This window comes from Komagataeibacter sp. NFXK3, from assembly GCF_054182245.1.
The window spans coordinates 55213-170555 of the sequence record NZ_JAPIVJ010000006.1 but is presented as its reverse complement, the minus strand read 5'-3'; the positions used below and the strand labels follow the sequence as shown (position 1 = coordinate 170555).

The window sequence follows — 115343 nt, the reverse complement described above, 5'->3', positions numbered from 1 at the left end:
TGTGCCCTCAACGCGCTGGCCGCCGTGCTCGAGGGCATCGGCTTCAGCGTGACCCTGCTGCCCTTTGGCGAGGGGGCCGCCCGCACGCCCAACCTGTTCGCCCGCCTTGGCACGGGGCACCCGCATCTGTGCTTTGCGGGCCATACGGATGTGGTGCCGGTGGGTGATGCCACCTGGGCACATGACCCGTTTGGCGGCGAAATACACGACGGCATCCTGTTCGGCCGTGGCGCATGCGACATGAAGGGGGGCATAGCCGCCTTCGTCGCCGCCGTGCGCCTGTACCTGCAAAAGACGCCAAGGCTCCAGGGCACGATCAGCCTGCTGATTACGGGCGATGAGGAAGGCCCTGCCACCAACGGCACCGTGCGTGTGCTGGAATGGATGCAGGCCAACGGGCAGATCCCCGATTTCTGCGTGGTGGGCGAGCCCACCAATCCGGGCGGGATGGGCGAGGTCATCAAGATCGGGCGGCGTGGCAGCCTGAACGCCTGCATTACCGTGCATGGCGCGCAGGGGCATGTGGCCTACCCGCACCGGGCGGATAACCCCATTCACCGGCTGCTCCCCCTGCTTGGCGAACTGACGGCGGCCCCGCTTGACGCGGGCAGCGAGTGGTTCGAGCCCTCAAGCCTGCAGGTCACCAGCCTTGACGTGGGCAATACGGCAACCAATGTCATACCGGCACGCGCGCAGGCGCGACTCAACATCCGCTTCAACGACCTGCATACCGGTGCGGACCTTGCAGGCTGGATCCGCACGGTGGTGGCCCGGCACGCGCCCAAGGCGGATGTGGCGATTGCCATCAGCGGGGAATCCTTCCTGACCACGCCCGATGCCCCGGTCGAGGCCCTGCGCCGGGCCGTGCGCGCGGTAACGGGCCATGTGCCGAAGCTGGATACCGGGGGCGGCACGTCTGATGCCCGTTTCATCAGCCGCTACTGCCCGGTGGCCGAATTCGGCCTTGTCGGGGCCAGCATGCACAAGGTGGATGAGCATGTGGCACTGGCCGACCTGAAGCAGCTGACGGCGATCTATTCTGGTTTTCTTGAAAAGGTAATGGGCTAATGTCCGATCGCGGCCCCTCTCAGACCCCGAACGCATCAGGGTTTGGCGGTATTCTCAAAGGCATGATGCTGCTGGGACGGGGTCGCGCGGAGGGAATCGTCTATTTTGGCAATACGCGCGATTCCGTGCTCGCGGCCCTCGCCCCCCGGCTGGCGATGTGGCTGGTGCTCGGCGGCCTGACGCTGGGTGCTGCCCCGCAGGCCATCAGTGGTGTCAAGGTGCTGTTCGCGCTGTGCCTGATCCTGCTGCCTGCGGTCGTGACCAACGCACTGGCCCGCCACTGGAAGCGTGAAGGGCTGTGGATGCGCTATATCACCGCGACATGGTGGACGGACTGGGTCACCCTGTTTGTCGGCCTCGTGGTGGCGCTGCTCATGGCGCTGGCCTCGCCCAAGCTGCTGCAATCAGCGATGGGGGCGGGCATTCTCAACGGCGTTGAGTTTGGCTACAGCCTGTGGCTGACCTGGTACGTCGCCCGCGTGGGGCTGCTGCTGCGGCGCGGGCAGGCGGTATTGCTGGTGGTGGCCATTCTGGGCAGCCTCGGGCTGCTGGTTGCCGCGACGGGGCTGCTTTCTCCCCACCAGCGGGCATGGCATGATTTTTTCTACCCGCTCATGGTCCAGCAGGCGCAGCCGCATCAAGGTACTGTCTGAAAAGTCAGGCCCGGTAATATCCTGGAAAATATAAAAGCTTTGGGTGCCGCCTTTTTTCAAAAAGGCGGCGTTCTTTGAAGCTTTCTTATGATTGCCGGCTGTTTCCTGAGCTAACTTTTCAGACAGTCTCCTGAAACCGGGCTTTACCGGCTGAAGGGATTGTCCTCATAGCTCACCGCCGTCAGGCACAGCCCGTCTGGCGGGGCGGTGGGGCCTGCGGCGCGGCGGTCGCGGGCGGCAAGGGCCTCGGCCACCCGTTCCGGCTCCCAGCGGCCTTCCCCCACCATCTTCAGGGTGCCGACCATGTTGCGCACCTGATGGTGCAGGAAGGAACGGGCCGCGGTTTCAACCACCACGTATTCACCCTCGCGGCGTACATCGAGCCGCTCGAGCGAGCGCACGGGGCTGCGCGCCTGGCAGGCCGAGGCACGGAAGGACGTGAAATCATGCCGCCCGAGCAGGCAACTGCCCGCACGCTGCATGATGTCCACATCCAGCGGGGCCTTGATGTGCCAGACCCGCCCTTCATCAAGCGCAGGGCGTGATGAACGGTTGAGGATACGGTAGCGATAGGCGCGCGCGCAGGCGGAAAAGCGGGCATTCCAGTGCGGCAGCACCGGGCGCGCCATGAGCACCACGACGGGGTGGGGCTTCATGTAGAAATTCAGCCCGTCGCGCACCGTGGCACTCGACAGCGTGACATCGGCGGGAAAATCAAGATGCGCGACCTGTCCCGCAGCATGCACGCCCGCATCGGTGCGGCCTGCCGTGATGCTGCGCACCGTGCGGCCGCCGGTCAGGTTGCGCGCGGCGCCTTCCAGCAGTCCCTGCACGGATACGAGATCCTCCGCCGACTGGCGCTGCCAGCCCACAAGGCCCCGTCCGTCATATTCGAGCAGCACGGCCCAGCGGCAGACGGAAGGCGGGGCAATGTCATCAGGGCGGATGGTGGGAATGGCGGGGAGCGGGGGCGTGGTCTCGGTCATTGGTGGGTCACGCCCCGCCCAGCCGTGTGCCAGCGGCCACGGCCTGCCCGCGCAGGAAGTCGGCGGCCTCCATCATGCCCCGGCCGGGGCGTTGCAGGCGCGTAATGCGCAGGGTCGTGCCCCCGCCGCATGCCACGCGCAGTGTGTCATCCACCACCGTGCCGGGTGTTGCCTGCGCGTTGCCCTGCGCCACGCCTGCGGCCCCGATCTTGATCACCTGCCCGTCCAGCGTGGTGAACGTGCCCGGCCAGGGGGTCAGCGCGCGCACCTGCCGGTCGATTTCAGCGGCAGGACGGGTCCAGTCAATGCGGCCGTCCTCGCGGCTCAGGCGCTGCACATAGGTCACGCCGGTTTCAGGCTGGGGGGTGCCGGGGTGGGGTGGCTGCGCCAGCACGTCCACGATCAGGCGGCCGCCCATGGCGGCAAGGTCATCATGGAGCGTGGTGGCCGTGGTGTGGTCGGTCAGCGCCACATGGTCGCGCAGCAGCATGGCCCCGGTGTCCAGCCCGGCATCCATCTGCATGATGGTCACGCCGCTTTCGCTGTCGCCGGCCAGGATGGCGGCCTGTATGGGTGCTGCCCCGCGCCAGCGCGGCAGCAGGCTGGCATGGATGTTCAGGCAGCCGCGCGCGGGCGCATCGAGCATCTCGACAGGCAGGATCAGCCCGTAGGCCGCGACCACGGCGGCATCGAGCTTCAGGTCACGGAAATGGGCATGTTCTTCCGCATTGCGCCGCAGCGAGAGCGGGGTACGCACGGGAATGCCCAGTCCATCAGCGGCAAGATGCACCGGCGAGGGGCGCAGCTTTTTGCCACGGCCCGCAGGCCGGGGGGGCTGGCTATAGACGGTAACGATGTCATGCCCGGCCTGATGCAGGGCGCGCAGGGCGGGCACTGCAAAATCGGGCGTGCCCATGAAGGCCAGTCGCATGTGGTGTGGGTCCGTTCTGTCTGGGCCGGAACCCTTGGCGTGACAGGTCGGGTTCCGGCGGCGGCGGTGATCCGCGCTACGCACTCAGTGCTTGAGGCGCTGTTCCTTGGCCAGGCGGCGCATGATCATGTTGCGCTTGAGGGTGGAGAGATGATCGACGAACAGGATGCCCTCAAGGTGGTCGATCTCGTGCTGCAGGCAGGTGGCCAGCAGGCCGTTGGCCTCGAGTTCGTGCTTCTTGCCCTCCATGTCCTGGTAGCGCACGCGCACGGCCTCGGGGCGGATGACCTCGGCATACTGGTTGGGCAGCGACAGGCAGCCTTCCTCGCGCACGGCCATGTCCTCGGTCTCGGCAATCACCTCGGGGTTGATCAGCACGAGCGGGTTGCGGGCCTCGCCCTTGTCGGACACGTCCACAATGGCAAAGCGCATGCCAAGCCCCACCTGGGGTGCCGCCAGCCCGATGCCGGGGGCTGCGTACATGGCGGCGAACATACGGGGGATGGTGGTGCGCAGGTCGCCCATGTCCTCGGGGCGGACAAGGCGGGTTTTCTGGCGCAGGACCGCCTGGGGCGCGACCAGGATCGGCATGGGGGTCGCCTGAGCGATGACATCATGATCAATCATAGATCGCCATTTAGCGTTTCCGCCCGCGTGATGCCAGTGGTGATGCACTCAAAATGCACCGGCGCGGTACGGTCTGCTCCCTTGTGCATTTCTATTATTCTCCCATATCGTAGGGGAACGGAGGGCGGATGCCGTTTCGGGTCCGCTTTTTCCGTTTCCTGTCTCGCTCACAGCAGAGGAGGCCGATTTGTCGGGAAGAGTTTTCGGGTCGCCCATGTTCCTTGGGTTCGACCATCTGGAGCAGATGCTTGAACGGGCATCAAAGAATGCATCGGACGGGTATCCGCCCTACAACATAGAGCAGGTGAGCCCCACCACGCTGCGCATTACGCTCGCGGTGGCGGGGTTCGTGATGGAAGACCTGCACATAACGCAGGAAGACAACCAGCTTGTCATACGTGGCCGCCAGAGCGACGACGGGCAGGGGCGTATTTTCCTGCATCGTGGCATTGCGGCGCGGCAGTTCCAGAAGGCGTTCGTGCTGGCCGAGGGAATCGAGGTTGGCGGCGCGTGGATGGATAACGGGCTGCTGCATATCGAACTCGCCCGCCCGCAGCCGGAAGTACGTGTGCGCAAGATCGAGATCGCCCGCGCCCCGCGGGTCAGCCCGCCCGCCTCGCATGATCGTGTTGCGCCGGTGGTTGATGTGCCCGCCGGGCGCAAGCAACGTGTTGTCAGGGTGATTGACGAGGACTGACCCGCGCAATCAGGGGTTCCCCGTTGCGATGCGGAGACGAAGGGTGATGGAGACCCTTCATGATGCAGGAGATGACGCCATGAGAGTTACGACACGCAATGGCCGGGTGCTGCTGCAAGGCGAACCGGCACAGCAGCCCACAACCAGCCCCCACATGATCAGCACGGGCGAACTGCGCGGGCTGGGCATGGAAGCGGTGGCCTATATCCGCGCAGTGCAGGTTGAGGGCGAGGATGCCTTCGCCATCCATGCCGCTGATGGCACACCCCTTGCGGTCGCCGAGGACCGCGATGATGCGGTCAATGCCATCATCCAGCACGACATGATGCTGGTACCGCTGCACTAGCACCTGGTGCATGCTCCCTAAACAGATGGCCCTGCTCCCCTCTTTGGGGGCAGGGCCATTTTGCGTTGGGGGGGCAGGCCCGCAGGGGGCCTGCCAAGGAGGATCAGTTGGGGCGCAGCGAGGGGTCGAGCCAGCCGATATTGCCGTCAGGGCGGCGATAGAGCACGTTTATCGTCTCGGTCTTGCTGTTGCGGAAGAGCTGGATCTGGCTGTCGGCCAGGTCAAGCCGCATTACCGCCTCGCTCACGCTCAGGGTCGGGATCTCGGTCGGGTGCTCGGCAATGATGGTGGCGTAGGGGCCGGTTGCGGGCAGCGCGCTGTCCTCGTCCTCGCTCGTTACGTCATCTTCCGAGGTGGAAAGGGCGGGCATGCCGGGCCGCAGGATATAGCCGCGCCCGACTTCGGGCACCTGCTGGCGGGCTTTCTGGTGGCCATGCTTGGTGGCCTTGCGGTGGTAGCGGCGCAGGCGGCTTGCAATATGCTCGGCGGCATCATCAAAGGCCGAATGGGCATCGGCGGCCTCGCCTTCGCCGCGCAGGGTCAGCCCGCGCGTGGCATGGAGGTTGATGTCGCATGTAAAGAACGAACGCGCGCGGCTGAAGGTGACGCGGGCTTCCATGGCCTGTCCGAAATATTTTTCCGATATGCGGTCCAGATGGGCGCTTACCCTGTGTTTCAGGGCATCGGACAGGGCGATCTGCTTTCCGGCGACACTGATATGCATAAGGGGCAACTCCTTACATGGTCGTAACGCGGTGGCTTACGGGCAGAAGGAATACGTGCTTTGAGCGAATGGCTATGAATTTAAGGGGACGATCCTTCCCGTAAGGCCTGCGTGCGTGTGGCTGCTGCGTCGTGCCCGTGGGGCACATGACAGCGAACGGATGTATTTGGGCATGGTTGCCCCCTCGCTGTCCATGCTTTCCTTGCATGCGGGAGCAGTGCTTTTTTTTGCGCCTGCCCCTTGCGTAAAGCGTAACGGATACAGGGGTGGCCTGACGGACGGATGAGAGCCGTTCTGGGTGAGGCTTTTTTCAAAAAGCTTCGGTCAAAACGCCGCCTTTTGAAAACAGGCGGCGCCCGGAAACTTTCATCAATGTGTTTAAAGGGTGAATTTCTCGCCCAGATAGACGCGGCGCACGTCCTCGTTGGCCACGATTTCCTCCGGCCGCCCCTCGGTCAGCACCTGCCCGCTATGCATGATGTAGGCGCGGTCGATCACTTCCAGCGTCTCGCGCACGTTGTGGTCGGTAATCAGCACGCCAATGCCACGGTCCTTGAGATGGGCCACGAGGTCGCGGATCTCGCCCACCGCGATGGGGTCGATGCCGGCCAGCGGCTCATCAAGCAGGATGTAGTGCGGCTGGCTGGCCAGCGCGCGGGCGATTTCAAGCCGCCGCCGCTCCCCGCCCGAAAGCGCGAGCGAGGAGGAATGCCGCAGCCTTGTGATGCCGAACTCGCCCAGCAGCCCGTCAAGCATGGTCTGGCGGCGGTCGGGGTCGGGTTCCACGATCTCGAGGGCGGCCATGATGTTCTGCTCGACATTGAGCCCGCGGAAGATGCTCGACTCCTGCGGCAGGTAGCCAATGCCCATGCGCGCGCGGCGGTACATCGGCAGTTGCGTGATGTCCGCGCCATCGAGCGTGATGGTGCCCATGTCGGGCCGCACCAGCCCCACGATCATGTAGAAGCTGGTGGTCTTGCCCGCGCCGTTGGGGCCGAGCAGGGCCACGGCCTCGCCACGCTGCACCTGCAGCGACACGTCACGCACCACCTGCCGCTTCTTGTAGCTCTTGCCAATGCCGCTGGCGATCAGCCCGGCCGAGGGCGCGGGAATGGGCAGTTCCGTGGGGTCGGGGCTGTCGGTCGGGGGGGTCATGTTCATTTGCCTTGTGCCTTGCCACCTTTGCCTGCCTGGTTGGGAATGACCAGGCCACTCACGCGCGAGCCGGGGTTGTCGGTCAGGGTCGAGATATCGGTATGCAGGTTCACGATGGCCGACGTGCCGCTGACCTGATTTTCCCCACGGGTGATATGCACGTTGCCCACCAGTCGGGCAATGCCCGTATCCGGCACGTACACGCCGCGATCCCCGGTTATGGTCTCGGTGCGGGTGCGGATGATGATGTGGCCGAACGCATCGACATGGTCCATCGTGCCCGCGCCGGGCGAGGGCTTGTCATCCGCCGCCGCGTCCTCCGGCGTGGTGGCGTCGTCGGGCAGCGGGTTCTTGCCGTTGGGGTGGGTCTGGCGCCATTCCTTGCGCTTGTTGCTGCGCTCGGGCTTGGGCTTGTCGTAGCCCACCAGCACGTCGGCACGGATCTGGCGGCCATCATTTGTGGTCATGGTGGCGTTGCCGCGCGCGACCGACATGTGCTCGTGCGAATGATATTCCAGTACGTCGCGCGCGGTCAGGATATCCTGCGGCGCGGTCATCTTCAGGTGTTCGCCGGTCATGACCAGGATGGCCTGATCGACGTCATACACGGCATGGTCGCCCCAGGCCTGGTCATTGAGGTTGAAGGCATGCACGTGGCCAATCGCCTCAAGGCGGTAGACCTCGCTCGACCCGCCGGATGAACCGCCATCGCCCGCCGTGCCGCCGCCGGTGCCATCGCCCTGCCCATTGCCCTGGGCCGTGCCCGCGGGGCCGTTGGCCGGGCCATTGCCGGGTGCGCCGATGGGGTCGGGCCGGTCAGGAATGGGCAGGTCCTGCGGCAGCACGTCGGATGGGGTGGCGAGGTTCGTATCCACGTCCGGGTCGCTGGCGGCGGCCGTGGCGTCGGGCGTACTGGCAGGCGCTGGCGTGCTGGTGGCGCCAGCGGGGGCGGGCGTGTCATCCACGATATGGGGCCTGCGCGTCTCGGGCGGAGGGGCGACGCCAAGATGGGCGGCCAGCGGCGCGTCGGGGCCGGGCGGCTTGCCTGCGGCCTGCGCGCCCGGTGTCGCGGCCGTATTCGTGCCGGGCGTGGCCTGTCCCGGCGCGGGGGTGGTGGCGGCCTTCTTGCGGTAGAAGGCGATGAGCTTGTCGGCGCGCACGGTCACGTCGCCACGGATGGCCTGGGCGCGGTCATAGGCGGTGACGGTCTGCGCGTTCTGGTCCCAGTCGAAGCCGCCTGCTGCGGTGACATTGATCTGCTGACCATGCGACATGTCGAGCCCCTGCGCCATGGCGGGGGTGGCTGCCACCAGTCCGAGCAGGACGCCGCCAAGCGGCAGGTGAGGGAAGAGGCGCGCCATCAGTTCGATCTTTCCGCTGCATTGAGGATCATGCGGCCCGGACCGCGAAACAGCATGATGCCACCGCGTGTATCCACCATGCCGCCGCGCGCGTCGAGCACGCCCACCGGGCCTTCGGCATGGACCCAGCTGTCGGTTACGATGATGTTGTGGCGCATGTCGACATCGGCGGTGGGGCTGAGCATGAGGGTTCCGTCATTGCGATAGAGGGTGACGTCACGCGTCAGGTCCAGCAGCTGGGTGTGCTGCATATACACGCCGTCGCGCGCGGTCACATACAGCCAGTTGCCGTTATCGGTCAGGGTGTCGGCTGCGGGGTTGCTCAGGTCGATGCGCTCGGGGTCGACCTGGCGGGCCTCGTCGGCGGTGATCATGTAGGGGCGGCCATGTTCGTCCAGCCCGCGATAGGTGGGGTTGAGCATGCTGCCGCTTTTAACGCGCACGCGGCTCATCTGCGCCATGGTGCCGGTATGCATGATCACGGCGCGCTCGACGGCGGGCCATGCGGCGATCGAGCCCAGCAGCACGAGGGCAAGCAGCGGCAGCATCCACTTGGCCGAGCGCATGATGGCCTGCCGGCGGGCCTGGTCGGCCGCATTGGGCAGCAGGCGCGTGCGCGCGCCCTGGTCGAATATGCTGCGCTGGCGCTCGATATCGGCGGCGCTGCGGGCATAATCCTCGCGCTGGATGGTGTTGGGATCGGTGTTGTCGTCCCTGTCCTCGGGGCGGTCGGTCATGCAATGCCCGCGCGCAGCAGGTCGTGAAGGTGAAGGATGCCCACCGCGTGCCCCCCTTCATCAAGGGCGAAAATGCTCGAGATCGGGCGCGGGCGGTCGTTCATGACCCGCAGCGCCTCGGCGGCCAGCAGGTCGGGGCCGATGGTCTGGGGCGTGGGGTTCATGATGTCAGCGGCAAGGGTGTGGTCGAGGTCGCGGCCCAGGGCCAGGCGCAGGTCGTGGTCGGTAATCAGGCCGAGCAGGCGGCCATGTGCATCCACCACGCCCATGCAGCCAAAAGCCTTGCGGGTCATCTCCACGATCACGCGGCGCAGTTCCATGTCAGGCGGGCCAAGGGGCATGCTCTCGCCTGCATGCATCAGTTCGCACACCCGGCGCAGCCTCGTGCCCAGCCGCCCGCCGGGGTGGAAGATGCCAAAGTCACTGGCGCTGAAGCCCCGGCGCTGGAGCAGCACGATGGCCAGCGCATCGCCCAGCGCAAGCTGCATGGTGGAGCTGGTGGTTGGCGCGAGGCCAATGGGGCAGGCCTCGGGCGCATGGGGCAGCAGCAGCACGATATCGGCCGCCTGCGCCAGCGTTGAGCCCGCGCGCGCGGTCATGGCGATGAGCAGCAGCCCGAAGCGGCGGGCATGCGAGATGATGTCGGCCATTTCCGCCGTCTCGCCGGAATTGGATATGGCCAGCACCGCATCGCCCTTCTGCAGCATGCCCAGGTCGCCGTGCGAGGCCTCGGCCGGATGCACGAAAATGGCGGGCGTGCCGGTCGAGGCAAGGGTGGCCTGGATCTTGCGCCCGATATGGCCCGACTTGCCCATACCGGTCACCACCACGCGCCGGTTGCCCGACCAGATGCCTTCGACCGCCGCGATGAAGGCCGCCCCCAGCCCGCCATCGCCCTCTTCCATTGCAGCGATCATGGCCTGCAGCCCGGCGGATTCGGCGCGCAGCACGGCACGGGCCTCACCCAGCATGCGCGCGTGCTGGGCCGTGTCATCGCCCGTGGTGGCGGAGGGAGGGGAAGGGGGGCTGCTATTCATGCACGATCTGTATCGGTCTGAATGGGTTCCCGGTCAAACCGGGCATGGGCCATCAGGCGGCCCGATGCGCGAAAATGTCAGGATCCTCGTAACCCAGTATATCAAGCCGCGCGCGCGTGGGCAGAAAATCGTAGCAGGCCTGCGCCAGTTCACGCCGCCCCTCGCGGTGCAGCAGGGCTTCGAGCTTTGCCCACAGGGCATGCAGGTACAGCACGTCGGATGCGGCATAGGCAAGTTGCTCGGGCCTGAGCACGTCCGCCCCCCAGTCCGATGACTGCTGCTGCTTGCTCAGTTCCACGCCCAGCAGTTCGCGGCACAGATGGGCCAGGCCGTGGCGGTCGGTATAGGTGCGCACCAGTTTTGAGGCGATCTTGGTGCAGATGGCGGGGGCGACCGTAATGCCCAGCGTGTATTGCAGGATGGCCACGTCAAAACGGGCGAAATGCATGAGCTTGGGTAGGGTGGGGTCGGCCAGCACGCGCACGAGGTTGGGGCAGTCGGCCGCCTTTGCGCCTTTGGGCATCTGCACCAGGTGGGCGTGGCCATCGCCGCCGGAAAGCTGCACGAGGCACAGCCGGTCACGGTGCGGGTTCAGGCCCATCGTTTCCGTATCCACCGCAACACTGCCACTGAAGGTGACATGCGCGGGCAGGTCGCCACGGTAGAAGTGAATGGCGTCGGGTGATGGGCTTGTGGCCATATGTGAAATGCTCCGTCACGCAATTGAATTCACGGTGGCAGGTCTGCAACGCAACCGCAAGCGGGGCAGTCCGTTGTGTCGTAACGCCTGTCTGTGCCCTGGGCGGCCAGCACCGTGAGTGATGTGTTCGGGGCGGTTTACACCAATTCCGGCTGCGGAACAGGCAAAAAGATAACGGGACAGGCCCGTGACGGGCTGTCCTGATCGCCCCCGGAGGGGAATGCTATTCAGTTTTGAGAGATGGTGCCCAGAAGAAGACTCGAACTTCCACGACCTTGCGGCCACAGGTACCTGAAACCTGCGCGTCTACCAATTCCGCCATCTGGGCTCAGAGGCTCCCCAGCGGAGGCCGCCGGGGTGGTGTGAGCGCTGTTTAGTCCGGCCTGCGGAGGCGGTCAACAGGGGAAATGCATTTTTTTGAAACCAGGCGCATTTTTTTCGTTCCGTGGTCCGGCGCAGGCTGCCTGGCATGGCGGCGCAAACGAAATGGCTGGGAAGCCGTTTGCAAAAGATGCGAGAACAGGAGCCGGAAAACGATATGGATCACGGGCAGGAGCAGGCCATGGCGCGCAAGGTGGCAACGGTATTTGGCGGGAGCGGATTCGTGGGCCGTTCCGTGGTGGGGCGGCTGGCGCGGGCCGGCTACGTGGTGCGCGTGGCAGGCCGCACGGCGGCGCATGCCACGACCCTGCGCATGCTGGGTGACGTGGGGCAGGTGGTGCCCGTTGTCGCCTCCATCACCGATGAGGCCGCCTGCGTTGCCGCCATCGAGGGCAGCACGCTGGTCATCAACCTCGTGGGCATCCTTTCCCCCCACGGGGCGGCAACCTTCGAGGCGATCCATGTGGCGGGTGCGGCGAGGGTGGCGCGTATCAGTGCCGCCGCGGGCGTTGCGCGGCTGATCCATGTCTCGGCCATTGGCGCGGATGTGGGCAGCCCCTCGGCCTATGCCCGCAGCAAGGGCGAGGGCGAGGCCGCCGTCAGCCGCCACATGCCGCAGGCGATCATTGTCCGGCCCTCGCTCATTTTTGGCGCGGAGGGGGCCATTCCCGCCATGTTCGCCCGCATGGCGCGTTTCATGCCGGTGGTGCCGGTGTTTGGCCCGGCCACCCGCTTCCAGCCCGTGTGGGTGGGGGATGTGGCCGAGGGCATGCTGCGCATCGCCACCAGCGAGGGCATGGAGGGGGCGATCTTCGAGTTTGGTGGCCCCGTGGTCATGACCATGCGCCAGCTCGTGGCCTGGGCTGCGCGGTGGGGTGGGCATCCGCGCCCGCTCATCGAGGTGCCGCGCTGGCTCGCCACCCTTCAGGCCGGCGTGCTCGAGCACCTGCCGGGCAAGCTGCTCACGCGCGATCAGGTCAGGCTGCTTTATGTCGATAACGTCGTGGCCCCCGGCGCCCGCACACTCGAGATGCTGGGCATAACACCCTCGCCCATGGATCTGGTGCTGGACTGATTTCCGCACGGAGGGGAGAATTTCGCGTATTTCTGGTCTTTTCCTGCATTAAGGTCAGTACTGCTGTCTTTTCTTTGGGCAAGGCGTTGCGTAGGTCATGTGCGAACTACCGGGCGCGCATGCCGTGCCCGACGCCTTCCTTCCATATGCAGACCAGGGGCAGACCGATGGCCGAGCGCATGCTGAAATTCGTCTCCGTGGCGCAGGAGCAGCCCGACAAACGGCCTGCCGAGGCGCGCCGCCAGGACTTCAACGAAATTTACGATGAGTTCGTGCCCGCCAAGGCCGAGGCGCAGGCCTCGCGCTGCTCGCAGTGCGGCGTGCCGTTCTGCTCGGTGCACTGCCCGCTGGGCAACAACATCCCCGACTGGCTGATGATGACGGCGGCAGGGCGGATGGAGGAGGCGTATGAACTGTCCTCCGCCACCAACACCTTCCCCGAAATCTGTGGCCGCATCTGCCCGCAGGACCGCCTGTGCGAAGGCAACTGCGTGATCGAGGAAGGGTTCGAGAGCGTCACCATCGGCGCGGTCGAGCGCTACATTACCGATACCGCCTTCGATAATGGCTGGGTCAAGCCGGTCAGGCCGGTGGCCGAGCGCGACGAGAGCGTTGCCATCATCGGTGCCGGTCCCGGTGGCCTTGCCGCGGCCGTGCAACTGCGCGAGCAGGGCTACCAGGTGCATGTCTATGACCGCTACGACCGTATCGGCGGCCTGCTGATGTATGGCATCCCCGGCTTCAAGCTGGAGAAGGACATCGTGCTGCGCCGGCACAGGCTGCTGGTGGAATCGGGCATCCAGTTCCATCTGGGCAAGGGCATTGGCGATACCGACGGCGAGGACAGCATCGCGTTCTCCACCCTGCGCGCGCGCCATGATGGCGTGCTGATCGCAACCGGTGTGTACAAGTCGCGTGACATTGGCGGCCCCGGCGCGGGTCTGGGCGGCATCGTGCGCGCGCTGGATTACCTGACCGCCTCCAACCGCGTCTCGCTGGGCGACAGCGTGGCCGAATATGACAGTGGCGCGCTGAATGCGGCGGGCAAGTCGGTCGTGGTCATTGGCGGTGGCGATACGGCCATGGACTGCGTGCGCACTGCCATCCGGCAGGGGGCGAAGTCGGTCAAATGCCTCTATCGCCGCGACCGCGCCAACATGCCCGGCTCCGTGCGCGAGGTGAAGAACGCCGAGGAAGAAGGCGTGGAGTTCGTCTGGCTCGCAGCCCCGCAGGCGTTCGAGGGCGAGGGCAATGTGAGCGGCGTGCGCGCCAGCCGCATGAAGCTGGGCCTGCCCGATGCCTCGGGCCGCCAGTCGGTCGAGCCGGTGGAGGACAGCGCGTTCACGCTCGAGGCTGACCTCGTGGTCAAGGCGCTCGGCTTTGACCCCGAGCCGCTGCCCACGCTGTGGGGCCAGCCGGAGCTTGAGGTCTCGCGCTGGGGCACGCTCATGGTCGATCGCAAGAGCTTCATGACCAGCCTGCCCGGCGTGTTTGCCGCAGGCGATATCGTACGCGGGGCCAGCCTTGTGGTGTGGGCCATCCGCGATGGGCGTGATGCGGCAGCGCAGATGCACGCATGGCTAGAGGAAATGACGGCGGCACAGGCCGAGGTGGCGGAGTAAGCATGATGGATCAGTTCGAAAACCAGTCCACCGATTTCGTGCAGGAATGGCGCGGCAATGCGCAGGCCATCTCCGGCCTGTACACCCCCGCCGATGAGCATGATGCCTGCGGCGTGGGCATGGTGGCCGCTCTTGACGGCAAGCCGCGCCGCGACGTGGTGGAAGCGGGCATCGCAGCGCTCAAGGCCGTGTGGCACCGGGGTGCGGTCGACGCCGATGGCAAGACCGGCGATGGCGCGGGCATCCATGTCGAGATCCCGCAGGATTTCTTTGCCGACGCCATTCATGCAGGCGGCGCCGAAAGCGGCGTGGACAGCCAGATCGCGGTGGGCATGATCTTCCTGCCCAAGACCGATATCGCAGCGCAGGAGCGGTGCCGCCAGATCATCGAGAGCGAGATCCTGGCATTCGGCTACAGCATCTATGGCTGGCGCCAGGTGCCCATCAATACCGACTGCATTGGCGAGAAGGCCAACGCCACCCGCCCCGAGATCGAGCAGATCCTGATCCGCAACCTGCCCGGCAGCGGGGAGGAAGAGTTCGAGCGCGACCTGTATGTGATCCGCCGCAAGATCGAGAAGAGCGCGATCGCCAACCAGGTCGACCTGTATGTGTGCTCGCTGTCGTGCCGCTCGCTCATCTACAAGGGCATGTTCCTTGCCGAGCACCTGACCGAGTTCTACCCCGACCTGCTCGATCCCCGCTTTGTCAGTCGTTTCGCCATCTATCACCAGCGCTACTCGACCAACACCTTCCCTACATGGAAGCTGGCCCAGCCCTTCCGTCGGCTGGCCCATAATGGCGAGATCAACACCATCTCGGGCAACGTCAACTGGATGAAAAGCCACGAGACGCGGCTGGCCGACCCCATCCTTGACCCCTACATGGATGACCTCAAGCCCGTGGTGCAGGCGCAGGGATCGGACACGGCCTGCTTTGACAACGTGTTCGAGCTGCTGACCTTCGCCGGCCGTGACGCGCCGATGGCGCGCTGCCTGATGATTCCGGCAAGTGTTGGCGGCAACTCCGCCATGCCGCAGCGCCACAAGGACATGTATTCCTACTGCAACGCGGTAATGGAACCGTGGGACGGCCCCGCCGCCCTGTGCGCCACCGATGGCCGCTGGATGGTGGCGGGTCTTGACCGCAGCGGCCTGCGCCCGCTGCGCTACACCCTGACCGAAGGCGGCCTGCTGATCGTGGGCTCCGAGACCGGCATGGTGAAGGTGCCCGAGGCCGAGATCGTGAGCCGTGGCCGCCTCGGGCCGGGGCAGTCGCTGGCGCTGGATCTGAAAACCGCGAAGCTCTACAGCAATGAAGAGCTGCTTGATGAGCTGTCGCAGCGGCAGGACTTCTCGGCCTGGGTCAAGCGCACGCAGGAAATCTCGAGCATTGTCCGCCCCGATGGCAGCGAGCCGGTGCTGTACGGGGCCGAGATGCTGCGCCGCCGCCAGCTTGCCGTGGGCCTGACGCTCGAGGACCTCGAGACAATCCTGCAGCCCATGGTGGAAAACGCCGCCGAGGCCATCGGCTCGATGGGCGATGACACGCCGCTTGCCGTGCTCTCCTCCCGCTACCGGGGGCTGGCGCATTACTTCCGCCAGGCCTTCAGCCAGGTCACCAACCCGCCCATCGACAGCCTGCGTGAAACGCGGGTGATGAGCCTCGTGACCCGCCTTGGCAACCTTGGCAACATTTTGGAGGAAAACGAGAGCCAGTGCGACCTGCTCCAGCTTCCCTCCCCGGTGCTGACCACGGGTGAGTTCCAGGCGCTGGTCGAGTTCTGTGGCAGGAATGCCTGCATCATCGACTGCACCTTCCCCGCCAGCGAGGGCGAGGCCGGGCTGCGCGCCGCCATTGCGCGTATCCGCGCCGAGGCCGAGGACCGCGTGCGCCAGGGCTGCACCCATGTGTTCCTGACCGATGAGCACCAATCCAGCGAGCGGGCATATATCCCGATGATCCTCGCCACGGCGGCGGTGCATACGCATCTGGTGCGCCAGTCGCTGCGCACGTTCACTTCGCTCAACGTGCGCTCGGCCGGGGCGCTCGACGTGCATGCCATTGCGGTGACCATCGGCGTGTGTGCGACGACCGTGAACCCGTACCTGGCGCAGGAAAGCATTGCCGACCGCCACCGTCGCGGCCTGTTCGGCCAGCTTTCGCTCAGCGAGTCGGTGGAGCGCTACCGCAAGGCGGTCAACAAGGGCCTGCTCAAGATCATGTCCAAGATGGGGATTTCCATCGTGGCGTCGTATCGGGGCGGCTACAATTTCGAGGCCATCGGGCTGTCACGCGCGCTGACGGCGGAGTTCTTCCCCGGCATGCCCTCGCGCATCTCGGGCATCGGCCTGACCGGCATCGCGCGCAATGTGCTCAGCTTCCACCACAAGGCGTGGAACAAACAGGTGGAAACGCTTTCCGTCGGCGGGCGCTACAAGCTGCGCCGCAGCGGGGAAGTACATGCCTTTGATGGCAACCTCATCCACATGCTGCAGACGGCGGTGGGCACCGGCAGCTTCTCCATCTACCAGCGTTACGCCGATGCGGTGCGCCGCCTGCCGCCGGTGGCATTGCGCGACCTGCTCGACTTCCGTGGCGGGCGTACGCCCATCCCCGTGGAATCGGTCGAGAGCATCACCGAACTGCGCAAGCGCCTGATCGCGCCCGGCATCTCGCTCGGCGCACTCAGCCCCGAGGCGCACGAGACGCTGTCGATCGCCATGAACCGTATCGGCGCCAAGTCGGATTCGGGCGAGGGCGGTGAAGACCCGGCCCGTGCCAAGCCGCGCCCCAATGGCGATAATGCCTCATCCGCCATCAAGCAGATCGCCTCGGGCCGCTTTGGCGTGACCGCGCAGTACCTCAATGACTGCCGCGAGATCGAGATCAAGATGGCGCAGGGCGCGAAGCCCGGCGAGGGCGGGCAGCTGCCCGGCTTCAAGGTGACCGGCCTGATCGCGAAGCTGCGGCATGCGACGGAGGGCGTGACGCTGATCTCGCCGCCGCCGCACCACGATATCTACTCGATCGAGGATCTGGCCCAGCTCATCTATGACCTCAAGCAGATCAACCCCGAGGCCACCGTGACCGTGAAGCTGGTCGCGCGTTCGGGCATCGGCACGATTGCGGCGGGCGTGGCCAAAGCCAAGGCGGATGCCATCCTGATCTCGGGCCATTCCGGTGGCACGGGGGCGAGCCCGCAGTCTTCGGTCAAGTACGCGGGCATGCCGTGGGAGCTGGGGCTGGCGGAGGCGCATCAGGTGCTGATGCTCAACCGCCTGCGCCACCGCGTGAAGCTGCGCACCGATGGCGGCCTGAAAACCGGGCGCGACGTGGTGATCGCTGCCATGCTGGGTGCGGAAGAGTTCGGCATCGGCACGGCCAGCCTCGTGGCCATGGGCTGCATCATGGTGCGGCAGTGCCACTCCAACACCTGCCCGGTGGGCGTGTGCGTGCAGGATGAGGAACTGCGCAGGAAGTTCGAGGGCACGCCGGAGAAGGTGATCAACCTGTTCTCCTTCATTGCCGAGGACGTGCGCAACATCCTCGCATCGCTGGGCTTCTCCACGCTTAACGAGATCATTGGCCGCACCGACCTGCTGCACCAGGTGCTGCGCGGGGCGGACTATCTCGATGACCTCGACCTCAACTCGCTGCTGGCGCAGGCCGATCCCGGCCCCTATGGCCGCTACTGCACGCGTGAGGGGCGCAACGAGGTGCCCGAGACGCTGGATGCGCAGATGATTGCCGATGCGCGCCCGCTGTTTGACCATGGCGAGAAGATGCAGCTGCAGTACAACGTGCAGAACACGCATCGCGCCATCGGCACGCGCATCTCCTCGCTCATCGTGCGCCAGTTCGGCATGGCCAAGCTCGCACCGGGCCACCTTACGGCGCGGCTGCGTGGCTCGGCGGGGCAGTCGCTGGGTGCATTCGCGGTGCAGGGCCTCAAGCTCGAGGTGCTGGGCGATGCGAACGACTATGTGGGCAAGGGGCTCTCGGGGGCGACCATCGTGGTGCGGCCTTCGCCTTCCTCCAGCCTCGTGTCGAACGAGAACGCGATCGTGGGCAACACGGTGCTGTATGGCGCAACGGCGGGCGCGCTGTATGCGGCAGGGCAGGCGGGCGAGCGCTTTGCGGTGCGCAACTCGGGCGCTATTGGCGTGGTCGAGGGCTGCGGGTCGAACGGGTGTGAATACATGACCGGCGGCACCGTGGTGATCCTGGGTGAGACTGGCGACAATTTCGGCGCGGGTTTCACCGGTGGCATGGCCTTTGTGTATGACGCCAGCGGCACGTTTGCCGAGCGTGTGAACCCCGATACCGTGATGTGGTGCCGCGTTCACGACCCCAAATGGGAGGCCATGCTGCGCGAGCAGGTCGAGACCCATGCCCGCGAGACCGGTAGCCGCTATGCCGAACTGCTGCTGCATGACTGGGACAAGACGCTGCCGCGCTTCTGGCATGTCGTGCCCAAGGAATATGCGAAAGTGATCGGCTTCGAGGCCCCCGCGCTGGCGGTCGGCGCGTAAACGGCAGAAGTTTCGCAAAAAATGGCGGGGCCGGGCAGCAATGTCCAGCCCCGCCTGCGTTGGGGGCATAATATCGGGCAGTGGGGTCGCCTAGCAGGGCATGACGCACTAGATTCACATCATGGAATCGCGGGGCCTGCGCTGGTGCGCAGGCTTCGCCCGATCTGATGGTTGGTGCCCGATCTATGTTCAAAGCGAATTTTTCCGCCTTCCCCTCTGCCCCGCGCAGCGCTGATGCGTCCGCCCCCGCGACCACGCCCGGCCTGGCCGGCCTGCCGCGGTGGGACCTGTCGGACCTGTATGCCGGGCCGGATGCTCCGGCACTTGCCACCGACCTCGATCAGGCCGAGGCCGATGCGCAGGCCTTCAGCAATGCGTGGCAGGGCAGGCTGGCCAGCCTGCCGGGGGCGGAACTGGCGCAGGCCATTGCCGAATACCAGCGCATTGACGAGGTACTGGGCCGCGCAGGCTCCTATGCCCAGCTTCTGTTCGCGGCCAATACGTCGGATTCCGGCGTGGCGCGGTTCGCGCAGTCGATCAATGAACGGCTGACCACCATCTCCACGCATCTCCTGTTCTTCACGCTCGAGATCAACCGCATCGATGATGCGACGCTGTCCGCCCAGATGAGCGATGCGGCACTGGCGCACTGGGCGCCCTTCCTGCGCGACCTGCGCGTGTTCCGCCCCTATCAGCTTTCTGATGAGGTCGAGGCGGTCCTGCACGAGAAATCGGTCACGGGCGCCGCCGCATGGAACCGCCTGTTTGACGAGACGATGGCCGGCCTGCGCGTGCGCCTTGGCGGCGAGCAGGTCACGCTGGGCAATGCGCTTGACACCATGTCCAGCCCCGACCGCAGGCAGCGTGCCGCGGCGGCGAGCGCCATTGGCGATGAGCTGAGCCGGAATGTGAAGCTGTTCTCGCTCATTACCAACACGCTGGCCAAGGACAAGGCCATCATGGACGGGCTGCGCCACTACCCGCGCCCCACCTCGGCGCGCAACTGTGCCAACATGGTGGAAGACGAGGTGGTGGACGCGCTGGTGCAGGCCGTGACCGAGGCCTATCCCCGCCTGTCGCACCGCTATTACGCGCTCAAGGCCAAATGGCTCGGCCTTGAAAAGCTGGAATACTGGGACCGCAACGCCCCCCTGACCACGCAGGATGAACCGCTGATCCCGTGGGCGGAGGCCACAAGGCAGGTGCTCGGCGCCTATGAAGGCTTCGACCCGCGCATGGGCGAAGTGGCAAAACAGTTCTTCGACCACGCATGGATTGATGCGCCACCCGTGCCCGGCAAGGCCTCAGGCGCGTTTGCCCACCCCACGGTGCCCTCCGTCCACCCCTACCTTTTGCTCAACTACCGTGGCCGCACGCGCGATGTGATGACGCTGGCGCATGAACTCGGCCACGGCGTGCATCAGGTGCTGGCGGGCAGGCAGGGCTACCTCATGTCCAGCACGCCGCTCACCCTGGCCGAGACCGCCAGCGTGTTTGGCGAGATGCTGACCTTCCGCGCCCTGCTCGATGCCCAGACCGACCCGGCCCGGCGCAGGCTGATGCTGGCCGCCAAGGTGGAGGACATGCTCAACACCGTGGTGCGCCAGATCGCGTTCTACCGCTTCGAGACACTGGTGCATGAGGAGCGCCGCAAGGGTGAACTCCTGCCCGCGCGCATTGGCGAGATCTGGCGCCAGACCCAGGCCGAGAGCCTTGGCCCGGCCTTCAACTTCACGCCAGATTATGATGTGTACTGGACATATGTTCCGCATTTCATCCATTCACCATTCTATGTGTACGCCTATGCCTTTGGCGATTGCCTGGTAAACGCGCTATATGGGGTGTTCCGGTCCGGGCATCCTGGTTTCCAGGACAAGTATCTCGACATGCTCAAGGCTGGTGGCACCCTGCGGCACCGCGAACTTCTGGCCCCCTTCGGGCTGGATGCGGCCGATCCGGGGTTCTGGCAGAAGGGGCTGGATGTGATCGCCGGATTTATAGATGAACTGGAGCGTGTCTGACGTGGCGGATGAACGGAACCTCGATAATACCGGCCTGTTTGGTGAATTCCGCCGCATGGTGCGCACCTCGGGCACGGTGGGCGGTATCGCCGCGCGCATTGCCGGGCACAAGATGGGCTTCCGCTCCAATCAGGGCGTGCATGCCGAGGACCTGAAAAGCGTGCTCGGCGGGCTGAAGGGCCCGCTGATGAAGGGCGCGCAGCTTCTCTCCACCATTCCCGGCGCCCTGCCCGAGGAATATGCCAAGGAGCTGGCCCAGCTCCAGGCCAATGCGCCGCCCATGGGCTGGACCTTCGTGCGCCGCCGCATGGCCGCCGAACTCGGCCCGAACTGGGAGCGCAACTTCCGCTCGTTCGACCGCACGGCCTCGGCGGCAGCCAGCCTTGGCCAGGTGCACCGCGCGGTGCTGCCCGACGGGCGGCAGGTGGCGTGCAAGCTGCAGTACCCGGACATGAAATCCACCGTCGAGTCCGACCTGCGCCAGTTCCGCATGGCCGTGGGCCTGTTCTATCGCCTCGACAGCACCATCTGCCAGGATGACGTGCTCGAGGAACTGCAGGACCGCCTGTACGAGGAACTCGACTACCAGCGCGAGGCCGCCAACATGCGGCTGTACCGCATCATGATGGCGGACTGGCCCGACGTGACCATTCCCGAGCCTGTTGACAGCCTGTGCACGGGCCGCCTGCTGACCATGGAGTGGGTCAATGGCCAGGGCCTGCAGAAGGTGCTCGACGCCAACCCCACCCAGGAGCAGCGCAACAGCATGGCGCGCGCCCTGTTCCGCGCGTGGTATGCGCCGCTGTACCGCTACGGCGTGATCCATGGCGACCCGCATATGGGCAACTTCACCATACGCGATGACTACGGCATCAACCTGCTCGACTTTGGCGCCATCCGCATTTTCCGCCCGCGCTTCGTGCAGGGCATCATCGACCTGCACAAGGCGATCGAGACGGATGACGAGGATCTGGCCATGCACGCCTACGAGGCATGGGGCTTTGCCAACCTGTCGCGCGATACGGTGCGGGTGCTCAATGACTGGGCGCGCTTCATCTACGGCCCGCTGCTCGATGACCGCGAACGCTTCATCCAGGAAGACAACGACCCGCAATATGGCCGCGCCGTGGCCGAGAAGGTCTATAACGGCCTCAAGCGCACCGGCGGGGTGCAGCCGCCGCGTGAATTCGTGCTGGTGGACCGCTCCGCCGTGGGGCTGGGCAGCGTGTTCCTGCGGCTGAAGGCAAAGGTCAACTGGCATGCGCTGTTTCAGGAGCTTGCGGGCGACTTCAGCGAGGCGGCCCTTGCCACCCGCCAGACCGAGGCCCTGCGCGCCGCCCGCGTGCCGCCGCCGCTTGGCTCGCAGCATTAAGGGGGGCGGCGGGACGCAGCCGGCCATGGCCCTTGCGGCAGGGCCGGTGACGCCCCACTTGGTGTAGCCATGGCAACAGCATCACGCAAAAAGAAGAAAACCACCGACATCGACCCCGCCGACATGCCGGTCACCTTCCAGCCCGAGCGGCAGGCGGCCAAGCCCAAGGTCAACAAATTCAGGGTCCATTCGCCCTATGAGCCCGCGGGTGACCAGCCCACCGCCATTGCCGAACTCGTGGCGGGCGTTGAGGCGGGCGAGCGCGACCAGGTGCTGCTTGGCGTTACGGGGTCGGGCAAGACCTTCACCATGGCCAAGATCATCGAGGCCACGCAGAAGCCCACCCTCGTGCTGGCGCCGAACAAGACGCTCGCCGCCCAGCTTTATGCCGAGATGAAGCAGTTCTTCCCGGAAAATGCGGTCGAGTATTTTGTCAGCTACTATGATTACTATCAGCCCGAGGCCTACGTGCCCCGGTCGGACACGTATATCGAAAAAGACAGCCAGATCAACGAGCAGATCGACCGCATGCGCCATGCCGCAACGCAGGCGCTGCTCGAGCGCAACGATGTCATCATCGTGGCCTCGGTGTCGTGCATTTACGGTATCGGCTCGGTCGAGACCTATTCGCGCATGGTGGTCAAGCTCGAGGTTGGCGGCGAGATCGCGCGTGACAAGCTGATCAAGGCGCTGGTCGAGCTGCAGTACCGCCGCAACGATGCCGCCTTCCAGCGCGGCACCTTCCGCGTGCGTGGCGAGACGGTCGATGTCTTTCCCGTGCAGAACGAGGACCGCGCCTGGCGCATCAGCCTGTTTGGCGACGAGATTGACGAGATCAGCGAATTCGACCCGCTGACCGGCGAGAAGACCAGCGACCTCGAATCCATCAGCATCTACGCCAACAGCCATTACGTCACCCCGCGCCCCACGCTCACGCAGGCCATGACCGGCATAAAGCAGGAACTGCGCGACACGCTGGCCACCTTCACTGCCGAGGGCAAGCTGCTCGAGGCCGAGCGCCTGCAGCAGCGCACCACGTTCGACCTCGAGATGATCGAGACCACCGGCGTGTGCAAGGGTATCGAGAACTATTCACGCTACCTGTCGGGCCGCGCACCGGGCGAGCCGCCGCCCACTTTGTTCGAATACCTGCCCGAGGATGCGCTGCTGATCGTGGATGAAAGCCACGTGACCGTGCCACAGATTGGCGGCATGGAGCGCGGCGATCACGCGCGCAAGTCCGTGCTGGCCGAATTCGGCTTCCGCCTGCCGTCCTGCCTCGACAACCGCCCGCTCACCTTTGCGGAATGGGACAAATTCCGCCCCCAGAGCCTGTTTGTCAGCGCCACCCCCGGCCCGTGGGAGATCCGTCGCACCGAGGGCGTGTTTGCCGAGCAGGTCATCCGCCCCACCGGGCTGATCGACCCCGTCACCATCGTCCGCCCGGTCGAGCACCAGGTGGATGACCTGCTGGCCGAATGCCGCCAGACCATTGCCGATGGCGGGCGCGTGCTGGTCACCACCCTGACCAAGCGCATGGCCGAGGACCTGACCGAATACATGAACGAGGCGGGCATCCGCGTGCGCTACCTGCATTCGGATGTGGATACGCTCGAGCGCATCGAGATCATCCGTGACCTGCGGCTGGGCGCATTCGACGTGCTGATCGGCATCAACCTGCTGCGTGAGGGGCTGGACATTCCCGAATGCTCGCTCGTCGCCATCCTTGATGCCGACAAGGAAGGCTTCCTGCGCTCGCGCACCTCGCTTATTCAGACCATTGGCCGCGCCGCGCGCAACGTCGATGGCCGCGTGCTGCTCTATGCCGACAAGATGACCGACAGCCTGGCCTACGCCATCGAGGAAACCGCGCGCAGGCGCGAAAAGCAGAGCCTGTGGAACGAGGAGCACGGCATCACCCCGCAATCGGTGCGCAAGCATATTGGCGAGGCCATTTCCTCGGTGTTCGAGCAGGATTATGTCACGGTGGCCCCCACGGCCGATGGCAGTGTGCGGGAGATGGTGGGCAAGGACTACAAGGCCGCCATCGCTGACCTGGAAAAGAAGATGCGCGACGCCTCGGCGGAGCTGGAATTCGAAACCGCCGCCCGCCTGCGTGATGAAATCCGCAGGCTCGAGGCCCTCGAACTCGGCATGGAGCCGCCGCCGCTGCCGCAATCAAGCGCAGGCATGCCGGGCACCAGCCCCAAGGCCATCGCCCGGCGCAACCGTGGCCCCGTGCCGCTCGGTCCGGGCGGGGGTGGTTATGATCCCGAGCAGGCGAAGGGAAGGGGAAAGCGCCGTGGGCGATAGGGCCATGCCGCCATGCGCGGGGCAGCATGAACGCGAGATGTCCGCAACGCTGGAACTGAGCGCAGGCGCCGCCCGCCTTGGCCTGCTGCCCGATCTTGGCGGCAGCATCGCCTTCTGGCGCAGCGGCACGATGGATTTCCTGCGCCCGCTGGCCGACCCCCACCTTGTGGCCCAGCACGGGCGCGCGGTGGCGGGGTATCCGCTCGTGCCGTTTTCCAACCGGGTGGCGGGCAACCAGTTCCGTTTCGAGGGGGTGGATTATCACCTCACCCCCAATTTTGGCGGCGAGAACTGCGCCATTCATGGCAATGGCTGGCAGCACCGCTGGCGAATCGCCATGCTGTCGGACAGTAGCGCTACGCTCTCGCTTGATCACGCGCCCATCGGCCAGCGCGCGGGGGAATGGCCGTTCAGCTACCGCGCCCAGCTGCGCTATGACCTGCGCGAGGCCGGGCTTTCGATCGGCATCCTGATCGAGAACACCGATACCCGCAGCCAGCCCGTGGGCATGGGGTTCCACCCCTATTTTCCCCGCCATGCCGGGCTCAGGGTGGGGTTCGCGGCCAGCAGCGTGTGGACCAGCGCGCCCGATCACCTGCCGCTCCTGCGCATCCCGGCGGAGGGGCAGTGGTCATTCGCCCATATGCGCGACGTGGGTGAGGCGGCGATTGACAACTGCTACGCCGGATGGTCGGGCAGCGCCTTCCTGCGCTGGCCGCGCGAGGGCTATGCCCTGACACTCGAGGGCAGCCCCGAACTGCGCCACCTCGTGCTGTTTACGCCGCCCGGCCAGCCCTATATCGGGCTGGAGCCGGTCAGCAACATGAATGATGGCTTCAACCGCATGGCCATTGCCGATAGCGGTGTGCGCGTGCTCGCCCCCGGCCAGAAGATGGAAGGGCATATCCGCATGACGGTGGCGCGATGCTGAAAACCCGTGCCGCCACAAAGGATGGCAAGCCCGCGACCGGCGGCCTGTCCTGCTACATCACACCCGCGGGCATCGAGGCCATGCGGCTTGAACTCAATGCCCTGCTGCGTGATGAACGGCCAAAAATCGTTGAGATCGTATCGTGGGCGGCAGGTAATGGCGACCGCTCGGAAAATGGCGACTACCAGTATGGCAAGCGCCGCCTGCGCGAGATCGACCGCCGCATCCGCTTCCTCACCAAACGCATCGATAATGCCATCATTGTCGATCCCGCCGCCCAGCCACGGCGCGACCGGGTGTTTTTTGGCGCGACCGTGACCTATGTGAGCGAACGCGATGAGGAACGGACCGTTACCATCCTCGGCGTGGACGAGGCGGATATGGCGGCGGGCCAGGTCAGCCTCGTCTCGCCGGTGGCGCGTGCCCTCATGCGCGCGGGCGTGGGCGATGAGGTGAAGCTGGTCACCCCGCGCGGGGAGGAAATGATCGAGGTGATCGCCATTGCTTATCCGCCTTTACCCTGAAAGGGGGGCTGGCCGTGGGGCGGAAGGCATATTATGACATTTGGCTGCGGGTGGTTGCCTTTTGTTACCATCGGCTCGAACCGGACCTGTTCCGCGCGGAGAAACTGATCCTATGTCACGCCCCCTGAAGGTTGCCGTCCAGATGGACCCGCTTGGCGCCATCGACATCAATGGTGATTCCACATTCGCCATGATGCTCGAGGCGCAGGCCAGGGGCTATGAACTGTTTGTCTATCAGGTCGAGGCGCTGAGCCTGAGCGAGGGGCGCACCAGCCCGCAGGGCCACCGCACGGACCGCGTCACCGCCCGCGCGCGCCCGGTTACGGTGCAGCGCAAGGCGGACGACCACGCCACCTTCGGCCCCGAGCAGGTGATCGACCTTGCGGGCATGGACGTGATCCTGATGCGCCAGGACCCGCCGTTCGACATGGCCTATATCACCGCCACCCATATCCTCGAGCATATCCACGGCATCGGCCCCGACCGCGCGCTGGTGGTGAACAATCCTGCCGCCGTGCGCAACGCGCCCGAGAAGATCCTGGTCACGCATTACCCCGACCTCATGCCCCCCACGCTGGTGACATGGGATGTGAAGGCGATCCTGGAATTCCGCGCGAAATGGCGCGACATCATCGTCAAGCCGCTGTTTGGCAACGGGGGGGCTGGCGTGTTCCGCATCCGCGAGGATGACCCCAACCTCAACGCCCTGCTGGAAATGCACTTCGCCCGCTCGCGCGAGCCGCTGATGATCCAGCGCTACGAACCCGCCGTGCGGCAGGGCGACAAGCGCATCATCCTTGTCGATGGACAGCCCGTGGGGGCCATCGACCGCATCCCCGCCGAGGGCGAGACGCGCTCGAACATGCATGTGGGCGGCAAACCCGTGCGTGCGGAACTGACCGCGCGCGACCGCGAGATCTGCAACGCCATCGGCCCGATGCTGCGCGAGCAGGGGCTGATCTTTGTCGGGATTGACGTGATCGGGGAATGGTTGACCGAGATCAATGTCACATCCCCGACCGGCCTGCAGGAAATTGACCGTTTTGACGGCATCAATACCGCTGGCCTGATATGGGATGCGATCACATCCCGTCTGGTCGCGGGCGGCGTGAGCGCGTAGAGATTGAACCGGTGTTCATGGCAGGCACGGTGGTCGTGGCTGTCGCGCCCTGTGGCGTGACACCGGATAGGGATTACAGGCAGTTGCGCGGGCCGTGTGGCGCGTGGGCAGGTCAGGTGGAATTGTAATGCAGCACGATGGGACGGATTTGATCATGGCAGACGCAGCACGGAAGGGGGCTGGCCATGCCCTTTTCCATGGCCACGACAAGGGAGCAGCCCGATGAGCGATGTCCTGCCCAATGAAGCCGCCGAGACGGTCGTGGATATCCCGTCCCCCCGCGCCGCGATGGATGCAAATGCGGTCAAGGCGGCCTATCGCCGCTGGGCCAGCGTGTATGATGCGCTGTTTGGCAGCATTTCCACCTTTGGCCGCAAGCGCGCGGTCGAGGCGGTGAACACGCTGCCCGGCAGCAAGGTGCTGGAAGTGGGCGTGGGCACCGGCCTGGCCCTGCCATATTACCGGTCCGACAAGCGCATTACCGGCATCGACCTGTCAGGCGACATGCTCGAGCGCGCCCGCCAGCGTGCCGCCCGCATGCATCTGTCCAATGTCGATGCGCTGCTGGAAATGGATGCCGAGGCCACCGGCTTCGAGGATGGCGCGTTCGATATTGCGGTAGCCATGTTCGTGGCCTCGGTGGTGCCGCACCCGCGCGCGCTGCTGGCTGAACTCAAGCGCGTGGTCAGGCCGGGCGGCCATATCCTGTTCGTCAATCATTTCCTGGCCGAGGGCGGGGTCAGGCTTGCGGTCGAGCGCGGCATGGCGCGGGCCTCGCACTCGCTGGGCTGGCACCCTGATTTTGCCATTGAATCCCTGCTGCCTCCCGCTGACCTGCGCCGCGCCACCCTGCAGCCGGTGCCGCCCGCAGGCCTGTTCACCCTCGTAACACTCGAGCGTGAAGCGGATGACTGTGCCAGCCCGATGGTGGCCTGAGCCACAGCGGCACAGCCCTGCCCCAGCGGCAGGGCTGAAATGACGATTGCGCGACCACACGGGCGGCCCACAGGGTCGTTTTTGTGTATAAGTCGCGGTATATGATGAAATCATGGTAACGATTGGCCATGCCATAAGCGGCGCATGGCAGCAGGGAGTACATCGTATGCCCACAGGCACACAGTTCGGGGCGGATGCGGTGCAGGATGCGGGGGCCTGTCACTACAGGACCATCGGCATGCTGTATCTCGTCATGGCCATTGTGGCGGGCCTTGTGGGCGGATTGCTGGCGGTCGGGCTGCAGGCGGGCCTGCTGCCCCATGCCCTGATCGATGCCTGGGCCGGGGGCGACACGCCCGGCGCCATGGAGCGCATTGCGCGGCGCCATGGCATGATGATGGTCTTCTTCTGTGCGCTGCCAGCCCTTACGGGCGGGTTTGGCAACTGGTTCGTGCCGCTGCTGCTGCGCGCGCGCGCGCTGGCACTGCCGCGCGTGGCGCTGGCGGGGTGGGGGCTGGTTGCGGGCAGTTTCGTGGCCGTGCTGGCCGGGCTTTCACCCGCGCTGCCCGCGCAGGTTTCGCTGCTCGCGCTGCTGGGCTGGTGCCTGGGCATGCTGATGCAGGGCATCTGCATGGTGGCGACCGTGCTGAACATGGGGCCGATGGGCCAGCGCCTGCGCGACCTGCCGCTGTTTGTGTGGGCGCAGGGGCTTGCGGGCATGATGGCGGTCATGGTCATGCCGGTCATGGCAGGGGGGCTGACGCGCATCTGGCTGGCTGGCGGCGATGTCTCCACCCATATCGATGCGCTGCTGCATGCCTTTTCCGGCCCCGAGATCGCACTGCTGCTGCTGCCTTCTATCGGGATCGTATCGCAGGTTGTCGAGACCTTCTGTAACCGCCCGCTGCAGATGCCGCGCCAGGTGCTGGGTGCGCTGGTGGTCATGTCGGTGGGTGGCAGTTCCGTCTGGGTGCATGACCTGCTGCATGGCGGGCTGGCGCATCTGGCGGCCCCATCGGCTGCGGTGCAGCTCGGGCTGATCGTGGTGCCTGTGCTGGTCGTGCTGGTGGCATGGGCGCAGACGGTGCGGCTGGGCCATATGCGCGCTTCCGTGCCGATGGAATGGGCGGTGGGCTTCGTGGCCCTGCTGCTGGCAGGTTCCGTCATGTCGCTGCTGCCCGGCGGCATGTCCGATGTGCATGCCGCAACGCTGTATGCCGCCGTCTTTGCACTGTTTGCGGGCTTCTATTACTGGATTGGCAAGATGGTGGGCCACGTGGCCCCGGTGGGTGCGAGCCGCCTGCATTTTGCGCTGACGGTGGGCGGAACCGTGCTGTCGCTGCTGGCATTCCATGGGGCGCTGGGCGTGCTGGGCGCGGTGCTGATGGGCCTGTCGGTGCTGGTGTTCGCAGGCATCGTGGTGCAGGCGGGCCTGCGCCCGGGCAGCACCCTGCCGGATAATTACTGGGGGCCGGGTGCCCGCACGGCTGAATGGCAGGTACCCTCCCCCGCGCGCGAAAAGGCATGACCATGAGCGGCACCGTAACCAATCCGGCCAGTGAAGCTGGCCTTGCCTATGATTCCAGCCGCGTCGGCACGCTGGCGCGTGACTGGCTGCTGCTGCTCAAGCCGCGTGTCATCTCGCTGGTAGTGTTTACGGGGGCGGCCGGCCTGGCCATGGCGCCGGGGCCAATCAACCCGCTGGTGGCTGCTGTCAGCATCCTGTGTGTGTGCATGGCCTCGGGTGCCGCGGGCGCGATCAACATGTGGTATGACCGCGACATTGATGCGGTGATGAAGCGCACCGTCACCCGCCCCATCCCTGATGGGCGGATCGCGCCGGATGCGGCGCTGGGCTATGGCATCGGCCTTTCGGTGGCGTCGGTCATCCTGCTATGGCTGGCCACCAATGCGCTGGCGGCGGGCATCCTCGCGTTTTCCATCTTCTTCTATGCCGTGATCTACACGATGTGGCTCAAGCGCTCGACGCCGCAGAATATCGTTATCGGGGGAGCCGCCGGCGCCTTTCCGCCCATGATCGGCTGGGCTGCAGCCACGGGGTCGATGGCCATCATGCCGGTGGTCATGTTCGGCATCATCTTCTTGTGGACACCGCCGCATTTCTGGTCGCTGTCGCTTTACGCGTGCAAGGATTACGGGCGGGCGGGCATTCCCATGCTGCCCGTGGTCAGGGGTGCGCGGCATACGCGTTGGCAGATCCTGTGGTACACCATCATCCTCACGGTCGTCTCGCTGGTGCCGTCTTTCATGCACCTTGCGGGCTGGCTGTACACGGTCGTGGCCAGCGTGCTTGGCGCGGGCTTCATCCTGTGCGCCATAGGCGTGCTGCGGGACAGGCAGGATGCCAACGGGGTGAGCCTGACAGGCGATGGCCCGGCGCGCCGCTCTTTCCGCTATTCGCTGGCCTACCTGTTTTTTCTGTTCCTTGGCCTGCTGGCCGACCATGCCTTCATTGCCCACTGAGCGGGCTGTTTTCACATACGGGAGATCAGGCTTATGGAGCCAGTAGCAACCGCGCAGGTAAGCCCGCAGCAGGAAGCGCAGGAGGCTCTGCGCCGGCACAGGGGGCGGATCAAGGCCGTGGCCGTTACGCTCTCGGCGCTGGCGTTGATCCTCTACGCGCTCAGCCTCGCCCCCTTATAAAGGGAACAGTGTAAAATTTTTTGGTGAAGCTTTTTCAAAAGCTTTGAAAAGAGCTGGCATGCGGGGATTGGTTTACCGTGCGCCGCACATAAAAAAGGCCTGCATCATACGATGCAGGCCTTTTTCAGTAGGGCTGGTATCAGCGGCGCGGTGTCTGCTGAATGGCCGAAAGCAGCCATGTGCCGAGACCTGCCGCGCGCACGAAGGTCCACAGTTCCGTTACGGTGGTGCGGTTTGAAGGATCGCCCTCAAGCACGCGGCCCGTCATGTCGGTGGTGATGTCGATCATGGAATACTGCATGGCCACGGTGGCGTAGTCGGCCCCGTTTTCACGCCAGCTTTCCACCAGGTCGCCCCGCTCGAAATGCACGTCGGACACCACGTTGCGCACGCCCCGGCTGGCAAGCTCGGTCAACTGGTTGTTGAAGTAGGACACCATCTCCGGCGTGGCCATGTGGCGCATCGCGTCCACGTTCTGCTGGCTCCAGGCGGTCTGGATATTGATCACCGCCTGCTGGAAGGCCTGGTAGTCGGCTGCCGTGATGGCCACACCCACACTCTGCGGGCCGCCCTGTTGCGGGGCGGCGGGCCCTGTGGCGCCAAAGGGGCTTGCGACGGGCCCGCCAGTGCCACCAGCCCTGTTGCTAAAACGGCGGATTGCCCACCGCACCAGGAAGAAGATCAGCGCCAGCTGGATCAGCAGGCCAAGGAAGCCGCCGCCGCCCATGCCCGAACTGAACATGCCATGGCCAAACACCATGCCAAACAGCCCGGCACCGATCAGCCCGCCCATGAACCCGCTCATGAACGGGTGGCGGGGCCGCGCCATGGCCATGCCTGCACCGGCACCATACGGGGCCCGCGCGCCATAGCCGGGCGCCTCCTGGCGTGGTGTCATGGTGCGCTGGAAGGGTGTTGCGCCAAACGGGGCGGTCTGTGAGGGAGCGGGGGCGCTGTAGGTACGCGAGCCACGGCTGCCCATCGACATGCCGCCACCCGCGCGGGCATCCGCCACGTCGGGGTGCGCCACGAGGGAGAGCATGCTCAGGGCCGCGCCAGCGGCGAGGATGATGCTTTTACGCGGCATCAGGCGCGAGGAATTCTGTTTCATCTGGGTCAGGGTATCTGCAATCCTGTATCGGAACCATCATTATCCATGCAGCCTGCATGAGATCGGGCCACCTTTGACCAGATATAAGTAAGCCCGCGCCCCCATAACAGGGGCAACGGGCTTACAGAAACATGAAATCACGGAAAGGCAACGATCACGCCCCGGCAATCACCATGTCATCAATGCGGATGGTCGGCGCGTTGGTGGACTGGCGGAAGGTCAGGTCATTTGCCACAACAAGGCGGGCGAACATGTCGTTGAGGTTGCCAGCCACGGTCAGTTCAGCCACCGGCTCGGCCAGCACGCCATCCCGGATCATGAAGCCCGCGGCGCCACGGCTGTAATCACCGGTAATGCCGTTGATGGCCGAGCCCATCATCTCGGTGATGTAGATGCCCTCGGCAATATCGGCCATCAGTTCGGTGGGCGTGAGCGTGCCGGGCTGCATGTGCATGTTGCCCAGCGAGGGCGCGGGCGGCCCGGACGTGCCCCGGCTGGCGCAGCCATTGGGGGGGAGGCCAAGCTGGCGGGCGGAGCGCGAATCAAGCGCCCAGGTTTTCAGCACGCCATTTTCCACCAGCGTGCGGGTGGCGGTCAGCATGCCCTCGCCATCAAACGGGCGCGCGCCGGGGCCACGCACCCGCCTTGGGTCGTCAATGATGGTGATGCCCGTGGGCATGATCTGCTGGCCCATCTTCTCCTTGAGGAAGGAGGTGCCGCGCGCGATCGAAATGCCATTGATCGCCCCCGAAAGGTGCCCGAGCAGCGAGGTGGAAACGCGCGGGTCGAGCACGATGGGCAGCCGCCCCGTGCGCGGGCGCACCGGGTTGAGGCGGGCCACCGTGCGCTCGCCCGCGCGGCGGCCGATCACGGCGGCATCCTCAAGGTCGGCCAGATGCACGGTTGAATGGTAGTCGTAATCACGCTGCATGTGCGTGCCCGATCCCGCCACCACGCTGGTCGAGACCGAATGGCTGGTGCGGGCATAGCGGCCCGAAAAACCAGCCGATGTCATGAGGATGATGTCCGACAGGCCGGAACTGGCCGAGGCCCCGTTGCTGTTCGACACGCCAGCCACCGCAAGGGCCGCTTCCTCCGCCGTGCGGGCGCGGGCCATGAGGTCGGTGGTGCTGGGGGTGGCGGGGTCGAACAGGTCGAGGCCCGCGGCATCGACAAAACCGTGCTGCGCCTGTTCGCACAGCCCGGCAAAACGGTCCTCGGGCACCACGCGGGCCATGGCCACCGCGCGGGCGGCCAGCGTGTCGAAGCGTTCGGGGTCGAGTGCGGTGGCCGAGACGATGGCCGCGCGCTGGCCTACGAACACCCGTAAGCCCAGGTCGCACGTTTCGGAGCGCTCGAGGTCTTCCGTGCAGCCATTGCGCACCTGCACGCCATGGGCCACGCGGTTGACGTATATGGCATCTGCCGCATCGGCCCCTGCCGTGCGGGCGCGGCCGATGAGGTCAGCGATCAGGTCGAGGGGACTGGCATTCATGCCGCGAGCGCTCCCGTAATGCTGTCAAGCGAAGGCAGGTGGCTGACCGGCCCGAGCGAGGCCAGGGTGGGCCTGCCGCTGAAGATGCGGGTGGCGACACGCTGCACGTCTTCTATGGTGACGGCGTCGATCTTGCCCACGGTCTCGGTGGTGGGGATCAGGCGGCCAAACACCTGCAACTGGCGGGCAAGCTGCTCGCAGCGGCTGCCCGTGCTCTCCAGCGACATGAGCAGCGAGGATTTGAGCTGGGCGCGTGCGCGCGCAAGCTCGCTGGCATTGACGGTGTGGCGCACCTTGCGCAGTTCCTCCAGCGTGACCGGAACCAGATCGGCCACCTGTGCCTCGCCCGTGCCGGCATAGATGCCGAACAGCCCGCCCTGGCGGAACGGCGCGTTGAAGGAATAGACCGAATAGACCAGCCCGCGCTTTTCACGGATTTCCTGGAACAGGCGCGAGGACATGCCACCGCCGAGCAGCGTGGAGAGCAGCAGGGCCGGGTAATAATCCGGGTCGCCATACGGCATGGAGGGAAAGCCGAGCACGATATGCGCCTGGTCGAGTTCACGCTCCTGCACGAACGACCCGCCCACGTAGTTCACGCCGGGCTGCGGCGGCACGGTGCCGGTGGGCAGGTCGGCAAAGTGCTTCTGCACAAGGTCGACCACGCGGCCATGCTCGAGGTTGCCCGCCGCCGCCACGATGGTGTTGCCCGCCCGGTAATGGGTGCCCATGTAGTTGACCAGCGTTTCGCGCGCCATGGACTCGATGCCCGCTTCCCTGCCCAGCGTGGGGCGGCCCATCGGCTGGTCGGGAAAGGCGGTTTCCTGGAAATGGTCGAACACGATGTCGTCCGGCGTGTCGTTGGCCTGGCCGATTTCCTGCAGGATCACGCCGCGCTCGCGCTCGAGTTCATCGGGTGCGAGGCTGCTATGGGTCAGGATATCACCGATGATGTCCGCACCCAGATCAAGGTTTTCCTTGAGCAGCTTGACGTAATAGGCCGTGTGCTCGCGCGCGGTGTAGGCGTTGATGTGGCCGCCCACGTTCTCGATTTCCTCCGCGATGCCCACGGCGGTGCGGGTGCCCGTGCCCTTGAAGGCCATGTGCTCGAGAAAATGGGAAACCCCGTTCTCCGCCGCACTCTCGTTACAGGTGCCCGCGGCGACATACGCCCCGAGCGAGATGGTTTCCACCCTGTCCATCCGTTCGGTCACGATGGTCAGGCCGGAGTCCAGTCGGGTCACATTGATCAGGTCGGTCATGCTGGTCCTGCGGGCGGCGTGGCGCCTTGGCGCCAGCAACCCCTTGTTTACGTAAGATGGATGGGGGAAAGGCTCAGGGCGCGTTGGTCAGGACCGCCGCGCGCACCTTGTCCTCGATCACGCCCAGATCGGCAGGCACCACGGTGTAGCGCTCGGGCCGGTCATACAGGTCGGCAAGCGAGTCGGGCAGGGCCGGGCGGATGCCGGTGGCCTTCGCCATCGCATCGGGGAACTTGGCCGGGTGCGCGGTGGACATGGCCACCATGGGAATGCCCGGCTCACGGAAGGCGCGGCCCGCCGCAATGCCGATGGCGGTGTGCGGGTCGGCCAGGTAGTGGCTGCGCGTGTTGAGCGTGCGGATTTCGGCTGCCGTCGCGTCATCATCGAGCGCCATGCCGTGGAACAGGGCATTGGCGCGGTCCCACACGGGGGTTGCGACCTTCATCACGCCGGTCTTGCGGAAATCGGTCATGATGCGCGCGCAGGCCGCGGCGTCGCGGTCGAGCAGTTCGAACAGAAGGCGCTCGAAGTTGGAAGACACCTGGATATCCATCGAGGGCGACAGGCTGGGCACCACGCCGTGGATGCTCATGTCGTTCTCATTGAGGAAGCGGCTCAGGATGTCGTTGCGGTTGGAGCCCACGCACAGCGCGCGGATGGGCAGGCCCATGCGGCGGGCCACCCAGGCTGCCAGCACGTTGCCGAAATTGCCGGTGGGCACCGCGAACGACACCTCGCGGTCGGGTGCGCCAAGGGCGAGGGCGGCATAGACGTAATAGGGCACCTGCGCTGCAATGCGCGCCCAGTTGATGGAGTTGACCGCCGAGAGGCTCATATCCGTGCGGAAGGGCAGGTCGGCGAACATCGCCTTGACCAGGTCCTGGCAGTCATCAAACGTGCCCTTGACCGCAAGGTTGGTCACGTTGGGTTCCAGCACGGTGGTCATCTGCCGGCGCTGCACCTCCGATGTGCGGCCCTCGGGGTGGAGGATGACCACGCGCAGGCGCTCGCGGCCCCGGCAGGCCTCGATGGCGGCCGAGCCGGTATCACCCGAGGTCGCACCCACGATGGTCACTTTCTCGTCACGCTCGGTCAGCACGTGGTCGAACAGGCGGCCAAGCAGCTGCATGGCCATGTCCTTGAAGGCCAGCGTCGGGCCGTGGAACAGTTCCTGCACGAACAGCCCGTCTTCCACCTGTGTCAGCGGCACGATGGCGGGGTGATCGAATCGGCTATAGGCCTCGCGGCACAGCTTCAGCAGCACATCGTGCGTAATCGACCCTTCGGCGAAGGGGGCGATGATGCGGGCCGCAAGCTCCGGGTAGGGCAGGCCACGCAGGCCGCGCCAGTCATCGACCGAAAGCTCGGGCCAGCTTTCCGGCAGGTACAGGCCACCGTCCTCTGCCAGCCCCGCCAGCAGAACGGACGAAAAATCGCGGACGGGGGCTTGCCCCCGGGTAGAAATATAGCGCATGGCGCCATCATAATCCCAACCGCCCCCCGCGCGAAGGGGGCGCAGGCCCCGTGCGGGCGATTCCGCTGGCGGTGTGTCAGAATTTCGGCGGGGGCAGGTGGCCTACATTTATGCGGTAGATATGCACCGGCCACTGTATGGCATTGGCGCCGCCATTGAGCGGGGCCGTGCGGTCAAGCTGGGCGGCGGGCACGTAAAGCTGGCCGTCCTTCGTGGCAAACGAGCCTGCGGGCCAGTGCAGGCGCGGGTCGGTCACGATTTTCTGGTACACCCGGTCGGGCATCAGGCGGAAGATGCTGCCGGTCGAGACATCATTGAAATACAGCGTGCCATCCGGCCCCACGGTAATGCCGCCGAGGGGGGGCGTCTTGTACCACAGCGTCGGCCCTTCCTCGAGTTCGATGGGGGTGACGTCGGGGTCGACCAGCAGGTCGGTATCGAGCTTGTAGACCGGGCCGCAGAGCGGCTCGAAATACAGCCACTGCCCATCGGCGCTGATATCCATCTGGCTGATATTGACAATGGCGGTGTGGCCTGCCGGGTTGGTCGCCACCTTGCCCTCCACCGTAATGGGCTGGTGGGCGGTCAGCGCAGGCGTATGCTCCATCAGGCGGCGCTGGATGTTGGTTTCGAGCTGGATCACGATCATGGCCGGAACCCCGGCGTCGCCCACAAAGGCATGGCCACGCGCCACGCGCATGGTGGCGGCATAGCTGCCCGCGCGCAGCATGTCGGGGTTGAGCGGCCAGGTCTGGAGCACGCGCTGGCCTTTTGTATCGAGCTTGATGATCTTGGGGCCACCCTCGAGCGGCCTGCCCGCGGGGTCGGGCTGGCCACTATCGAGCACCCATAGCGTGCCATCGGGCTGGAGCTGCATGTCAGCCGGTGCCACAAGGCGCGAGGAGGCCGGGGCAGCAGGATCATTCCATGTGGCGTCGGGGTAGGGCTGCGGGTTGCCGCTGGCATCGAGCACGGCAAGCCCCGGACCGGAATTGCCTGCCCAGCGCGGCAGTTCGACCAGCAGCCTGCCATCGGGCAGCACCACCACGCGGTCCCATGCGCTGGTGGAGGAGGATGCGACCTCCTCCAGTGCCGCGGGCGGGTTGAGCGGCGGCGCGGGCTTGGCGGCATGGGCTGCGGGCAGCATGGCCAGCAGGCTGGCGCCGCAGGCAAGGAGAAAGCCCGCATGGCGCAGGCGGCGGAAGGCTGTAGGGATCATGGCGTGCATCGCGCCTTATCTCGTCACGAACGGGGACGAATGGCAAGGCCATGATGCGGCATGCCCGCCCTGACCTGATGCGTGCCGAGAAAGCCAGATAAAGTTTTTAGTGAAGCTTTTTTCAAAAAGCGTCGAAAGAGGCCGCCTTTTTGAAAAAAGGCGGCACCCAAGACTTTTATGAATTCAAGGGGCTTAGACCTGCGCGCAGTAACGCTGCCGCAGGTGGCGCAGATACGGACCGGTATTGGGCACCGCCCCCGTGGCGTCGCGCACGATCTCCTTTGTGGTGGCCCCGCTGCCACGGGCATGGATGCGCGGGCGCAGCCAGTCGAGCAGGGGCGTGAAGTCGCCCTTTGCGATGGCAGGCATGATGGCGGGGTTGTCGCGCATGGCGGCCTCGCGCAACTGCGCTGCAATGATTGCGCCCAGCGTATAGGTGGGGAAATACCCCCACGAGCCGGACGGCCAGTGGATATCCTGTAGGCAGCCCAGACGGTCATTGGGCACTTTCAGGCCCAGCAGGTCATGGATGCGGGCATTGAAGGCCTCGGGCAGGTCGGCCAGCTTCATTGTACCCGCGATCAGCGCGGTTTCCATCTCGTAGCGCACGAGGATATGGGCGGGATAGGTCACCTCATCGGCATCCACGCGGATGAAGCCGGGCCGCACGCGGGTGACAAGGCGGTGCAGGTTGTCAGCCTCCCACGGTGCATCATTACCGCTGCCGCCAAAGGCCGTGCGCAGGCGCGGGGCCATCCAGTCCATGAAGGGACGGCTGCGGGCCACCTGCATTTCCATCAGCAGGGACTGGCTTTCATGCAGGCTCATGCCGCGCGCCTCGCCCACGGGCTGGGCGCGCCAGTCTTTCGGCAGGCCCTGCTCATACAGGGCATGGCCGGTTTCATGCACGATGCCCATCAGCGCGTTGATGCAGTCACCCTGCTCGTAACGGGTGGTGATGCGCACGTCATCCTCCGCCCCGCCGCAAAACGGGTGCAGGCTGACATCCAGCCGCCCGCGCTGCATGTCAAAGCCCAGGGCGGCCATGGTTTCGCGGCCCAGTTTTTCCTGCGCGGGCACGGCGAACGGGCCGGTGGGGGCAACGGGCGCAGGCAGGCTTTTCTGGTGGTCCAGCGCGGTTGCGATCAGGTGGGGCAGTTCGCTGGCCAGTTCGGCAAAGACGGGGTCGATATCCGCCTGCCGCGTGCCTGCATCATACTGGTCAAGCAGGGCGTCATAGGGGGAAAGGTTGAGGGCCCCGGCCTTGGCGGCCGCGACGGCGCGCGTGCAGTCCAGCACGGTTTGCAGGTGGGGCAGGAGCCCGGCGAAATCGCTGTCCTGCCGCGCGGTGCGCCATGCCATCTCGCAGCGCGAGGCCGCGCGGGATGTCGCCTCCACCAGGTCACCGGGCACGGCGGCGGCATGGGCGTGCTGGCGGCGCATCTCGGCCAGGTTGGCCGTGGCCATGGCGTCCTTGCCGGGTTCGGCGCGGGCCAGCAGGTCGGGCATGTCGGGCGCGGTCATGAGCTCGTGCGAGAGTACGGCAAGGGTGGCGATGCTCTCGGCGCGGCTGTCGGCAGCGCCTGCGGGCATCATGGTGTCCTTGTCCCACCCCAGAATGCCGAGTGCGTTGCGGATCTGCCCCATGCGGGCAAAACGCTGGCGCAGGATGTCATAGGCCTGCTGGCCGGTGGGGCGGGACGGGATGTTCATGCGCACTCCTGCGTAAAAATCATGCCCACCAGTCTGTAAGACATAAGAAAGTTTTTGGTGAAGCTTTTTTCAAAAAGCTTCGGAAAAACGCCGCCCGGCGTTCGGGTTTCGCCTGCAAACCATTCCTTAACCTCCCGCCCTGTATGCAAACCAGTCCTGTCAGCAATCAAGGGAAAGCGCATGCCATGAACGCGATGACGGGGCGCACGGGCCTGCTGGCACGCGGGCAGGTGGCGCTACGGGCGGGCGACATGGCGGGGGCCCGCGCCTGTTTTGCCACCATGCTGGGGTTCTGGCCCGATGATCCTGACGCTCTGCATGGCCTTGCCTGTGTTGCGCTGGCGCTTGGCCGGGCGGATCGCGCCATCAGCCTTGCCGGGCGGGCGCGGTGTGTCGCGCCGCCGGGGCATCCCCATCTGGGGCATTATCATGAGGTGCTGGCCCGCGCGCTGCTGGCCTGCGGGCACCATGCCGCCGCGCGGGCCGCGATCCGGGCCGCCTGCCTCTGCCGCCCCGATGATGGCGCGATCATGCTGGCGCAGGCCGAGGTCATGGAGCGCACGGGCGATATCGCGGCGGCAGAGGCGGCCCATGCGCGGGCCGTGGCGTTGGGCGGCGTGGCCGCGCGGGTGGCGCAGGCGCGTTTCTGGCAACGGCGCGGGCGGGGTGCGGCGGCGCTGGCCCAGATGCGCCATGTGGCAGCGCATGCCCCGCATGATGGCACGGCGGTGCATGAACTGGTGGGCATGCTGCTGGCCCACGACCACCGGGAAGAGGCCGAAGCCGTGCTGCGCCGCCGACTGGCCCATGACGGGCGCGACGGGCAGGCGCTCTCCACCCTTGGCGCCCTGCTGTTTGCCTCGGGCCGCCTGCGCCCGGCGGCCACCATGCTGCGCGCGGCCCTGCGCCATGATCCCGCCCCCGAAACGGCAAGCAACCTTGGCCTGACCCTGATGGCGCTGGGAGAGATGGCGAAGGCGCAGGCCGTGCTGGCTGATGCCTGCCGCGCACGGCCGGATGATGCCCGCATTGCCCTCAACCACGCCACCGCCCTGTTTGAATCCGGCCGGCATGCGCAGGCTGGCACGGCCTTTGAGGATCTGCTTGCCCGCAGCCCCACGCCCGATCCGGCCACGCTGTCGCGCGCGCGGTTCAATCTGGGGGTGGCAAGGCTGGCCGAAGGGGATCTGGCGCTGGGCTGGGCGCTGTGGGAATCCCGCCTCGCCTTCATGCCGCCACATCCTGCCGCGCACCGCCTGCCGCGCTGGCAGGGCCAGGCGCTGCCTGCGGGGCGCAGGCTGCTGGTCACGATGGGGCAGGGGCTGGGCGATGCGGTGCATTTCCTGCGCTATGTGAGGCTTGCGGCAGCGCGCGTGCCGGTGGTGCTCGACGTGCCGCCCGGCCTGCGCCGCCTGGCGGCCACGCTGGGGCAGGCGGTGGGTGAAAACACGCCGCACCCGATCGAAATTATCACCCCCGATAAAAATGACTGTCAGGGCGTGGCCTGCCAGTGCGACCTGTTCAGCCTGCCCGCCCTGCTGGGCGTGCGTGCGGTGGCCCCGTTCCGGCCCTATCTGGGGCAGACTGCGTGGCGGCGGCAAAACCATGCCGGGCCGTTGCGGGTCGGGCTGTGCCATGCGGGCAATGCCGCCTATCGTTTTGATGCACGGCGCTCGATCGCGGCTGAAGCACTGGCCGCGCTGGCGCAGGTGGAGGGGGTGACGTTCATCTCGCTGCGCCCCGGTCGTAATCCTGCGCAGGACGCGGCTTTCATGCAGCACGAACTGGCGGCGGATGCGGACCTGCTTGCAACATCGCGCCTGATCGCCACGCTGGATCTGGTCATCAGCGTTGATACGCTGGCCGCCCATCTGGCAGGAGCCATGGGCTGCCCGGTCTGGCTGCTCAGCCGGTTCGGGGGGGACTGGCGGTGGTCAGCCGCATTTGACGCGGATCAGGGGCAGGGCATCTGCCCGCCCGTTTCCGTGCCGGGTGCTGGCGGCCCAGCCCCTGCCAGCCAGTGGTATGACAGCGTGCGCGTGCTGCGCCAGCCCGCCTTGCTGCCGCCTGGCCAGGCATGGCAGCCCGTGATTGCGGGCCTCGTGACCGCCCTGCAGGGCTGGGTCAGGCAGCGCAGGGGGTCAGATTGTAATGGATTCGAGCTCGGATGACCGGCGCTGGGCTGCTGCTTCCGCCTCCTGCAGGCCCGACAGCAGGGCCGCGCGCAGGCGGTCGAGGCGGCCCTTGTCGGTAATTTTCAGCCCGAACAGGTCCTTGACGTAAAATACGTCCACCGCCCGCACGCCATAGGTGGTGATGTGGGCGGAGGCGATCTGAAGTTTCTGCTCGCTCAGCGCCGCGGTCACGTCATGCAGCAGGCCGGGGCGGTCGCGCCCGTTGATTTCAACCACCGTGCAGGTGTTTGACGCGCGATTGTCGATCACCACGCGCGGCGGCACGTGAATTGCGCGCATGCGCCGGCCTGCAATCCTACGGCCACACTGCGCAATCTCGCGGTTGATGTTGATCTGCCCGGTCAGCGCCTGCTCGATCAGCAGCGACAGGCGGGCAAGCTGCTGCGGTTCCTCAAACGCAGCGCCGCCTGCATCCTGGATCCACAGCGTGTCGAGCGCCATGCCGTTGGTCATGGTGTGAATGCGCGCATCCACGATCGAGGCGCCTGCAATGGCCACCGCGCCCGCAATGCGCGAGAACAGGCCCGGATGGTCTGCGGCGTAGATGGTCACCTCGGTCACGCCACGCGCGGGCAGGGGCTGGGTCTCGACCGTAAGGGGGGAGTGGAGTCGCTCGGATTCGCCAATCAGCAGGGCATGGCGGGCATGGGTGTCGTGATCGAAGGACAGCCAGTAACTGCCATAGCCCAGCCCCATGAAGTGCTGCACGTCGGCCTCGTTCATGCCGTCTTCCACCAGCCACCCGGCGGTGGCGGCCTTGGCGCGCTCCACGCGCACGTCGCGCTCGGTGGTGGCAAGGCTGCCCTCCAGCACCTCGGCCACGCGCATGTAAAGCTCGTTGAGCAGCGTCGCCTTCCAGGCGTTCCACACGCGCGGGCCAACCGCGCGCATGTCCACGATGGTCAGCAAAAGCAGCAGCCGCAGCCGCTCGGGCGACTGGATGATGTCGGCCAGGTCAAGGATGGTCTTGGGGTCGTCGATATCGCGCTGGAAGGCGGTGTGGCTGAGCAGCAGGTGGTGCAGCACCAGCCACGACACGGTTTCCGTCTCCTCGCTGTCCATGCCCAGTTCGGGGCAGACATACAGCGCGATCTGCGAGCCGATTTCCGAATGGTCGCCCCCGCGCCCCTTGGCGATGTCATGCAGCATCACCGCCACGTACAGCGCCCGGCGTGAATGCAGGTTGCGCGCCAGGTCGTAGGCTACGGGAATCTCGTCGGCCCTTTGGCCGTGCTCGACCCGGCCAAGGATGCGCAGCGCGTCGATGATGTGCTCGTCAACCGTGAACACATGGTAGGTGTCGAACTGCATCTGCCCCACCACGCGCGACCAGTCGGGCAGCAGGCGGCCCATCAGCCCGGTCTCGTTGAGGATGTGCAGCCAGTAGGCGTTGCCCTTGCGCCGCCCCTCATCCATCAGGTGGAAGCTGGGGATGGCATCGGGCTTTTCCTCTTCCGCGCGCGCTGCGCGCTGCGGGCGCTCGGGGGGAGCGCCACACATCAGGTCGAGGAAGATGCGGGCGGTCTCGGGGTCGCCACGCAGGCTGGCGGCCTTGCGCTCCCAGCGGATGAGCTGGTGCATGGCCATGGGGTGGATGGGCAGCTTGCGCTTGTTGGCCCAGTCCAGCAGGCGCATCATCTGGATGGGTTCATTCTCGAACGACGTGCCGCGCTGGGGCAGGATGCGGCCGTCAATCACGGTAAAGCCCGCATCGCGCATCTGGCTGTCGGCCTCGGGCGCATTGGCCACGGGGCCGAGGGCCTGGCGCAGCACGGCGGGCTCGAGCACCAGGGTCAGGCGCATGACCTCGCGCACGGTCAGGAAGTAGTGGCGCATGAAGCGCTCCACCCCCACCTGCCGCCCGTGGCGCGTATAGCCCATGCGCCCGCCAACCACGGGCTGCACGTCGAATGTCAGGCGCTCTTCCGCCCGGCCGGACACGTAATGCAGGTGAAAGCGCACCCGCCACAGGAAGTCCCATGCGCGGCGCGCGCGCTTGGCCTCGGGCTCGGTCAGCAGCCCAAGCTCGCTGAAGCCCGGCGCCAGCAGGTCGGACACATGCCGCGTGCCAAAGGTGTAGCGGCACATCCAGTACAGTGTCTGGAGGTCGCGCAGGCCGCCGCGGCCTTCCTTCACGTTGGGTTCGACAAGGTAGGGGCTGTCGCCAAAGCGCTGGTGGCGGGCGGCGCGCTCCTTACGCTTGTCGGTAATGAAGCGATCGGCGCCGGATTTGACGCAGGCCACGATGTAGCGGGCCTGGAACATGGAGAACAGCGATTCGCTGCCGGTCAGGATGCGGGCGTCGAGCAGGGTGGTGCGCACCGTGGTGTCGGCTTCCGCCTCAGCAATACACTCGTTGATGGTGCGGGTGGCGTGGCCCACCTTCAGCCCGAGGTCCCACAGGAAATACAGGATGTATTCCACGCAGCTGCGCATGTCCTCGCCCTGCGCATCGGGGGTGAGGAACAAAAGGTCGATATCGCTGAACGGGGCGAGCAGCCCGCGCCCGTAGCCGCCGGTCGCCGCGATGGCGAACGGGGCCTCATGGTGCGAATCGATGCCGGTCTGCGCCAGCGCGTAGGCGCCGAGCACCCGGATCATGCCATCGGTATAGGCCGCGAGCAGCTTGCCTGCCTCAGCGCCCCCAAGGCGATGATGCTCGAATTCCTCGCGCACATGCGCCTGGTAGCGCGACAGGTGGCGGCGGAACAGCCGGATCGCCTCCTCACGCGGGGGAAGGGCGTGCGTGCCGTCGTGCTCCCTTGTGGGGAACAGGGCGGCATGAAGGGCGTCGGTCATCGCCTCGACGGAGGAGGCGGGAAGGGGGGCAGCGTTCGACATCGTGGGCGGATGGCGTCCTGTAAGTGGCGAGAATGATCCAGTCCGGGAGTGTGCCGCCCTTGATGGGGTCAGGTCCAGAGCCGTATCAGGGTTTCAGCAGTTTTTTGAGTTTATAGAGCATTTCCAGTGCCGTGCGGGGGCTGAGTGCGTCGGGGTCCAGCGCCTCGAGCATTTCAAGGGCGGCGGGAGGCACGGGCACCTGCGCGGGCTCGGCTTCCACCGCTTCGGCCTGCTGCTCGAACAGGGGCAGCGGCGGGGCCTGCCGGCCGCGTTCCTTTTCCAGCATGCCCAGAAGGCGGCCCGCGCGGCGCACCACGGGTTCGGGCACGCCTGCCAGCTTGGCCACATGCACACCCCAGCTGCGCCGCGCCGAGCCGGGCACGACCTCATGCTGGAAGATGACCTGCCCCTTCCATTCCCGCACGCTCATGGTGTGGGGGGTGAGGCGGGGCATGGTGTTGGCGAGTTCGGCCAGTTCATGGAAGTGGGTGGCGAATATGGCGCGGCAGCGCAGGGTGGAATGCAGCGTTTCGAGCACCGCCCAGGCTATGGCCAGCCCGTCGAGCGTGGAGGTGCCGCGCCCGATCTCGTCCACCACCACGAGGGAGCGCGGGCCGGCCTGGTTGAGGATGGCCGCCGTCTCGGTCATTTCCACCATGAAGGTCGAGCGCCCGCGGGCGAGGTCATCGGCCGCACCCACGCGCGAGAACAGCCGGTCCACCACGCCAAGGCGCATGCTGGCCGCTGCCACCGGCAGCCCCGCCTGCGCCAGGATGACGGCGAGCGCCGCCTGCCGCAGGAAGGTGGACTTGCCCGCCATGTTCGGGCCCGTCAGCAGCATGATGCGGTGGTCGGGCTCGAGGTCGCAGTCATTGGGGGTGAAGCGGGTGTTGCGTGGTAATGCGGCTTCCACCACCGGGTGGCGGCCCGCGCGGATGATGAAGGATGTATCATCGCCCACCACCGGGCAGCACCACGCGCCACCGCCCGCCAGCACCGCGCAGGACTGCGCGATGTCGATCACCGCAAGGGCGGCGGCCATGTCCGGCAGGGCGGCTTCATCAAGGATGTGGCCCACCACCTGCGTAAACAGGTGGCGCTCGCGCAGGGCAGCGTTCTCGGCGGCCTGTGCGATCTGCTGGTCAAGGCTGGCCAGCCGCTCGGTGGCAAAACGGCTGGAACTGGCCGTGCCCTGGCGCATGATCAGGTCATCACGCCCGCGCAGGCGGGTCGCTGCCGCGGCAGGCACCTCGATCACGTAGCCAAGCTGGGCGTGGTGGCGGATCTTGAGGTTGGCGATGCCGAATTCCTCGGCATATTCCTTCTGCAGCGCTGCGATGATGCGCCTGCTGCCATCGCGCAGTTCGCGCTGGGCGTCGAGTTCCTCATCATAGCCCGCGGCGATCGTGCCGCCTTCATCCATGCGTGCGGGCGGGTTTTCGCTCAGCGCGCGCTCCAGCAGGGCCTGAAGCGCTTGCGCACGGTCAAGGTGGCCCGCAGCCTGCGCCAGCAGCGGCGGCAGTTCCGCCTGCCGGTTCAGGATCTGCCCGATCTCACGCGCAACCCGCAGCGCCAGCCGGATGGCCCCGGCATCACGCGGCTGCCCGCGCCCGAGCGACAGGCGGCCAAGCGCGCGGGCCATGTCAGGGGCCGTGCGCAGGTGGGTGCGCAGGTCATCACGCACGCCCGGCCTGTCAAGTAGCCAGACCCACCCGGCCTGCCTGCGGGCAATGCGGTCGGGGTTGGTCAGGGGCGCTGCGATCCAGTCGGCCAGCATGCGGCTGCCCGCTGCGGTAACGGTGTTCGAGACGGCGGCAAACAGGGTGTGCTCGGTCGTGCCATCACGCGTGCGCAGCAGGTCGAGGCTGGCGCGGGTGGCGGGGTCAAGGCCGAGCACGTCCTGGCTGTCGCTGGGGCGGGGGTGTGACAGGCGCGGCAACTGGCCTGCCTGGCTGCGGCGGATGTAGTCCAGGGCGGCGGCGGCGGCCTGAGCCTCCGTATCGCTGAAGGTGCCGAATGCATCGGGGCTGGCCACGCCAAAGGCCTCGGCCATGCGGGTGCGGGCGGCCTCGGCGCCGGGCGGGGGCACGATGGGGGTGCGGCGGGGGGCGAAATCACCCAGCTCCACGTTGTCCGCGCACAGGATCTCGGCGGGGTCGAGGCGGCCAAGCAGGTCGTTCAGGTCGCGCGAGGGCACGCTTGCGGTCTCGAACAGGCCGGTGGAAATATCGATCCACGCAAGGCCGGGATCGCCCGCGTCACGCCCGGTGGGGCAGATGATGCAGGCCAGCAGGTTCTGGCGGCCTGCTTCAAGCAGTTCATCTTCCGTCAGCGTGCCGGGCGTGATCAGGCGCACGACCTCGCGCCGCAGCGGCCCCTTCGAGGCCGGTCGCCCCTTGCGCGGCTGCTCGGTCTGCTCGGCCACTGACACGCGGAAGCCCCGGCGGATCAGCCGCGCTAGATAGGCCTGCGCCGCATGCACCGGCACCCCGCACATGGCGATGGGCTGGCCTGCATGCGTGCCGCGCGCGGTGAGCGAAATATCAAGCGCCGAGGCCGCTGCCTCGGCATCATTGAAGAAGAGTTCGTAGAAATCTCCCATCCGGAAGAACAGCAGGGCGTCGGGGTGTTCGGCTTTGAGCGCAAACCACTGCGCCATGGCGGGTGTGGCGCCTTCGGGAGATGGAAATGTCATGTCTGGTGTCTACCGGTGGGGTGGGGGATTCGCCAGAAGGGAACGCCGCCTTTTTGAAAAAAGGCGGCACCCGAGAATTTTTACCCGTTGTTTTTAAAATGCTTTTACGCCTGTCGCTTACGCCCCAGCCGCCGTCTGACCGCGCCAAGGGCGAGCCGCAGGTCGGTCACCCCCAGCACGTGCAGCGCCACGAGATACAGCCCCACGCCCAGCCCGATCAGCACGCCCACATCCACAATCCGCATGACCGGGCCTGCCGTCATGGCATGGCCCAGCGGCGTATGACCAAGCAGGGCCACGCCGCCCGCCATCAGCCCGGCACAGCCCACCATGCCCGCAAGCTGGCGCAGCAGGCCCGGGTCAGGCACGAGTGCGCCGCGCCGCAGCAGGATGAAGGCCAGAACGCCCGCATTGACCATGGCGGCCACGCTGCTGGCCAGAGGCGGGCCGATATGGGCCAGCCAGTGCATGAAGCTGATGTTGAGAATGAAGTTGAGCGCCAGCGTGCCCATGCCCACAAGCACCGGTGTGCGTGTGTCGCCGCGCGCGAAGAAGCCGGGCGAGAGCACCTTGACCAGCACGAAGGCGGGCAGCCCCAGCGCATAGGCCCGCAGCGACTGCGCGGCCAGCACCGCGTCATGCGCCGTGAACTGCCCGTGGCCGAACAGCGCCATCATCACCGGAGCCGCCAGCACCAGCAGGCCGGCGGCGGCGGGCAGGGTCAGGATCAGGGCATAGGAAATGGCGCGGTTCTGCACGCCATGGGCCCCTGCCTCGTCATCGGCGGCAAGGTGGCGGGTGAGCACGGGCAGCAGCGTGGTGCCCGCAGCAGCGCCGAGCACGCCCAGCGGCAACTGGTTCACCCGGTCGGCAAAATACATGAGCGACACGCTGCCCGCGGGCAGCAGGGTGGCGATGATGGTATCGACCAGGAAGTTGATCTGGGTAATGCCGCTGCCCACCAGCCCCACGCCCATGCGGGCCAGCAGCGTGCGGATGCGCGGCGTAAGGCACGGCATGACCAGCCGCAGCCGCATGCCCGCCCGGCTTGCTGCATAGAGCAGGATGCTGAACTGCACCACGCCCGAGGCGCTCACCCCCCAGGCTGCGGCATGGGCCACGTCGCCCGTAAAGGGCGGCAGGAGCAATATGGCGGCGATGCCCACCACGTTAAAGCTGACATAGGCGGCAGCGGCCACGCCGAATTTGTGCATGCCGTTGAGCACGCCCGAAACCAGCGCTGCCCCGCAGATCATGAGCAGGTAGGGAAACGTGATGCGGCTGAGCGAGATGGCCAGCGAATCGCGCACATCCCCATGTGCGAAGCCCGGCGCGATCACGCGCAGCACGCCAGGCATGAAGATCTCGCCCAGCACGGTCAGCAGCAGGAGCCACGACAGCAGCACGCTCATGGTCTCGCTGGCGAACTGCCGTGCCGTATCCTTGCCCTCGCGCTCGAGCTGGGAGGCAAACAGCGGCACGAAGGCGGCGTTGAGCGCGCCCTCGCCAAACAGGCGGCGGAACATGTTGGGCAGGCGGAACGCGATCTGATACGCATCCTGCGCCGCCCCCGTGCCCAGAAGGGCTGCCAGAAGCTGGTCGCGCACCAGCCCGAGCACGCGGCTGATCATGGTCCAGCCGCTTACGGTCAGGAAGCCCTTCAGCATGCCTGGGGGCGTGCCATGGTATCCATCAGTGATCCATCACGGCGCGTTCGACCGCCATGCGCACGCGGCGCGATTCGGGCGAGGTGACGCAGGTGAACCAGTTGGCCAGGTTGCCGTCGCGCCCGATCAGGTATTTGTAGAAATTCCAGCGTGGCAGCGACAGGAATCCCCCCTCGCGCGCCAGCCAGCGAAACAGCGGAATCGCCTGCTGGCCCTTCACGTGGCTCTTGAGCGTGAGCGGAAAGGTGACGTTGTAGTTGCGCTGGCAGAATGTGCCGATCTCGGCAGGGGTGGTGAGTTCCTGGTTGCCGAAATCACCCGATGGCACGCCAATCACCATCAGGTCATGGCTGCGCCATGTGGTCCACAGGCTCTGCAGCCCCTCATATTGCGGGGTGAACCCGCATTTCGAGGCCGTATTGGCAATCAGGATCGGCTTGCCCCGCAGTGTGCCGAGGTCAATCTCGGAGCCATCCAGGGTGGGGAGTTTAAAATCGTAGATCGTGGTCATGGAATGCTCGGTCTCGTATGCGCGCCGGAATGATCCGATTGCAGGCTAGCACGCCGGGGTCAAGCTGCCTGTTTGCAAATGTGTAATGTGGCCTGCGCTCCGGTCAGGCGAATTCATGCCCCACGGGCCGGGCCATAAGCGCGGTTGCTGCCTGCGCCATGTCGATCTCGCCCGCCAGCAGGCTGGCTACCGTGGCGATGACGGGCGTGCTGACCCCGTGCGCCTGCGCCAGAAGGTGCAGGGCGGGGGCCGTAGCCATGCCTTCGGCCACGCCCTCAAGGGCTGCTGCCGCCTCCCGCGCGGGCATGCCCTGGCCCACGGCCAGCCCCAGCCGGTAATTGCGCGAGGCCGCCCCCGTGCAGGTGAGCAGCAGGTCGCCGATCCCCGCAAGGCCGGACAGTGTTTCCACCTTGCCGCCCAGCGCGTGCGACAGGCGGGCAAGCTCGGCAATGGCGCGGGTAATCAGCCCCGCGCGGGCGTTCTCGCCCAGTTTCGCGCCCATGGTGGCCCCTGCGGCAATGGCCACCACGTTCTTGGCGGCCCCCCCAAGCTGCACGCCGGTCGGGTCATCGCTGGCATAGAGCCGGAAGGCGGGCGTGGTCAGCAGGTCGGCCAGCCTGCGGGCCTGCGCGCGCTCGGCGCTGGCCAGCACGGCGGCGGCGGGCAGGCTTGCTGCCACCTCATGCGCGAAATTGGGGCCGGACAGCACGCCAAGAACGCTATGGGGAAACACCTCGCCCAGCACCTGCAACGGCATGAGGCCGGTGCCCTGCTCGATGCCCTTGCAGCACGCGATCATCGGTGCGCAGGGGTGCAGCGTGCTGGCGATCGTGCGCAGGTGCTGCATGGGGCAGGCCAGCAGCATCAGATCCGCCTGGTGGGGCAGGGTATCGGTGACCGTAATGGTTTCAGGCAGGGCGAAGCCGGGCAGGCGTGGCATGACCCTTCCTGCCGAGAGGGCGGCGGGATTGCGCGCCCACAGCGTGACATGTGCGCCCGCGCGGGCGGCCTGCAGCGCCAGCGCCGTGCCCCAGGCGCCCGCGCCGATGACGGCGATGCGTTTGGTGTGGGTCATGATGTGCGTTCTCCGCAGGTGTGTGTGCCGTAAACCGGCCTTCTGTCATGTGCCTAACCGCAATGCGGCGCGCGGGGTTGCCGGGCAAGGGGACGGGCGGGTCTGTATCTGATAAAGGTTTCTGGTGAAGCTTTTTTCCAAAAAGCTTCAAAAGACGTCCCCTTTTTGAAAAAAGGCGACACCCAAAAACTTTTATCTTTTAAGACGTGGCCTCGATCGGATCTGCGGTCATGCGCTGCGCCATCTCCGCCAGCGGCCAGCGCGGGCGCGGGCGCAGGGCGATGTCGTCGGGAATGGGCAGGCCCGCCGCGCGGCGCGCGCGCATGGTTTCGATCGCGGCCCATGCCACCATTACCGCGTTATCGGTGCACAGCCTGAGCGGAGGGGCGGCAAAGGGCAGGTCGTGGCGGGTGGCGAACTGCTGCAGGCTGGCCCGCAGCACGCCATTGGCCGCAACGCCGCCTGCCACCACCAGCGTGGTGGGGCGCTCCATCATTTCCAGCGCATGGCCAAGGCGGTCGATCACGATGTCGCTCACCGCCTGCTGGAAGCTTGCGGCAATATCGGCGGCTTCCTGCCGGGGCAGGGCGGTGCGCACTTCGGCGGGCAGTTTCTGCGCCACGGCGGTTTTCAGGCCGGAGAAGGAGAAATCACAGCCTGGCCGGCCCATAAGCGGGCGCGGCAGGGGCACCGCGCGCGGGTCGCCCTCACGCGCCAGTGCCTCCACCGCAGGGCCGCCCGGCCAGCCAAGGCCGAGCATCTTGGCCACCTTGTCAAATGCCTCGCCCGCCGCGTCATCAATCGTGCCGCCCAGCCTGCGGTAATGGCCCACGCCTTCCACCGCGATGCACTGGCAGTGCCCGCCTGATACCAGAAGGAGCAGGTAGGGAAATGGCGCGCCATTCTCCGCCACGCCGGGCAGGCGGGCGGTGAGCGCATGGGCCTCGATGTGGTTGACGGCAATGAAGGGTTTATCAAGTGCTATGGCCATGCCCTTGCCCATGTCGGCACCCACGATCAGCCCGCCAATCAGCCCCGGCCCGCAGCTTGCGGCAATGGCGCCGAGCTCGCGGGGCTGCATGTTGGCCTTGGCCAGCGTGTCGCGCACCAGTGCGGGCAGGGCGGCAAGGTGGGCGCGGGCGGCAATTTCGGGCACGACCCCGCCAAATGGCACATGGCCGGATTGCGTTAATGTCGTTTCTGCCACGATCTGGCCGTCTGTCGCCACGATGGCACAGGCGGTGTCATCGCACGAAGATTCAATGGCCATAACGGGAGTTGGCAGATCGGGTGGGGTCTGGTCGCTGGCGTGCATGGCGTAATTTACAATCCGGATGTGTCGATTGTCATCTTTCCTTTATCGCGATGCGGTAATAGACACGCGATATGGAGTCCGCAAAGCCATCCGCCCCGTTTCCATCGTCCGCGCTACAGAAAGTCGCGGCCGAGGCTGCTGCACGCCAGCGAAAGGAAGCCACCCATACCGAACCCCACCGGCGGCAGCTGCCGCTGAAGGTCGGCACGCGGGCCTCCCCGCTGGCGCTGGTGCAGACGCGCGCCTTCCTGACGGTGCTGACCCGCTTCTGCCCCGTCCTGCGCGACATGGGCGCGTTTCAGGAGCACCAGATCAGCACCACGGGCGACCAGGTGCTCAACCGCAAGCTGGCTGAAATTGGCGGCAAGGGCCTGTTCGCCAAGGAAATCCATGAGGCGCTGCTTGATGGACGGATCGATTTTGCCGTCCACAGCCTCAAGGATCTGGAAACCACGCTGCCGCCGGGTCTGGTGCTGGCCTGCACGCTCAAGCGCGAGGATGCGCGTGATGTGCTGATCCTCGGCCCCGGCTGTGGCGAGCCTGATCCGGCGGACCCGTATGCCGTTCTGCCGCAGGGTGCGCTGGTGGGCTGTGCCTCGGTGCGGCGGCAGGCGCAGATGCTGCATGTGCGCCCCGACCTGAAATTCGGCCTGCTGCGCGGCAACGTGCAGACACGCCTCGACAAGCTGGCCGCGCGCCAGTGCGATGCAACGCTGCTGGCCTATGCCGGGCTGCGCCGCCTTGGCATGGAAGACCGCGCCGACGTGATCCTTGACCCCACCATCATGGTGCCAGCGGCGGGGCAGGGCATTGTGGGCGTGACCGTGCGCGAAAGCGACGTGGAACTGCGCGAACTTCTTTCCGCCATCGAGGATTACGAGGCCCGCGCGGTGGCCACCGCCGAGCGTGCGCTGCTGGCCGAGCTTGATGGTTCGTGCCGCACCCCCATTGGCGGTTACGCGCGGCTGATCCCGGTCGTGGCCGGTGGCGCACCGGAACTGCACCTGACCGGGCTAGTGGCGCGCGAGGACGGCTCCTTCCTGCTCAAGCGCTCGATCAGCGGCGCGCCGTCCGATGCAGCCCGTCTGGGCCGTGACCTGGGCCGCAGCCTGCGGGCCGACAGCCCGGCTGATATTTTTGCCGAAAGCGCCTGATCCGCCCGACACTTCCGTTGCGCGTGACGGGGTGATCATTACCCGCCCCCCGCCGGGCCTCGCCCCCACCGTGGCGGCGGTGGCCGGGCTGGGGTGGCGGCCCATTGCAGCTTCCATGCTGCATGTCGCGCAGCTTTCCCTTGCCCCGAACACCCCCCGGCCCGATGCCCTCGTGCTGACCAGCGGGCAGGCCATCGCCGCCATCAATCGCCCCGAATGGCATGATGTGCCCTGTTACGTGGTGGGTCATGCCACAGGCGAGCGGGCGCGTGCGGCCGGTTTCAGGCATGTCGTTACGGCAGCTGGCACGGCGGATGATCTGGGTGCGCTGCTGCGTGCGGCCCTGCCCGTGCGTGGCCTGCTGCTGCTGGCCGTGGGGCGTGGCTATGGGGATGACATGGCGCAGGCGCTGCGTGCGGCGGGGTTTCGCGTCATCAGGCGCTGTGTCTATGCGGTGAGCCCCGAACAGCGTCTGCCCGCGCAGGCTGCGCAGGTGCTGGCGGCGGGGCAGGTGGCGGCGATCCTGTTCTATTCCACCCGCACGGCGCAGGCTTTTCTTGCGGCCCTCAGTGCTGCGCAGGCCGCGATGCTGGGGCAGGTGGTGGCGGTGGCCATGTCAGATGGCGTGGCGTCAGCCCTGGCCTGTGGGCCAGCATGGAGGGCCGTGCGCGTGGCAGCCCGGCCGGATCAGGCCGCCATGCTGGCCTGCCTTGGCAAAGCCCGCTGAGCAGCACGCCCGGAAAAGTTTTTGGAGAAGCTTTTTTCAACCCGCAAGGGAATGGCACGAACCATGAAAAAAGGCCGGGAGCCAATGCCCCCGGCCTTTTGCCAGTAACCGCCAGAAGGATCAGGCGTGGCCCGGCGTCTGGTCAAACGAGTTACGCTTGGCCTGCCACAGCGCCACGAAGTCGATCGGCTGCAGCACCACGGGCGGGAACCCGCCATCGCGCGTGACTTCGCTGAGGATGTTGCGCACATAGGGGAAGATCAGGCGCGGCACTTCAACAAGCAGGATCGGCTCGACCAGCTCGGCGGGCGGGTTGGTCAGGGTCACGATGCAGGCATAGGCCAGCTCGGCAATGAATACCGGACGCCCCTGCGGGCCACCTTCCTGCTGCGGCGGCTCGCTGGCCTCGGTCTTTACGGCCAGGATCACCTCAAACACCATCTGGTCGGGTTCCAGACGGTTGGCCTGCACATCAATGTTGACCGAAATCTGCGGGTTGGTGCGCAGTGTTGCGAAGATCTCCGCCCCGGCGGGCACTTCGAACGAAAGGTCCTTGATGTATTGCAGGTTGATCGCCAGCGGCTGCGCCGGGGGGGCGGTCTGGTCGTTTTCAGGGGTGGGCGGCTTGGTCGTGTCGGACATGCTTGTCTGTATTCCCCACAAGAGAGACGCAAAAAGATTTAAGGGTACCGTATCCTCTGGCCGTAGCATGGGTATGCAGGTGATGCCATACCAGCTGCCGGAATTTTAACGCCCGTCGCGCATTGTGCTGGCTCCGGGCGTTGCCTATGTTGTAGCGCAGGGTAATCTTTGGCAGGCTGGCTCGCCTGCGGTAATGGACGCGCGGCATGAATTTTTCTTTTGGTCATTTTCCGCTGGATCTGATTGTTCTGGGGCTGGTGGCTGTCTTTCTCGTGCTGCGGCTGCGCAGTATCCTTGGCCGCCGTGTCGGTGCCGAGCCGACCCCGCGCCCCGTGGCGCCGCCGCCCATGGCCCCCACCGCAGTGCCGGCAACGCCCGAGCCGCCCCCGCCCGCCGTGACCTATGACATTCCCACGCCCGATACGCGCGTGGGTGGCGTGCTGGCCCGCATTGCCGCACTCCAGCCCGATTTTACGCCAGACGGGTTTGCCAAGGGCACGGAGACGGCCTTTCGCCAGATCGTGACCGCCTATGCGGCAGGCGACCTGAACACGCTGCGCACGCTGCTGACCGCTGCCACCTTCACGGCGTTCGAGTCCGCGATCCAGTCGCGCCAGCAGGCGGGCGAGACCCTGCGTAGCGAAATCCGCGATATTACCGATATCGCGATCATCGGCGCGGATATCGACGAGACGACAGGCCCCAATCCTGTCGCTCATATTGAAGTGCGCATCGTGTCCGACCAGATCAGCGTCACGCTGGATGGCAACGGCCAGCCCGTGACGGGCATAGATGCCGTGACCGAATTCTCCGACCTGTGGGTGTTCGAGCGCCTGCTTGGCGTAAATGGTGATGGCTGGCGGCTTGGGGCAAGCCGCAGCGCGTAAGGCAGATGAACGGCCTTACTTTCATCAATAAAGTCATGATAAATACATCTTTATGAAAGTGTTCAAGCGTATCGCGCCGTTGTGCGCCGTTGTCGCCCTGTGCGGGTGTCATATGGAGTCCCCCACGCTGGGGGCGAAGGCACCTTCTTCCCATGCCCGCGCACTCTCGTTCAGCAAACTGCCCGGCTGGCAGGACGATGCCCTCGAAGAGGCGCTTCCCGTCTTTCTGGCTGAGTGCCACAAGATCGAGAGCCTGCCGCCTGAAAGCGGGCTGGGTGGTGACCCTTCGGCGCATGCGGGCCATCAGGTGGGCGACTGGCAGGCCGCCTGCACGGCAGCCCGTGCGGTGCCGACCGGCGACCGGGCGGCGGCGCGGGCATTTTTCGAGCAATGGTTCGTGCCCACCCGCATGGCCGCGGGCAAGCGCGCGGGCGGCATGCTGTTCACCGGTTATTTCGAGCCCGAGATCCGCGGCTCCCTGCGCCGTGGCGGCATTTACCAGACCCCCGTCTACCGCAGGCCGCCTGACCTGGTGCGCCAGCGTGATGCACAGGGCAATGTGGTGACCGGGCGGTTGCATGACGGGCAGATCGTGCCCTACTGGACCCGTGCGCAGATCGACGGCGGCGCGCTGGCGCATGAAAAGCTCGAACTGCTGTGGCTGGCCGATCCGGTTGACCTGTTCTTCCTGCAAATTCAGGGTTCAGGGCGTGTGCGCCTGCCCAATGACGAGATAGTCCGCCTTGGCTTCGATGGCCTCAATGGCCAGCCTTACGTGCCGCTGGGCCGGGCCATGGTGGCGCAGGGCCTGATTGGCAGCGATGACATCAACATGGCCTCGATCCGGGGCTGGCTGGAAGCGAATCCGGGTCAGGCGCGGGCGGTGATGGAGCAGAACCCCAATTACGTCTTCTTCCGCCAGCTGCCTTCCGACAGCCCGCTGGCCGGTGCGCCGGGCGCGCTGGGCGTGCCGCTCACGCCGGGGCGCTCCATGGCGGTCGACCGCTCTTACATTCCGTTGGGAAGCCCGGTATGGGTGCAGGCGCAGGTTCCGGTTGCAGGCCACCTGGCGGCGTGGAACCGGCTTGATTTTGCGCAAGATCTGGGTACCGACATCAAGGGACCGGACCGGGCCGACCTGTATATGGGCTGGGGGCCGGAGGCGGCGCAGGCGGCGGGAAACCTGCATTCACCCGGCCAGATGATCCTGCTGGTGCCCCGCAGCGAACCGGGGCGGGAAAAGAAGCACAGGCATAAACACAAACACTAGGTCCGCCCTGGGCGGAGTTAAGAGCGTAGCAGCATCATGACAGGGCGACCCCGCGCGGGGCAGGTTTCCGCATCCACACCCCGCCTGCCGCGGACTGTCCGTTACACCGAGGGGCCGCACCTGCTCGTGCGCGGTGACTGCCTGCGCGCGCTGCGCCGCATGGAAGCCGATAGCGTGGATGTGGTCGTGACCTCGCCGCCCTATAATATCGGCCTGAAATACCGCACCTATCGCGACCGGCTGGAAGAGGACGGCTATCTGGACTGGATGGTCGAGATCGCGCGCGAGGTGCGCCGCGTGATGCGGCCCGATGGGTCGTTCTTCCTCAACGTGGCCGGGTCATCAGCCCAGCCCTGGCTACCGTTCGAACTCATGGTGAGGCTGCGCGAGCTGTTCGTGCTGCAAAACCATATTGCATGGGTCAAGTCGATCTCGGTCGGTACCGACACGCATGGCCACTTCAAGCCGGTCAACAGCCACCGTTACCTCAACCGTAACCATGAGCACCTGTTCCACCTCACGCGCGGGGGTGATGTCGGGCTGAACCGGCTCAATATTGGCGTGCCCTACATGGACAAGTCCAACATCGTGCGCCGTGGCCACCGCCAGGACCGGCGCTGCCGGGGCGATACGTGGTTCATCCCGTATGAGACGGTGCAGGGCAAGGCGCAGAAATTCCATCATCCCGGCACGTTTCCCGTGCTGCTGCCACAAATGTGCATCCGCCTGCATGGCAAGAGCGCGCCGGTGGTGCTCGACCCCTTCATGGGCACGGGCACCACGCTCGTCGCCGCCGTGCGCGAAGGGGGGCAGGGCATCGGAATTGATCTGGATACCATCTATGTCAATGTGGCCCGGCAGCGCGTGCGGCAGGCTATGGCGGCGGCTGAGGCTGGCACGGGCGGGATGGATGATCGAAATTCTTGATCGTTTTCATTAAAACGATTGTTTTGACAAATAATCCTCCGATCGACCAGAACATCCGCAGGCCAAGCGAAAGGGTTTTGCATGTCGATAAGGAAGATGGTTGCGGCGGCAGTGGTGGCAGGTGGCGTGGTATATGGCGGTACGGTCGCCTATCTCACCCATTTTGACCATGCAACCGCGCCCGCCCCTGCAGGCGCGGGGGTGGATGCGGTGTCACGCGCCGCACTGGATGTAGTGCGCGAGGCGCGGTGCGATTACTGCCACGCGGCCAAGGTCGAGCTGCCGTTCTACTTCCACCTTCCCGTGGCGCAGCCGCTCATGAGCCGCGACCGTGCCGAGGGGCTGCGCCACTTCCGCGTGGAGCCGGTGATCGACGAGCTGCAAAATGGCAGCGTGCCCGATGAGGAAAAGCTGGCCCGCATCGAGGAAGTCATCAACCAGAACCGCATGCCCCCCACGCTGTACCTGCTCATGCACTGGCATGCCCATCTTTCCGCCAGCCAGCGCGAGAGCATGCTGAACTGGATCGCGCAGGTGCGCCGCCAGCATTACGCCACCGCCGGCGTGGCCGAGCGCTTTGCCGCCGAACCCGTGCAGCCCATTCCCGAATCCGTCACGGTGGATGCCAACAAGGTGGCGCTGGGCCAGCGCCTGTTCTTTGACCGCAACCTGTCAGGTGATGAAAAGTCGAACTGTGCCTCCTGCCACAGCCTGCAGCATGGCGGCGTGGACGGGCTGGTCACGGCCACCGGCATTGGCGGCCAGAAGGGGCCGATCAATGTGCCGACGGTGTTCGATGCGGGCTTCAGTAAATGGCAGTTCTGGAACGCGCGCGCCGATACGCTGGCGCAGCAGGCGGCGGGCCCGGTCATGAACCCGGTCGAGATGGGGTCACATGACTGGAGCGCCGTGGCAGACCGCCTGCGCGCCGACCCGACCTACGCGCCTGCGTTCGCGGCCGCCTTTGGCAGCGATACGATTGACGAGACCACCATCACCAACGCCATTGCCGAATATGAAAAGACCCTGATCACCCCCGACAGCCGCTTTGACCAGTATCTGAAAGGCGATGACGCGGCGCTGAACACGCAGGAAAAACATGGCTACGCGCTGTTCAAGCAGGTGGGCTGTTCTGGTTGCCATACCGGCCCGTCCATGGGTGGGCAGGCGCTTGAGCCGATGGGGCTGGAAGGCGATTATTTCGCGGCCCGTGGCGGCAAACTGACCGATGCCGACAGGGGGCGCTTTGAAGTCACCCACGACCCGGCCGACATGGAGCGCTTCAAGGTGCCCAACCTGCGCAACATCGCGCTGACCGCGCCCTACTTCCATGATGGCAGCGTCAAGACGCTGGATGACGCCGTGCGCAAGATGGCGCGTTACCAGACGCCGGACCATGACATGTCCGAGCAGGACGTGGCGGATATCGTGTCCTTCCTCAACACGCTGACCGGGCGCTACCAGGGCGAGACGCTGCGCAACACCACGCCCTGAGTTGCCTGATAAAAAATGACTGATGTTTACGGGTGCCGCCTTTTTTCAAAAAAGGCGGCATTCTTTTTGCGCGGGCGCCATGCCTGAAAACATGGACCTTGCGGGCGCGGTATGATTCTATGCGCGCAGGCCACCGGCCCGCAGAAAGGAATCATACCGTGAGGCAGCGCAGACTGAACGAGGAGGAACAGGCCCTGTGGGCGGCCTTCGCGCAGGGTATCGCGCCGCTACGGATCGCGCCACGCCACACGGGCCAGACCCCACCTGCAGCTCCGCCGCCCTCCGTGCCGCCCGAGGCCGACCGGCCGGGCATGAGCCGGGCGGCCATCATGCAGCGCCTTGCACAAGGCGGCGTGCATGCGGTGCACCAGACCGCCAGCCATAGCCTGACGGTGCAGAAGGGAAAGGGCGGCGCATTCGAGATCGGTGTGCGCAGGCCGGGGCTGGATGACACAAGCTGGCGCGGGCTGGTGAGCGGCAAGCTGCGCCCCGAGCGCAGGCTGGACCTGCACGGGCAGGTGGCACAGACGGCGTTCCACCGCCTGCACGGCTTTCTCATTCAGGCGCATGCCGACAACGTGCGCTGTGTCGAGATCATTACCGGGCTGGGCAGCGGCCATCATGGCGGCATCCTGCGGCGCGAGCTGCCCTTCTGGCTGGGGCGCGGCGATCTGGGTCGCCTGATCCTGGCCGTGGTGCACCCGCATGCGGCCAATCAGGGTGCCGTGCGCGTGCTGCTGCGCAGGCCGGGCCGCGGCGTGTACCGCTAGAGCCGCCCCGCCGCCGCGCTGCTCAGCCCAGCCGCCAGCTGGGCAGGTTGGCGGCCAGCCAGCGGCGCAGGGTCATGATGCTTGAAGTATCGCCCGAGATCTGCCGCAGCGCCTCGGTTGCGTCCGTGCCGGTGAGCAGCGTGCGGCCCGCATCATGCATCGTGGCCTGCAGGGTGCCATCATGCAGCGCCTGCGTGGTGGCCGCCCGCCACCGCGCCAGCGTGGCCGATGAGGTCAGCATGGGCAGCACCAGCGCCAGGTCCACGCCCGCGGCCCCCGCCAGCGGCCTGAGTGCTGCATGCAGCAGGCTGTTCAGCGCCGAGCGCGCATCCTGGCGCAGCCGGTCTTCCATGTTCATGATTGTCTGGCCGGGCAGGCTGACGGTGCCGGGCCGGTCGGTCAGGGCAAACAGGGCGGGGCAGCCAGCCTGCGCCAGCGTGCTGGTCAGGGCCGCCGTCTCGGGCGTGCCCAGCGGGTCGGTAATCTGGATGACATCGACCTGGTTGTCGCGCAGGGCGGCGGCGGCGGCCTGCGGCGTGGCCAGGCCCGTAACCGGTATGGGCCGCAGCCCGAACAGCGTCATGGCCAGCACGGTGGGCAGTTCGATTCCGGTCAGAGTCGAGACGGCAATGCGCACGGGCCGGTCTCGCATGAAGCTGCCAAGGCTGCGGTGCAGCTGCGTGCGCCCGATCACGATGGGCACCGTCAGGCTGAGCAGCAGCGGCAGCCAGCGGCTGTAGTCGAAATGGATGCGCGGATCGCCGCACAGCGAGGAGACGAGCGCCGAGCCGGGAGCCGCCAGCGCCATCATGCCATCGGATGCGAACTGGGAATCGAACAGGTTGGCTCCCGTTACCCCGTCCTGCCCCACCGTATCGCGCACGCCAAGCGGGGTGGGCAGGCCAAACCCCTGGCCAAGGGCCGTGGGCAGGATGGGACTCCACCGTTCCGCCATGGCGCTGTGGCTGCCCGCCATGAGCAGCCCCGGCGTGCCGGTGGGAAGCTGGGGCAGGCGCTCACGCGGGAGCTCCGAGGCCCATGCCCCCCATGGCAGGGCGGCCCCTGCGGCCACAAGGGCCATGAAAGCCCGGCGGTTGATCATGGCTGGCGCCGCCGGTGGGGCCAATGCCCTGGCCGCCCGCCATCGGCCCATGCCGCAGGGGGGCGGGTGGGCTGGTCAGGGCGGGGCAGGGTGCGTGGAACGGGCATGGCGGCTATTCTTATGGCCAGTGGACCTCCGGGGGAAGGCTCATGAGGATGGCTTCGGTGTTTCCGCCGGTCTTGAGGCCAAAAATCGTGCCACGGTCATGCAGCAGGTTGAACTCGACATACCGCCCGCGCCGGACAAGCTGCGCCTTGCGCTGCTCGGGCGTCCACGGCTCCATCATGCGGCTGCGCACGATGTCGGGATAGGTTTCCAGGAAGCCGAGCCCCACATCGCGGGTGAACGCGAAATCGGCATCGAGGTTGCCGGTATTGAGCCGGTCATAGAAAATGCCGCCCAGGCCTCGCGCTTCATCGCGGTGGGGCAGGTAGAAGTACCTGTCGCACCATTCCTTGAAGCGGGGGTAATATTCGGGGTCATGCTTCTCGCATGCCTTGCGGAACCCGTCATGAAAGCGCGCGCCATCGCTGATGGCCTCGGCACTTTCGGGGAACATGGGGGTAATGTCGCCGCCGCCGCCAAACCAGCCCTGCGTGGTGATGATCATGCGGGTGTTGAAATGGGCCGCGGGCACCAGCGGGCTGCACATATGGGCGACGAGGCTGATGCCGGTGGCGAAGAAGCGCGGGTCTTCCGACGCGCCGGGAATCGAGTCGCGGAAGCCGGGGCTGAACACCCCGCTCACGGTGGAGACATTGACCCCTACCTTTTCAAACACGCGCCCGCGCATGAGGCTGATCACGCCGCCGCCGCCGGGCGTGCCATCCTCATTGGTGCGCGACCACGGCTTGCGCTCGAAGCGGCCCGCTTTTTCCTTGCCGGGCAGGGTGGGCGTGCCGGCGGCCACGGCCTCATCCTCGATCTGTTCAAAGGCCGTGCAGATCCGGTCGCGCAGGGTTTCAAACCAGGTCCGGGCGGTGTCCTTCAGTGCGTCGTGGGCGACGGGGGTGCGGGAAATTGTCATGCTCGTCTCATTTAGCCCGTTCTGGTCGTTCGCGATGGATATTACGGGTGCCCGTTTGTTCCACTTATTGCAAGACGGGTGATTGCAAGACTGGTCGCGCTGCCGCTAGGAAGGAGGCCAGCCCCGGCAGGAATGCGGGGGGATACGGAAATTAGGGCGGGAACGTAGCTGACATGCATGAACCGGGTCATCGGCAGGGCGGGGCGCATCCCCGGCGCATCATGTTACGCCGTGGCCTGCTGTTCGGCGGGTTGCTGGCGGTCATGCCCATGGGCAACGGGGCCAGGGCGCAGCCGCATGACTACCGCGAGCCGCCCCGCCAGCACTGGAGCTTTCAGGGGCCGCTGGGGCATTTCGACATGGCGGCCGTGCAGCGTGGCTATACGGTGTATGCCCAGGTCTGTTCCGCCTGCCACGGCATGCAGGCCGTGACCTATGGCGACCTGGCCGGGCTGGGGCTGAAGGAGGCCGATGTCAATGCGCTGGCCGCCAGCCACCACATTCCGGCGGGGGTGGATGCAGGCGGCCACCCGGTCACCCGGCCTGCCAACATGGATGACCACCTGCTCTCCCCCTACCCAGATGCGCATGTGGCGGCGGCCGCCAACCATGGCGTGGTGCCGCCCGACCAGTCGCGCCTTGCCGTGGTGCACCCCGGGGGGGTGGACCGCATCTATGCCTTCCTGACCGGTTACGGCCAGACCCCGCCCGCGGGCACGGTGGTGCCGCCGGGCACGTTCTATAACCCGTACGCCGCCAACGGGCAGATCGCCATGCCGCCGCCCTTGTATGAAGGCGGCATTACCTACCCCGATGGCACGCCCGCCACGGTCGAGCAGCAGGCGCGGGATGTCACGACCTACCTGGCCTGGGTGGCCAGCCCGCACCTGACGGCGCGCCACCGCGCAGGCGTGGGGGTGATCGTGTTCCTGCTGATCCTGCTAGTATTTTCCATCTGTCTGAAACGGAGAACGTGGTCCAATGTCCACTAACGCTGCCACCGGCGAGCAGATCGAGCCGGTTATCGGCCTGATCGGCGGGTCCGGCCTGTATGATATCGAAGGCCTTGAGGACAAGGAATGGCGCACGGTCGAGACCCCGTGGGGCAAGCCGTCCGACCAGCTCCTGTTCGGCCGGCTTGATGGCGTGCGCTGCGTGTTCCTGCCGCGCCATGGCCGAGGCCACCCGCTGCCGCCCTCGCGCCTGAACTACCGCGCCAATATCGATGCGCTCAAGCGCTCGGGCGTGACCGATATCGTCTCGCTCTCGGCAGTCGGCTCGCTGAAGGAAGAACTGCCACCGGGCCACTTCGTGGTGATCGACCAGTTCATCGACCGCTCGTTCGCGCGCGAGAAGAGCTTTTTCGATACCGGCTGCGTGGCCCATGTCGGCATGGCCGACCCGCTCTGCCCGCGCATTGGCGACGTGCTTGAGGGCCAGTGCCGTGAACTCGGGCTGGACGTGACCCGTGGCGGCACCTACCTGGTCATGGAAGGCCCGCAGTTCTCCACCCGTGCCGAGAGCAATCTCTACCGCTCATGGGGCTGCTCGGTGGTGGGCATGACCAACATGCCCGAGGCCAAGCTCGCCCGTGAGGCCGAGATCTGCTACGCCACCGTCGCCATGGTCACCGATTATGACTGCTGGCACGACGACCATGACAGTGTCACGGTCGATGCGGTGGTCAAGGTGATGCAGCAGAATGCCAGCCGCGCGCGTGCGCTCGTGCGTTCGGTCATCCCCAAGCTGGGTGCGAAGCGTGGCCCCTGTTATGCAGGCTGCGATCGCGCGCTCGAGCACGCCATCATCACAGCCCCCGAAAAGCGTGATCCGGCGCTGCTCAAAAAGCTGGAAGCCGTTGCAGGCCGCGTGCTCAACCGCGGTTAAAAAACAGCCTTGAAAAAACAGAAGTTTTGGGTGCCGCCTTTTTTCAAAAAGGCGGCATTCTTTTTGGCTGTTACAGCCAGTGCTCGAAAAAGCTCAGCGTGCGCTGCATGGCCAGGGTGGCGGCGGCCTCGTTGTAGGACGGGCGATCCGTGCAGCCAAAGCCGTGATCGGCCCCCTCATAGGTAAAGATCTCGATCTCTTCATGCGCAGCGCGGATGGCGTCCACGTCATCTGCCGGGATATGGGGGTCTTCCGCGCCAAAATGCAGTTGCACGGGGCAGTTGGGCACCTGGCTGCGGGTCTCGGCAATGCCGCCGCCATACCATGCCACGGCCGCGGCGAACGCCCTGGTGTGGCAGGCCGCTTCCCACGCCAGCTTGCCACCCCAGCAGAACCCCACGATGCCCTTCTTCTCGGTTGTCAGCACGTCAGCCGCGGCCACGAGGTCGCGCAGCGCGTTCTCCTGCCCCACCTCGGCACGCAGCTTCAGCCCTTCGTGCATGCCCGTGCTGTCATACGGCAGGATGGCATCGCGCCGCGCGCGGTCGAACAGGGCAGGAGCAATGGCCTGATAGCCCTGAGCGGCAAAGGCGTCGCACACCGCGCGGATATAGGGGGTGACACCAAATATCTCCTGCACCACCACCACGGCGCGCGCCGCATCGGGCCGACCGGCCCGATAGGCGGAAAATTCATGCCCGTCCGCTGCTGTAACGGTTATGACTGCGCCCATGGTTTTCACTCCATTCTTTCCTTCATTGCGTGGCAAAGAATGATGCGGCCTGCCCTGACGTCAATATGAAACCCGCGTGAGGGACGACTTTATGAGAATTCCTTCCCATGAAGCCCCGCGCTGGCGGGCTGCACGATGGAATCGGCACGGCAGGGTGTCATGCATTGTGGGGAGGGCTGTTGCGCCGCTTTTGATGGGGGGCGAAGCACTCCATTAATCGATTGATATTCAATCATAAAATAAGGATTTTTGCCCGGAGTGCCTTTTGCGCGCGAATTCTGCGCCGTCTCGCTGTGCGCCATTCTTGACACCTGTGGGGGGGCTACCTATCTGGTGTTTAGCACTCTCACGAGGGGAGTGCTAACGCGATGCGGCCTGGCGCGCGCGCCAACCGGTGGCGTTGCTTGATTCAAGGGCGTTACCTTTAGAAGATTTGGAGCGATCCATGACGAAATTTCGTCCCCTGCATGACCGAGTGGTCGTCCGTCGCCTTAAGAGCGAGGAAAAGACAGCAGGTGGTATCATCATCCCTGAGACCGCCAAGGAAAAGCCGATGGAAGGCGAGGTGATCTCGGTGGGCGCAGGTGCCCGTAACGAGCAGGGCCAGATCGTGGCCCTCGACGTGAAGGCGGGTGACCGCGTCCTGTTCGGCAAGTGGTCGGGCACGGAAGTGACGATCAACGGTGAAGAACTGCTGATCATGAAGGAAAGCGACATCATGGGCGTGGTCGCCTGACCCACCCGCGCTTTCCGCACCGGGTAACCTTTTAAAAAACCTTTCCATACGGAGAAGAGAACAATGGCAGCCAAGGACGTAAAGTTCGGCGGTGAAGCCCGCCAGCGCATGCTGCGTGGCGTGGACATTCTGGCCGATGCAGTAAAAGTGACGCTCGGCCCCAAGGGTCGTAACGTCGTGCTCGACAAGAGCTTCGGCGCACCGCGCATCACGAAGGATGGTGTCTCCGTCGCCAAGGAAATCGAACTGGCCGACAAGTTCGAGAACATGGGCGCGCAGATGGTCCGTGAGGTCGCCTCCAAGACCAACGATATCGCAGGCGACGGCACCACCACGGCAACCGTGCTGGCACAGGCCATCGTGCGCGAAGGCGCCAAGGCCGTTGCCGCTGGCATGAACCCGATGGACCTCAAGCGCGGCATCGACAAGGCGGTTGGCGTTGTCGTTGAAGAGCTGAAGAAGAACGCCAAGAAGATCACCACGCCTGCCGAGACCGCACAGGTCGGCACGATTTCCGCCAATGGCGAGCATGAAATCGGCGAGATGATCTCCAAGGCGATGCAGAAGGTCGGCTCCGAGGGCGTGATCACGGTGGAAGAGGCCAAGGGCCTGCACACCGAGCTCGACGTGGTCGAGGGCATGCAGTTCGACCGTGGCTACATCTCCCCGTATTTCGTGACGAATGCGGAGAAGATGACCGTCGATCTGGACAGCCCCTACATCCTGATCCACGAGAAGAAGCTCTCCTCGCTCCAGCCCATCCTGCCGCTGCTTGAGGCCGTTGTGCAGTCCGGCCGCCCGCTGCTGATCATTGCCGAAGACGTCGATGGCGAAGCGCTGGCGACCCTGGTGGTCAACAAGCTGCGTGGTGGCCTGAAGATCGCCGCCGTCAAGGCGCCGGGCTTTGGTGACCGCCGTAAGGCGATGCTGGAAGACATCGCGATCCTGACCGGTGGCCAGGTCATCAGCGAAGACCTCGGCATCAAGCTCGAGAGCGTTACGCTCGACATGCTGGGCACCGCCAAGAAGGTGCACATCGACAAGGAAAACACCACCATTGTCGAGGGTGCGGGCGCAGGCGAGGCCATCAAGGGCCGTTGCAGCCAGATCCGCGCGCAGATCGAGGAAACCACCTCCGACTACGACCGCGAGAAGCTGCAGGAACGCCTGGCCAAGCTGGCAGGCGGCGTTGCCGTGATCCGCGTGGGTGGTTCCACCGAGATCGAGGTGAAGGAGCGCAAGGACCGCGTGGACGACGCCCTGCACGCAACCCGTGCGGCTGTTGAGGAAGGCATCGTTCCCGGTGGTGGCACGGCGCTGGCCCGCGCATCGACCAAGCTCGGTGGCCTGCACTTCCATAACGACGACCAGCGCGTCGGTGCGGACATCATCCGCAAGGCCCTGCAGGCACCGCTGCGCCAGATCGCCCACAACGCGGGCGAAGACGGTGCGGTCATCGCTGGCAAGGTGCTGGAAAACGACACCTACACCTTCGGTTTCGATGCCCAGATCGGCGACTACAAGGATCTGGTGGAAGCCGGCATCATCGACCCGATGAAGGTCGTGCGCACGGCGCTGCAGGATGCGGCATCGGTCGCGGGCCTGCTGATCACCACCGAGGCGATGGTTGCCGAGCGCCCCGAGAAGAAGCCCGCGGCACCGGAAGGTGGCATGGGCGGCATGGGTGGCATGGGCGGCATGGATTTCTGATCCAGGCACCTGCGCACCCCGGCCCCAAGCTGCAGCACGGGGCCGGATGCCAGAATAAAAAAAGGGGGAAGGGCCATTGGCCTTTCCCCCTTTTTTCATGGCCAGTGCGTACCATCATGTCGGGATCATTTGACACGGGTGCCCATTTCATGCTGCCCCTATGGGTGCACGAACGGCGTGGAAGTGGCAGGGTGTTTTCCGGATGCCCCGTTTTTTCATGGCGGTAAAGGCACACGCGCCCGGATTGCCGGTATTAGGACCGGCAAGGATGGCGCTGGAGAAGAGACTGGCTATGGCTACCGGAAAAGTAAAATGGTTCAACGCAACCAAGGGTTTTGGCTTCATCATGCCTGATGATGGCGGCAAGGACGTGTTTGTGCACATCACGGCGGTGCAGGCTGCTGGCCTGCGTGGCCTGAACGAGGACCAGGCGGTCAGCTACGACATCGCCATGGAGCGTGGCAAGGCTGCCGCGACCAACCTCAAGGCGCTTTAAGGCGTCTGCCCCCCGCCCCGCGCGGGGAAGGGCAGGGAGACACGATCAGGAAAGCTGGTCCGCGGATATATCCTGCGCCTGCAGGAAGGCCGTGATCTCCCGCGCCGCCGCACTCAGCCCGAGGCGGCGTACCGCCACCCCTTCGGGGAAGGCGGAAAGCAGGCGTGAAGGGGTGCGCCGGTCCAGCAGGACGAACACCCCCCTGTCCTGCCTGCTGCGGATCAGGCGGCCAAAGGCCTGGCGCAGGCGCAGGCGGGCAATCCTGTCATCAAAGCGCCCCGGCGCGCCGCCAGACAGGTGAATGCGCCGCTCACGGTGCAGGATATCGGGTCGCGGCCACGGCACGCGCTCGAAGGCGACAAGACGCAGGGCCTCGCCCGGCACATCCACCCCATCGCGCATCGCATCCGTGCCCAGCAGGCAGGCATTGCGCTCGCTGCGCATGATATCGACCAGCGTTGCGTTATCCATCGGGTCCACATGCTGGGCAAAGAGCGGCAGGCCCGCTTCCTCCAGCGGGGTCACGATGCGGCGGTACACCTCGCGCAGGCGCGAGATGGCGGTAAACAGCCCCAAGGCTCCCCCACCCGATGCCATGAACAGCGTGCGGTACGCCCCGGCAAGGGCTGCCGGGTCATCATGCGCCACGTCGGTAATGATGAAGGCGCGGCTCTGGCGCGCGTAATCAAACGGGCTGGGGAAGGAGGCGCGTATGGCGGGCGAGGGCAGGTGGATTGCGCCTGACCTTGCCTCGGCGGCATCCCATGCGCGTTCGGCGTTGTCATTGGTGTTGTCCTCGCCGCTTTCGTCGCGCAGCGTGGCGGATGTGACCAGCACGCCATGCGCGGGGGCTGCCAGCACGCTGGCGAACGGAATGGTGGGGTCCAGCCAGTGGCGGTACAGCCCCACGTCGCGCTCGCCGGGGTTCTGGCCCTCACGCCGGTCCATGCGGATGTAATCGATATATTGCGGCGTTTCGCCCCCCGTGGGCGGCTCGTTTGCCTGCATGCTGCCCAGCATGGCGCACCAGCCATCCACCCGTGAGAGCGCGCGGCGGCGGATGGAGCGGATGGCGGCGGCAATGCGCTCGCGCATGGGGGTGTCGAGCCAGTCGGCCTCGGTTTCCAGCGCCTCGTCAAGGCGGGCGACCAGCGTGCGCAGGGGCTCGGCCAGCCGCCTTAACGCCCGTTCCAGCGCCTGTGCTGCCTCATGCAGCGATTCGGGCATGGGGTACAGGTCGCATTCGCTGTCGCTGCGGCGCGCGCCACCCTCGGGGCTGCCCTGCGTGCGGGCAAGTACCTGCTGGCGCAGTTCATGCAGCAGCGCCTCGGAGGGGTTGGACAGCACCGGCTCCTCCCCCTCGATGGGCACGCGGGCTGCCCGGTGCACCGGGTCAAGGGCCGCGAGGCGCGCCGACCAGCCTGGTGCGGGCAGGGCGCGGGCGGCCATCAGCGCGGTATCAAGCGGGGTTTCGATGCGGGGGATGTTGGCCAGCAGGTCTTCAAGCCGGCGCCGCAGGCCGCGCGCGCGTGAGCGGGCCCCTTCGGCGCCGAGCAGCCAGCGCCGCAGTTCGGCCGCCTCCAGCCCTGAAAGCTCAAGGGCGAAGGCGCTGTCCGCCGCATCGGCAATATGGTGGCCCTCATCCATGATGTAGCGGGTGGGGGTGTTGTCCTCGTTGCTGGCCCCGGTGCCATCAAGCGCATGCCATGCTGCCTGCGACATGACGAGTGCATGGTTGGCAATCACGAGGTCTGCCGTGCGGGCGCGGCGGATGGAGTGCTCCACCATGCATTGCTGGTAATGCGGGCAGGCCCCGTGGATGCATTCGCCCCGCCGGTCGGCAATGCCGGTCAGCAGCCCGCGCCCGAACAGGTCGGCAAACCAGCCGGGCAGGTCGCCGCCAAACAGGTCGCCATCGAGCGTATGCGCCGCCCACAGCGCTACCAGCGCCAGCCCGATGAGGGTGCCATCGCCCGCCTGCCCGCGTGAGAGCGCGATGTTCACGCTCTCCTCCATGTTGAGCAGGCACAGGTAGTTCTCGCGCCCCTTGCGCACCACCACATGGCTGCGGCGCACGGCGGGGTCGGGGTAGAGCCGGGCCAGTTCGGCTTCGATCTGGCGTTGCAGGTGGCGGGTATAGGTACTGATCCAGACAGCGCCGCCGTTGCGGCGTGCCCAGATATTGGCGGGCGCTACGTAGCCCAGCGTCTTGCCGGTGCCGGTGCCGGCCTCGGCCAGCACCATGTGCGGGTCGCCCTGTGTGGCGCGTGGCGTGAAGGCGCGGGCGGCGATGTGGCTGAACGCCTCCTGCGCCGGGCGGTGCTCGGCTCCCTCGCCAATAATCTCGCGCAGATGCGCCTGTGCTTCCTCCCCGCTTACCGGGTGGGCGGCGGGTGCAGGGCGTGGGGCGGTTTCCTCCCATTTGGGCAGGCGGGTCCAGACCTTGAGCGCCTCGTTGGGCTGGATCATGCCCGCGGGCAGCTTCCCGTCATCCTTCAGGCCGAGTGCCGCGCAGACCGATGGCCCCCACGCCCACCCCGCCTTGCGCATGCGCCACGCAAGGGCTGCGCGGATGCCGCCCTCGGGCGTGTTGCGCAGGCGGGCGATGTGGCCGAGCATCTCGAACGCAAGGTCGGGCAGCAGGTCGGCCTCGGGGGTTTCGAGCCTGTCCGCCCCGAGCCCCAGCGCCATGCCCAGCCCGCGTGCGGTCGGCGGCGCTGTATGGGCAGGCAGGGTGAAGGCGAACAGTTCGAGCAGGTCCAGCCACGGGCAGGGCCGTGGCGGGGGCGGCAGGTCGAGCCTGCGCGCGATGGCGGGCGCGTGGATGACCATGGGCACGGGCCACTGCGGCAGTTCACGGCGGATGTCGGGGGCCTGCAAGGACAGGATTTCCCCATCCGGCGTAAGCACCGACCAGGCGCCGTGCCGGGGAAGGATCGCCGGGGCGCTGTCCGGCAGGGGCGGGGTGTCTGGCATGGTCGTCAATGATATAGGGTACAAGCGGGCAGATGTCGCCCGCCGTGTGTCATGCCATTCTTATTGCTGTACCCCGGGGTGTGGAATAGGATGGATTGACCCGTGCCCTTCCTGTCCATAGCTTGCCGGTCCATGTCAGAACAGCATCCTGCCCTTATCTCGCCCCTTCCCAAGTCCTGGCCGTTCGAGGAGGCCGCCAAACTGTCCGCGCATGTTGGCGCGCGCGCGGTTACGGCCGATAAACCCGTGCTGCTGGAAACCGGCTATGGCCCGTCCGGCCTGCCGCATATCGGCACGTTTGGCGAGGTGGCGCGCACGTCATGGGTCAGGCAGGCGTTTATGAAGCTGACCGGCCTGCCCACGCGGCTGCTGGCCTTCTCCGATGATATGGACGCCCTGCGCAAGGTGCCCGAGAACGTGCCCAACCAGGAAATGCTGCGCCAGTATATCGGCAAGCCGCTCTCGCGCGTGCCCGATCCGTTCGGCACGCATGAATCCTTTGCCGCCCACAACAATGCCCGTCTGCGCTCCTTCCTTGATGGCTTCGGGTTCGATTACGAATTCGCCTCCTCCACGCAGTATTATGAAGGCGGGCGTTTTGACGCGGCGCTGAAGCGCGTGCTTGAGGTGCATGACCAGATCGTGGCCGTGATCGCCCCGACGCTGGGCGAGGAACGCCGCGCCACCTATTCCCCCGTGCTGCCCATCCACCCGCGCACCGGCCAGGTGATGCAGGTGAAGATGGACGCCATCGACCCCATTGCTGGCACCGTGCGCTGGACCGATGAGGAGGGCGAGACCTTCGAGACGCCGGTCACCGGCGGCCACGCCAAGATGCAGTGGAAGGCCGACTGGGCCATGCGCTGGTATGCGCTGGGCGTCGATTATGAAATGTCGGGCAAGGACCTGATCGACAGCGTGCGCCTTTCTGGCAGGATCTGCCGCATCCTTGGCGGCCAGCCGCCCGCGGGCCTGACCTATGAGCTGTTCCTGGACCAGAACGGGCAGAAGATTTCAAAGTCCAAGGGCAATGGCATCTCGGTCGAGGAATGGCTGCGCTATGCCCCGCCTGAAAGCCTGGGCCAGTACATGTTCAACGCGCCGCAGCGCGCCAAGCGGCTGTTCTTTGATGTCATCCCCAAGGCGACGGATGAATACCTGGCCCATGTCGGCAAGGCCCGCGCCATGGAGCCTGCCGACCCGGCACTGCTGACCAACCCGGCATGGTTCATCCACAAGGGCGCGATCCCGGCCGATGCGGGCAGCCCGGTCACGTTCGGCATGCTGCTCAACCTCGCCTCGGTCGCCAATGCCGAGACGCCGGATGTGCTGTGGAAGTTCATCCAGCGCTACGACGCCGGTGCCACGCCCGAAAGCTGCCCCATGCTGGCGCGGCTGGTGGAATACGCCATCGTCTACTACGCCGATTTCGTGCGCCCCACCAAGCAGTACCGCGCGCCGGATGCGCATGAGCGCAAGGCGCTGTCTGATCTCGCCCAGGCCCTGCGCGGCATGGAAGGCGGCGATGTCAGCCCCGATGCCTGCCAGAACCTCGTGTTCGAGATTGGCAAGACCCATGGCTTCGAGCCGCTGCGCGCGTGGTTTGGCTGTCTGTATGAAGTGCTGCTGGGCCAGAAGGAAGGTCCGCGCTTTGGCATCTTTGTCGCCCTCTATGGCGTGGCGGAAACCGTGGCCCTGATCGAGGCTGCCCTGACCCGCGCCGAAGGAACGGCGGCCTAAGAGCCTGAATCAGAAAGCGGTTTGATTGATTTTTCGCAGAACTCTGCGGATATGGGCAATCATCAACCACGCGTGGGATGACGAGATTGTTGCCTCGACATCCTTCGTGAGGCGACGGCAGCGTCCGAGCCATGCAAAGCTGCGCTCCACGATCCAGCGTTTGGGCAGGACGACGAAGCCTTCGGCCCGATCGCTACGCTTGACGATCTCGATCGTCCATCGGCCGAGTTCAGCCAGCGCACCACGCAACTTCTCGCCGGCATACCCGCCGTCACCGATCAGATGGCGAAGCCAGGGAAACAATGAGCGTATTCTGGTCGCTACCAGCGGCGCGCCATCACGATCCTGAATGTCGGCGGGATGCACGACGGCTGCCACGACATGACCCAGCGTATCGGTCGTGATATGCCGCTTGCGGCCCCTGATCTTCTTGCCCGCGTCATAACCGCGTGGACCGCCGTTTTCAGCAGTTTTAACCGACTGGCTGTCAATAATGCCTACCGAAGGCGTGGCGTCTCGCCCGTCCTGCTCACGCGACAGGATCACGAGAATATGGTTTATCGCTTCCCATCGTCCCTCGCGGATCCAACGGTAGAAATAGCCCTGCACGGTCGTGAAGGCGGGAAAATGACGAGGCAATTGTCGCCACTGGCAACCCGTAGTGACGATATAGAGGATCGCCTCCATGACCCGGCGCAAATCCGTACGTCGTGGTCTCCCCAGTCGTTTCTTCTCGGGCATCAAAGGCGCAATCAGCGCCCACTCCGCATCGCGAAGGTCGCTTGCATACTCCAGGTCGTCCCGGCGATACTGCGCGCGGGTGATTTCAGTCCAGGCCATCTTGATCTCATCAGGTTATCGCAAACCCATGAATCATAATCCACTGAAATCACTCAACTCATTTTCGGTCAGACACTAAGGGCTTGCCCATGGCTGAACGTCCGAGCCAAGACGCAATGCCTGCCCAGCCTGAAGGTGATGGGCCCACCGGGGCGGGCCTGACTCCCGCGCGCCGGCGCAACGCGCTGCTGCGCCACCTGCCGCATGTGCTTGGGCTGTTTTTGCTGGTGGGCGCCGTGATCGTGGTGCAGCGCGAGGTGCGCACCCTGCACTGGCAGGACATCAGCCACGCGCTGCTCACCATTCCCGCCACCACGTTGTGGGCGGGGGCAGGGTTTACGCTGCTGTCCTATCTGGTGCTGTCCTTCTATGACTGGCTTGCCGTGCAGCAGGTGGGCTGCCAGCTTGCCTTCCGGCGCACGGCGTTTGCGGCGTTCTGCTCGTATGTGCTGTCGCATAACCTGGGGTTTTCCGCCATTTCGGGTGCTGCGGTACGCTTCAGGCTGTATGGCAACTGGGGGCTTAAGCCCTTTGAGGTCGCCCAGATCATCGCGTTCTGTTCGGCCACCTACCTGCTGGGGGCGGCGGTGCTGATCGGCAGCGTGCTGGTGCTGGAGCCGGGCACGGTGCCCTTCATCGGCCATGCGCTGCCCTCGCTCATGATGCGGCTGGTGGGCTGTCTGCTATGGGCGGCGGTGATCGGCTATGTCATTGCCGGGCGCTACGTGAACGAGATCAGGGTCTGGCGCTGGCAGGTCACGTTTCCGTCCGCTGGCATGGCGGTGATGCAGACCCTTGTCGCAGCCCTTGAGGTCGCGGCCACGGCGGCCATTGCCTACACGTTCCTGCCCGTGGCGCAGGGGCTGGATTACGGCACGTTCCTGGCCATCTACATCGCCTCCTACACCGCAGGGCTGGTGGCCAGCGTGCCGGGTGGTCTGGGCGTATTTGACGGCACGATGATGCTGGCGCTGGGCGCCTACGTGCCCGCAACCCGCGTTGTGACCGCCATCCTGATCTTCCGCCTGTTCTACTACATCGTGCCGCTCTTCGTGGCGGGCCTCATGTTCGCGGCGCATGAGCTGTTCCTGCGCGGTGACGCCGCCCTCGCGCGCAAGGCGAGCACGGGCAGCCCCCTGCGTGGGCCGCGCCCCGGCAGGCCGAGCCAGGTGATCCGTGAAAGCGAGGCCGATTTTTCGGTGGCGGTGGCGACTGGTGCTGTCTCGCTGTGCGGGGGACTGCTGCTGGCGCTGACCCTGCTCGACCCCGAAAATTGGCTGAACGCAGGCCGCCTGCAACCGCTCTTCGCCATGGTGGGGGATTATCTGCTCTCGCTGATTGGCGTGGCGCTGATCGGGCTGGGCATCGGGCTTTCGCAGCGCGTGACGCTGGCGTGGAAGGCCACGATCGGGCTGCTGTCGGTGGCCTGCGCGCTGACGCTGCTGCGCGACTCGCCCATGGCGGTGCCGGGCCTGCTCATGCTGGTGTGCCTGCTGATTGCCCCTTTCCGGGGCTCCTATTACCGCCATGCGCGGATCATGAGCGAGCCGCTGTCCTCGCAGACCATCCTCTCCCTTGTGCTGCTGATCACCTCGGTGGTGGTGCTGGTGCTGGCGGGGCCGCATGATTCGGCAGGGGGAAGCTGGTGGGAGATCATGCTGTTCGCCACCCGGCCGGGCATTGCGCAATGGACGCTGGGGCTTGCTGTCATGCTGGGGCTGGTCATGATCGTGCGGCTGGTGCGGCCGGGGCGCATTCATGTGCTGCCGTGGAACAAGCAGGGCCAGGCCCGTTACCGCGCGCTTGACCATGCGCTTGACGGGGTGGGTCAGGTTACCCCCGCACCTTCGGGGCTGATACCGGGGGCGCGGCGGCAGGCGCTGCTGCCCTTCGTGCGGCTGGGGCCGTATCTGGTCGGGCTGGGTGACCCGGCGGGCCATGCGGATGACTGCACATCGGCCATATGGTGGCTGCGCGACCTTGCGGTGCAGGAAGGCTGCCAGCCTGCCTTCTGGCATGTCGGCACGAGCCTGCTTGCAGTCTATAACGAACTGGGCCTCACGCCTTGGCCCCTGACGGAGGAAGGCGCGCCGCTGCATCCGTGTTTCCTGTGCGCGGGGGCGGACGACCTGAACACCATCCGCGCGCTGATGGACAAGGCCTTCGCGCCGCTGGGGCAGGCCGGATGCTGAAGGCGCGTGCCGCATGGCGTAAAGGAATCCGCTCATGACCGCCCATGCCGGACTGCTTACGCATTTTTCTACCGTGGTGGGCCTGCCCAGCCTGTCGGGTGCGTTCCTCATGGCGTTTCCGGCGCTGTTCTCCATTGTCAATCCACTCGGGGCGGCGCTGATCTTTGCACAGGTTACGGCAGGGCATGACCGGCGCACCTGCGTGGCGCTTGCCGGGCAGGTGGCGTTCTATTCCGCCATGCTGATGCTGGCCTCGATCTGGGTGGGCGGGCTGGTGCTGTCGTTCTTTGGCATCACCATCGATGCCCTGCGCATTGCGGGCGGCCTGGTGGTGGCCGTGCGGGCATGGTCGCTGCTCCAGGCCCCCGAAACGGAGGAAGCCCGCAAGCAGGCCCAGGCCAGCGGCAGCACCCAGGCGGCCAATCTGATGGGACAGGCGTTCTTTCCGCTGACCATGCCCTTTACCGTCGGCCCCGGCACGATTGCGGTGGCCATTGCGCTCGGCTCGGAAGGGCCGCCTGCCGGCACCCACATCGTCTTCTACGGCGTGCTGTCGATTGCTGCGGTGCTGGTGGCGGGGATTGTGTGGGCGGCCTATGCCTATGCCGAGCAGCTACTGTACCTGCTGGGCAAGACCGGCACGCGCATCGTCTCGCGGCTCGCAGCACTGATCCTGCTCTCGATTGGCGTGCAGATCCTGATTACGGGCGTGCAGGGGGTGGTGCTGTCCACAGCGCATGCCGTCATCACGATGGCGGGTTAAGAGCTTTGCAGCGGCGCAATTTCAGGCACGGGCCGCCCGTCAAGCACGGCCCGCACGCAGGCGCGTAAGGCAGGCAGCACATCCGTGCCGAATTGCGGCGTCCGCCGCTCCCATGCCCCCGTGCGCCATGAAGGATGGGGCAGGGGAAAGTAGCGCGGCAGGTAGTGGCGGAAGTCGAGGCAGCGCTCGCTGACCTTTCCCTTGCCCAGAATATGGAGCTGGGCGTAGCTGCCCACCACCAGCGTCAGTTCAAGGTCGGGCATCTGCGCCATGATGCGCGCGCGCCACTGCGGCGCGCATTCCGGGCGGGGCGGGCAGTCGCCACCTTTGGGCAGGCGGCCGGGATAGCACAGGCCCATGGGCACCAGCGCAATGCGGCTGGAATCATAGAACGTGGCGCGATCGACCCCCATCCAGCCCCGCAGCCGGTCGCCCGAGGCATCATTGAAGGATTGCCCGGTTTCATGCACGCGCGTGCCCGGCGCCTGGCTGGCAATGAGCAGCCGCGCCGTGCGCGAGACATGCAGCACCGGGCGGGGGCCAAGCGGCAGGTGCGCCGCACAGGTCTGGCAGGCGCGGATGGCGTGCAACAGGTCTTCAAGGGTTTCGGCCATGGGGCTGCCTTTACGCTTTCAGCAGGTCGCGTGTCCATGCGGGAACCGTGCGGGTGGCAGGCCCGAGAATGGTCTGGTCAAAGGTGCTGCGGCCCGGTGGGGCTTCAAGGTTGAACAGCATCGTATCGGCATGATCCGTTACGCTGTCCACAAATCCTGCTGCCGGATAGACCACGCCGGAGGTGCCTATGGCCACGAACAGGTCGCAGGCTTCAAGCTGCCGGGCTATGGCCTCCATATGGTAGGGCATTTCCCCAAACCACACGATATCGGGCCGCAGCGTAGCCGTGCCGCAGGCGGGGCAGGGCGTATCGGGGGTGCAGTCGGTGTGCCATGCCGGGGTGGCGTGGCAGTGAGTGCAGCGCAGGCGCAGCAGTTCGCCATGCATGTGAATGACGTTCCGGCTCCCTGCGCGTTCATGCAGGTCGTCGATATTCTGCGTGATGATGGTGAGGTGTCCCGGCCACTGGCCGTCACGTCCGGCCTGTTCGAGTGCGGCAAGCGCCCGGTGCGCGGCATTGGGGTGCACGGTGGGGAGCTGGGCACGCAGGTTGTTATAGAACCGGTCCACCCGCAGCGGATCACGCGCAAAGCCCTGCGGCGTGCAGATATCCTCGATCCGTTCATGGTTCCATAACCCATCCGGCCCGCGAAAGGTCTGCAGGCCCGATTCCTGGCTGATGCCCGCCCCGGTCAGGACAACGATGCGCGGCATGTGCATTCTCCCTCAAGGTGAAAGGTCAGTTTGCGGCATTGCCGTACATAAGAAAACCGCCATGGACATAAGCCCATGGCGGTTTTCCGTAATGCGTATCAGGGTAAGGGCGGCCCGGGAGAAAAGGCCACCCCTGCCGCGTATTACTGCGCGGCGTCCTGACCGGTGTGCGTCTGCGGTGCAAACGTCCAGCCCGAGCCGTAAGGCTGCGGCAGGAACACCGACCAGCCACTGCTCATGCTGTTCCAGCCGGAGCTGGAAACCGGAGCCCCGGTGTCACGCAGCTTGGTCACGTCGGCTGCCGTAACGGTGCCCGGCGCCTTGTTGCCCCAGCTGGTGCGGATGAAGTTGACCACATCGGCGATCTGCTGGGCGGACAGCGAGTTGCTGTAACCCGGCATGGCCACCGCGGAAGGTGCCCAGTTGCTCGGCGGCAGCACGCCACCATGAGCGATCACGTTCACCAGCGAGGTCGGGTTCTCGGTCACGACAACCGGGTTGCCAGCCAGCGGCGGGAACATGCGGGCCACGCCACCACCGTCATTACGGTGACAGATGGCGCATTCCTTCACATACGTGTCAGCACCCGGCATGCTGGCGGTGTTGCCAGAGTTCAGGGCCGTCGCGGTGGACGGATCGTATGTGTAGTTGCCCTGTGAGGGGGGCACCGGCGGCAGGCTCTTCAGGTACTTCGCGATGGCGTGCAGGTCGTCATCGGTGAAGTACTGGGTGCTCCATGCCACCACGTCGCCCATGCCACCGAAGACGGCGGAGTGGTCGATACGGCCGGACTTGAGGAAGGTGTAGATGTCATCTTCCGACCAGCGGCCCAGACCCACGACCGGGTCGTTGCGCAGGCTGGGGGCCACCCAGTTGTCGATCGGCGCGCCACCGGACAGGAAGTCAGGCCCACCCGAAGCATCGAGCGCCTTTTCCTGCATGGCGAAGCCGCGCGGCGTATGGCACGCGCCGCAATGGCCCGGACCCGTCACCAGGTAGTCACCACGGGCCACATCGGCATCGGTGCCGGGAGCGGGGGTGAATTCCTTGGGCGAGGGCGAGAACATCATGCGCCAGATGCCCAGCGGCCAGCGCATTGACATTGGCCAGGAAATGTCCGGCTGCTTGTCAGGCTGTGCGACCGGCTTCACCCCATGCATGAAGTATGCATACAGCGCCTGCATGTCTTCCTTCGTCATGCGCGAGAAGGAAGGATACGGCATGGCCGGATACAGCGTGGAACCATCCTTGCGGATACCGTGGCGCACCGCTTCGTCGAATTCGGCGAAGGTGTAGCGGCCGATACCGTAGGTCGGGTCCGGTGTAATGTTTGTGGAATAGATCGTGCCGATCGGGCTCTTGATTTCAAGCCCGCCTGCATACGACTGCCCATGGAGGGCGGTGTGACATGCTACGCAGTCACCCAGTCGTGCGACATACGCCCCTTTCTGGACCAGCGCGGGGTCGGCATCTGGCGTCTGTGCCAATGCCGTCCCTGCCAGCAGACTAAACGCTGCCGCGCTGAATGTCACCTTAAGCCTGTTGATCATTATGTTCACCATCATGCGTCGCGTTGATGCGAAAAATTGTCAAAACCGGGAGATTATGGCTGCTGCTCGGGGATACCGTCAGCATTCTTCCGGGCATCAACTTCCCTCTGATAGGTCTCGTTCGCACGCTTGATCAGGAACTGGCGGATATCCTCGATCTCGGTGGGGTTCATGCTGCTGTCGAAGCGATCCATACCGTAGGCGGTAAGGGCGCCGCGGCCGACAACATTGTAGAACGCATCCTCGTGGCGGATGGACCCGGACCAGCGCAGGTCAGGCAGCACACCAGCACCTTCGGCATTGTCGCCATGGCAGGCGGCGCAATAGGTCTGGAACTGGAAGTAGCCGTTATCGGTGCGCTTGCTGTCGAACTGTGCCGGCGGCTTGACGGGCAGGAAGCCCTGGTCATTCTGCTTGGGCAGCGGGCCCGACTTGCCATCGAGCGAGAAGGCAATGATGCGCGAGTGGTTGACGGTCCAGCCGCTGGTGCGGGCAAGGCCACCGAGGAAGAACGGATAGATGCCGCCCCAGCCCACTTCAACCGCGACATACTGCTTCTTGTCGCTGCCAAGGTAGGACACGGGGGGAGCGATGATGCCGCTATCCGCCGCGAAGTGGAACAGGTCGGAACCGTTCGTCGCGTCATAGGCGTGGAATTCGCCGTTTGCCAGGCCCTGGAAGAGCAGGTCGCCGCCCGTTGCCAGGATGCCGCCGTTCCACGGACCCTTGTGGTCCACGCGCCAGGCTTCAGCCTGCGTCTTCGGATCCCAGGCCACGATCCAGCCCTTCAGGTCCTTGACAAAGGCCTGCTTGGCTTCGGGGGAGTCGGGGATGCCGACCTTGTTCATGTCCAGGCCAAGGTTCCAGCTATCGGGATGAGGCGTGAAGCCACCGATCTGGTTGGTGTACAGGAACGGAACCTGCTGCGCGGGAATGTAGACCAGCCCGGTCTTGGGGCTGTACGCCATGGCCGCGAAGTTATGGCCGCCAAGGTCACCCGGAATGCCGTACCAGTCCTTGCCCGTAAGCGTGTAGAGCGCATCGGGGTTGTAGATCGGGCGGCCGGTCTTGGGGTCAAGCCCGCTGGCCCAGTTTACATAGACATAGTTCTTGCCCGAGATGAACTCGCCGGTCTTCGCATCGATGATGTAGAAGAAGCCGTTCTTCGGCGCATGCACGATGACGTGGCGGGTCTCACCGTTGATCGGCAGGTCAACTGTCATGATCTGCTGGACCGAGGTGAAATCCCACTGGTCCATCGGCGTTTCCTGGAAATGCCAGACGTATTCGCCGGTTTCCGGCTTCAGCGCCACGATGCTGCCCAGGAACAGGTTGTCGCCCTTGCCTTCCGAACGGTACTTGTAGTTCCACGGCGAACCGTTGCCCACGCCAAGGTAGACCAGGTCGGACACGGGGTCATACACGATGGAATCCCACACCGTGCCGCCGCCGCCCTGGCGGGTCCAGGCGCCGGTCGGGCTCCAGGTCTGGTAGGCCTTGTTCATCAGCACGCTGTCGGAGGCAGCATGGTCCGGCTCGTTCTTGGGGTTCGGAACCGTGAAGAAGCGCCAGTCCAGCTTGCCGGTCTCGGCATCGAACGCGGAGACGAAGCCACGCGCGCCGAACTCGGAGCCACCGTTACCGATGATCACGCGGCCCTTGGCGATGCGCGGCGCGCCATCAACCGTGTAGGAACGCTGCTTGCCCAGCTCCGCCTCGGGCGGGATGGTGTTTACGCTCCAGACCAGCTTGCCGGTCTTGGCGTCAAGCGCGATCAGGCGGCCATCGAACGTACCGAAATAGACCTTGCCATTCCAGTAGGCGGCGCCACGGTTGACCGTGTCGCAGCAGCCCTTGTCGGCGATGTTGCCGGGCACGCGCGGGTCATACGACCACAGCAGCTTGCCGGTGGCGCCATCAACGGCCTTCATCATGCTCCAGTTGGTCGTGGCATACATGATGCCATTGACAACCAGCGGCGTGCCTTCCTGGCCACGGTTGGTATCAAGGTCGAGATACCAGGCCAGCTTCAGGTTACCAACATTGGAACGGTTGATCTGGTCCAGCGGGCTGTAGCGCTGTTCAGAATAGGTGCGGCCATAGGTCATCCAGTCGCCGGGATGGTCATCCGCATGGATGATCGCTTCCCCCGTGGCGCCCTGCCCGTCATCTGCGGATGCCATGGTGGCATAGCCCGAGATGAGAGCCGCACATATCGTTCCGGCTGTAAGCGTTCTGCTCAGAGAACGTCTTTTTCCGAAAACGGCAGAAATCATATGTGATGTCCTCAGAAAACTAACGGTTTCGAATTCAGGACGCCGCCGCTGCAACTTTCCGTCCGGGCAGGCTTTCTGAATGTAACCGGCAAAAAGCGCGGGCGGCGCTCATTTTCCGACCAGACAGGAAACCGGCTTCGGGCAGGGAGATAAAGCAGGTAGTCCGTTTCATCCGAACATACCGAGGCTAGCACGCCCGTCTCCTGACATTTTAGTGTTCACGCTCACTAAAACGTGAATATGTTGTCTGATAAGCAATGAAACAGATAGCTGGCGCTGCTGGAGGTTTTTTTAAAATATGTTGATATTGCAGCAAGAATGAGAAGGGCCCCCTAAGGGCATGCGTCAGGTGCTTCACAATAAATGATGAGAAATATATTTTTATTATTCATGAATGGCATAAATTCTTGGTGAAACGACCATCTGCTCTACGCCGTACGCGTAACGGATCAGGACAGAGAATCAGCCCTGTAACGGATAATGTTCCAGTGCGTCATAAACCGGCCCGTCCGCATGGCGCAGGGACTGGAAAAGCGTGAAGTGACCCACCGGCTCGCCATCGGGCATGGGCGGCATGGCGGCCAGCCAGGCCTGCCGGCGGAGCGGATCGGGGTGCAGCAGGCGGCCCATCGTCACATGGGGCACGAAGCGGCGCGCGGACCGCGCGGCGCCGGGCAGGAGCCGGTTCATGGTGGCGCGGACTCGCTGCTGCAGGTGAGTCAGGGCGGCATCGGGCGCGCAGCCGATCCACAGCGTATCCGGTCCGTGGCGGGCTTCGGCTTCAAACAGGCCCGGCGCGGTCAGGCTGAGCGTTGGGGGTGCTGCTGTTATGGCGCTCAGGGCGTGGTGGATGTCTTCAAGCAGATGGCCGTGCGTTACCGCGCCCAGATAATGCAGCGTGAGGTGATAGGACTCCGGTGGGGACCACGTCACGTCCGGCAGGTTGCCCCGCAGGCCAGCGAGGGCGCGCGTGAGCGGAAGGGGAAGTTCAAGGCCAATGAACAGACGCATCCGGCAACCTTTTTGACGGAAAGGAAAAACGGCACATGCCGCATGTCTTGTACAGTATATATAGCGTTGTGAAATGCGGAGCGTGTTGCCGCATTGTAATGTGTTCGTCACGCTGATGTTCTTGAACCGCGTCTAGCATGAGCCCACATGCAGGCAGACGCACGTCAGTCACGGACGTGGAGGAAGGAAACAACAAATGGCTTTTGGCCCTGATTCGCGGAGTTTCATCCGCCCCACCGCTGAGAGTGCCATGGGCTCCGTCGATATGGGCCTGCGCGCCTATATGCTGCGAGTCTATAACTGGATGGCATCCGGGCTGGTCCTGACCGGACTGGTTGCCTACCTGATCGCCAACACCCAACTGCAGACGCTGTTCTTCCAGTACGTGCCTGCCCTGGGCACGATCAAGCCGACCGGGCTTGGCATGCTGGCCATGATCGCGCCGCTTGGTTTCGTCCTGGTCATGTCGTTCGGGGTCAATCGGCTCTCCACCCAGGCGGTGCAGACCCTGTTCTGGCTGTTCTGCGGGGTGATGGGGGCGAGCCTGTCCAACATCTTCATGGTGTTCACGGGGGTTTCGGTTACGCGCGTCTTCTTCATCACCGCCGCAACCTTCTGCACCATGTCCATCTGGGGCTATACGACTCGTACCGACCTCAGCCGCTTTGGTTCGTTTTTCATGATGGGGCTGTTCGGCCTGATCATCGCGGGCGTGGTGAACATGTTCCTGCACAGCCCCGCCCTGTATTTCGTCTACAGCGCCGCAGGCGTGCTGCTGTTCGTGGGGCTGACCATGTTCGATACCCAGAACATCAAGGCCACCTACCAGCAGGTTGCAGCCTATGAAGGCCCGGACATGGCTGCGAAGCGGTCAGTCTATGATGCGCTGAACCTTTATCTGAACTTCATCAACCTGTTCCAGTTCCTGCTGCAGTTCATGGGCGTGCGCAACAGCAGCAACGACTGATCGACAGGATTCCTGCTTTCAAGGACTGTTTCGGTCCTGTTTGACTGCATGAGAAGGGCTGCCACAACCGTGGCGGCCCTTTTTGCGTGAATGGGGAGCCGGAATGGTCTTTCTGTCAAAAAAGATAAGACTTATTCATATATGGAAATTATCTGATGACGAGAGTGTGAGGTTAATGACACCCGGCTAAACCTTTGTAAAAAAACGATTTTGCAAGATAAATTTTAAGCAATGAAATCTATTGAAATATTATGTGAAGGCTTGCCTATGAGGCCGTTCAGGTCGGATAACCCTTGAATAGAAAAACTATATGAAAGGGTATGCGGCACAGGACATGCGCTTCAGCACACAGGACGGCATCGCGATTCATGGTCCGATCTGCCCTGAGAGTAATATTTACGTAAGGTCTGGCAGGTCGTATTGATCAAGGTCATGGCCAGCCGGCCGGCAACTAACTCATGACGGATGCAAACCGAAAGAGGCGATTGTCATTTTCGGAAGTCGACTCAGGCGCGATGTCGCTGGATGCCGGGAAGGCAGAATGCTTTTTCCCGCCATGCGTATAACGTGGCCGCTGTTGTCTAAGCCCGTGGATGAAGCGAGGATGTGAGCAAAACAGGGTGATGTCGAAACCAACGAGGCGTGAGATGAAGAAAAAAATCTTGCCGAGATTAACAAAGCTGATGAGCCTATCTTCAGCAGCGCTGTTAGCAGGCTGTACCTGGGATACACTTGATCCCAAGGGCGTTGTCGGTGCTCAGGAAAAAAGCCTGATCCTGACCTCGACCTACGCGATGCTGCTGGTTGTCATACCGGTATGTATCCTGACGCTGCTGTTCGCATGGCAGTACCGTCAGTCCAACACTTCGGCGGAATACCTGCCGAAATGGTCGCACTCCAACAAGATCGAAGTGATTATCTGGGCGATTCCCAGCCTGATCATTCTGTTCCTGGCGGTGCTGACCTATCAGACATGTCATTCGCTTGACCCGTACAAGCCGCTTGAGGCTGAAGCCAACGTCAAGCCAATTCATGTCGATGTTGTGGCACTGGACTGGAAGTGGCTCTTTATCTATCCGGATGAAGGGATCGCAACCGTCAACCAGATGGCCATGCCGGTGAATACGCCGGTCGATTTCCGGATCACCTCTGACTCCGTGATGAACTCGTTCTTCATCCCGCAGCTAGGCACGATGATCTATGCAATGGCTGGCATGCAGACCCAGTTGCACCTGATCGCCAACGAAGCGGGTGACTTCCAGGGTGAGTCCTCCAACTTCAGCGGCAAGGGCTTCTCCGACATGCGCTTCCGTGCGCTGGCAATGCCGGCGGACCAGTACAGCGCGTGGGTCGAGAAGGTGAAGGCTTCTTCCGAGCAGCTGGACAGCGCAAGCTATCCGAAGCTGGCCGCGCCGAGCGAGGCCAATCCGGTTGAGTACTTCTCGCATGTCGATGCGGGTCTCTTCGATGCCATTGTTGCCAAGTACAATGACGGCATGGTCATGGACAAGAGCACCGGCAAGATGCTGCACGTGCAGCAGTCCGCGATGTCCGACATGAACATGAAGGAATAGGACAGATGTTTGGCAAATTAACTTTGTCGGCCATCCCTTATGATGTGCCGATCCTTGTTGGGACGTTCATCGGTGCCGCTATCGCGGGTCTCGCCGTTGTCGGTCTCATCACCTATTACGGTAAATGGGGCTACCTTTGGCGTGAATGGCTGACCTCGGTCGACCACAAGCGCATTGGTGTCATGTATATCGTTGTGGCCCTCGTGGCGCTGTTCCGTGGTTTTGCGGACGCGATCATGATGCGCTCCCAGCTCGCGCTGGCCTATGCCGGCAACCCCGGCTACCTGCCGCCGCACCACTATGACCAGATCTTCTCCGCTCACGGCACGATCATGATCTTCTTCATGGCCATGGCGTTCATGCAGGGTCTGATGAACATCGTGGTGCCGCTGCAGATCGGTGCGCGTGACGTGGCCTTCCCGTTCGTGAACACGCTGAGCTTCTGGATGACGACCATCAGCTTCCTGCTGGTCAACGTCTCGCTGTTCATCGGTGAGTTCTCGCAGTGCGGCTGGCTGGCTTACCCGCCCCTGTCCGAGCAGCAGTTCAGCCCCGGCGTCGGTGTTGACTACTATATCTGGGCGGTTCAGCTGTCCGGTGTGGGCACGCTGCTGACGGGTGTGAACTTCTTCGCGACCATCGTGAAGATGCGTGCGCCGGGCATGACCTACATGCGTATGCCGGTGTTCACCTGGACCATCTTCTGCACCACCGTGCTGATCATGGTTGCCTTCCCGATCCTGACCGTGGCCATGGGCCTGCTGGGTCTGGACCGTTACCTGGGCATGCACTTCTTCACCAACGACGGCGGCGGCAACCAGATGCTCTATCTGAGCGTGATCTGGGGCTGGGGCCATCCGGAAGTGTACATCCTGGTCCTGCCTGCCTTCGGTGCCTTCTCCGAAATCACGCAGACCTTCTCCCGCAAGCCGCTGTTCGGCTACAAGACCATGGTCTACGCGACCGCCTCCATCATGGTCCTGTCGCTGGTGGTTTGGGTTCACCACTTCTTCACCATGGGTGCTGGCCCGAACGTGAACGCGTTCTTCGGCATCATGACGATGATCATCGCCGTTCCGACTGGCGTGAAAATCTTCAACTGGCTGTTCACCATGTATAAGGGCCGCATCGAGTTCCATGCGACCATGTACTGGGTGATCGGCTTCATGATCACCTTCTCCATCGGTGGCATGACCGGCGTGATGCTCGCCATCCCGGCTTCCGACTTCGTGCTGCATAACTCGCTGTTCGTTATCGCCCACTTCCATAACGTGATTATCGGTGGTGTGTATTTCGGCTACGTGGCGGCCATGAACTTCTGGTTCCCCAAGTCCTTCGGCTTCAAGCTGAACGAAGCATGGGGCAAGCGGGCGTTCTGGTGCTGGTTCATTGGCTTCTATGTGGCGTTCATGCCGCTGTATGTCGTTGGTTTCGAGGGCATGACCCGTCGTATGAACCACTACGACAACCCGGAATGGCACCCCTGGCTGCTGATTGCTGAAGCCGGTGCCGTGCTGATCGCATGCGGTATCGTGTGCCAGCTGACCCAGCTCTATGTCTCGATCCGCGACCGTAACCTGGCCGAGAACCGTGACCTGACGGGCGATCCGTGGAACGCTCGTACGCTGGAATGGTCCACCTCTTCGCCGCCGCCGTTCTATAACTTCGCCATCCTGCCGGAAGTGCACGAGCTCGACGCTTTTGCCCACGACAAGGAAGCGGGTATCGACACGCGTCGCGCTGGTGGTGACTATCAGCCCATCCACATGCCCAAGAACACGGCATGCGGTTTCCTTATCGGTGCCTTCAGCTTCGTGCTTGGCTTCGGTGCTATCTGGTACATCTGGTGGCTGGCGGCTGTTGGTCTGATCGGTGTCATCGCTACGGTGATCGCACGTTCGGCTGACAATGACGTCGATTACTATGTGCCGGTGTCCGAGGTGGCTCGTATCGAGCAGGAGCACACCCATAACCTTATGGCAGCACAGGCAGCGGAATAATGGCGCAAAACATGACTGCTGATGCAGCCCATGCCCATGATGAACACCACGAATCTCCCGTGGTGTTCGGGTTCTGGCTGTATCTGATGACGGACTGCATCATCTTCGGTACGCTGTTCGCAGTGTTCGCGGTGTTGCGTGACCAGTTTGCCGGCGGTCCGACCGGCCACGAAGTGTTCGAACTTTCGGGTGTTGGCATTGAAACGGCTATCCTGCTGTTCAGCTCCATCACCTACGGTTTTGGCATGATCGCCGCCCACGAGAACAAGGTCAGCACCATGCGGACCTGGCTCGGGGTGACCTTCCTGCTGGGGCTGGGCTTCCTGTTCATGGAAATCCGCGAGTTCTCGCACATGATTGCCGAAGGCAACGGCCCGGATCGCAGCGCGTTCCTGTCCGCCTTCTTCACGCTGGTTGGCACGCATGGTCTGCATGTCACCTGCGGCCTGCTGTGGATGGCGGTCCTGCTGTTCCAGACGGCTGGCAAGACTGAGCTGAACGAGCGCATGATCGGCAAGCTGACCTGCCTCAGCCTGTTCTGGCACTTCCTGGACATTGTCTGGATCTGTGTCTTCACCTTTGTCTATCTGATGGGTGTGCTCTGATGGCTGATCATATTTCATCCTCGGGAGAGGGCCATGGTAGCGTAGGATCTTACCTTACCGGGTTCGTACTTGCCGTTATCCTGACGGTAGCAGCCTTCGGTCTGGTGATGTCGCATGCGATGTCACCGTCCGCCACCGGCGGGGCGATTGCCCTGCTGGCGGTGGTCCAGATCGTGGTTCACCTGATCTACTTCCTGCACATGAACGGTTCGTCCGAGCAGCGCTGGAACGTCATGGCGTTTACATTCACGGTGCTGTCGGTTCTGGTCCTTGTAGCCGGCACGATGTTCATCATGCATGACACGGCCATCAACATGATGTCGCGCTGATACGCGGCTTCATGCTGGGCTTTGGGGGTGGGCAACCACCCCCGGGCCAGACGGCATAAAAAAAGACCGGCACGGGAAACCGTGCCGGTCTTTTTTATTGGGCCCTGTCGGGAAAGGCGGGGTCAGCCCTTCTGCGGCTCGGGGGAAAGCATGTCCTTCTTGCCCGGCTTGTCTTTCCATTCCTCGGCATCGGCCGGGGCGTCGATCTTGCGGGTGATGTTGGGCCAGATGGCGGCGTATTTCGCGTTAAGCTCGGCCCAGGGGGTGGCGCGGTCGTCGCTATCGGGGAAGATGGCCTCAGCCGGGCATTCCGGTTCGCATACGCCGCAGTCGATGCACTCATCCGGATTGATTACGAGAAAGTTCTCACCCGCGTAGAAGCAGTCAACCGGACAGACTTCGACACAATCTGTGAATTTGCAGCGAATGCAGTTTTCGGTGACCACATAGGTCATCGCCTATCTCCGATCGTTATTTGTGTGGCCTGTGGCAGTAGGCCCAGCCATGAAAAGGGACGAGGCGCCACAGGGGGCATGACCTCATCGGGAATGGCGGAAGATATGAGAGTGTTTTCCGGTCGTGGCAAGCCCAAGACGGCGGCTAATGCATAATCGGTGCCTGTATTGTCCCTCTCGCCACAATATTCAGGCAGTTTCTGGAACAATTTCATACAGAAGTTGTGCAAGTGGCGCCGCCTGGCGCCGTTCGGCCTGCCCTGTCACGCGAATGACGATCACGGCCCTGCGATCGGGGGCGGGCAGGGTCAGCACGTCGCCCGTGCGCACGAGCGCATGCGCCTTGGTCACGCGCTGGCGGTTGATGCGCACATGCCCGCTGGTGGCGATCTGGGCACAGGCGCTGCGGCTACGCCCGAAGCGGGCGTGGAACAGCCACACATCCACGCGCTGGGTCTGGGGCTGGGGGGTGGGTGCCTGTTTCATGCGTTCAGGGCCGGTCCAGAAGGGTTGCAAGGGCGGCGAAGGGGCTGTCCGGGCGCATGGGGCGGCGTGAGGCAGCGCGCCTGCTGGCCTGGCGGTCCTGTGCCGGGCGGGTTTTTTCGTGCCGGGCATTTTCGCCCTCCGCATGGAAGCGGATCATGATCGGGGCCGGTGGCCCGTAACGGTCGGCGGGCATGGGGCGGGGGTGGTACACGCGCATGTTCAGCCCCTTCAGCACGGCGGGCAGCATTTCACGGCGCACGCCCAGCCGCGAGGCCAGTTGCGGTGGCAGCGGCACGGGCGCGCGACGGGTCAGGCGGGCGAGTTCGCGAATGAATTTTTCCGCAATATCGAGCCGCAGGCGCACAGGCCCAGCGGCGAGCCAGCCCATGCAGTCCATGAAGGCCGGGGGCAGGGCATCGGGCGGCAGGGTGATGCGGCTCATGGCGGGCAGGGCGGGGCAGGGCATGTTCAGGCTGATGGCCACAAGCCAGCCGCGCAATTGCAGCGCGCGCTCCTTCAGGATTGCGGGCATGAACAGGGTATAATGGCCCACGCGCACCCCCAGCCTGCGCAGGCGGCCCAGCATCTCGGGGGGCAGGCGCTCGCCCTTGTGCAGCGGGGCGATGCCTGCGCCTTCCAGCAGGCGGTGAACGATGCCGCGCAGTTCCGGCGTGGTGGCAACGGCGGCCTGCACGGCAAAGAGCGGGGCAAGGTGCTCGCGCACGACCTGCCCGAGCCAGGTCTGGAGCCGGTTGCGGATTCGCTCGCGCTGGGCGTTGTCGAGCAGCGGGTTGTCGAGCACCAGCGGGCGGGGGGAGAGCACATCGGCACCCGGCAGCAGGCGGGCGAGGTTCATGCCCTGCCACATGATATGCGTGCCATCGGCCGAGAAGGTGAACTGCTGGTCGTCATCCTGCACCAGCAGCGCCACGCGGCGGGGAATCTCGCTGCGCACGGCGCGGCGGGCGGCGCGCATGAGCAGGCGGCCATCCTCGGCATCGGTATGCTCGCCCGCAATCAGGTCAAGGCCCGCAATCCGGCCAACCTCATGGCCTTCCACCACCACATTGCCCTGCGCGGTCACGGCGGAGAGCAGGTTGTCATGCCCGCCTTCATCAAGCCGGCGGATCAGCGTTGTGGCGCGGCGGTCGACGAAGCGGGCAGTCAACTGCTCATGCAGCACGTCGGACAGCCGGTCCTCGGCCTCACGCGTGCGGGCCTGCCAGTGTTCGGCATTGCCGATCCAGCCGGGGCGGGCGGCGATGTAGCTGCACACGCGAATCCCCGCCAGGCGCTGCATCAGCGTGTCGATGGTGCCATCGGTCTGGAAGAAATGGGTGATCTGGTTTTCCATCCATGTGGCGGGGATGCGGCCATCGCTGATCAGGTGGGTGAAGATGCGCCCGCACAGGCGGATGTGGCTGTCATCGCCCAGCTTGCGGAAATCGGGGATCTGGCAGCTTTCCCACAACAGCCGGGTTGCGGCACGGGAATGCACCAGCGGGCGGATGTCGGGGCTGGCCGAGAGTGCTGAAAGGGCCAGCACGTCGCTCGCTTCATGCCCCGCAATCAGTTCAGGCCGGGGCGAGGCCTGGTTGAGGCTGCCAAGCAGGCTGGCGGGCGATGAGAAATCAAGCGCGCTGTTGCGCCATGACAGGCGGGTGAGCGGGTCGAAACGGTGCTGCTCCACGGCCTCGGCCAGTTCCTCATGCAGGGGCGGGCAGGTGCCGGTGGTGCCGAACGTGCCATCGCGCAGGCCGCGTCCGGCGCGCCCGGCCACCTGCGCGATCTCGCCTGCCGTGAGCGGGCGGATGCGCGAGCCGTCGAATTTCGACAGGCTGGCAAAGGCCACATGGTTCACATCCATGTTCAGCCCCATGCCGATGGCGTCGGTCGCGACGAGGTAATCGACTTCCTTTTCCTGGTACAGCGCCACCTGCGCATTGCGCGTGCGCGGCGAGAGCTGGCCCATCACGATGGCGCAGCCGCCGCGCCGGCGGCGCAGCAGTTCGGCAATGGCGTAAACCTCGCCCGCCGAGAATGCGACGATGGCCGAGCGTGGCGGCAGGCGCGTCAGCTTGCACGCGCCCGCATGGGTCAGTTGCGAAAGGCGGGGCCGGTGCTCGATCTCGATGCCCGGTACAAGGCGGCGGATCAGGTTGCGGATGGTGTCGGCGCCGAGGAACATCGTCTCCGCCGTGCCGCGCGCATGCAGCAGCCGGTCGGTAAAGATGTGGCCCCGGTCCGGGTCGGCGCAGAGCTGGATTTCATCCACCGCCACGAATTCCACCCGCCGGTCGAGCGGCATGGCCTCCACCGTGCATGAAAACCAGCGTGCCTTCGGGGGGATGATCTTTTCCTCCCCCGTTATCAGCGCCACGGCCTGCGCGCCCTTGCGGGCCACCATGCGGTCGTAGTTCTCACGGGCCAGCAGGCGGAGCGGGAAACCGATCACCCCGCTGGAATGCGAGAGCAGCCGCTCGATGGCGAGATGCGTCTTTCCGGTATTGGTCGGGCCGAGCACAGCCCGGACCACCTGGTCGGAATGGGGGCCGGAGCGATGCCCGGCCGCTGCGCGATGGGGGCCACGAAGCCCCGAGGGTACACCCGTCATGGCGGTATGCTCCGGCCAAGTGGACGGAAATGCAAGCAAAACCACATGCGTGTGCCCAGGACCGCGCCACTGGGTGTTGCGTTGGCGCGATGGCGGACGCACCCTTGCGGGCAACAGAAGATGACACAGCCGAGGAATGCCATGAACATGCCGCAACAACCCGACTGCCTGGTCGCCCGGAACGACGTGGGCCATGAACCCGTAGGCGTGGTGCACGCCATCCGCCCCTCGGCCCTGGGGGGGCTTGAGGCGCTGGTGGGCGAGAAGGCGGCGCGTTTTGCGCTCCAGGCCGGTTTTGTGGCCCGTTACGGGCAGGTGCAGGGCCTGCCCGATGCGGATGGCAACATCGCTACCGCCGTGCTGGGCGTGCCGGAGGCGGCGGATGGGGCCGACCCGTTCGTGTTCGGCGTGCTGCCCGACTCGCTGCCAAGCGGCCTATGGCGCATCAGCGCGCCGCAGGATATTGCTGCAGCCGACATGGCCCTTGGCTTCTGCCTTGGCGCCTATCGCATGCCCGCCTTCGGGCGCGACAGCGGCCCCAAGCCACCACGGGCACGGCTGGTGGTTGATGCGGCAGGGCTGGCGGCAGGGCCGGTGGCGCAGTGCATCAACCTGGCGCGCTCGCTCATCAACACGCCCCCCAACCTGATGGGCCCCGATGATCTGGCGCGCGCGGCACAGGTGGCGCTCGAGCCGCTTGGCGCCGAGGTGTCGGTCATTCGCGGCGCGCGGCTGGAGCAGGATTTCCCCACCGTGTTCCACGTGAGCATGGGCTCGGAGCGTGCGCCCTGCGTGGTGGTGGCGCGCTGGAGCGGCAGCACCGCGCCCGAGGATGCGCCGCTTGTATCGCTGGTGGGCAAGGGTGTGTGTTTTGATACCGGCGGCTACGACCTCAAGCCGCCCTCATCCATGCTGCGGATGAAAAAGGACATGGGGGGCGCTGCCATCATGCTGGCGCTGGCGCGGCTGGTGGTGCTGCGCGACCTGCCGGTGCGGCTGGAACTGCGGCTGGGCTGCGTGGAGAACAGCGTGTCAGGCCGCGCCATGCGCCCATCCGACGTGGTGCGCACGCGCGCGGGGCTGACAGTGGAGATTGGCAATACCGATGCCGAGGGCAGGCTGGTGCTGTGCGACCTGCTGCATGCCGCGTGCGAGCACGATCCCGCCCTGCTGGTTGATGCCGCGACCCTGACCGGGGCCGCCCGCGTGGCACTTGGCCCCGACATGCCCGCGCTGTTCAGCAACAGCGATGAGGCCGCCCTTGCGCTGGAGGGGGCAGGGTGGGCCTGCGGCGACCCGTTGTGGCGCCTGCCGCTATGGCCGGGCTACCGCAAATGGCTGCGCAGTCCGGTGGCAGACCTGAACAATATTTCATCCAAACCGATGGCAGGGGCGATTACGGCGGCGCTTTTCTTAGAGAATTTTGTCAAAACTGATGTGCGCTGGGTTCATATCGATACCTATGGATGGAACGATTCCGACCGCCCCGGCCGCCCGGAAGGCGGAGAAAGTCTTGGTTTAAGAGCAGCTTACGCAGGGATATTAAAAATATTTAATCTTGACGAAACGAACGCGACATTAAAGAAACAATTATGAAATCGAACTAATTTGCCAGGTGCGACTTATATATGCCGTAAATGCCAATTATATAGGCACCACCAAAAGAGACCATCTCGTGCCGGTCCGATTCCACGGCGTACAGGCCCGTTGGCCGGCACGACATCATGACAGAGGATTTTAACCGATGGCCAAGTCATCACAGCCCAATCAGGCTCATGCGGACCAGATGACGCACTCCCTGCGCGATACCGTTGTTGCAATGGTTCGCCGCGACGGGCCTGACCTTTCAGCGCGCCAGCTGGCCGTGTTCCTGACCTGCTACCTCAGCGACAGCGCCCATACCGTGCGTGGCCTCGCCGCCGAGCTGAACGTGTCCAAGCCCGCGATCACCCGCGCGCTCGACCGGCTCGAGGACCTGCGCCTCGCCCGCCGCACGGCCGACCCGATGGACCGCCGCTCGGTGCTGATCACGCACACCCCGCAGGGCAACGGCTTCCTGCGCGACCTGCGCACAATCGTGAACGAAACATCCGCCGCAGCCCAAGAAAAGGTTGCCGCCCCCGTGCGCAAGGCGCCCCGTGCGCGCCGCACCGAGGAACTTCGCCGCGCGAGCTGAGTTAGCAGCAGGTTCTCTTCGTGCGTTCCGGGACGGAAGGTTTCCACTCCATGCATATCTCTCGACGTCTGCTTGCCCTCGCCATCGCCGTGGCGCCCCTTGCCAGCCTGCCATGCGCGGCCATGGCCGAGGAATCCTCGCTCGGCACGCCCTCGGGCACCGTCACCATGAAGTTCAAGTCGCTCGATATCGGCGTGGGGCATACATGGGGTACGGGCAAGCTGGTGTATGGGCACCATACCTACCGCTTCAAGATCGAGGGCGGGTCGCTCGCGGCCGTGGGCTATGCCAACATCAAGGGCAGCGGCACGGTCTATAACCTGCATTCGGTCAAGGATTTCGAGGGCAGTTACGCCGCCGTCAACGGTGATGTGACAGCAGGCACCGGCATTGGCGCGGTCCTGCTCAACAATCCCGCAGGCGTGCGCATCCGGCTCGATACCTCCAGTTCCGGCGGGCGCCTTGCCGCAGCCGCGCAGGGCATGAAGATTACCTTTACCCACAAGTAAGGTCCGTTATCTGTCACGATCGGCAGGGGGGATGGTCGCAGGACCATTCCCCCTGTTTCGTTTCTACCACCGCACGCCCGGCGCGTGGCGTACGCGCCCGATCACCGCCACGCCCCATGCCAGTTGCAGCGCCAGCAGCCCGCCCGCCGCGGCTGGCAGGCCGATCAGGCCGCCTGCCAGCGCGCATGCCGCCCCCGCGCCGCATAGCGTGGCCCCCCAGGCCAGCAGCGTAACCGCGAGGGGCGTCATGCCACCGCGATGGGCCATCTGGTAGAAATGCTCCCGGTGCGCCTGCAGCAGCGGGCGGCGCAGCACGGCGCGGCGCAGGAGCGTTATCCCCACATCGGCCAGCAGGCCGGACAGCATGAGCGGCATGAGCGCCCAGCCATGCGCCAGCGGCGGCAGGTCGGCCATGTGCAGCCCCAGCGCGCCCAGCACCAGCCCGCAGCACTGGCTGCCCACATCGCCCATGAACAGCCGCGCCCGGGGAAAATTGAAGGGCAGGAAACCGGCAATGCCAACAGCCATGACCAGCGCCGTGCCCCATGTCTCCACCCCTGCATGAACATGCAGGCACAGCAGGGCGGTGGCCATGCAGGCCAGCAGGGTGCAGCCCGCGGCCAGCCCGTCCAGCCCGTCCATGAAGTTGATGGCGTTGCACAGCACGACCAGCCACAGCCCGCGCCCCAGCAACGCGCCCCATGTCGCATCATCATGCGGCAGCACGCCCAGGCTGCCCCAGGCCACCAGCAGGGCCGCCAGCACCTGCGCGCCCAGCTTCCACAGCGCGGGCATGGGGTGCATGTCATCGCGCCATGAAAACAGGCCCAGCCAGGCGGTGGCGGCCAGCAGGGTCTTGTCGGCAAGGGTGGGGGCATGGTGCCAGAGCATCTGCGCCAGCGGCACGCCGGTCACGAACACGGCCAGAATGGCAAGCCCGCCGCCCTTGGGCACGGGCCGGGCGTGGGCGCTGCGCCCGGTGGGGTAGTCCAGTATGCGCAGCCCGATGACCCGGCGCGACAGGAGGGCGGCCATGACCGCGCCCGCGCCAAGCAGCAGCACGAAAAGCAGGCCCGCGCCATGATCGGCATGCACGAAGGTCATGAAAGCGGGGTCCGGGGCATGATCTCTCCTTCCTGCTCCCCCGCTGGCTCGGCTATAGGGAGGGGTAATGGCAACGCTATCCTCCAGCGCTCACTCCCTGGCCGAGTGCCTGCGCATGACACGGACCATCGCGCTGAACTGCATGCTTGATACGGTCCTGGGGGGGCTGGCGGCAAGCCTCGCGGGCTGGGCGTGCGGTTATCCGGCCCCAATGTCTGGCAGCGCGTGGCCCGGGGGCGTGCAGGTGCTGGGCATGGCGGGGCTTGGCGTGGCGGGGTGGCCGTTCCGCATCTTCCAGCAGCACTGGCGCTTTGCCGGGCGGTCCGATTTCTGGCGGCTGGGCGGGGCCTGCGCGCTGGCGGGCGGGCTGGTGCTGGGGGCTGCGGCCCTGCTGGGGGCACCCGCCCCGGCATTTGGCATGGTTTACGCCATGGCGGCATTCGTGCTGCTGGCGGGCGTGCGGGGCGCATACCAGTACTGGCGGCAGGGCCTGCGCGGGTCTGGCGGCCGGCAGCGCGTGATCGTACTGGGCGATGGGGAAGATGCCAGCCGCTTCCTGGCGCTGGTGCCGCATATGGGCCGCCGGGTTGCGGGGCTGGTGCTTGAAGGCCGCCAGCGCCGCCCCGGCCGCAGGCCGGGCGGCCTGCCGGTGCTGGGGCAGGTGGGCGACCTGCAGGCCATTCTGTCGGCATTGGGGGCGGATGAGGACTGGATGGTGGTGGTGGCCGACCCGCACTGCCGTGGCAGGCGGCTTGCCACCGTTCTGCGCATGGCGCATGAAAGCGGCACCCCGGTGCGCTGCATGCCCGACCTGTCCGCCCTGACAGGCACCGCGCGCGTGCCACTGCACCCCGTCAGGCTGGCTGACCTGCTGCCCCGCCAGCCCGTGGCGCCTGATGAACAGGGGCTGGCGAGCATGCTGCGCGGGCGGCGGGTACTGGTAACGGGGGCAGGGGGCTCGATCGGGGCGGAACTGGTGCGCCAGATCGCCCGTCATGGCCCCGCGGAACTGATCCTGCTCGATATGGGCGAGTTCCCGCTATGGCAGGTGGATATCGACCTTGAAGCGACAGCGCCCGCGCTCAGGCGCCACCTGGTGCTGGCCGACATACGCGATTCCGCGCGCATCGAGCGCGTCTTTGCCCGCTATCGCCCCGAGCTGGTGTTTCACGCAGCCGCGCTCAAGCAGGTGCCCATGGTGGAGGCCAACCCGTGCGAGGGGCTGCTGACCAACGTGACCGGCACCCGCATCGTAGCCGATGCGGCCAGCCGCCACGGGGTGCGGGCCATGGTGCTCATCTCGACCGACAAGGCGGTCAATCCCGCCAGTGTCATGGGTGTTTCAAAGCGCATTGCGGAGATGTACTGCCAGGCCCTTGATGCCCGCGCCCGGCGCGTGGGCGGGCCTGATGCCATGCGCTGCGTGACCGTGCGCTTTGGCAATGTGATGGGTTCGACCGGCTCGGTCATTCCGCTGTTCCAGCACCAGCTTGAGCGCGGTGGCCCGCTTACGGTGACCGACCCGCGCATGCGGCGCTATTTCATGACCGTGTCGGAGGCCGTGGGGCTGGTGCTGCAGGCCAGCGCCTGCGGCACCGGCGCGCAGGAAGATGCACTTGCCGCCGCCCTGCTGCGCCGGGGCGGGGTGTTCGTGCTCGACATGGGCACGCCGGTGCGCATCATGGAACTGGCGCGGCAGATGATCGTGCTGGCGGGGCTGCGGCCGGGGCATGACGTGCAGATCCGCTTTACCGGGCTGCGACCGGGCGAAAAGCTGGCCGAGGACCTGTTTCACAGCCAGGAAATCCTGCAACCCACCGGCTGTCCCGGTTTGCGGATGGCAACGCCGCGTACGGTGGACCTTGCGCAGGTCGTCAATATCATGGATGCACTGACAGTGGCATGTCGTCAGGGTGACAGCGCGCGGGCGCTGGAACTGGCAGGCCAGCTCGTACCCGAATTTGTCCATAACCCGCACGGCATGGTTACACAGGTTCCGGCGGGGCAGGCCGATGTGGAAAGGAATGCATCATGAACGCTCCGGCGCAGGCGCCCATAGGTTTTCTTGACCTGCCCAGACAGCAGGCCGCCATTGCCGATGCACTGCGCGAGCGTGTCGATGCGGTGATGCGGCACTGCCGCTTCGTCATGGGCCCCGAAGTGGCCGAGCTTGAATCCCGGCTGGCCAGCTATGTGGGGGCAGGGGAATGCGTGGGCGTGTCATCGGGCACGGACGCCATCCAGGTGGTGCTGATGGCCGAAGGAATCGGGGAAGGCGATGCCGTGTTCCTGCCCGCCTTCACCTACACCGCCACGGCGGAGGTGCCGCTGGTGCTTGGCGCCACCCCGGTCTTTGTGGATGTGGACCCCCATACTTTCCAGATCGACCCTGAAAACCTGCGCCAGCGCATTGCCGACGTGCGCAGGGCCGGTCGCCTGCGCCCGCGCGCGCTGATCGGGGTGGACCTGTTTGGCCAGCCCGCGCCGTGGCCCGAGCTGCGCGCCATCGCGGCGGTGGAGGACCTGTTCCTCATGGCGGACTGCGCGCAGGCCTATGGCGCGAGCCTGTCGGGCCGCAGGCTGGGGCGCGAGGGGGTGGCGACCACGCTGTCCTTCTTCCCCTCCAAGCCGCTGGGCGCGTATGGCGATGCTGGTGCGATCCTGACCGATGACCCCGAACGCGCCGAGCTCTACCGCTCGCTGCGCACCCATGGCGAGGGCAAGACCCGCTACGAGGTGCTGCGCACGGGCATGAACGCGCGGCTGGACACGCTGCAGGCCGCCATCATCCTGGCCAAGATGGACCGTTTCGATGCGGAGCTTGCCCGCAGGCGCGCCATTGCCAGCGCGTATGACAAGGGCATTGCGGGCCATCTGGTGCCGCCCGCCCGCGTGGCGGATGGCGAGTCCTCCTGGGCGATCTATTCCGTGCTGACCACAGGCGAGGCCGATCGCGCCTCCATGCAGGAGAAGCTCAAGGCCCGTGGCGTGGCCTCGGCCATCTATTACCCCCGGCCGCTGCACCGCCAGCCGGCCTATGAGGCCTGCCATGATGGCGCATCGCTGCCGGTGGCCGAAGATCTTTCGCGCCGGATCATGGCGCTTCCGCTACATCCGGAACTGTCGGACAATGACGTGGCCCGGGTTATCGCGGCTGTGTGTGCATAAGGAGACCATACGCCAATGAGACGCGAAACCGCCCTGCTGATCGGGTTCCTGTTCATCACCATCGGCACGGCAGCAGGGTTGTGGTACATGGCCATGCCCAATTTCCGGCCGCTGAGCTTCCCCACCATGCAGTCGGGCACCATTGCGGTCGGCCCCATGCGGCGCGAGCGCACGCTCACGGCGGCACAGGTCAAGACGCTCAATGACTGGCTGCAGTCGCACACCAAGGGCTGGGGGCCGCTGGGGCAGACCCCGCCTTCAAGCGGTGATGCGGTGATGGAAATGCAGGTGGCGCCCGATGGCAAGCAGCCCAGCGGCCCCGCCGTGCCCTACCGCATCACGCTGTGGACCGGCATCAGCGCCGCTGACTGGAACAACACCGTGTTCGTGGAGGAACGCCCTGGTGCCGTGATCCGCTTCCATCATTACAAGGACAAGGATTTCGACGCGCTGCGCGATCTGGTCAACCAGTATGACTATGCCCGGTCGGCTTTCCCATGAGCCTTGTCCGCGCGGGCACGCAGGGCCTGATCTTTGATTGCGACGGCACGCTGGTCGACAGCCTGCCGCTGTACCGTGAAGGCTGGCTCGCAGCCCTTGAGGATGCGATCGGCCAGGGCGTGCCGCCGGAGTGGTTTCATGGCCATGGCGGCATGTCCGAGCATATGGTGCTCGATATTGTCGAGCAGCGCCTTGGCCGGGTGGTGAACCGCGAGGACATCATCTCGAACGCACGCGCCAGCATGCTCCGCAAGCTGCATGTGCTGCGCGAGATCACGGTCGTAACCGATATCGCCCGCGCCTATCATGGCCGCCTGCCCATGGCGGTGGCCTCGAACGGGTCGCGGCAGGTTGTCTCGGCCTGCCTGAGCCATCTCGGGCTTGAGAAGCTGTTCGATGTCATCATCACCATTGATGACGTAAACCACCCCAAGCCCGCGCCGGACATGTTCTTGCTTGCGGCGCGGCACCTCACGGTGGAGCCTGCCACCTGCCTCGTGTTCGAGGACAGCCGCGAGGGCATGCAGGCCGCCACCCGCGCGGGCATGGCGCATGTGGACGTGAATACCCTGCAGGCCTGATGGCCGCAGGGCGATAATACCTCGCTGATAAAGACAAAAGTTCATGGGTGCCGCCTTTTTTCAAAAAGGCGGCGTTCTTTGAAGCTTTTTCAAAAGCTTCACCAGAAACTTTTGGCCTGTAGGTGGCTATACCCGCTCGTCGTCATCCAGTTTTGGCGTGGCCTTGTCCATGGTGGCGAGCAGGGCGGCGGTGAGGGGGGATGCCAGGATCAGCCCCGGAATGCCGAGGATGGTGCCAAAGATCGTCTGTGACAGGATGGTCAGCCCCGGCGGCATCTTGACCGCGTGGCGCTGGATGAGCGGCGCCATGACATTGCCTTCAAAGAACTGGATGGCGGCGTAAAGCCCCAGCACCATCACCCCCTCGCGCGTGCCCTGCGACAGCCCGATGAGGACCGCGGGTATGGCACCCACGAAGGCCCCGATATACGGGATGAAATTGGCCATGCCCGCCACCACGCCCAAGGCCAGGGCCAGCGGCACGCCAATGCACCACAGCCCGATGAAGGACAGCAGCCCCACCACGGTCATGTCCAGCGCCTGCCCTGCAGTCCACGCCCACAGCGTGCGGCCCGCGGTCAGCAGCAGCTTGCGCGATGTCTTGCGGTAGGGGTGGGGGATCAGCCGCAGCATGCCGTTGACATAGATTTCGGGCGAGATGGCGAAATACAGCCCCGCGATCAGGATCACGGCCAGCGTGCCCGCCGCGCCAAAGGCCGAGGAGACAAAGCCCGTCATCGACCCCGCGATGGAGCCGAACCCGGCATTGCCTGAAGTCTGTTCATTGCCGCCAAGGGTGGTGGGCAGGTTATCAAGGATCATCCGCCCGGTGGAGGAATGGCCCATGCTGTCACGCAGGTTGTGGGCCTGCTCGCTCAGGGCGGTGCGCAGCTTGACCGCCTGCTCCGATATTTCGGGGCCGCTGCTCCAGATCAGGCCGGTCAGGGCCCCGATCAGCACCACTACCACGGTGGAGAGCGCCAGCCAGTAAGGCATGCGCGTGCGCCGTTCAACAAGCGCGGCAAGGTTATGCAGGATCACGGCCACCAGGGTCGCGGCAAAGATGACCATCAGCACATCGCCCACGACCCAGATCAGCATGACCACGATGGTCACGATCAGCGTCAGCCGCAGCAGGGCATAGATGCGTGCGAGCTGGATGGCGCGGGGATCGGTTATGTCATCCTTGTGATGGGCAGGCCTGGAATCGGGTTCGTTGGAAGAGGGAGCCGTGGGGGGGGAGGCTGTCATCTATGGGTCCGTATGCTGGGCATGGAATGTGTGAAAACGGGAATGGCGTGCCCGTGGCGTGAACCCGGATAACGCAGGGTGGGGCGGCCGGATTGCCGGAGGGTGAAATTAGGCCACGGATGGTCTGGTAAAGTGATATGGCCCTGATGGGTTAATGCTGCATTGATGTGCAAGCGGTAAGCCAATCTTCGCCATCGGGAAAGGGCGGATATGTGAGTGAAGCAGACATGGCCCCCTTTCCGGCGGGTCGGGTATGGGCGGTCTGGGGCGCGCTGGCGGTCGCCACCTTTGCCATCGGCACGGGTGAGTTCGCGCTCATGGCGCTGCTGCCAGGCGTGGCGCGCTCGCTTGGCGTGGGCGTGCCGGTGGCGGGGCATGTCATCAGCGCCTATGCGCTGGGCGTGGTGGTGGGCGCGCCGCTTGTAACCCTGTTGGCCGCCCGCATGCCCCGGCGCAGGCTGCTGCTGGTGTTGCAGGCGGTGTTCGTGGCGGGCAATGCCGGGTGCGCCCTGGCCCCCGGTTATGGCACGCTGGTCACCTTGCGTTTTCTGACCGGAGTGCCGCATGGCGCCTTTTATGCCGTGGCGGCGCTGGTGGCGGCGGCCATGGTGCCACCCGCACGCCGGGGGCGGGCCGTGGCGGGTGTGTTTTCGGGCCTTACCATCGCGCATGTGGTGGGCGTGCCGCTGGTAACGTGGGTGGGTGAAGCACTGGGCTGGCGCGCGGTTTACGGGCTGGTCACGCTCATGGGCCTCATCGCCTTCGGGCTGATGGCGCGCAGCCTGCCGCAGGTGCCGGTTGACCCCGCCCATGCGCCTTCCGTGCGGCGCGAGCTTGGCGCGCTCGGGCGCCCGCAGGTCTGGCTGACGCTGGCTACGGGGGCGGTCGGGTTTGGGGGCATGTTCTGTGTCGGCACCTATCTTTCCACCGTGCTGCTGGGGGTTACCGGGGTATCCGCCGATGTGTTGCCGGTAGCCCAGATGCTGTGGGGGCTGGGCATGGTGGCGGGCAACATGGCGGGCGCGCGGCTGGTTGATGTGAGCCCGGTGCTGGCCATCATCGTAACCCTGGTGGCGAGCACGCTCATGTCATGCCTGTTTGCGCTGTGCGCGGGGAATGTCTGGCTGATCCTGCCGGTCATTGGGCTGACCGGCTGCATCATCGCCCTGCTGCCCGCACTCCAGACCCGGCTGATGGACGTGGCAGCCGAGGCGCAGGGTCTGGCGGCAGCCCTCAACCACTGCGCCGTCAACATCGCCAACGCCTTCGGGGCATGGCTGGGTGGGGCGGTGATTGCGGCGGGTTATGGCGCGCAGTCCGTGGGGTGGGCCGGGGCCTGCCTCTCGGCGGCGGGGCTGGGGATCTTCCTGATCGGGCTGGCCGGTTCCGGGAAAGCTGGCGGCAAATGATAAAAGTTTCTGGTGAAGTTTTTTTCAAAAAGCTTCGTTTAACGCCCCCTTTTAAAAAAAAGAGGATACCCAAAAACTTTTATTACTTCAGTCGTTTCTAGAGCAATTCCACTGAACTCTGGCTCAGTGGAATTGCTCTAACTCATTGTTTATCGAGCATCTTCAGCAGTTCGAATGTGTCCATTCAAACTGGATCTGCTCTAGTCCGCATTCGCGGCTTCAAGCTCGGTTTCGGCTTCCAGCCAGTCTTCCTCCGCCCGGTTATGTTCGCGTGCAATGGCGGCAAGGCGGGTGTTGAGTGCCGTGACTTCCTCGGGCTTGCCGGTTTCATACAGTTTCGGGTCGGCCAGGCGGGCTTCGAGCTTTGCGCGTTCGGCCACCAGTTTCGCCATAAGCTGCTCGGCATCGCGGATGCGCTTGCGCAGGGGGGCTGTGGCCTTGCGGGCCTCGGCGCGTTCGCGGCGGTCATCGCGCTTGGGGGCGGCGGCGGGGCGGTCGGGGTTGCTGGCGGCTACCGCGCGGGCGCGTTCGGTCAGCCACACGCGGTATTCCGCCATGTCGCCCTCAAACGGGCGCACCGTGCCATCGCCCACCAGCCACAGCCGGTCGGCCACGAGTTCAACCAGATGCGGGTCATGGCTGATCAGCAGCACCGCGCCCTCGAATTCCGCTAGCGCCCGGATCAGCGCATCGCGGGCATCAAGGTCAAGGTGGTTGGTCGGTTCATCCAGAATCAGCAGGTGCGGGGCATCGCGGGTGGCCAGGGCCAGCAGCAGGCGGGCCTTCTCGCCGCCTGACAGGTCGCGCGTGGGTGTCTCGGCCCGCTCCGCATCCAGCCCGAAGCGGGCAAGCTGCGCGCGCACGGCAGGTGGCGTGGCCTCGGGCAGGGCACGGGCCATGTGCTCGACCGGCGTTTCATCGGGCCGCAGTTCCTCGGCCTGATGCTGGGCAAAATAGCCCACCTTGAGTTTGGGGCTGTGCTGGATCGTGCCCGACTGGGGTGCCAGCCTGCCCGCCACCAGCTTGGCGAAGGTGGATTTGCCGTTGCCGTTCGCGCCAAGCAGGGCGATGCGGTCTTCCATGTCGATGCGCAGCGACAGGTTGGACAGGATGGTGTGATCGCCATACCCCGCACTTACGCGCTCCATGGTCAGCATGGGCGGGGGCAGGGGGGATGGCTCGGGGAAGGAGAAGTGGCTGGGCGTATCCTCCACCACGCTGTCGATCTGGGGCAGTTTTTCCAGCGCCTTGATGCGGGCCTGCGCCTGCTTGGCCTTGGTGGCCTTGGCGCGGAAACGGTCGACAAAGGACTGCATGTGCGCGCGCTTGGCATTGATGCGCTCGGCCATGCGGGCCTGTTGCAGCGCCTGCTCGGTGCGGATGCGCACGAACTCCTCATACCCGCCGGGCGTGAGCGTGAGCTTGCCGCGATCAAGATGGGCGATGGCATCCACTGCGCGGTCAAGCAGGCCCCGGTCGTGGCTGACAATCAGCGCAGCGCCACCAAAGCGGGCCAGCCAGTTCTCGAGCCAGATCGTGGCCTCGAGGTCGAGGTGGTTGGTCGGCTCATCGAGCAGAAGCAGGTCGGGGTTGAGGAACAGCGCCGTGGCGAGTGCCACGCGCATGCGCCACCCGCCCGAAAAGTCGGATACCGGGCGCGCCTGGGCGCTGGCGTCAAAGCCGAGGCCGGACAGGATTGCGGCGGCGCGGGCGGGCGCGCTGTGGGCATCGATGGCCAGCAGCCGCTCGTGGATATCGGCAATGCGGGCGGGGTCGGTGCAGGTTTCGGATTCGGCCAGCAGGCCCGTGCGCTCGGTATCGCCCGCCAGCACAGTGTCGAGCAGGGAGCCATAGCCGGTGGGGGCTTCCTGCTTGATGCGGGCCATGCGCGCGCGGGCGGAAAGGTTGATGGTGCCGCCATCGGGCGCGATATCGCCTGCAATGGCAGCAAGCAGCGTGGACTTGCCCGCCCCGTTGCGGCCCACGAGGCCGATCTTGCGGCCGGGGTCGATGCTCAGGCTCGCGCCATCGAGCAGGGTGCGCCCTGCAATGCGCAGGGTCAGGTCAGATATGACGAGCAGGCTCACGGGCGGAAAACTCCGGCAATAAAGGGGGCATGGCTGGTTTCGTGCGGGTTTGTACCTACCAGTCTGCGGCGATATGCTCTAGATGGCGGTTGTAAGGTGATGTCGGCTTATGTCCAATGCCGCCTCGTATATTTTGCAACCTGTTGAAAGGAGCTGTCCCATGGCAGTCGAACGTACCCTCTCCATCATCAAGCCCGATGCGACCCGCCGTAACCTGACCGGCAAGATCAACGCCGTGTTCGAAGGCAATGGCCTGCGCATCGTTGCCCAGAAGCGCATCCAGCTGACCAAGGCGACCGCTGGCGCGTTCTATGAAGTGCACAAGGAGCGCCCGTTCTACAACGACCTCGTGTCCTTCATGATCTCCGGCCCGGTCGTGGTGCAGGTGCTTGAAGGCGAGAACGCCGTGCTGAAGAACCGCGAAGTGATGGGTGCGACCGACCCCAAGAAGGCCGAAGCCCACACCATCCGCGCCCAGTTTGCCGAGAGCATCGAAGCCAACTCCGTGCATGGCTCGGACAGCCTCGAGAACGCGAAGAACGAGATCTCCTTCTTCTTCGCCGGCACCGAGATCCTGCCCTGATCCTTCCGGATCAGACAGGGGCCGGGGTGTGATGCCCCGGTTGCGGAAAAGCCGACCTTCGGGTCGGCTTTTTTTATGCCTGCGGGCTGACGGGTGCCTGAATATTTTATCGCACCTAATAGTATTGAAAAGCGGAAAGCGCAGCGCAGGCCGCGCAGATGCCCGACCCTGATAAAGGCAGAAGAGAAGAAATTTTTGGTGAAGCTTTTTCCAAAAAGCTTCGACAGGGCGCTGCCTTGATGAAAAAGGCAGCGCCCGGAAGCCTGTTTAAACCGCCAGCAGACTGTCAGCCGCGTCAGGCACGGGTGTCGTGGCCGGGGCCAGCACGCGGCGTAGGGCGGCGGGGTAGAGCCTGTGTTCCTGCACCAGCACGCGGGCGGCCAGTGTGTCCGGCGTGTCGCCATCCAGCACGGGTATGGCGGCCTGGCCGATCACCGGGCCTTCATCCATGCCCTCGGTCACCCAGTGCACGGTGCAGCCATGGATGCGGGTTCCGTTTTCGAGCGCGCGCTCATGCGTGTGCAGGCCGGGAAAGGCAGGTAGCAGGCTGGGGTGGATGTTGAGCATCCGCCCCTTCCATGCCGTAGTCAGGAAGGGCGTGAGCAGGCGCATATAGCCCGCAAGGCAGATATATTGCACGCCCGCCGCGCGCAGCGTTGCATCGAGTGCCCTCTCATGGCCTTCGCGGTCGCGGGGGTAGGCGCGGTGGTCGATGGCCTGCGCCGCAAGTCCTGCGGAACGCGCCACGTCCAGCCCCGGCGCGTCGGGGTTGTTGCTCAGCACCAGGGCAATGCGGGCGGGGTAGTCAGGCCGTGCGCAGGCTTCGATCAGCGCGCGCATGTTGCTGCCGCGCCCGCTGATGAGGATGGCGATGGGAGTCTTGTGCATCGGGGCCGGGTCAGTCACGCAGTTCGGGCAGTTCATCAAAGGTCAGCGTGGCGGGGCTGTCCGGGCTTTCGCCCTGGGTTATGGTGCCGATGATGAAGGCCTGCTGCCCGCGCTCGGCCAGCTTCGCCATGGCGGCATTGGCATCGCGCACCACCAGCACCATGCCCACGCCGCAGTTGAACACGCGCAGCATTTCCTCGGTGGTGACATTGCCAATGCTGGCCAGCCACGGGAAGACCGGCGGTACCGGCCACGACGTGCCATCCAGCACGGCGCGCACGCCCTTGGGCAGTACGCGCGGCAGGTTGCCCGGCAGGCCGCCGCCAGTAATGTGGGCAGCGCCCACAAGCAGGCCCGCGTGGTGCAGGTCGAGCACGGGGCGCACGTACAGCGTGGTGGGCGTCATCAGCGCCTCGCCCAGTGTCTGGCCATCGGCAAACGGGCAGGGGGCATCCCAGCCCAGCCCGCTGCGTTTGACGATGTTGCGCACCAGCGAGAACCCGTTGGAATGCACGCCCGCCGAAGGCAGGGCGATCAGCGTGTCACCGGGGCGGATATCGCCGGGCAGCAGCGCCGTGCGCTCGGCCGCACCGACCGAAAAACCGGCCAGGTCGTAATGGCCGGGGCCGTACATGCCCGGCATCTCGGCGGTTTCGCCGCCCACCAGCGCGCAGCCCGATTCGGCGCAGCCTTTGGCTATGCCGCGCACCACCTTGGCGGCATCTTCCACCGCAAGCTTGCCGGTGGCGAAGTAGTCGAGGAAGAACAGCGGCGTTGCGCCCTGCACCACAAGGTCGTTCACGCACATGGCCACGAGGTCGATGCCCACGGTTTCATGCAGGCCGCTCTCGATGGCGATCATGAGCTTGGTGCCAACGCCATCGGTGCATGAAACGAGAATGGGATCTGAAAAACCGGCGGCTTTCAGGTCAAACAGCGCGCCGAATCCGCCAAGCCCGCCCATGGTGCCGGGGCGGTCCGTGGCCTTGGCCGCAGGCTTGATGACCTCGACAAGGGCGTCGCCCGCCACGATATCCACCCCGGCATCGCGGTAGGTGGCGCTTGGCGCGTTGTCGGGGGCAGGTGTGGTCGGGCGGGGGGCGGACGTCATGCAGCAGGCCTTTTTCACAAGCAAACTATCACTTTCCCGGACTCCCTCGCGCAGGCTATGAAAACCGCCCTTGGAGCCGGGTTCAAACGGACTTCCGGCTTTCTTTACGTCATGGTGGGGCTGCGCACAAAGCGGTGGTTGAGCATACGAAGCTGAAAACGGATGAAAACACGCCTGCCGGGGTGATCGGCCAGATGGTGTTGCCGTTTGCCCACACGCCGCGTTTCCGTGCTGCCGATTTCGTTTTTGCCGCCTCCAACGCCGCGGCCCGCAGCTGGCTTCTCGGCCCCACGCCATGGCCCGAGCGCAGGCTGGCGCTGTGGGGGGCGGCAGGCACCGGCAAGACCCACCTGCTTGAAATCTGGGCGCACCGCCATGGCGCGCGGCTGCTGCATGGGGCCAGCCTGTCGCACGCGCATGTGGCGGCCCTGTTCCCGGCCTGTGGTGCGCGGGTGCCGCTCATGGCCATTGCGCTCGACAGCGCCGATGAATGCGCCGATGAGCGCGCGCTTTTGCACCTGATCAATGCCGCGCGCGAGCATGGCATGGTGCTGCTGCTTGGCGCGCGCACGCCGCCCGCGCGCTGGGCGGTGGCCCTGCCGGACCTGGCCAGCAGGCTGCGCGCGACCATGGCGGTGGCCATCGGCCAGCCGGGCGACGGGCTGTTGCGCGTGCTTTTGCTGCGCCTGCTGGCCGAGCGGCAGATCGTGGTGGCGCAGCCGGTGGTGGAGTGGCTGCTGCGCCGCCTGCCCCGCACGGCGCTGGCCGTGCAGGAGGCCGCGAACCGGCTGGACCATGCAGCCCTTGCCTCGGGCCGCCCGGTCACCCGCGCCCTGGCCGCACGCGCTCTGGCCGACCTGCTGCCAGCCGAGCTGCCGCTGGTGCCTTCGGACCAGAAAAACGGCGGTTTGCACGTGTCATAAAAAATTCATGGGCTTTCAGCCTGAAGCATGTTGGCAGGCATCCCTTTCAGAATAAAAGTTTTTGGGTGCCGCCTTTTTTCAAAAAGGCGGCGTTTTAGCGAAGCGTTTTGAAAACAGCGCCATCCCGCACTTCAGGATGCTGGCTCTGAAGGCTGCGGGGGGGCACGCAGGGGCTTGGCGCTGGCCAAGAGGGCGCTCTGTCGTCTAGAATCACTTGCAACAAGCAATGCCACCGCCGAACGGGAGCGCGAATCCATTGGCCAGAACGCCACGCAAGCCTGCCACGGGCGCAAAACCGGCGCCCCGCGCGCGCAGCCGCGCCACTACCGCCAGGGCGGCAGGGCGGCAGGTTGCCCTGCACGAGGCGCCTGAAACCCTGATCGACGCCACATCACCCGCACGCTTCATCAACCGTGAACTGTCCTGGCTCGACTTCAACCAGCGCGTGGTCGATGAGGCCGACAACCCCCGCAACCCGCTGCTCGAGCGCGTGCGCTTCCTGTCGATCAGCGCCTCCAACCTTGATGAATTCTATTCCGTGCGCGTGGCGGGGCTTGTGGGGCAGGTGCGCGAGGGGCTGGTCAAGACCTCGCCCGACGGGCTGACACCCCAGCAGCAGCTTTCCGCCGTGCGCGAGCGCACGGGGCGGCTGTTGCAGGAGCAGCAGCGCATCTGGCGCGACCTGCAACGCGAGCTCGAGGGCGCTGGCGTGGTGGTGTGCGATGAGGTCTCCTTCACTGCGGAGGAGCAGGAGTGGCTGGATAGCTGCTTCATGGAGCGCGTCTTCCCCGTGCTCACGCCGCTGGCCATCGATCCCGCCCATCCGCTGCCCTTCATCCCCAACATGGGCATAGCCCAGGCGCTGCGGCTGATGAACGCCGAGACCGGGCAGTTCGTGATGGAGGCGCTGATCCTGCTGCCCGCGCGCATCGAGCGTTTCATCCGCCTGCCGGCCGCCCTTTCGCCGCCCGGCGTCACGCGCTTCATCCTGCTTGAGCGCCTGATCGTGATGTGCATCGACCGCCTGTTCCCCGGCCTCGTGGCGGGCGACTGGGGCGTGATGCGCGTGGTGCGCGACACGGATGTGGAGTTCGAGGACGAGGCGGAGGATCTGGTCCGCTCCTATGAGAGCGCGCTCAAGCGCCGCAGGCGTGGCGTGGTGATCCACCTCGATATCGAATCGCGCATGCCCGAGGACCTGGCCCGCTCCATGGCCGACGGCCTGGCCCCCCCGCCGGATGAAGTGTTCGTGCAGTCCGGGCTGATCGGGGTGGTGGACCTCAAGCAGTTGATCGTCGATGACCGGCCCGACCTTTTGTTCCCGCCCTATACGCCGCGCTTCCCCGAGCGGATCGTCGATTGCGGGGGCGACTGCTTCGCCGCCATCCGTGCGCGCGACATGATCGTGCATCACCCGTTTGAAAGTTTTGACGTGGTGGTGCAGTTCCTGCGGCAGGCAGCACTCGACCCCGCCGTGGTGGCGATCAAGCAGACGCTGTACCGCACATCGCGCGACAGCCCGATCGTGAAGGCACTGATCGAGGCGGCGGAAGCGGGCAAGGCGGTCACCGCCATGGTGGAACTGCGCGCCCGCTTTGACGAGGAGGCGAACATCCGCCTCGCCCGCGCGCTCGAGGCGGCTGGCGTGCAGGTGGTCTTTGGCTTCTCCGACCTCAAGACCCACGCCAAGCTCAGCCTCGTGGTGCGGCGCGAGGGCAATGGCCTGCGCTCGTATGCGCATTTCGGCACGGGTAACTACCACCCCATTACGGCGCGGATCTATACCGACCTGTCGTTCTTTACGTGCAACCCCGAGCTTGCGCGTGATTCGGCGCGGCTGTTCAACTACATGACCGGTTACGCCATGCCTGCCAAGATGGAGGCGATCGCGTTCTCGCCCGTGACCATCCGCAGCACGCTTGAAGAGCTGATTGCAGGCGAGATCGCGCATGTGCAGGCCGGCAGGCCAGGGCAGATCTGGCTCAAGATGAACTCGCTGGTCGATCCCGACCTGATCGACCGGCTGTATGCCGCGTCCTGCGCGGGGGTGCGCATCGTGGCCGTGGTGCGCGGCATCTGCTGCCTGCGCCCCGGTGTTCCCGGCCTTTCGGAGAACATCAAGGTCAAGTCCATCGTGGGGCGCTTCCTTGAGCACGCGCGCATCTATGCGTTTGGAGGCGGGCACCGCCTGCCGTCAAAGCAGGCGAAGCTGTATATCTCCTCGGCGGACTGGATGCAGCGCAACATGGACTGGCGGGTGGAAAGCATGGTGCCGATGCTTGACCCGCAGATTCATGCCCGCGTGCTTGACCAGATCATGATGATCGATCTCAAAGACAACCTGCAGTCGTGGATTCTACAGCGTAACGGGGTCTGGCGGCGGCTGGAGCCGGGGCGCAGGCCCTTTTCATCGCATGAGTATTTCATGGAGCATCCGGGCTATCCGGTGCGTGGCGCGCCAGAAGCCCCGATCCGGGTCAGCGCATCGCAGCCGTGGCATGCGGAACAGATTATTGAGGACTGAGGATTACGGCATGGGCAGGCTCAAGGCAGGACGCGCTGGCAGCATATGGGGCGCGATGTGACGGGGGCTGGCGGGTTTCGCCGTTCGGCGGTCATTGATCTGGGTTCGAATTCCGTGCGCCTTGTGGTGTTTGACGGCATTTCGCGCAATCCCGCGCCCATTTTCAACGAGAAGGTGGTGCTCAGGCTGGGTCGGGGGCTCAACGCCACGGGTCGGCTGAACGAGGAGGCTGTGCCGCTGGCCATGGAGGTCATGGCCCGCTTCAACGCCATTGCGCGCGGCATGGAGGCAAGCCCCTTCGAGGTTCTGGCCACGGCGGCGGTGCGCGATGCCACCAACGGGCCGGAATTCGTGGCGGGGCTGAAATCACGCCTGCCCGGCGTGCCGATCCGCATACTGAGCGGGGAGGAGGAGGCCGATTATTCCGCCACCGGCGTGCTGTGCGGCATCCCCGATGCCAACGGGCTGGTGGCTGATATTGGCGGTGGTTCGCTTGAACTGATCCGCATCGAGAACGGGCGCAAGCGCGATGCCTGCACCCTGCCGCTGGGCGTGATCCGGCTCAATGACCGCGCCGGTGGCGACCTGGCCCGCGCACGCGCGCTGGTGGATGAGGACCTGGCCCGCGTGGACTGGCTGGAGGGTGTGCGCGGGCAGGACCTGTACCTGGTGGGTGGCGCCTTTCGCGCACTTGCCCGCCTGCAGATCGCACGCACGGCCTATCCGCTCAATATCGTGCACCTGTACCAGCTTGCGCCCGATACCGCGCGCGAGATGACGGACTGGATCCTGGGCGCCAGCAAACGCTCGATCGAGCGCCTGCCCGGCGTGCCGCGCAAGCGGCTTGATGATGCGCCCTTTGCCGCCACCGTGCTGCGCAGGCTCATGCGGCATGCGCAGCCCAACGGGCTGGTCTTCTGTGTCGATGGCCTGCGCGAGGGGTGGTACATGCGCAATGTGGCCGCAAGTGTTGCCGATAACGACCCGCAGGATGCCGTGGCCCGCGAAATGTGCTGCATGCTTGGCCGCAGCATGCAGCTGCCCGAGCGCCTGGCGGACTGGACGGCGCCGCTCTTCCCCGATGAAGACCCCGTGGCAGGCCGCCTGCGCGCGGTGGCGTGCTGGCTGTCGGATGTGGGCGCGCATGACCACCCCGAATACCGGGCCGAGCAGACCTATCTGCGCATCCTGCGCCTGCAGGGGGTGGGCTTTACGCATCAGGCGCGGGCTTTCCTGTCGCTTACGCTGGCGGTGCGCTACGGGGCCGACCTGTCGGTGGCGTATCTGCAACCCTCGCGCCAGTTGCTTGACCCCGCGCAGTTTGCCCATGCCGTGGTGCTGGGGCAGGCATTGCGGCTGGCCTATACGGTGAGTGGCGGCACGGAGGCCCTGCTTGATGGCACGCGGCTGGAAATGGCGGATGGCACGCTGTCGCTGCATTTCGCGCCGGGGCGCGATGTGGTGCAGGGCGAGAGCGTGCGCCGCAGGCTCGAGCGCCTGGGCAGTGCCATGAACATGCCGGTGCGCATCCGCGACCATTAAGTGAAAAATTGAATCAGAATAAAAGTTTTTGGGTGCCGCCTTTTTTCAAAAAGGCGGCGTTTCCCCAATAACGCTCAGATATGTCTGTAACGGGGGCGAGCATGAAGCACGGCACGCAGCGCGACCTGCTGCTGATCCGCGGCGGCACGGTGGTCACGGGGCAGGCCAGCCTGCGGGTGGACGTGCTGTGCGGTGGCGTGGGGGAAATTCTGGCCGTGGGGCCGGCGCTTGAAGCGCCCACCGGCTGCACGACCATTGACGCCGGTGGCCTGCTGGTGCTGCCCGGCGGCGTTGACCCCCATACCGGCATTGGCGCGGATGAAGCCGGTTTTTCCGCAACGGCTGCGGCCCTGGCAGGCGGTACCACCACCGTGATCGATGTGATGCGGCCGCACGGGCAGGACATGGCGCAGGCATGGCGCGACTGGCGGCAGGCTGCGGCCCGCGCGCCGGTTGATGTCGGGCTGCGCATGGGGCTGCCGGATGCCGGGGGCGCTGTCATGGGCGGCATGGACATGCTGGTGGGCCATGGGGTCAACAGCTTTCACCTGTCCATGGCAGGGGGCATGGGGGATCATGCCATCCTTGACCTGGCGGCCCATGCGGCAGGGCTTGGCGCGTTATGCGTGATCGAGGCGCAGAACGCGCAGGCCATGGCTTACCTGCACGCGGCCCTTGACCATGCGGGTGTGAGCGGGGGCGAGGCCTGCCCGCTGGCCTGCCCGCCCGCCATCGAGGGTGAGGCCGTGGGCCGGGCCCTCATGCTGGCGGGGCTGGTGGGCGCGCCGGTGCATGTGGGGCCTGTCTCGACCGCAGGCGCGTGTGCCGCCATTATCGCCGCCCGCGCGCAGGCCCGGCGCGTGCAGGCGCATGTGCTGGCCCCGCATCTCGTGCTTGACGAGGCGGTGTATGACGCCGGTGACCCCGCCCCTTACTTGATACGTCCCCCTTTTCGGGATTCGACGCACCGGCGGGCGCTATGGGGGGCGCTGGCCTGTGGCGCGGTGGGCATGGTGGCCAGCGGCTTCAGCCCGGCAGGGCAGGCGGGCCACGGCGTGGCAGGCGGCTTGGCCGAGCGGATGCGCGTTGTGTGGCGGCACGGCGTGCAGGCGGGGGTGATGGAGGCGGAGGAATTCGTCCGCGCCACGTCGGAGGCAGCAGCCCGGGCGTTCAACATCTACCCCCGCAAGGGCGCCATCATGCCGGGCGCGGATGCCGACCTCGTGCTGTGGAACCCCGATGCGCAGGAGATGCGCCCCGCCAGCGCGGGGGGCCTGTATGGCGGCATTGCGCTGGGGGGGCAGCCAGAATGCGTGATCCGCGGCGGGGTGGTGGCGTTCCGTGATGGTGCGCCGCATGAGGGGGCAGGCAGCAGTGCCTACGTGCCCTGCCCGGCATTCCGGCCCGGCCTGTCGGTGCGCATGCGGCAGGCGGCGCGCTTATCCGTTTGAAAATGATGCAGGAATGAACATTTTTGCCGCCGCCCCTATTTTCAAGAAGGCGGCATCTGGGTTGCACCCGGCAAAACGCATCATGGCATTGCCCCTTTGCTTTCAGGCAGGGTGACAGGGTAGGATCACTTTCCCATATAATGGGATCAGAAGACATCAATGGCTGTTCCGGCTGTCTGCCTTGAGGGGGGTGAGGCAGTCCGTGGCCACAGGACAAGGGAACAGGTTTGACGGGGATCAGACACGATATCCGTTTCTATGTCGGAAACGAATATCATGCGTTGGCCAACATCGCGCCAACACGCACGCTGCTGGACTGGCTGCGTGAGGAACGAGGCCTGACCGGCACCAAGGAAGGCTGTAACGAAGGCGATTGCGGGGCCTGCACGGTGCTCGTGGTCAGGCTGGAGGGCGAGCGGCTGGTGTGGCGCGCGGTCAATGCGTGCATCCAGTTCGTATGCATGCTCGATGGCGCGCAGGTGCTCACCATCGAGGACATGCGCGCGCCCGATGGCAGCCTGCACCCGGTGCAGCAGGCCATGGTGGAGCATCACGGTTCGCAATGCGGGTTCTGCACGCCGGGCTTTGTCATGTCCATGGTGGCGGGCCGCAAGGCAGCCGGGCTTGCACAGGATGAACGCGGCATTGACGACATGCTGGCAGGCAATCTGTGCCGCTGCACCGGCTATGCGCCCATCGTGCGCGCCATGCGCCACGCCATGCAGGCGGGGCCTGACCATTTCGATGCAATGGCCGATGACATGGCCGGGCGCCTGCACGCCCTGCGCGACGGGGCCACGGTTGACATGACCGGACCCACGGGCCGCCTGACCATTCCCGCAACGGTGGATGCGCTGGCCCACACGCTGCTCGAAAACCCCGATTCCCGCATCGTGGCGGGGGCGACCGATGTGGGGCTGTGGGTGACCAAGGGCCTGCGCGACCTGCCGCATGTGGTTCCGATTGGCCAGATCGCCGACCTGCGGCGTATCGGGATGACAGGGCAGGGGCTGTATGTCGGCGCTGCCGTTACATGGCAGGAAGCCCGCGCAGCCCTGGCGGAAATCCTGCCCCAGCCCGATGAGGAAGTGTTCCGCCGCATCGGCTCGGTGCAGGTGCGCAATGCGGGCACGGTATGCGGCAACATCGCCAACGGCTCACCCATTGGCGATGGCCCGCCGGTGCTGATCGCGGCCGGGGCCATGTTGCACCTGCGCCGCGGGGATGTGCGCCGCACCATCGCGCTGGAAGAGTTCTTCATCGATTACGGCAAACAGGACCGCGCGCCGGGCGAGTTCGTGGAAGGGATCACCATTCCTGTTCCCGCACCCGATACGGTCATCCGCGCATGGAAAGTGTCCAAGCGCTTCGATCAGGATATCTCGGCCATTCTGGCTGCGTTTTCGCTCACGCTTGCGCCTGATGGCACCATCAGCAATCCGCGCATCGCCTTTGGCGGCATGGCGGCCACCCCGCGCCGCGCCGCGCGCACGGAAGAGGCCCTTGCGGGCCGCAAGTGGAATGAAGCCACGCTGGAAGCCGCGCGTGAGGCGATCATGGCCGATTTTACCCCATTGACCGACATGCGGGCAAGCGCATGGTACCGCAGCACCGTGGCGGCCAACCTGCTCACCCGGCTTTATGCCGATTGCGGGCCGCAGGCCGCCCGCGTGCCCACCAGCGTGCATGCCGCCTGCACCGCCACGGGAGACCACGCTCATGGCTGATGCAAACATCGCGGCCACCGCCGCCCCCGTGCTCGGTGCGGGCATCGTGCCCGGCGGCGCGTCGGAAAGCCTGCGGCACGAAAGTGCGGCCATGCACGTGCAGGGCACGGCCAGCTACATTGACGACCTGCCAGAACCCCGTGGCACGCTGCACCTTGTGCCGGGGCTGAGCATGCGCGCCCATGCCCGCATCGTGTCCATGAACCTTGACGCCGTGCGGCAGGCCGAGGGCGTGGTGGCGGTCTATACGGCCACCGACATACCGGGCGAGAACCAGATCAGCCCGGTGGGCAAGGGCGATGAGCCGCTGCTGGCCAGGGATATCGTCTCGTTTTACGGCCAGCCCCTGTTCGTGGTCGCCGCCACCACGCGCGGTGCCGCCCGCCGCGCGGCGCGGCTGGCGGTTGTGGAATACGAGGACCTGCCCGCCATCCTCAACATCGCGCAGGCCCGTGAGAATGGCAGCCCCATGGTCTGGCGACAGATGGAAATGAAGCGCGGCGACGTTCTGGCCGGGCTGGAACATGCGCCCCGCAGGCTCTCGGGCCGCATTACGGTGGGCGGGCAGGAGCATTTCTACCTTGAAGGGCAGGTGGCCCTTGCCTGCCCGGGTGAAGAGGGGGAGATGCATGTCACCTCCTCCACCCAGCACCCGACCGAGACGCAGCATATGGTCGCCCATGTGCTCGACCGCCCCGCCAACCTCATCACCGTCGAGGTGCGGCGCATGGGCGGCGGCTTTGGCGGCAAGGAAACGCAGGCCAATGCCTGTGCCTGCCTCTCCGCCCTCGTGGCCGACAGGACGGGCCGTGCGGCCAAGATGCGCCTCGACCGCGATGACGACATGACCATGACCGGCAAGCGCCATGATTTCGTGATCGATTACGATGCAGGCTTTACCGATGACGGGCGGATCGTGGCGGTGGACATGGTGCTCGCCGCGCGTTGCGGCTGGTCGGCCGACCTGTCCGGCCCGGTCATCGACCGGGCGCTGTTCCATGCCGATAACGCCTATTTCTACCCCGATGTGCGCCTGCGCTCGGAGCCGCTGCGCACCAACACGCAGTCCAATACCGCCTATCGCGGCTTTGGCGGCCCGCAGGGCATCGTCGCCGCCGAGCGCGTGATCGAGGAGATTGCATTCGCCACCGGCCTCGACCCGCTCGAGGTCCGGCTGCGCAATGTCTATGGCACGCATGACCGCAATGTCACGCCGTACAACATGGTGGTGGAGGACTCGATCACCCACGACCTGCTGCCCGCACTGGCCCGGCGCTGCCATTACGTCCAGCGCCGTGCGGCCTGCCGCGAATTCAATGCCACCAGCCCCTACCTGCGGCGCGGCATTGCCATCACCCCGGTCAAATTCGGCATCTCGTTCACCGCCACCCATTACAACCAGGCGGGCGCGCTGGTGCATGTCTATACCGATGGCTCGGTGCAGGTGAAC

General features: G+C 65.4%; 93 protein-coding genes and 1 tRNA gene (2 of these 94 only partly in view). 53 read left to right on the top strand and 41 right to left on the bottom strand.

Features of this window, described 5'->3' with window-relative positions:
- Both dapE and OQZ28_RS08780 read left to right on the top strand, forming a co-directional pair.
- A protein-coding gene (gene dapE, locus OQZ28_RS08785) for a succinyl-diaminopimelate desuccinylase (RefSeq protein ID WP_458135852.1) crosses the window boundary here: on the top strand, positions 1–1068 show its 3' portion. It extends 87 nt beyond the left edge of the window; 1068 of the gene's 1155 nt are visible here — the last part of the coding sequence; its start codon lies beyond the left edge, outside the window; the stop codon is at positions 1066–1068.
- Positions 1068–1721, top strand: a complete 654-nt coding sequence (locus tag OQZ28_RS08780) for a hypothetical protein (RefSeq protein WP_458135851.1) — start codon at positions 1068–1070, stop codon at positions 1719–1721. Before dapE ends, OQZ28_RS08780 begins: the two co-directional genes overlap by 1 nt.
- A 143-nt stretch (positions 1722–1864) precedes the next feature.
- On the opposite strand, the gene truA is transcribed toward OQZ28_RS08780, so the two are convergent.
- The 3 genes from truA to def form a co-directional block, all read right to left on the bottom strand.
- Positions 1865–2707, bottom strand: a complete 843-nt coding sequence (gene truA, locus OQZ28_RS08775; protein WP_458135850.1) for a tRNA pseudouridine(38-40) synthase TruA — start codon at positions 2705–2707, stop codon at positions 1865–1867.
- Positions 2708–2714: 7 nt separating this feature from the next.
- Positions 2715–3638: a methionyl-tRNA formyltransferase gene (gene fmt / locus OQZ28_RS08770; protein ID WP_458135849.1), complete on the bottom strand. Its 924-nt coding sequence runs from the start codon at positions 3636–3638 to the stop codon at positions 2715–2717.
- Between the two features lie 84 nt (positions 3639–3722).
- Positions 3723–4265 (bottom strand): peptide deformylase, encoded by a 543-nt coding sequence (def, locus tag OQZ28_RS08765; RefSeq protein ID WP_458135848.1) that lies wholly within the window; start codon positions 4263–4265, stop codon positions 3723–3725.
- Positions 4266–4479: 214 nt separating this feature from the next.
- Here def and OQZ28_RS08760 point away from each other — a divergent pair, with 214 nt between their 5' ends.
- On the top strand, positions 4480–4962 hold the full coding sequence (locus OQZ28_RS08760; RefSeq protein ID WP_130730233.1) for an Hsp20 family protein: 483 nt from the start codon (positions 4480–4482) through the stop codon (positions 4960–4962).
- A gap of 79 nt (positions 4963–5041) precedes the next feature.
- On the top strand, positions 5042–5308 hold the full coding sequence (locus OQZ28_RS08755; protein ID WP_458135847.1) for a DUF1150 family protein: 267 nt from the start codon (positions 5042–5044) through the stop codon (positions 5306–5308).
- Between the two features lie 103 nt (positions 5309–5411).
- On the opposite strand, the gene hpf is transcribed toward OQZ28_RS08755, so the two are convergent.
- The 7 genes from hpf to OQZ28_RS08720 form a co-directional block, all read right to left on the bottom strand.
- Positions 5412–6032 carry a ribosome hibernation-promoting factor, HPF/YfiA family gene (gene hpf, locus OQZ28_RS08750; RefSeq protein ID WP_458135846.1) on the bottom strand — a complete coding sequence of 207 codons (621 nt, stop codon included), beginning with the start codon at positions 6030–6032 and terminating at the stop codon, positions 5412–5414.
- 378 nt (positions 6033–6410) lie between these two features.
- Positions 6411–7193: an LPS export ABC transporter ATP-binding protein gene (gene lptB / locus OQZ28_RS08745; protein ID WP_373320372.1), complete on the bottom strand. Its 783-nt coding sequence runs from the start codon at positions 7191–7193 to the stop codon at positions 6411–6413.
- A complete protein-coding gene (locus OQZ28_RS08740; RefSeq protein WP_458135845.1) occupies positions 7190–8548 on the bottom strand; it encodes a hypothetical protein in 1359 nt (452 codons plus the stop codon). The genes lptB and OQZ28_RS08740 overlap by 4 nt, the downstream gene beginning before the upstream one ends.
- Complete coding sequence (gene lptC, locus OQZ28_RS08735; protein ID WP_130730070.1) at positions 8548–9285, bottom strand: LPS export ABC transporter periplasmic protein LptC; 738 nt, start codon at positions 9283–9285, stop codon at positions 8548–8550. Before lptC ends, OQZ28_RS08740 begins: the two co-directional genes overlap by 1 nt.
- On the bottom strand, positions 9282–10322 hold the full coding sequence (locus OQZ28_RS08730) for a KpsF/GutQ family sugar-phosphate isomerase (RefSeq protein ID WP_458135844.1): 1041 nt from the start codon (positions 10320–10322) through the stop codon (positions 9282–9284). Before OQZ28_RS08730 ends, lptC begins: the two co-directional genes overlap by 4 nt.
- Before the next feature lie 52 nt (positions 10323–10374).
- The gene (locus OQZ28_RS08725) at positions 10375–11022 is read right to left on the bottom strand and encodes a ribonuclease D (RefSeq protein WP_130730068.1); all 648 of its coding nucleotides are present in this window, start codon (positions 11020–11022) and stop codon (positions 10375–10377) included.
- A gap of 241 nt (positions 11023–11263) precedes the next feature.
- A tRNA-Leu gene (locus tag OQZ28_RS08720) sits at positions 11264–11350 on the bottom strand.
- 234 nt (positions 11351–11584) lie between these two features.
- Between OQZ28_RS08720 and OQZ28_RS08715 the strand changes: the two genes are divergently transcribed.
- The 13 genes from OQZ28_RS08715 (at position 11585) to OQZ28_RS08655 (ending at position 30516) form a co-directional block, all read left to right on the top strand.
- Positions 11585–12478 (top strand): complex I NDUFA9 subunit family protein, encoded by an 894-nt coding sequence (locus OQZ28_RS08715; protein ID WP_458135865.1) that lies wholly within the window; start codon positions 11585–11587, stop codon positions 12476–12478.
- 167 nt (positions 12479–12645) lie between these two features.
- Positions 12646–14100: an NAD(P)-dependent oxidoreductase gene (locus OQZ28_RS08710; RefSeq protein WP_458135843.1), complete on the top strand. Its 1455-nt coding sequence runs from the start codon at positions 12646–12648 to the stop codon at positions 14098–14100.
- A 2-nt stretch (positions 14101–14102) separates the two neighbouring features.
- On the top strand, positions 14103–18635 hold the full coding sequence (gene gltB, locus OQZ28_RS08705) for a glutamate synthase large subunit (RefSeq protein ID WP_458135842.1): 4533 nt from the start codon (positions 14103–14105) through the stop codon (positions 18633–18635).
- A 185-nt stretch (positions 18636–18820) separates the two neighbouring features.
- On the top strand, positions 18821–20656 hold the full coding sequence (locus OQZ28_RS08700) for a M3 family oligoendopeptidase (RefSeq protein ID WP_458135841.1): 1836 nt from the start codon (positions 18821–18823) through the stop codon (positions 20654–20656).
- Complete coding sequence (locus OQZ28_RS08695; RefSeq protein WP_458135840.1) at positions 20637–22028, top strand: ABC1 kinase family protein; 1392 nt, start codon at positions 20637–20639, stop codon at positions 22026–22028. The genes OQZ28_RS08700 and OQZ28_RS08695 overlap by 20 nt, the downstream gene beginning before the upstream one ends.
- Before the next feature lie 69 nt (positions 22029–22097).
- Complete coding sequence (uvrB, locus tag OQZ28_RS08690; protein ID WP_458135839.1) at positions 22098–24341, top strand: excinuclease ABC subunit UvrB; 2244 nt, start codon at positions 22098–22100, stop codon at positions 24339–24341.
- Positions 24342–24378: 37 nt separating this feature from the next.
- Positions 24379–25272 carry an aldose 1-epimerase gene (locus OQZ28_RS08685; RefSeq protein ID WP_458135864.1) on the top strand — a complete coding sequence of 298 codons (894 nt, stop codon included), beginning with the start codon at positions 24379–24381 and terminating at the stop codon, positions 25270–25272.
- Entirely contained in the window at positions 25266–25796 is a 531-nt protein-coding gene (gene greB, locus OQZ28_RS08680) for a transcription elongation factor GreB (RefSeq protein WP_458135838.1), read from the top strand. The genes OQZ28_RS08685 and greB overlap by 7 nt, the downstream gene beginning before the upstream one ends.
- Before the next feature lie 112 nt (positions 25797–25908).
- Positions 25909–26916, top strand: coding sequence for a glutathione synthase (gene gshB, locus OQZ28_RS08675; protein WP_458135837.1), 1008 nt, complete (start codon positions 25909–25911; stop codon positions 26914–26916).
- Positions 26917–27138: 222 nt separating this feature from the next.
- Entirely contained in the window at positions 27139–27852 is a 714-nt protein-coding gene (locus OQZ28_RS08670) for a class I SAM-dependent methyltransferase (protein WP_130730060.1), read from the top strand.
- A gap of 166 nt (positions 27853–28018) precedes the next feature.
- Positions 28019–29380 carry a cbb3-type cytochrome c oxidase subunit I gene (locus OQZ28_RS08665; protein ID WP_458135836.1) on the top strand — a complete coding sequence of 454 codons (1362 nt, stop codon included), beginning with the start codon at positions 28019–28021 and terminating at the stop codon, positions 29378–29380.
- A 2-nt stretch (positions 29381–29382) separates the two neighbouring features.
- The gene (locus OQZ28_RS08660; protein WP_130730059.1) at positions 29383–30336 is read left to right on the top strand and encodes a heme o synthase; all 954 of its coding nucleotides are present in this window, start codon (positions 29383–29385) and stop codon (positions 30334–30336) included.
- A 33-nt stretch (positions 30337–30369) separates the two neighbouring features.
- On the top strand, positions 30370–30516 hold the full coding sequence (locus OQZ28_RS08655; protein WP_165399083.1) for a hypothetical protein: 147 nt from the start codon (positions 30370–30372) through the stop codon (positions 30514–30516).
- A 139-nt stretch (positions 30517–30655) separates the two neighbouring features.
- On the opposite strand, the gene OQZ28_RS08650 is transcribed toward OQZ28_RS08655, so the two are convergent.
- The 6 genes from OQZ28_RS08650 to OQZ28_RS08625 all read right to left on the bottom strand — a co-directional run bounded on the left by OQZ28_RS08650 (position 30656) and on the right by OQZ28_RS08625 (position 38790).
- Entirely contained in the window at positions 30656–31627 is a 972-nt protein-coding gene (locus tag OQZ28_RS08650) for a Tim44 domain-containing protein (RefSeq protein ID WP_458135835.1), read from the bottom strand.
- 154 nt (positions 31628–31781) lie between these two features.
- On the bottom strand, positions 31782–33122 hold the full coding sequence (locus OQZ28_RS08645; protein WP_458135834.1) for a TldD/PmbA family protein: 1341 nt from the start codon (positions 33120–33122) through the stop codon (positions 31782–31784).
- Positions 33119–34384 (bottom strand): M16 family metallopeptidase, encoded by a 1266-nt coding sequence (locus OQZ28_RS08640; protein WP_458135833.1) that lies wholly within the window; start codon positions 34382–34384, stop codon positions 33119–33121. Before OQZ28_RS08640 ends, OQZ28_RS08645 begins: the two co-directional genes overlap by 4 nt.
- 73 nt (positions 34385–34457) lie before the next feature.
- Entirely contained in the window at positions 34458–35858 is a 1401-nt protein-coding gene (thrC, locus tag OQZ28_RS08635) for a threonine synthase (protein ID WP_458135832.1), read from the bottom strand.
- 76 nt (positions 35859–35934) lie between these two features.
- Positions 35935–37077 (bottom strand): L-dopachrome tautomerase-related protein, encoded by a 1143-nt coding sequence (locus OQZ28_RS08630; RefSeq protein ID WP_458135831.1) that lies wholly within the window; start codon positions 37075–37077, stop codon positions 35935–35937.
- Between the two features lie 192 nt (positions 37078–37269).
- Positions 37270–38790 carry a carboxypeptidase M32 gene (locus tag OQZ28_RS08625; RefSeq protein ID WP_458135830.1) on the bottom strand — a complete coding sequence of 507 codons (1521 nt, stop codon included), beginning with the start codon at positions 38788–38790 and terminating at the stop codon, positions 37270–37272.
- Positions 38791–38975: 185 nt separating this feature from the next.
- Between OQZ28_RS08625 and OQZ28_RS08620 the strand changes: the two genes are divergently transcribed.
- Positions 38976–40961 (top strand): tetratricopeptide repeat protein, encoded by a 1986-nt coding sequence (locus tag OQZ28_RS08620; protein ID WP_458135829.1) that lies wholly within the window; start codon positions 38976–38978, stop codon positions 40959–40961.
- Here OQZ28_RS08620 and OQZ28_RS08615 read toward each other — a convergent pair.
- The 6 genes from OQZ28_RS08615 to tsaD form a co-directional block, all read right to left on the bottom strand.
- Positions 40932–43826, bottom strand: coding sequence for a [protein-PII] uridylyltransferase (locus OQZ28_RS08615; RefSeq protein ID WP_458135828.1), 2895 nt, complete (start codon positions 43824–43826; stop codon positions 40932–40934). The genes OQZ28_RS08620 and OQZ28_RS08615 overlap by 30 nt on opposite strands.
- An 85-nt stretch (positions 43827–43911) precedes the next feature.
- Positions 43912–46521 (bottom strand): DNA mismatch repair protein MutS, encoded by a 2610-nt coding sequence (gene mutS, locus OQZ28_RS08610; RefSeq protein WP_458135827.1) that lies wholly within the window; start codon positions 46519–46521, stop codon positions 43912–43914.
- A 104-nt stretch (positions 46522–46625) separates the two neighbouring features.
- Positions 46626–48188 (bottom strand): murein biosynthesis integral membrane protein MurJ, encoded by a 1563-nt coding sequence (murJ, locus tag OQZ28_RS08605; protein WP_458135826.1) that lies wholly within the window; start codon positions 48186–48188, stop codon positions 46626–46628.
- A 25-nt stretch (positions 48189–48213) separates the two neighbouring features.
- Positions 48214–48699 (bottom strand): glutathione peroxidase, encoded by a 486-nt coding sequence (locus OQZ28_RS08600; protein ID WP_130730047.1) that lies wholly within the window; start codon positions 48697–48699, stop codon positions 48214–48216.
- Between the two features lie 103 nt (positions 48700–48802).
- On the bottom strand, positions 48803–49774 hold the full coding sequence (locus OQZ28_RS08595) for an NAD(P)H-dependent glycerol-3-phosphate dehydrogenase (protein ID WP_130730046.1): 972 nt from the start codon (positions 49772–49774) through the stop codon (positions 48803–48805).
- Positions 49775–49973: 199 nt separating this feature from the next.
- Positions 49974–51089, bottom strand: coding sequence for a tRNA (adenosine(37)-N6)-threonylcarbamoyltransferase complex transferase subunit TsaD (gene tsaD / locus OQZ28_RS08590; RefSeq protein ID WP_458135825.1), 1116 nt, complete (start codon positions 51087–51089; stop codon positions 49974–49976).
- A 71-nt stretch (positions 51090–51160) separates the two neighbouring features.
- Here tsaD and hemC point away from each other — a divergent pair, with 71 nt between their 5' ends.
- Positions 51161–52243: a hydroxymethylbilane synthase gene (gene hemC, locus OQZ28_RS08585; RefSeq protein WP_130730044.1), complete on the top strand. Its 1083-nt coding sequence runs from the start codon at positions 51161–51163 to the stop codon at positions 52241–52243.
- Positions 52227–52970 carry a uroporphyrinogen-III synthase gene (locus tag OQZ28_RS08580; protein WP_458135824.1) on the top strand — a complete coding sequence of 248 codons (744 nt, stop codon included), beginning with the start codon at positions 52227–52229 and terminating at the stop codon, positions 52968–52970. The genes hemC and OQZ28_RS08580 overlap by 17 nt, the downstream gene beginning before the upstream one ends.
- Positions 52971–53090: 120 nt before the next feature.
- Here the strand turns inward: OQZ28_RS08580 and secB are convergent, their stop codons facing one another.
- Positions 53091–53612 carry a protein-export chaperone SecB gene (gene secB / locus OQZ28_RS08575; protein WP_061272495.1) on the bottom strand — a complete coding sequence of 174 codons (522 nt, stop codon included), beginning with the start codon at positions 53610–53612 and terminating at the stop codon, positions 53091–53093.
- Between the two features lie 206 nt (positions 53613–53818).
- On the opposite strand from secB, the gene OQZ28_RS08570 reads away from it, so the two are divergent.
- The 5 genes from OQZ28_RS08570 to OQZ28_RS08550 all read left to right on the top strand — a co-directional run bounded on the left by OQZ28_RS08570 (position 53819) and on the right by OQZ28_RS08550 (position 58960).
- Positions 53819–54499, top strand: a complete 681-nt coding sequence (locus OQZ28_RS08570; protein WP_458135823.1) for a Tim44/TimA family putative adaptor protein — start codon at positions 53819–53821, stop codon at positions 54497–54499.
- 52 nt (positions 54500–54551) lie between these two features.
- Positions 54552–55769, top strand: a complete 1218-nt coding sequence (gene mltA, locus OQZ28_RS08565; RefSeq protein WP_458135822.1) for a murein transglycosylase A — start codon at positions 54552–54554, stop codon at positions 55767–55769.
- Between the two features lie 36 nt (positions 55770–55805).
- Positions 55806–56696 (top strand): DNA-methyltransferase, encoded by an 891-nt coding sequence (locus tag OQZ28_RS08560; RefSeq protein WP_458135821.1) that lies wholly within the window; start codon positions 55806–55808, stop codon positions 56694–56696.
- 81 nt (positions 56697–56777) lie between these two features.
- Entirely contained in the window at positions 56778–58190 is a 1413-nt protein-coding gene (locus tag OQZ28_RS08555; protein WP_458135820.1) for a cytochrome-c peroxidase, read from the top strand.
- A 158-nt stretch (positions 58191–58348) separates the two neighbouring features.
- On the top strand, positions 58349–58960 hold the full coding sequence (locus OQZ28_RS08550; protein WP_458135819.1) for a Smr/MutS family protein: 612 nt from the start codon (positions 58349–58351) through the stop codon (positions 58958–58960).
- A gap of 22 nt (positions 58961–58982) precedes the next feature.
- Here OQZ28_RS08550 and OQZ28_RS08545 read toward each other — a convergent pair whose 3' ends face one another.
- Positions 58983–60062, bottom strand: coding sequence for a hypothetical protein (locus OQZ28_RS08545; RefSeq protein WP_458135818.1), 1080 nt, complete (start codon positions 60060–60062; stop codon positions 58983–58985).
- 118 nt (positions 60063–60180) lie between these two features.
- The gene (hemF, locus tag OQZ28_RS08540; RefSeq protein WP_130730037.1) at positions 60181–61089 is read right to left on the bottom strand and encodes an oxygen-dependent coproporphyrinogen oxidase; all 909 of its coding nucleotides are present in this window, start codon (positions 61087–61089) and stop codon (positions 60181–60183) included.
- 173 nt (positions 61090–61262) lie between these two features.
- Here hemF and OQZ28_RS08535 point away from each other — a divergent pair, with 173 nt between their 5' ends.
- Both OQZ28_RS08535 and OQZ28_RS08530 read left to right on the top strand, forming a co-directional pair.
- Positions 61263–62081, top strand: a complete 819-nt coding sequence (locus OQZ28_RS08535; RefSeq protein ID WP_130730036.1) for a cytochrome c1 — start codon at positions 61263–61265, stop codon at positions 62079–62081.
- Complete coding sequence (locus OQZ28_RS08530) at positions 62071–62976, top strand: S-methyl-5'-thioadenosine phosphorylase (protein ID WP_130730035.1); 906 nt, start codon at positions 62071–62073, stop codon at positions 62974–62976. The genes OQZ28_RS08535 and OQZ28_RS08530 overlap by 11 nt, the downstream gene beginning before the upstream one ends.
- Positions 62977–63046: 70 nt before the next feature.
- Here OQZ28_RS08530 and OQZ28_RS08525 read toward each other — a convergent pair whose 3' ends face one another.
- A complete protein-coding gene (locus OQZ28_RS08525) occupies positions 63047–63709 on the bottom strand; it encodes a dienelactone hydrolase family protein (protein ID WP_458135817.1) in 663 nt (220 codons plus the stop codon).
- Between the two features lie 445 nt (positions 63710–64154).
- Between OQZ28_RS08525 and OQZ28_RS08520 the strand changes: the two genes are divergently transcribed.
- From OQZ28_RS08520 to OQZ28_RS08510, 3 genes are all read left to right on the top strand, one after another.
- Entirely contained in the window at positions 64155–64445 is a 291-nt protein-coding gene (locus OQZ28_RS08520; RefSeq protein ID WP_078526736.1) for a co-chaperone GroES, read from the top strand.
- 63 nt (positions 64446–64508) lie between these two features.
- Positions 64509–66155, top strand: a complete 1647-nt coding sequence (groL, locus tag OQZ28_RS08515) for a chaperonin GroEL (RefSeq protein ID WP_078526738.1) — start codon at positions 64509–64511, stop codon at positions 66153–66155.
- Between the two features lie 292 nt (positions 66156–66447).
- Positions 66448–66651 carry a cold-shock protein gene (locus OQZ28_RS08510; protein ID WP_010507660.1) on the top strand — a complete coding sequence of 68 codons (204 nt, stop codon included), beginning with the start codon at positions 66448–66450 and terminating at the stop codon, positions 66649–66651.
- A gap of 45 nt (positions 66652–66696) precedes the next feature.
- Here OQZ28_RS08510 and OQZ28_RS08505 read toward each other — a convergent pair whose 3' ends face one another.
- The gene (locus OQZ28_RS08505) at positions 66697–69627 is read right to left on the bottom strand and encodes an ATP-dependent DNA helicase (RefSeq protein ID WP_458135816.1); all 2931 of its coding nucleotides are present in this window, start codon (positions 69625–69627) and stop codon (positions 66697–66699) included.
- 132 nt (positions 69628–69759) lie between these two features.
- On the opposite strand from OQZ28_RS08505, the gene OQZ28_RS08500 reads away from it, so the two are divergent.
- A complete protein-coding gene (locus OQZ28_RS08500) occupies positions 69760–71367 on the top strand; it encodes a lysine--tRNA ligase (protein ID WP_458135815.1) in 1608 nt (535 codons plus the stop codon).
- A gap of 9 nt (positions 71368–71376) precedes the next feature.
- Here OQZ28_RS08500 and OQZ28_RS08495 read toward each other — a convergent pair whose 3' ends face one another.
- The gene (locus OQZ28_RS08495) at positions 71377–72207 is read right to left on the bottom strand and encodes an IS5-like element IS1032 family transposase (protein ID WP_035366909.1); all 831 of its coding nucleotides are present in this window, start codon (positions 72205–72207) and stop codon (positions 71377–71379) included.
- A gap of 89 nt (positions 72208–72296) precedes the next feature.
- Between OQZ28_RS08495 and OQZ28_RS08490 the strand changes: the two genes are divergently transcribed.
- On the top strand, positions 72297–74399 hold the full coding sequence (locus OQZ28_RS08490) for a lysylphosphatidylglycerol synthase domain-containing protein (RefSeq protein ID WP_458135814.1): 2103 nt from the start codon (positions 72297–72299) through the stop codon (positions 74397–74399).
- Positions 74400–74433: 34 nt separating this feature from the next.
- A complete protein-coding gene (locus OQZ28_RS08485; RefSeq protein ID WP_458135813.1) occupies positions 74434–75162 on the top strand; it encodes a MarC family protein in 729 nt (242 codons plus the stop codon).
- Here OQZ28_RS08485 and OQZ28_RS08480 read toward each other — a convergent pair.
- From OQZ28_RS08480 to thpR, 5 genes are all read right to left on the bottom strand, one after another.
- Positions 75159–75776: a uracil-DNA glycosylase family protein gene (locus tag OQZ28_RS08480; RefSeq protein WP_458135812.1), complete on the bottom strand. Its 618-nt coding sequence runs from the start codon at positions 75774–75776 to the stop codon at positions 75159–75161. The two genes, OQZ28_RS08485 and OQZ28_RS08480, sit on opposite strands and share 4 nt — an antisense overlap.
- 10 nt (positions 75777–75786) lie before the next feature.
- A complete protein-coding gene (locus OQZ28_RS08475) occupies positions 75787–76491 on the bottom strand; it encodes an NAD-dependent deacylase (RefSeq protein ID WP_458135811.1) in 705 nt (234 codons plus the stop codon).
- A gap of 143 nt (positions 76492–76634) precedes the next feature.
- Complete coding sequence (locus OQZ28_RS08470) at positions 76635–78041, bottom strand: c-type cytochrome (RefSeq protein WP_408884436.1); 1407 nt, start codon at positions 78039–78041, stop codon at positions 76635–76637.
- Positions 78042–78094: 53 nt separating this feature from the next.
- Entirely contained in the window at positions 78095–80317 is a 2223-nt protein-coding gene (locus tag OQZ28_RS08465) for a PQQ-dependent dehydrogenase, methanol/ethanol family (RefSeq protein ID WP_130730026.1), read from the bottom strand.
- 462 nt (positions 80318–80779) lie between these two features.
- Entirely contained in the window at positions 80780–81328 is a 549-nt protein-coding gene (thpR, locus tag OQZ28_RS08460; RefSeq protein ID WP_130730025.1) for an RNA 2',3'-cyclic phosphodiesterase, read from the bottom strand.
- A gap of 196 nt (positions 81329–81524) precedes the next feature.
- Here thpR and OQZ28_RS08455 point away from each other — a divergent pair, with 196 nt between their 5' ends.
- The 5 genes from OQZ28_RS08455 to cyoD all read left to right on the top strand — a co-directional run bounded on the left by OQZ28_RS08455 (position 81525) and on the right by cyoD (position 86803).
- Positions 81525–82295 carry a Bax inhibitor-1/YccA family protein gene (locus OQZ28_RS08455; RefSeq protein WP_165399082.1) on the top strand — a complete coding sequence of 257 codons (771 nt, stop codon included), beginning with the start codon at positions 81525–81527 and terminating at the stop codon, positions 82293–82295.
- Between the two features lie 647 nt (positions 82296–82942).
- On the top strand, positions 82943–83869 hold the full coding sequence (gene cyoA, locus OQZ28_RS08450) for a ubiquinol oxidase subunit II (RefSeq protein ID WP_165165683.1): 927 nt from the start codon (positions 82943–82945) through the stop codon (positions 83867–83869).
- A 5-nt stretch (positions 83870–83874) separates the two neighbouring features.
- On the top strand, positions 83875–85869 hold the full coding sequence (cyoB, locus tag OQZ28_RS08445) for a cytochrome o ubiquinol oxidase subunit I (RefSeq protein ID WP_110566544.1): 1995 nt from the start codon (positions 83875–83877) through the stop codon (positions 85867–85869).
- Entirely contained in the window at positions 85869–86474 is a 606-nt protein-coding gene (cyoC, locus tag OQZ28_RS08440) for a cytochrome o ubiquinol oxidase subunit III (protein ID WP_061272539.1), read from the top strand. Before cyoB ends, cyoC begins: the two co-directional genes overlap by 1 nt.
- Positions 86474–86803, top strand: coding sequence for a cytochrome o ubiquinol oxidase subunit IV (cyoD, locus tag OQZ28_RS08435; RefSeq protein WP_130730024.1), 330 nt, complete (start codon positions 86474–86476; stop codon positions 86801–86803). Before cyoC ends, cyoD begins: the two co-directional genes overlap by 1 nt.
- 122 nt (positions 86804–86925) lie before the next feature.
- On the opposite strand, the gene fdxA is transcribed toward cyoD, so the two are convergent.
- The 3 genes from fdxA to OQZ28_RS08420 form a co-directional block, all read right to left on the bottom strand.
- Positions 86926–87258 (bottom strand): ferredoxin FdxA, encoded by a 333-nt coding sequence (gene fdxA, locus OQZ28_RS08430; RefSeq protein WP_078526760.1) that lies wholly within the window; start codon positions 87256–87258, stop codon positions 86926–86928.
- Between the two features lie 189 nt (positions 87259–87447).
- Positions 87448–87744 carry an RNA-binding S4 domain-containing protein gene (locus OQZ28_RS08425; RefSeq protein ID WP_458135810.1) on the bottom strand — a complete coding sequence of 99 codons (297 nt, stop codon included), beginning with the start codon at positions 87742–87744 and terminating at the stop codon, positions 87448–87450.
- A gap of 4 nt (positions 87745–87748) precedes the next feature.
- Positions 87749–90358, bottom strand: coding sequence for a helicase-related protein (locus tag OQZ28_RS08420; protein ID WP_458135809.1), 2610 nt, complete (start codon positions 90356–90358; stop codon positions 87749–87751).
- 147 nt (positions 90359–90505) lie between these two features.
- On the opposite strand from OQZ28_RS08420, the gene OQZ28_RS08415 reads away from it, so the two are divergent.
- From OQZ28_RS08415 to OQZ28_RS08405, 3 genes are all read left to right on the top strand, one after another.
- On the top strand, positions 90506–91954 hold the full coding sequence (locus tag OQZ28_RS08415) for a leucyl aminopeptidase family protein (protein ID WP_458135808.1): 1449 nt from the start codon (positions 90506–90508) through the stop codon (positions 91952–91954).
- A 148-nt stretch (positions 91955–92102) separates the two neighbouring features.
- The gene (locus OQZ28_RS08410) at positions 92103–92534 is read left to right on the top strand and encodes a MarR family transcriptional regulator (RefSeq protein ID WP_458135807.1); all 432 of its coding nucleotides are present in this window, start codon (positions 92103–92105) and stop codon (positions 92532–92534) included.
- A 50-nt stretch (positions 92535–92584) separates the two neighbouring features.
- The gene (locus OQZ28_RS08405) at positions 92585–93043 is read left to right on the top strand and encodes a hypothetical protein (RefSeq protein WP_207303382.1); all 459 of its coding nucleotides are present in this window, start codon (positions 92585–92587) and stop codon (positions 93041–93043) included.
- 63 nt (positions 93044–93106) lie between these two features.
- On the opposite strand, the gene OQZ28_RS08400 is transcribed toward OQZ28_RS08405, so the two are convergent.
- The gene (locus OQZ28_RS08400) at positions 93107–94147 is read right to left on the bottom strand and encodes a glycosyltransferase family 4 protein (protein ID WP_458135806.1); all 1041 of its coding nucleotides are present in this window, start codon (positions 94145–94147) and stop codon (positions 93107–93109) included.
- A 67-nt stretch (positions 94148–94214) separates the two neighbouring features.
- Here OQZ28_RS08400 and OQZ28_RS08395 point away from each other — a divergent pair, with 67 nt between their 5' ends.
- From OQZ28_RS08395 to OQZ28_RS08380, 4 genes are read left to right on the top strand one after another with little or no spacing between them, the layout of a single operon-like run.
- The gene (locus OQZ28_RS08395; protein ID WP_458135805.1) at positions 94215–96182 is read left to right on the top strand and encodes a polysaccharide biosynthesis protein; all 1968 of its coding nucleotides are present in this window, start codon (positions 94215–94217) and stop codon (positions 96180–96182) included.
- Positions 96179–97315 carry a DegT/DnrJ/EryC1/StrS family aminotransferase gene (locus OQZ28_RS08390; RefSeq protein WP_458135804.1) on the top strand — a complete coding sequence of 379 codons (1137 nt, stop codon included), beginning with the start codon at positions 96179–96181 and terminating at the stop codon, positions 97313–97315. Before OQZ28_RS08395 ends, OQZ28_RS08390 begins: the two co-directional genes overlap by 4 nt.
- Before the next feature lie 15 nt (positions 97316–97330).
- Positions 97331–97816, top strand: a complete 486-nt coding sequence (locus OQZ28_RS08385; protein ID WP_130730017.1) for a hypothetical protein — start codon at positions 97331–97333, stop codon at positions 97814–97816.
- Positions 97813–98397, top strand: coding sequence for an HAD family hydrolase (locus tag OQZ28_RS08380; protein WP_458135803.1), 585 nt, complete (start codon positions 97813–97815; stop codon positions 98395–98397). Before OQZ28_RS08385 ends, OQZ28_RS08380 begins: the two co-directional genes overlap by 4 nt.
- Positions 98398–98523: 126 nt before the next feature.
- Here OQZ28_RS08380 and OQZ28_RS08375 read toward each other — a convergent pair whose 3' ends face one another.
- A complete protein-coding gene (locus OQZ28_RS08375) occupies positions 98524–99648 on the bottom strand; it encodes an AI-2E family transporter (RefSeq protein WP_130730015.1) in 1125 nt (374 codons plus the stop codon).
- A 212-nt stretch (positions 99649–99860) separates the two neighbouring features.
- On the opposite strand from OQZ28_RS08375, the gene OQZ28_RS08370 reads away from it, so the two are divergent.
- Positions 99861–101057, top strand: a complete 1197-nt coding sequence (locus OQZ28_RS08370; protein WP_458135802.1) for an MFS transporter — start codon at positions 99861–99863, stop codon at positions 101055–101057.
- A gap of 200 nt (positions 101058–101257) precedes the next feature.
- Here OQZ28_RS08370 and OQZ28_RS08365 read toward each other — a convergent pair whose 3' ends face one another.
- A complete protein-coding gene (locus OQZ28_RS08365; protein ID WP_458135801.1) occupies positions 101258–103144 on the bottom strand; it encodes an ABC-F family ATP-binding cassette domain-containing protein in 1887 nt (628 codons plus the stop codon).
- A 160-nt stretch (positions 103145–103304) separates the two neighbouring features.
- Here OQZ28_RS08365 and ndk point away from each other — a divergent pair, with 160 nt between their 5' ends.
- Positions 103305–103727 (top strand): nucleoside-diphosphate kinase, encoded by a 423-nt coding sequence (gene ndk / locus OQZ28_RS08360; RefSeq protein WP_010514331.1) that lies wholly within the window; start codon positions 103305–103307, stop codon positions 103725–103727.
- 267 nt (positions 103728–103994) lie between these two features.
- On the opposite strand, the gene purN is transcribed toward ndk, so the two are convergent.
- Both purN and purM read right to left on the bottom strand, forming a co-directional pair.
- Positions 103995–104615, bottom strand: coding sequence for a phosphoribosylglycinamide formyltransferase (purN, locus tag OQZ28_RS08355; protein WP_458135863.1), 621 nt, complete (start codon positions 104613–104615; stop codon positions 103995–103997).
- A gap of 10 nt (positions 104616–104625) precedes the next feature.
- Positions 104626–105726, bottom strand: a complete 1101-nt coding sequence (gene purM, locus OQZ28_RS08350; RefSeq protein ID WP_458135800.1) for a phosphoribosylformylglycinamidine cyclo-ligase — start codon at positions 105724–105726, stop codon at positions 104626–104628.
- Positions 105727–105860: 134 nt separating this feature from the next.
- Here purM and OQZ28_RS08345 point away from each other — a divergent pair, with 134 nt between their 5' ends.
- The 6 genes from OQZ28_RS08345 to xdhB form a co-directional block, all read left to right on the top strand.
- The gene (locus OQZ28_RS08345) at positions 105861–106649 is read left to right on the top strand and encodes a chromosomal replication initiator DnaA (protein ID WP_458135799.1); all 789 of its coding nucleotides are present in this window, start codon (positions 105861–105863) and stop codon (positions 106647–106649) included.
- A 226-nt stretch (positions 106650–106875) separates the two neighbouring features.
- Positions 106876–109173, top strand: coding sequence for an RNA degradosome polyphosphate kinase (locus OQZ28_RS08340; RefSeq protein ID WP_458135798.1), 2298 nt, complete (start codon positions 106876–106878; stop codon positions 109171–109173).
- Between the two features lie 45 nt (positions 109174–109218).
- Positions 109219–110715 (top strand): Ppx/GppA phosphatase family protein, encoded by a 1497-nt coding sequence (locus OQZ28_RS08335; RefSeq protein WP_458135797.1) that lies wholly within the window; start codon positions 109219–109221, stop codon positions 110713–110715.
- 101 nt (positions 110716–110816) lie between these two features.
- On the top strand, positions 110817–112166 hold the full coding sequence (locus tag OQZ28_RS08330; RefSeq protein ID WP_458135796.1) for an amidohydrolase family protein: 1350 nt from the start codon (positions 110817–110819) through the stop codon (positions 112164–112166).
- Between the two features lie 236 nt (positions 112167–112402).
- Positions 112403–113893 (top strand): xanthine dehydrogenase small subunit, encoded by a 1491-nt coding sequence (xdhA, locus tag OQZ28_RS08325; protein ID WP_458135862.1) that lies wholly within the window; start codon positions 112403–112405, stop codon positions 113891–113893.
- Positions 113886–115343 carry the 5' portion of a xanthine dehydrogenase molybdopterin binding subunit gene (xdhB, locus tag OQZ28_RS08320; RefSeq protein ID WP_458135795.1) on the top strand. 909 nt of this gene lie beyond the right edge of the window, so only the first 1458 of its 2367 coding nucleotides appear in the window; the start codon lies at positions 113886–113888; its stop codon lies off the right edge, out of view. The genes xdhA and xdhB overlap by 8 nt, the downstream gene beginning before the upstream one ends.

Excerpts from the sequence above, each read along its gene's own strand:
- OQZ28_RS08780 (WP_458135851.1), top strand. The coding sequence starts at position 1,068 with ATGTCCGATCGCGGCCCCTCTCAGACCCCGAACGCATCAGGGTTTGGC.
- truA (WP_458135850.1), bottom strand. The coding sequence starts at position 2,707 with ATGACCGAGACCACGCCCCCGCTCCCCGCCATTCCCACCATCCGCCCT.
- fmt (WP_458135849.1), bottom strand. The coding sequence starts at position 3,638 with ATGCGACTGGCCTTCATGGGCACGCCCGATTTTGCAGTGCCCGCCCTG.
- def (WP_458135848.1), bottom strand. The coding sequence starts at position 4,265 with ATGATTGATCATGATGTCATCGCTCAGGCGACCCCCATGCCGATCCTG.
- OQZ28_RS08760 (WP_130730233.1), top strand. The coding sequence starts at position 4,480 with ATGTTCCTTGGGTTCGACCATCTGGAGCAGATGCTTGAACGGGCATCA.
- OQZ28_RS08755 (WP_458135847.1), top strand. The coding sequence starts at position 5,042 with ATGAGAGTTACGACACGCAATGGCCGGGTGCTGCTGCAAGGCGAACCG.
- hpf (WP_458135846.1), bottom strand. The coding sequence starts at position 6,032 with ATGCATATCAGTGTCGCCGGAAAGCAGATCGCCCTGTCCGATGCCCTG.
- lptB (WP_373320372.1), bottom strand. The coding sequence starts at position 7,193 with ATGAACATGACCCCCCCGACCGACAGCCCCGACCCCACGGAACTGCCC.
- OQZ28_RS08740 (WP_458135845.1), bottom strand. The coding sequence starts at position 8,548 with ATGGCGCGCCTCTTCCCTCACCTGCCGCTTGGCGGCGTCCTGCTCGGA.
- lptC (WP_130730070.1), bottom strand. The coding sequence starts at position 9,285 with ATGACCGACCGCCCCGAGGACAGGGACGACAACACCGATCCCAACACC.
- OQZ28_RS08730 (WP_458135844.1), bottom strand. The coding sequence starts at position 10,322 with ATGAATAGCAGCCCCCCTTCCCCTCCCTCCGCCACCACGGGCGATGAC.
- OQZ28_RS08725 (WP_130730068.1), bottom strand. The coding sequence starts at position 11,022 with ATGGCCACAAGCCCATCACCCGACGCCATTCACTTCTACCGTGGCGAC.
- OQZ28_RS08715 (WP_458135865.1), top strand. The coding sequence starts at position 11,585 with ATGGCGCGCAAGGTGGCAACGGTATTTGGCGGGAGCGGATTCGTGGGC.
- OQZ28_RS08710 (WP_458135843.1), top strand. The coding sequence starts at position 12,646 with ATGGCCGAGCGCATGCTGAAATTCGTCTCCGTGGCGCAGGAGCAGCCC.
- gltB (WP_458135842.1), top strand. The coding sequence starts at position 14,103 with ATGATGGATCAGTTCGAAAACCAGTCCACCGATTTCGTGCAGGAATGG.
- OQZ28_RS08700 (WP_458135841.1), top strand. The coding sequence starts at position 18,821 with ATGTTCAAAGCGAATTTTTCCGCCTTCCCCTCTGCCCCGCGCAGCGCT.
- OQZ28_RS08695 (WP_458135840.1), top strand. The coding sequence starts at position 20,637 with ATGAACTGGAGCGTGTCTGACGTGGCGGATGAACGGAACCTCGATAAT.
- uvrB (WP_458135839.1), top strand. The coding sequence starts at position 22,098 with ATGGCAACAGCATCACGCAAAAAGAAGAAAACCACCGACATCGACCCC.
- OQZ28_RS08685 (WP_458135864.1), top strand. The coding sequence starts at position 24,379 with ATGTCCGCAACGCTGGAACTGAGCGCAGGCGCCGCCCGCCTTGGCCTG.
- greB (WP_458135838.1), top strand. The coding sequence starts at position 25,266 with ATGCTGAAAACCCGTGCCGCCACAAAGGATGGCAAGCCCGCGACCGGC.
- gshB (WP_458135837.1), top strand. The coding sequence starts at position 25,909 with ATGTCACGCCCCCTGAAGGTTGCCGTCCAGATGGACCCGCTTGGCGCC.
- OQZ28_RS08670 (WP_130730060.1), top strand. The coding sequence starts at position 27,139 with ATGAGCGATGTCCTGCCCAATGAAGCCGCCGAGACGGTCGTGGATATC.
- OQZ28_RS08665 (WP_458135836.1), top strand. The coding sequence starts at position 28,019 with ATGCCCACAGGCACACAGTTCGGGGCGGATGCGGTGCAGGATGCGGGG.
- OQZ28_RS08660 (WP_130730059.1), top strand. The coding sequence starts at position 29,383 with ATGAGCGGCACCGTAACCAATCCGGCCAGTGAAGCTGGCCTTGCCTAT.
- OQZ28_RS08655 (WP_165399083.1), top strand. The coding sequence starts at position 30,370 with ATGGAGCCAGTAGCAACCGCGCAGGTAAGCCCGCAGCAGGAAGCGCAG.
- OQZ28_RS08650 (WP_458135835.1), bottom strand. The coding sequence starts at position 31,627 with ATGAAACAGAATTCCTCGCGCCTGATGCCGCGTAAAAGCATCATCCTC.
- OQZ28_RS08645 (WP_458135834.1), bottom strand. The coding sequence starts at position 33,122 with ATGAATGCCAGTCCCCTCGACCTGATCGCTGACCTCATCGGCCGCGCC.
- OQZ28_RS08640 (WP_458135833.1), bottom strand. The coding sequence starts at position 34,384 with ATGACCGACCTGATCAATGTGACCCGACTGGACTCCGGCCTGACCATC.
- thrC (WP_458135832.1), bottom strand. The coding sequence starts at position 35,858 with ATGCGCTATATTTCTACCCGGGGGCAAGCCCCCGTCCGCGATTTTTCG.
- OQZ28_RS08630 (WP_458135831.1), bottom strand. The coding sequence starts at position 37,077 with ATGATCCCTACAGCCTTCCGCCGCCTGCGCCATGCGGGCTTTCTCCTT.
- OQZ28_RS08625 (WP_458135830.1), bottom strand. The coding sequence starts at position 38,790 with ATGAACATCCCGTCCCGCCCCACCGGCCAGCAGGCCTATGACATCCTG.
- OQZ28_RS08620 (WP_458135829.1), top strand. The coding sequence starts at position 38,976 with ATGAACGCGATGACGGGGCGCACGGGCCTGCTGGCACGCGGGCAGGTG.
- OQZ28_RS08615 (WP_458135828.1), bottom strand. The coding sequence starts at position 43,826 with ATGTCGAACGCTGCCCCCCTTCCCGCCTCCTCCGTCGAGGCGATGACC.
- mutS (WP_458135827.1), bottom strand. The coding sequence starts at position 46,521 with ATGACATTTCCATCTCCCGAAGGCGCCACACCCGCCATGGCGCAGTGG.
- murJ (WP_458135826.1), bottom strand. The coding sequence starts at position 48,188 with ATGCTGAAGGGCTTCCTGACCGTAAGCGGCTGGACCATGATCAGCCGC.
- OQZ28_RS08600 (WP_130730047.1), bottom strand. The coding sequence starts at position 48,699 with ATGACCACGATCTACGATTTTAAACTCCCCACCCTGGATGGCTCCGAG.
- OQZ28_RS08595 (WP_130730046.1), bottom strand. The coding sequence starts at position 49,774 with ATGACCCACACCAAACGCATCGCCGTCATCGGCGCGGGCGCCTGGGGC.
- tsaD (WP_458135825.1), bottom strand. The coding sequence starts at position 51,089 with ATGCACGCCAGCGACCAGACCCCACCCGATCTGCCAACTCCCGTTATG.
- hemC (WP_130730044.1), top strand. The coding sequence starts at position 51,161 with ATGGAGTCCGCAAAGCCATCCGCCCCGTTTCCATCGTCCGCGCTACAG.
- secB (WP_061272495.1), bottom strand. The coding sequence starts at position 53,612 with ATGTCCGACACGACCAAGCCGCCCACCCCTGAAAACGACCAGACCGCC.
- OQZ28_RS08570 (WP_458135823.1), top strand. The coding sequence starts at position 53,819 with ATGAATTTTTCTTTTGGTCATTTTCCGCTGGATCTGATTGTTCTGGGG.
- mltA (WP_458135822.1), top strand. The coding sequence starts at position 54,552 with ATGAAAGTGTTCAAGCGTATCGCGCCGTTGTGCGCCGTTGTCGCCCTG.
- OQZ28_RS08560 (WP_458135821.1), top strand. The coding sequence starts at position 55,806 with ATGACAGGGCGACCCCGCGCGGGGCAGGTTTCCGCATCCACACCCCGC.
- OQZ28_RS08555 (WP_458135820.1), top strand. The coding sequence starts at position 56,778 with ATGTCGATAAGGAAGATGGTTGCGGCGGCAGTGGTGGCAGGTGGCGTG.
- OQZ28_RS08545 (WP_458135818.1), bottom strand. The coding sequence starts at position 60,062 with ATGATCAACCGCCGGGCTTTCATGGCCCTTGTGGCCGCAGGGGCCGCC.
- hemF (WP_130730037.1), bottom strand. The coding sequence starts at position 61,089 with ATGACAATTTCCCGCACCCCCGTCGCCCACGACGCACTGAAGGACACC.
- OQZ28_RS08535 (WP_130730036.1), top strand. The coding sequence starts at position 61,263 with ATGCATGAACCGGGTCATCGGCAGGGCGGGGCGCATCCCCGGCGCATC.
- OQZ28_RS08530 (WP_130730035.1), top strand. The coding sequence starts at position 62,071 with ATGTCCACTAACGCTGCCACCGGCGAGCAGATCGAGCCGGTTATCGGC.
- OQZ28_RS08525 (WP_458135817.1), bottom strand. The coding sequence starts at position 63,709 with ATGGGCGCAGTCATAACCGTTACAGCAGCGGACGGGCATGAATTTTCC.
- OQZ28_RS08520 (WP_078526736.1), top strand. The coding sequence starts at position 64,155 with ATGACGAAATTTCGTCCCCTGCATGACCGAGTGGTCGTCCGTCGCCTT.
- groL (WP_078526738.1), top strand. The coding sequence starts at position 64,509 with ATGGCAGCCAAGGACGTAAAGTTCGGCGGTGAAGCCCGCCAGCGCATG.
- OQZ28_RS08510 (WP_010507660.1), top strand. The coding sequence starts at position 66,448 with ATGGCTACCGGAAAAGTAAAATGGTTCAACGCAACCAAGGGTTTTGGC.
- OQZ28_RS08505 (WP_458135816.1), bottom strand. The coding sequence starts at position 69,627 with ATGCCAGACACCCCGCCCCTGCCGGACAGCGCCCCGGCGATCCTTCCC.
- OQZ28_RS08500 (WP_458135815.1), top strand. The coding sequence starts at position 69,760 with ATGTCAGAACAGCATCCTGCCCTTATCTCGCCCCTTCCCAAGTCCTGG.
- OQZ28_RS08495 (WP_035366909.1), bottom strand. The coding sequence starts at position 72,207 with ATGGCCTGGACTGAAATCACCCGCGCGCAGTATCGCCGGGACGACCTG.
- OQZ28_RS08490 (WP_458135814.1), top strand. The coding sequence starts at position 72,297 with ATGGCTGAACGTCCGAGCCAAGACGCAATGCCTGCCCAGCCTGAAGGT.
- OQZ28_RS08485 (WP_458135813.1), top strand. The coding sequence starts at position 74,434 with ATGACCGCCCATGCCGGACTGCTTACGCATTTTTCTACCGTGGTGGGC.
- OQZ28_RS08480 (WP_458135812.1), bottom strand. The coding sequence starts at position 75,776 with ATGGCCGAAACCCTTGAAGACCTGTTGCACGCCATCCGCGCCTGCCAG.
- OQZ28_RS08475 (WP_458135811.1), bottom strand. The coding sequence starts at position 76,491 with ATGCCGCGCATCGTTGTCCTGACCGGGGCGGGCATCAGCCAGGAATCG.
- OQZ28_RS08470 (WP_408884436.1), bottom strand. The coding sequence starts at position 78,041 with ATGATCAACAGGCTTAAGGTGACATTCAGCGCGGCAGCGTTTAGTCTG.
- OQZ28_RS08465 (WP_130730026.1), bottom strand. The coding sequence starts at position 80,317 with ATGATTTCTGCCGTTTTCGGAAAAAGACGTTCTCTGAGCAGAACGCTT.
- thpR (WP_130730025.1), bottom strand. The coding sequence starts at position 81,328 with ATGCGTCTGTTCATTGGCCTTGAACTTCCCCTTCCGCTCACGCGCGCC.
- OQZ28_RS08455 (WP_165399082.1), top strand. The coding sequence starts at position 81,525 with ATGGCTTTTGGCCCTGATTCGCGGAGTTTCATCCGCCCCACCGCTGAG.
- cyoA (WP_165165683.1), top strand. The coding sequence starts at position 82,943 with ATGAAGAAAAAAATCTTGCCGAGATTAACAAAGCTGATGAGCCTATCT.
- cyoB (WP_110566544.1), top strand. The coding sequence starts at position 83,875 with ATGTTTGGCAAATTAACTTTGTCGGCCATCCCTTATGATGTGCCGATC.
- cyoC (WP_061272539.1), top strand. The coding sequence starts at position 85,869 with ATGGCGCAAAACATGACTGCTGATGCAGCCCATGCCCATGATGAACAC.
- cyoD (WP_130730024.1), top strand. The coding sequence starts at position 86,474 with ATGGCTGATCATATTTCATCCTCGGGAGAGGGCCATGGTAGCGTAGGA.
- fdxA (WP_078526760.1), bottom strand. The coding sequence starts at position 87,258 with ATGACCTATGTGGTCACCGAAAACTGCATTCGCTGCAAATTCACAGAT.
- OQZ28_RS08425 (WP_458135810.1), bottom strand. The coding sequence starts at position 87,744 with ATGAAACAGGCACCCACCCCCCAGCCCCAGACCCAGCGCGTGGATGTG.
- OQZ28_RS08420 (WP_458135809.1), bottom strand. The coding sequence starts at position 90,358 with ATGACGGGTGTACCCTCGGGGCTTCGTGGCCCCCATCGCGCAGCGGCC.
- OQZ28_RS08415 (WP_458135808.1), top strand. The coding sequence starts at position 90,506 with ATGCCGCAACAACCCGACTGCCTGGTCGCCCGGAACGACGTGGGCCAT.
- OQZ28_RS08410 (WP_458135807.1), top strand. The coding sequence starts at position 92,103 with ATGGCCAAGTCATCACAGCCCAATCAGGCTCATGCGGACCAGATGACG.
- OQZ28_RS08405 (WP_207303382.1), top strand. The coding sequence starts at position 92,585 with ATGCATATCTCTCGACGTCTGCTTGCCCTCGCCATCGCCGTGGCGCCC.
- OQZ28_RS08400 (WP_458135806.1), bottom strand. The coding sequence starts at position 94,147 with ATGACCTTCGTGCATGCCGATCATGGCGCGGGCCTGCTTTTCGTGCTG.
- OQZ28_RS08395 (WP_458135805.1), top strand. The coding sequence starts at position 94,215 with ATGGCAACGCTATCCTCCAGCGCTCACTCCCTGGCCGAGTGCCTGCGC.
- OQZ28_RS08390 (WP_458135804.1), top strand. The coding sequence starts at position 96,179 with ATGAACGCTCCGGCGCAGGCGCCCATAGGTTTTCTTGACCTGCCCAGA.
- OQZ28_RS08385 (WP_130730017.1), top strand. The coding sequence starts at position 97,331 with ATGAGACGCGAAACCGCCCTGCTGATCGGGTTCCTGTTCATCACCATC.
- OQZ28_RS08380 (WP_458135803.1), top strand. The coding sequence starts at position 97,813 with ATGAGCCTTGTCCGCGCGGGCACGCAGGGCCTGATCTTTGATTGCGAC.
- OQZ28_RS08375 (WP_130730015.1), bottom strand. The coding sequence starts at position 99,648 with ATGACAGCCTCCCCCCCCACGGCTCCCTCTTCCAACGAACCCGATTCC.
- ndk (WP_010514331.1), top strand. The coding sequence starts at position 103,305 with ATGGCAGTCGAACGTACCCTCTCCATCATCAAGCCCGATGCGACCCGC.
- purN (WP_458135863.1), bottom strand. The coding sequence starts at position 104,615 with ATGCACAAGACTCCCATCGCCATCCTCATCAGCGGGCGCGGCAGCAAC.
- purM (WP_458135800.1), bottom strand. The coding sequence starts at position 105,726 with ATGACGTCCGCCCCCCGCCCGACCACACCTGCCCCCGACAACGCGCCA.
- OQZ28_RS08340 (WP_458135798.1), top strand. The coding sequence starts at position 106,876 with ATGCCACCGCCGAACGGGAGCGCGAATCCATTGGCCAGAACGCCACGC.
- OQZ28_RS08335 (WP_458135797.1), top strand. The coding sequence starts at position 109,219 with ATGGGGCGCGATGTGACGGGGGCTGGCGGGTTTCGCCGTTCGGCGGTC.
- OQZ28_RS08330 (WP_458135796.1), top strand. The coding sequence starts at position 110,817 with ATGAAGCACGGCACGCAGCGCGACCTGCTGCTGATCCGCGGCGGCACG.